Source organism: Burkholderia sp. Tr-862 (genome assembly GCF_011753085.1).
Taxonomy (GTDB): domain Bacteria; phylum Pseudomonadota; class Gammaproteobacteria; order Burkholderiales; family Burkholderiaceae; genus Burkholderia; species Burkholderia ambifaria.
In genome coordinates this window covers 1-81,994 of record NZ_VWWG01000012.1, presented here as the reverse complement: position 1 = coordinate 81,994, position 81,994 = coordinate 1, and the positions used below count along the sequence as shown (strand labels likewise).

Annotated in this window: 74 protein-coding genes, 2 tRNA genes and 5 pseudogenes; 52 read left to right on the top strand and 29 right to left on the bottom strand. The window is 64.5% G+C overall.

Translation table 11 applies throughout. The features are described from left to right. Positions 1-342, bottom strand: a pseudogene (locus tag F3J14_RS06665) (polyhydroxyalkanoate depolymerase); the annotation flags it as partial. A 186-nt stretch (positions 343-528) separates the two neighbouring features. Between F3J14_RS06665 and F3J14_RS06660 the strand changes: the two are divergent. Then, entirely contained in the window at positions 529-1,158 is a 630-nt protein-coding gene (locus F3J14_RS06660) for a glutathione S-transferase (RefSeq protein WP_166722323.1), read from the top strand. Positions 1,159-1,499: 341 nt separating this feature from the next. Continuing rightward, positions 1,500-1,706 (top strand): hypothetical protein, encoded by a 207-nt coding sequence (locus F3J14_RS06655; protein ID WP_034177371.1) that lies wholly within the window; start codon positions 1,500-1,502, stop codon positions 1,704-1,706. 113 nt (positions 1,707-1,819) lie between these two features. On the opposite strand, the gene proP is transcribed toward F3J14_RS06655, so the two are convergent. Next, positions 1,820-3,301 (bottom strand): glycine betaine/L-proline transporter ProP, encoded by a 1,482-nt coding sequence (gene proP / locus F3J14_RS06650; protein ID WP_166722322.1) that lies wholly within the window; start codon positions 3,299-3,301, stop codon positions 1,820-1,822. A gap of 540 nt (positions 3,302-3,841) precedes the next feature. Between proP and F3J14_RS06645 the strand changes: the two genes are divergently transcribed. Next, entirely contained in the window at positions 3,842-4,174 is a 333-nt protein-coding gene (locus tag F3J14_RS06645; RefSeq protein WP_166722321.1) for a YnfA family protein, read from the top strand. Between the two features lie 61 nt (positions 4,175-4,235). On the opposite strand, the gene dnaQ is transcribed toward F3J14_RS06645, so the two are convergent. The 3 genes from dnaQ to F3J14_RS06630 are packed head-to-tail and all read right to left on the bottom strand — an operon-like array spanning position 4,236 to position 6,261. Next, positions 4,236-4,970, bottom strand: a complete 735-nt coding sequence (dnaQ, locus tag F3J14_RS06640) for a DNA polymerase III subunit epsilon (protein ID WP_166722320.1) — start codon at positions 4,968-4,970, stop codon at positions 4,236-4,238. Between the two features lie 38 nt (positions 4,971-5,008). After that, the gene (gene rnhA, locus F3J14_RS06635; protein ID WP_006758689.1) at positions 5,009-5,452 is read right to left on the bottom strand and encodes a ribonuclease HI; all 444 of its coding nucleotides are present in this window, start codon (positions 5,450-5,452) and stop codon (positions 5,009-5,011) included. Next, complete coding sequence (locus tag F3J14_RS06630) at positions 5,449-6,261, bottom strand: class I SAM-dependent methyltransferase (protein WP_166722319.1); 813 nt, start codon at positions 6,259-6,261, stop codon at positions 5,449-5,451. The genes rnhA and F3J14_RS06630 overlap by 4 nt, the downstream gene beginning before the upstream one ends. A gap of 18 nt (positions 6,262-6,279) precedes the next feature. Between F3J14_RS06630 and gloB the strand changes: the two genes are divergently transcribed. The 8 genes from gloB to F3J14_RS06585 all read left to right on the top strand — a co-directional run bounded on the left by gloB (position 6,280) and on the right by F3J14_RS06585 (position 16,784). Continuing rightward, complete coding sequence (gloB, locus tag F3J14_RS06625; RefSeq protein ID WP_166722318.1) at positions 6,280-7,086, top strand: hydroxyacylglutathione hydrolase; 807 nt, start codon at positions 6,280-6,282, stop codon at positions 7,084-7,086. 151 nt (positions 7,087-7,237) lie between these two features. Further along, positions 7,238-8,812, top strand: coding sequence for a transglycosylase SLT domain-containing protein (locus F3J14_RS06620; protein WP_166722317.1), 1,575 nt, complete (start codon positions 7,238-7,240; stop codon positions 8,810-8,812). A 137-nt stretch (positions 8,813-8,949) separates the two neighbouring features. After that, positions 8,950-10,182: an MFS transporter gene (locus F3J14_RS06615; protein ID WP_166722316.1), complete on the top strand. Its 1,233-nt coding sequence runs from the start codon at positions 8,950-8,952 to the stop codon at positions 10,180-10,182. A gap of 364 nt (positions 10,183-10,546) precedes the next feature. Next, the gene (gene carA, locus F3J14_RS06605) at positions 10,547-11,692 is read left to right on the top strand and encodes a glutamine-hydrolyzing carbamoyl-phosphate synthase small subunit (RefSeq protein WP_166722315.1); all 1,146 of its coding nucleotides are present in this window, start codon (positions 10,547-10,549) and stop codon (positions 11,690-11,692) included. A 37-nt stretch (positions 11,693-11,729) separates the two neighbouring features. Continuing rightward, a complete protein-coding gene (gene leuE, locus F3J14_RS06600; protein WP_166722314.1) occupies positions 11,730-12,401 on the top strand; it encodes a leucine efflux protein LeuE in 672 nt (223 codons plus the stop codon). A 60-nt stretch (positions 12,402-12,461) separates the two neighbouring features. After that, positions 12,462-15,716, top strand: a complete 3,255-nt coding sequence (gene carB, locus F3J14_RS06595) for a carbamoyl-phosphate synthase large subunit (RefSeq protein WP_006750300.1) — start codon at positions 12,462-12,464, stop codon at positions 15,714-15,716. Positions 15,717-15,834: 118 nt separating this feature from the next. After that, on the top strand, positions 15,835-16,311 hold the full coding sequence (greA, locus tag F3J14_RS06590; RefSeq protein ID WP_006750301.1) for a transcription elongation factor GreA: 477 nt from the start codon (positions 15,835-15,837) through the stop codon (positions 16,309-16,311). A 14-nt stretch (positions 16,312-16,325) separates the two neighbouring features. After that, entirely contained in the window at positions 16,326-16,784 is a 459-nt protein-coding gene (locus F3J14_RS06585) for a DUF4149 domain-containing protein (protein ID WP_166722329.1), read from the top strand. 58 nt (positions 16,785-16,842) lie between these two features. On the opposite strand, the gene F3J14_RS06580 is transcribed toward F3J14_RS06585, so the two are convergent. Beyond that, on the bottom strand, positions 16,843-17,370 hold the full coding sequence (locus F3J14_RS06580) for a YhbY family RNA-binding protein (RefSeq protein WP_011656498.1): 528 nt from the start codon (positions 17,368-17,370) through the stop codon (positions 16,843-16,845). A 193-nt stretch (positions 17,371-17,563) separates the two neighbouring features. Between F3J14_RS06580 and F3J14_RS06575 the strand changes: the two genes are divergently transcribed. From F3J14_RS06575 to phoR, 11 genes are all read left to right on the top strand, one after another. Then, entirely contained in the window at positions 17,564-18,226 is a 663-nt protein-coding gene (locus tag F3J14_RS06575) for an RlmE family RNA methyltransferase (RefSeq protein WP_012363552.1), read from the top strand. 166 nt (positions 18,227-18,392) lie between these two features. Continuing rightward, positions 18,393-20,288 (top strand): ATP-dependent zinc metalloprotease FtsH, encoded by a 1,896-nt coding sequence (gene ftsH, locus F3J14_RS06570; RefSeq protein WP_166722313.1) that lies wholly within the window; start codon positions 18,393-18,395, stop codon positions 20,286-20,288. Positions 20,289-20,316: 28 nt separating this feature from the next. Continuing rightward, entirely contained in the window at positions 20,317-21,258 is a 942-nt protein-coding gene (gene folP / locus F3J14_RS06565) for a dihydropteroate synthase (protein WP_348771948.1), read from the top strand. 36 nt (positions 21,259-21,294) lie between these two features. Then, positions 21,295-22,650, top strand: coding sequence for a phosphoglucosamine mutase (gene glmM / locus F3J14_RS06560; protein WP_166722311.1), 1,356 nt, complete (start codon positions 21,295-21,297; stop codon positions 22,648-22,650). A gap of 448 nt (positions 22,651-23,098) precedes the next feature. Then, positions 23,099-24,133, top strand: a complete 1,035-nt coding sequence (pstS, locus tag F3J14_RS06555; protein WP_006750308.1) for a phosphate ABC transporter substrate-binding protein PstS — start codon at positions 23,099-23,101, stop codon at positions 24,131-24,133. A gap of 94 nt (positions 24,134-24,227) precedes the next feature. Further along, positions 24,228-25,214, top strand: a complete 987-nt coding sequence (gene pstC, locus F3J14_RS06550; protein ID WP_166722310.1) for a phosphate ABC transporter permease PstC — start codon at positions 24,228-24,230, stop codon at positions 25,212-25,214. Further along, positions 25,211-26,104: a phosphate ABC transporter permease PstA gene (pstA, locus tag F3J14_RS06545; RefSeq protein WP_006758673.1), complete on the top strand. Its 894-nt coding sequence runs from the start codon at positions 25,211-25,213 to the stop codon at positions 26,102-26,104. Before pstC ends, pstA begins: the two co-directional genes overlap by 4 nt. Positions 26,105-26,119: 15 nt before the next feature. Then, positions 26,120-26,968, top strand: coding sequence for a phosphate ABC transporter ATP-binding protein PstB (pstB, locus tag F3J14_RS06540; protein ID WP_166722309.1), 849 nt, complete (start codon positions 26,120-26,122; stop codon positions 26,966-26,968). An 18-nt stretch (positions 26,969-26,986) separates the two neighbouring features. Continuing rightward, on the top strand, positions 26,987-27,691 hold the full coding sequence (gene phoU, locus F3J14_RS06535) for a phosphate signaling complex protein PhoU (RefSeq protein WP_166722308.1): 705 nt from the start codon (positions 26,987-26,989) through the stop codon (positions 27,689-27,691). 32 nt (positions 27,692-27,723) lie between these two features. Continuing rightward, positions 27,724-28,425 (top strand): phosphate regulon transcriptional regulator PhoB, encoded by a 702-nt coding sequence (gene phoB, locus F3J14_RS06530; protein WP_006750313.1) that lies wholly within the window; start codon positions 27,724-27,726, stop codon positions 28,423-28,425. A gap of 57 nt (positions 28,426-28,482) precedes the next feature. Continuing rightward, entirely contained in the window at positions 28,483-29,802 is a 1,320-nt protein-coding gene (gene phoR, locus F3J14_RS06525; RefSeq protein ID WP_166722307.1) for a phosphate regulon sensor histidine kinase PhoR, read from the top strand. 117 nt (positions 29,803-29,919) lie between these two features. Here the strand turns inward: phoR and ppk1 are convergent, their stop codons facing one another. Then, positions 29,920-31,983, bottom strand: coding sequence for a polyphosphate kinase 1 (gene ppk1 / locus F3J14_RS06520; RefSeq protein ID WP_166722306.1), 2,064 nt, complete (start codon positions 31,981-31,983; stop codon positions 29,920-29,922). Between the two features lie 279 nt (positions 31,984-32,262). Between ppk1 and ppx the strand changes: the two genes are divergently transcribed. Beyond that, the gene (gene ppx / locus F3J14_RS06515) at positions 32,263-33,777 is read left to right on the top strand and encodes an exopolyphosphatase (protein ID WP_166722305.1); all 1,515 of its coding nucleotides are present in this window, start codon (positions 32,263-32,265) and stop codon (positions 33,775-33,777) included. Positions 33,778-33,846: 69 nt separating this feature from the next. Here ppx and F3J14_RS06510 read toward each other — a convergent pair whose 3' ends face one another. Both F3J14_RS06510 and F3J14_RS06505 read right to left on the bottom strand, forming a co-directional pair. Beyond that, positions 33,847-34,278 carry a hypothetical protein gene (locus tag F3J14_RS06510; protein ID WP_166722304.1) on the bottom strand — a complete coding sequence of 144 codons (432 nt, stop codon included), beginning with the start codon at positions 34,276-34,278 and terminating at the stop codon, positions 33,847-33,849. A gap of 753 nt (positions 34,279-35,031) precedes the next feature. After that, a pseudogene (locus tag F3J14_RS06505) lies at positions 35,032-35,215 on the bottom strand (hypothetical protein); the annotation flags it as partial. 417 nt (positions 35,216-35,632) lie between these two features. On the opposite strand from F3J14_RS06505, the gene tssI reads away from it, so the two are divergent. The 4 genes from tssI (at position 35,633) to F3J14_RS06485 (ending at position 41,737) form a co-directional block, all read left to right on the top strand. Next, positions 35,633-38,419 carry a type VI secretion system tip protein TssI/VgrG gene (gene tssI / locus F3J14_RS06500; protein WP_166722303.1) on the top strand — a complete coding sequence of 929 codons (2,787 nt, stop codon included), beginning with the start codon at positions 35,633-35,635 and terminating at the stop codon, positions 38,417-38,419. A gap of 38 nt (positions 38,420-38,457) precedes the next feature. Continuing rightward, a complete protein-coding gene (locus F3J14_RS06495; protein ID WP_166722302.1) occupies positions 38,458-40,407 on the top strand; it encodes a putative lipase in 1,950 nt (649 codons plus the stop codon). Positions 40,408-40,481: 74 nt separating this feature from the next. Next, on the top strand, positions 40,482-41,438 hold the full coding sequence (locus tag F3J14_RS06490) for a T6SS immunity protein Tli4 family protein (protein WP_211080331.1): 957 nt from the start codon (positions 40,482-40,484) through the stop codon (positions 41,436-41,438). A gap of 11 nt (positions 41,439-41,449) precedes the next feature. Beyond that, positions 41,450-41,737 (top strand): PAAR domain-containing protein, encoded by a 288-nt coding sequence (locus tag F3J14_RS06485; RefSeq protein WP_166722300.1) that lies wholly within the window; start codon positions 41,450-41,452, stop codon positions 41,735-41,737. A 390-nt stretch (positions 41,738-42,127) separates the two neighbouring features. Here F3J14_RS06485 and F3J14_RS06480 read toward each other — a convergent pair. Further along, positions 42,128-42,204, bottom strand: a tRNA-Pro gene (locus F3J14_RS06480). 161 nt (positions 42,205-42,365) lie between these two features. Here F3J14_RS06480 and sixA point away from each other — a divergent pair. Continuing rightward, positions 42,366-42,827 carry a phosphohistidine phosphatase SixA gene (gene sixA, locus F3J14_RS06475; protein WP_166722299.1) on the top strand — a complete coding sequence of 154 codons (462 nt, stop codon included), beginning with the start codon at positions 42,366-42,368 and terminating at the stop codon, positions 42,825-42,827. 159 nt (positions 42,828-42,986) lie between these two features. Further along, positions 42,987-43,793, top strand: coding sequence for a GNAT family N-acyltransferase (locus F3J14_RS06470; protein WP_166722298.1), 807 nt, complete (start codon positions 42,987-42,989; stop codon positions 43,791-43,793). A gap of 207 nt (positions 43,794-44,000) precedes the next feature. Here F3J14_RS06470 and F3J14_RS06465 read toward each other — a convergent pair whose 3' ends face one another. Further along, a complete protein-coding gene (locus F3J14_RS06465; protein ID WP_166722297.1) occupies positions 44,001-44,171 on the bottom strand; it encodes a hypothetical protein in 171 nt (56 codons plus the stop codon). Positions 44,172-44,307: 136 nt separating this feature from the next. On the opposite strand from F3J14_RS06465, the gene F3J14_RS06460 reads away from it, so the two are divergent. After that, on the top strand, positions 44,308-44,493 hold the full coding sequence (locus F3J14_RS06460; protein ID WP_166722296.1) for a hypothetical protein: 186 nt from the start codon (positions 44,308-44,310) through the stop codon (positions 44,491-44,493). A 19-nt stretch (positions 44,494-44,512) separates the two neighbouring features. Here the strand turns inward: F3J14_RS06460 and F3J14_RS06455 are convergent, their stop codons facing one another. From F3J14_RS06455 to F3J14_RS06435, 5 genes are all read right to left on the bottom strand, one after another. Next, entirely contained in the window at positions 44,513-45,883 is a 1,371-nt protein-coding gene (locus tag F3J14_RS06455) for an MATE family efflux transporter (RefSeq protein WP_166722295.1), read from the bottom strand. Between the two features lie 8 nt (positions 45,884-45,891). Beyond that, on the bottom strand, positions 45,892-46,218 hold the full coding sequence (locus F3J14_RS06450; RefSeq protein ID WP_012363583.1) for a DUF2288 domain-containing protein: 327 nt from the start codon (positions 46,216-46,218) through the stop codon (positions 45,892-45,894). 81 nt (positions 46,219-46,299) lie between these two features. Continuing rightward, positions 46,300-47,919 (bottom strand): acyl-CoA synthetase, encoded by a 1,620-nt coding sequence (locus tag F3J14_RS06445; RefSeq protein WP_166722294.1) that lies wholly within the window; start codon positions 47,917-47,919, stop codon positions 46,300-46,302. A gap of 377 nt (positions 47,920-48,296) precedes the next feature. Beyond that, complete coding sequence (locus tag F3J14_RS06440; protein ID WP_166722293.1) at positions 48,297-48,989, bottom strand: peptidoglycan DD-metalloendopeptidase family protein; 693 nt, start codon at positions 48,987-48,989, stop codon at positions 48,297-48,299. A gap of 120 nt (positions 48,990-49,109) precedes the next feature. Next, a complete protein-coding gene (locus F3J14_RS06435) occupies positions 49,110-50,021 on the bottom strand; it encodes an aldose epimerase (protein ID WP_166722292.1) in 912 nt (303 codons plus the stop codon). A gap of 156 nt (positions 50,022-50,177) precedes the next feature. Between F3J14_RS06435 and F3J14_RS35410 the strand changes: the two genes are divergently transcribed. From F3J14_RS35410 to F3J14_RS06410, 6 genes and pseudogenes are all read left to right on the top strand, one after another. Next, complete coding sequence (locus tag F3J14_RS35410; protein ID WP_006750334.1) at positions 50,178-50,285, top strand: hypothetical protein; 108 nt, start codon at positions 50,178-50,180, stop codon at positions 50,283-50,285. A gap of 220 nt (positions 50,286-50,505) precedes the next feature. Continuing rightward, positions 50,506-51,336 (top strand): undecaprenyl-diphosphate phosphatase, encoded by an 831-nt coding sequence (locus F3J14_RS06430; protein WP_166722291.1) that lies wholly within the window; start codon positions 50,506-50,508, stop codon positions 51,334-51,336. Positions 51,337-51,513: 177 nt separating this feature from the next. Further along, a tRNA-Arg gene (locus F3J14_RS06425) sits at positions 51,514-51,590 on the top strand. Positions 51,591-52,261: 671 nt separating this feature from the next. Further along, the gene (locus F3J14_RS06420) at positions 52,262-53,821 is read left to right on the top strand and encodes a restriction endonuclease (protein WP_166722290.1); all 1,560 of its coding nucleotides are present in this window, start codon (positions 52,262-52,264) and stop codon (positions 53,819-53,821) included. Positions 53,822-54,167: 346 nt separating this feature from the next. Further along, positions 54,168-54,854: pseudogene (locus F3J14_RS06415) on the top strand (transposase). Between the two features lie 65 nt (positions 54,855-54,919). Then, a complete protein-coding gene (locus F3J14_RS06410; RefSeq protein WP_166722289.1) occupies positions 54,920-55,171 on the top strand; it encodes a hypothetical protein in 252 nt (83 codons plus the stop codon). A gap of 52 nt (positions 55,172-55,223) precedes the next feature. On the opposite strand, the pseudogene F3J14_RS06405 reads toward F3J14_RS06410, so the two are convergent. Further along, positions 55,224-55,349, bottom strand: a pseudogene (locus tag F3J14_RS06405) (DUF1153 domain-containing protein); the annotation flags it as partial. 74 nt (positions 55,350-55,423) lie between these two features. Next, positions 55,424-55,786, bottom strand: a pseudogene (locus F3J14_RS06400) (IS3 family transposase); the annotation flags it as partial. 272 nt (positions 55,787-56,058) lie between these two features. On the opposite strand from F3J14_RS06400, the gene F3J14_RS06395 reads away from it, so the two are divergent. The 4 genes from F3J14_RS06395 to F3J14_RS06380 all read left to right on the top strand — a co-directional run bounded on the left by F3J14_RS06395 (position 56,059) and on the right by F3J14_RS06380 (position 58,201). Continuing rightward, a complete protein-coding gene (locus F3J14_RS06395; RefSeq protein WP_166722287.1) occupies positions 56,059-56,694 on the top strand; it encodes a hypothetical protein in 636 nt (211 codons plus the stop codon). Between the two features lie 84 nt (positions 56,695-56,778). Continuing rightward, positions 56,779-57,111, top strand: a complete 333-nt coding sequence (locus F3J14_RS06390; protein ID WP_166722286.1) for a RebB family R body protein — start codon at positions 56,779-56,781, stop codon at positions 57,109-57,111. 199 nt (positions 57,112-57,310) lie between these two features. Then, positions 57,311-57,679, top strand: a complete 369-nt coding sequence (locus F3J14_RS06385; RefSeq protein ID WP_006757151.1) for a RebB family R body protein — start codon at positions 57,311-57,313, stop codon at positions 57,677-57,679. Between the two features lie 198 nt (positions 57,680-57,877). Then, positions 57,878-58,201 carry a RebB family R body protein gene (locus tag F3J14_RS06380; protein WP_126227514.1) on the top strand — a complete coding sequence of 108 codons (324 nt, stop codon included), beginning with the start codon at positions 57,878-57,880 and terminating at the stop codon, positions 58,199-58,201. A 78-nt stretch (positions 58,202-58,279) separates the two neighbouring features. Here F3J14_RS06380 and F3J14_RS06375 read toward each other — a convergent pair whose 3' ends face one another. Continuing rightward, a complete protein-coding gene (locus F3J14_RS06375) occupies positions 58,280-59,164 on the bottom strand; it encodes a Crp/Fnr family transcriptional regulator (protein ID WP_247682149.1) in 885 nt (294 codons plus the stop codon). A gap of 58 nt (positions 59,165-59,222) precedes the next feature. Here F3J14_RS06375 and F3J14_RS06370 point away from each other — a divergent pair, with 58 nt between their 5' ends. The 4 genes from F3J14_RS06370 (at position 59,223) to F3J14_RS06355 (ending at position 61,844) form a co-directional block, all read left to right on the top strand. Further along, entirely contained in the window at positions 59,223-59,918 is a 696-nt protein-coding gene (locus F3J14_RS06370) for a sigma-70 family RNA polymerase sigma factor (protein WP_348771946.1), read from the top strand. Positions 59,919-60,032: 114 nt separating this feature from the next. After that, complete coding sequence (locus tag F3J14_RS06365) at positions 60,033-60,338, top strand: RebB family R body protein (protein WP_166722285.1); 306 nt, start codon at positions 60,033-60,035, stop codon at positions 60,336-60,338. A 29-nt stretch (positions 60,339-60,367) separates the two neighbouring features. After that, positions 60,368-60,985: a hypothetical protein gene (locus F3J14_RS06360; protein WP_166722284.1), complete on the top strand. Its 618-nt coding sequence runs from the start codon at positions 60,368-60,370 to the stop codon at positions 60,983-60,985. 412 nt (positions 60,986-61,397) lie between these two features. Further along, the gene (locus F3J14_RS06355) at positions 61,398-61,844 is read left to right on the top strand and encodes a hypothetical protein (protein WP_166722283.1); all 447 of its coding nucleotides are present in this window, start codon (positions 61,398-61,400) and stop codon (positions 61,842-61,844) included. Positions 61,845-61,953: 109 nt separating this feature from the next. Here F3J14_RS06355 and F3J14_RS06350 read toward each other — a convergent pair whose 3' ends face one another. The 10 genes from F3J14_RS06350 to F3J14_RS06305 form a co-directional block, all read right to left on the bottom strand. Then, positions 61,954-62,295 (bottom strand): L-rhamnose mutarotase, encoded by a 342-nt coding sequence (locus F3J14_RS06350; protein ID WP_166722282.1) that lies wholly within the window; start codon positions 62,293-62,295, stop codon positions 61,954-61,956. Between the two features lie 54 nt (positions 62,296-62,349). Further along, positions 62,350-62,700: a hypothetical protein gene (locus tag F3J14_RS35405; protein ID WP_211080330.1), complete on the bottom strand. Its 351-nt coding sequence runs from the start codon at positions 62,698-62,700 to the stop codon at positions 62,350-62,352. 41 nt (positions 62,701-62,741) lie between these two features. Then, on the bottom strand, positions 62,742-64,265 hold the full coding sequence (locus tag F3J14_RS06340) for an altronate dehydratase family protein (RefSeq protein ID WP_166722281.1): 1,524 nt from the start codon (positions 64,263-64,265) through the stop codon (positions 62,742-62,744). Continuing rightward, a complete protein-coding gene (locus tag F3J14_RS06335) occupies positions 64,262-65,422 on the bottom strand; it encodes a mannitol dehydrogenase family protein (RefSeq protein WP_166722280.1) in 1,161 nt (386 codons plus the stop codon). Before F3J14_RS06335 ends, F3J14_RS06340 begins: the two co-directional genes overlap by 4 nt. 24 nt (positions 65,423-65,446) lie before the next feature. Then, positions 65,447-66,454 (bottom strand): zinc-binding alcohol dehydrogenase family protein, encoded by a 1,008-nt coding sequence (locus F3J14_RS06330; RefSeq protein ID WP_166722326.1) that lies wholly within the window; start codon positions 66,452-66,454, stop codon positions 65,447-65,449. A gap of 13 nt (positions 66,455-66,467) precedes the next feature. Next, the gene (locus F3J14_RS06325; RefSeq protein ID WP_166722279.1) at positions 66,468-67,340 is read right to left on the bottom strand and encodes an amidohydrolase family protein; all 873 of its coding nucleotides are present in this window, start codon (positions 67,338-67,340) and stop codon (positions 66,468-66,470) included. Then, a complete protein-coding gene (locus tag F3J14_RS06320) occupies positions 67,337-68,308 on the bottom strand; it encodes an aldo/keto reductase (RefSeq protein ID WP_247682147.1) in 972 nt (323 codons plus the stop codon). Before F3J14_RS06320 ends, F3J14_RS06325 begins: the two co-directional genes overlap by 4 nt. Positions 68,309-68,421: 113 nt before the next feature. Next, complete coding sequence (locus F3J14_RS06315; protein ID WP_166722277.1) at positions 68,422-69,369, bottom strand: ABC transporter substrate-binding protein; 948 nt, start codon at positions 69,367-69,369, stop codon at positions 68,422-68,424. A 39-nt stretch (positions 69,370-69,408) separates the two neighbouring features. Further along, on the bottom strand, positions 69,409-70,440 hold the full coding sequence (locus tag F3J14_RS06310) for an ABC transporter permease (RefSeq protein ID WP_041491144.1): 1,032 nt from the start codon (positions 70,438-70,440) through the stop codon (positions 69,409-69,411). Next, positions 70,433-71,980: a sugar ABC transporter ATP-binding protein gene (locus F3J14_RS06305; protein ID WP_166722276.1), complete on the bottom strand. Its 1,548-nt coding sequence runs from the start codon at positions 71,978-71,980 to the stop codon at positions 70,433-70,435. The genes F3J14_RS06310 and F3J14_RS06305 overlap by 8 nt, the downstream gene beginning before the upstream one ends. Before the next feature lie 239 nt (positions 71,981-72,219). Here F3J14_RS06305 and F3J14_RS06300 point away from each other — a divergent pair, with 239 nt between their 5' ends. The 8 genes from F3J14_RS06300 to F3J14_RS06265 form a co-directional block, all read left to right on the top strand. Continuing rightward, entirely contained in the window at positions 72,220-72,924 is a 705-nt protein-coding gene (locus tag F3J14_RS06300) for a FadR/GntR family transcriptional regulator (protein ID WP_166722275.1), read from the top strand. 382 nt (positions 72,925-73,306) lie between these two features. Further along, the gene (locus F3J14_RS06295; protein ID WP_006754739.1) at positions 73,307-73,768 is read left to right on the top strand and encodes a (2Fe-2S)-binding protein; all 462 of its coding nucleotides are present in this window, start codon (positions 73,307-73,309) and stop codon (positions 73,766-73,768) included. Then, the gene (locus tag F3J14_RS06290) at positions 73,765-76,089 is read left to right on the top strand and encodes a xanthine dehydrogenase family protein molybdopterin-binding subunit (protein WP_166722274.1); all 2,325 of its coding nucleotides are present in this window, start codon (positions 73,765-73,767) and stop codon (positions 76,087-76,089) included. Before F3J14_RS06295 ends, F3J14_RS06290 begins: the two co-directional genes overlap by 4 nt. Before the next feature lie 456 nt (positions 76,090-76,545). Beyond that, positions 76,546-78,375 carry an acyl-CoA dehydrogenase gene (locus F3J14_RS06285; RefSeq protein ID WP_166722325.1) on the top strand — a complete coding sequence of 610 codons (1,830 nt, stop codon included), beginning with the start codon at positions 76,546-76,548 and terminating at the stop codon, positions 78,373-78,375. 126 nt (positions 78,376-78,501) lie between these two features. Then, positions 78,502-79,482: an NADPH:quinone oxidoreductase family protein gene (locus F3J14_RS06280; protein ID WP_166722273.1), complete on the top strand. Its 981-nt coding sequence runs from the start codon at positions 78,502-78,504 to the stop codon at positions 79,480-79,482. A gap of 429 nt (positions 79,483-79,911) precedes the next feature. Further along, a complete protein-coding gene (locus F3J14_RS06275) occupies positions 79,912-80,685 on the top strand; it encodes an ABC transporter ATP-binding protein (RefSeq protein WP_166722324.1) in 774 nt (257 codons plus the stop codon). A 5-nt stretch (positions 80,686-80,690) separates the two neighbouring features. Continuing rightward, positions 80,691-81,704, top strand: a complete 1,014-nt coding sequence (locus F3J14_RS06270; protein WP_166722272.1) for an ABC transporter substrate-binding protein — start codon at positions 80,691-80,693, stop codon at positions 81,702-81,704. Next, the coding region (locus F3J14_RS06265) for an iron chelate uptake ABC transporter family permease subunit (RefSeq protein WP_166722271.1) at positions 81,701-81,994 on the top strand (294 nt) is incomplete at its 3' end. The genes F3J14_RS06270 and F3J14_RS06265, both read left to right, overlap by 4 nt.

Here is an 81,994-nt window from a genome sequence, read left to right as displayed (position 1 = left end):
GCCGTCCGCGAGCAGCGCCTCGACGGTCTCCCGCATCACCACGGCCGCGTGACCGGCGAGCGGCGCGCACAGCAGCATCGTGCGCCGTGCGCCGTCGCGCGCGAAGCGCCGCAGCTGGCAGAATGGCGTGCGCGCGACGATCCGCTCGTCCACGGCCGGCCGCCGGATCTCGAAGCGCGGCGGCCCCACGGCCGGCCCGAGCAGCGGCTCGAACAGGTCGTCATAGCATGACGACGCGGTGTGCGGCAGCGTCGCGGCGGGCCACACGTCGAACGCATGACGCGTCGCTTCGCGCCACGCGCGCATCCATTCCCGCTGCTGCTCGACGACGGCGTACCACATGGCAAACCTTGGCGCGGAAGGGGCGTGAATCTGCATTATGGTCACTCCGGCCGCACAGCGGGTGTCGAAAAAAACGTGACCGGGTGACGTGGATCAAGCATGCATCGGGCACGCGTCGCGCTAGGCGGCGACGCACGGCGCTGCTACAGTCGTCGCTCCCATTCCCCCTCAAGCGGAGCGTTTGCGATGAAGCTGATCGGCATGCTGGATTCCCCGTTCGTGCGCCGTGTCGCCATATCGGCGAAGCTGCTCGACCTGCCGTTCGAACACGAGTCGGTCTCGGTGTTCCGCCACTTCGACCGGTTCCGGACGTTGAACCCGGTCGTGAAGGCGCCGACGCTCGTGACCGACGACGGCACGACGCTGATCGATTCGTCGCTGATCGTCGACTACCTCGACCATCGCGTCGCGCCGGAGCGGCGCCTGCTGCCCGACGCCGCCGACGCGCGACTGCGTGCGCTCGTACCGGTCGGTTTCGCGCTGGCGGCGGCCGAGAAGACGGTGCAGGTCGTGTACGAGCAGGCGCTGCGGCCGGCCGACAAGCAGCACGCACCGTGGCTCGAGCGCGTGCTGAGTCAGCTCGAGGCCGCGTACGGCGAACTCGAGCCGCTCGTCGCGGCCGCGAACGGCTGGCTCGGCGGCGCGCGCCTGCTGCAGTCCGACGTGACCGTCGCCGTCGCATGGCGTTTCACGCAGTTCATGACCGCCGATTACCCGGCGCTCGCGCGGATCGATCCGGCCCGTTATCCGGCGCTCGCCGCGCATTCGGCGCGCGCGGAAGGGCTGCCGGCGTTTGTCGAGACGCCGCTCGACTGAAGCTGGCGTCGCTCGCGGCGGCGCTGGATCGAGGGGGCGGGGCGCGACCGGCGTGCGTGTGGCCTCATCGGGACCTGTGCTGCCATCGGGCACGGATTGACCCGGCCGTCCTCGACTGCCCGGCCGCCCGTTTTCTCCCCGGCCGTCCGGCGCAGCGTGCGCACAACCACGGCGCGTGCGTCCGTTTTACGGTCCCCCGGTCGCCCCTCGTCACCCGCTCGGCCGCGCCGGCAAAGGGTCGGCCGATTGTTCTCGGCCGCTGACAAGTGACTTCGCATTCGTGCCATTTATCCGGATGCGCCCGGTCCCTAGAATCCACTCCATCGAATACGCATTGCCTGATGGAGCCGAAGATGAGAGCCCTGATCGAATCGAGCCTGTACCACCCGTCCGTCGTGTTGCCGCTTGCCGCGCTGACGCAGCTGATGGTCGAGCGCGACTTCAATCTCGGTCAGGTCGGCCTGATTGTTGCCGCGCGCGGCGCGCAGGCTGCCGTGTCGCGTTCGCGCGCACTGATCTTCTGCCGCGACTGCGAAGCGCACGCATGAACGTCCGTGCGCCGCACAGACGAAAAAAAGGCCCGGCCGGCGCAAGCGCCGGTCGGGCCGATCGGATTCGATCGAGCCCCGGCTTCGGCCGGGGCTTTTTTCATCTGTGACGCTCAGGCGCGGGCGGCCGACACGACGCCGTAAATCTCCGTGTCCTCTTCCTCGCGCAGCTGGCGCACCAGCTGGTGGGCTTCACGACGCGATGCGACGGCCGGCGGCGAGCCCTTGAGCGGCTGGCGCGCGGTTTCGGCGAGCGCGACGACCGACACGATGCCGATCACGGCGGCGCCCATCATGTAGTACGCGGGCATCATCAGGTTGTGGGTCACGTCGACGAGCCACGCGGTGACGAGCGGCGTCGTACCACCGAACAGCGACACCGATACGTTGAAGCCGATCGCGAGCGCGCCGTAGCGGATCTCGGTCGGGAACAGCGCCGGCAGTGCCGACGGCATCACGCCGGTGAAGCACGACAGCAGCACGCCGAGGATCAGCAGGCCGCTGAACACCGACGCGGTGGTGCCCGCATGGATCAGCATCATCGACGGGATCGACAGCACGAGCAGGCCGACGCAGCCGGCCAGCATCACGGGCTTGCGGCCGATCTTGTCCGACAGGCGGCCGGCGGCGAGCGTCAGCGGCATCATCAGCACCATCACGATCAGCACCAGCACGAGGCTGTGCGATTCGTCGAAGTGCAGCGTCGACGACATGAAGCTCGGCAAGTACGACAGCACCATGTAATCGGTCACGTTGAAGATCAGCACGAGGCCGACGCAGAGCAGCAGCGCGCGCCAGTTGCGCAGCAGCGTTTCGCGAAAGCGCGTCTTGGGCACGGCCTTGTCCTGCGCTTCGCGCTCTTCGGCCTGGCGCTTGAACGCCGGCGTTTCCTCGAGCTTCATCCGGATGTACAGACCGATCAGGCCGAGCGGGCCCGCGATCAGGAACGGCACGCGCCAGCCCCACGACAGCAGTGCTTCCTGCGACAGCGACGCGGTGAGCAGCGCGACCACGCCGGCCCCCATCACATAGCCGATCAGCGTGCCGAACTCGAGGAAGCTGCCCATGAAGCCGCGGCGCTTGTCGGTCGAGAACTCGGCGATGAAGGTGGCGGCGCCGCCGTATTCGCCGCCGGTCGAGAAGCCCTGCACGAGGCGGGCGACGAGCAGCAGCACGGGCGCCATGATGCCGATCGACCCGTAGCTGGGGATCAGGCCAATCGCGAAGGTGCCGACGGCCATCATGATCATCGTGGCGGCGAGCACGCGCTGGCGGCCGATGCGGTCGCCGAGCGGGCCGAACACCATGCCGCCGAGCGGGCGCACGAGGAATGCGGCCGCGAACGTGCCGAAGGTCGCGAGCAGCTGCGCGGACGGGCTGCTGGACGGGAAGAACACCTTGCCGAGCGTGACGGCGATATAGCTGTAGACGCCGAAGTCGAACCATTCCATCGCATTGCCGATGGCCATCGCGCTGACGGCGCGTTTGAGCAGGCTCTGGTCGACGACGGTAATGTCGTCCGCGGCGAGCGGGGCCTCGGACGAAGCGGAGGAAGAAGCAGCGGTCGGGCTGACGTGTGTTGCGGTCAAGGTCATGCACTCCTTTGACTGCGCCGGAACGGGCGAGCCGTCCGACACGGTTTGCCGGCGAGCGCGATGTCGTGTGCTACGCGTCGGGGCAAGCCTTTAAGCGCTTACTGCACATGGGGCGGTAAGAGGCCGTAAGGGATTGCTTCGACGCGGGCCCGATGGGCCGTCGCGACGGTGCGCTCATGAAGAATGGGCCGCGTGATGCGAGCGGCGGATGCCGGTGCGGACGGGGTCCGGCGTTCCGGCAACTGCCCCGGAGGGGCAACGAAACGAGAAAAGCGGGCCTGTCGGGCGGGCTTTTCTGTGGATGCAATTTCGGTCGAAGCACCGGCCCGCAACGCGCGGACGGACTTCTCTCGAAATCGAATAGACAGAGATTGAATGTTGAAACAGGCGACATGATAGCACGATGACAGACGATCGTGCAAATTGCCCGGAATCCCGCGTGGGGCGGGGGTTCCGGCGCGCTCGGCTCCGGTATGATCGGCGGCGCGCGGCGGGGTCGCGCGGCCCGCCGGGCGACGGGCGAATTCACGAGGGAACCGGATGACCGAACTGATGAAGATCGCGGCGCTGTTCGCCGTCACTGCGCTGGCCGAAATCGTCGGCTGCTACCTGCCGTGGCTCGTGCTGAAGGGCGGGCGGCCCGTGTGGCTGCTGGTGCCGGCCGCGCTGTCGCTCGCGCTGTTCGCGTGGCTGCTGACGCTGCATCCGAGCGCCGCGGGGCGCACGTACGCGGCGTACGGCGGCGTGTATATCGCGGTGGCGCTGATCTGGCTGCGGGTGGTCGACGGCGTCGTGCTGACGCGCTGGGATGCGGTGGGCGCGGTGCTCGCGCTTGGCGGGATGGCCGTCATCGCGCTGCAGCCGCGCGCGTAAGTGCGGCTGCAGGCGGGACTTTCGAGACTCGCGTGGCTTGCGGGAGTCGCGGGATGCCGCGTCAGGCGGCTTCGGCGGCGTCCACGTCGGCGGACGTGCGCCAAACGCACGTGCCCTTGACCGACTTGTCGAGCTCATCGAGCTGGGTCTGGTGGGCGGCGAGTTCCTCGTCGCTCGCCGCGAGAACCGGCAGGGCGAGCGACGCGAGCGACACGCGCTGGCCGTTCGCCGCGCTGCCATCGGCGCCTGCGTCGTCGAGCATGTCGATCACGAGGCTGTCCTGGCCGCGCGTCATCGCGAGATAGACCTCGGCGAGCAGCTCCGAGTCGAGCAGTGCGCCGTGCAGCGTACGGTGCGCGTTGCTGATGCCGAACCGGTCGCACAGCGCGTCGAGCGAGTTGCGCTTGCCGGGGAACATCTGCTTGGCCTGCACGAGCGTGTCGATCACGCCGCCGCAATGTTCGGTGAACGGCGGCAGGTCGAGCCGCGCGAATTCGGCGTCGAGGAACCCGAGGTCGAACGGCGCGTTATGGATGATCAGCTCGGCGTCCTTCACGAAGTCGCGAATCTGGTCGACGACTTCCGCGAACTTCGGCTTGTCGCGCAGGAACTCGGTGGTGAGGCCGTGCACGGCCAGTGCGCCCGGATCGCTGTCGCGCTCGGGGTTCACGTAGATGTGCAGGTTGTTGCCGGTGAGCCGCCGGTTCAGCAGCTCGACGCAGCCGATTTCGATCAGGCGGTCGCCCGTGCGGGGGTTCAGGCCGGTGGTTTCGGTATCGAGAATGATCTGGCGCATGTCGGATAAATCGGGAAAGACAGTAGGGCGGCCTGGGTTCAGGCCACGAGCGATTCGACGCCGCGATTCGCGAGCGCGTCCGCACGTTCGTTTTCGGGATGGCCGGCGTGGCCCTTCACCCAGCGCCACTCGATCTCGTGTTGTACGACGAGTGCGTCGAGCCGTTTCCACAGGTCGGCGTTCTTCACCGGGGTCTTCGCCGCGGTGACCCAGCCTTTTTTCTTCCAGCCGTGGATCCACTCGCTGATGCCTTTTTGCACGTACTGCGAGTCGGTATGGACGATCACGCGGCACGGCCGCTTGAGCGCTTCGAGCGCGCCGATCACGCCCATCAGTTCCATGCGGTTGTTCGTCGTGTTGGGCTCGCCGCCGAACAGCTCTTTTTCGCGGTCGCCGTAGCGCAGCAGTGCGCCCCAGCCGCCGGGGCCGGGGTTGCCCTTGCAGGCGCCGTCGGTATAAATGTCGATGGTGTCGGTGGTCATGAGCGTTCTTGATGGGTGGTTGGGGTGGCCGCCGGCGTCAGGCCCGGCGCGAGCACGGGCTTCTTCATCTTGATCTGGCCGACGAGGCGCATGCCGCGCACGCGCTTGACGGCCGTGACCATGTAGACGGCGCCGAAGATCGGCCACCAGCGGTCGCCGGCGGCTTCCATGAAGCCGTAGCGGGCAAGCCATTTGTCGGTGATGAGCGGCGGCCGGTAGCAGCCGAAGCGGCCGCGCTCGAGATCGAAGCCGAGCAGCTTGATCCAGTCCTTGAGCCGGATGAACGCGATCTGGTCGCGCGCGGCCGGTACGAACGGGCGGTTCGCCATGCGCCCGAACGATTGCCGCATGCCCCACAGGCTCAGCGAATTGAAGCCCGTGATCACGAGCTGGCCTTCCGGCATCAGCACGCGTTCGGCCTCGCGCAGCAGGCGGTGAGGGTCCGACGTGAATTCGAGCGTGTGCGGCATCACGATCAGGTCGACGCTCTGCGACTCGAACGGCAGGTCGAGGAGGTCGCACCACGTCGTGCTGCGATCGGTCGGCGCATGTTCGGGCCCGCGGGCCTCGCGTGCCCACGGATACTGGTAGGGCGCGCTCGCGCCGCTCGCCGGATCGAGCACGAGGCCGCGATACGGCATGCGGTTCTCGCGCAGCGCATCGAGCTGCGGCAGGCCGAGCTGGAGCGCGTGAAACCCGAACACGTCGGACACGATCCGGTCGAGCTGCGCCTGCTCCCAGCCCAGCACATAGCGGCCGGGCGGCGAGTCGGTCCAGGCGGGCCAGTCTATAATTTGTGGATCGGACATAACGTTGATTGCGCGCCCATGAACGAGCTGGAATACGTGCCGGTGCCGGCATTCGAAGACAACTACATCTGGCTCGTGTCGGACGGCCGCGATGCGATCGCCGTCGATCCGGGTGAAGCCGCGCCGGTACGCCGTGTTCTTGCGGAACGCGGCTGGCGGTTGACCGCTATTTTACTCACGCACCACCACGCCGACCATGTCGGCGGTGTCGCCGCACTGCGCGATAGCCAACAGGACGATGTGCCGCTCGTGGTTTACGGCCCGGCAGCCGAGGCGATCGGCGTGGTCACGCGGCCGCTCGCGGGCGGCGATCGCGTGACGCTCGACGCACCGGCCCTCGCGTTCGACGTGCTCGACGTGCCCGGACATACGCGCGGCCACATCGCGTATTTCCAGCGGGCCGGTCAGGGCGCGGCCACGCCGCACGTGTTCTGCGGCGACACGCTGTTCTCGTGCGGTTGCGGCCGCCTGTTCGAAGGCACGCCCGCGCAGATGCTCGCGTCGCTCGACGCGCTCGCGGCGCTGCCCGGCGACACGCGCGTGCATTGCGCACACGAATATACGCTGTCGAACATTCGCTTCGCGCTCGCCTGCGAGCCGGGCAATGCGGCGCTCGCCGCCTGGCGCGACGACGCGCAGGCGCTGCGCGCGCGCGGCGTGCCGACGCTCCCCACCACGATCGCGCATGAACGTGCCGTGAACCCGTTCATGCGCGCGGACAGCACGGCCATCCATGCAACGCTCGAGGCCGAGCTGCACGAAACGGTGCCGGATCGTCTGGCGGCATTCACGCTGATGCGCGAGTGGAAGAATCGTTTCCGATGACGCATTCCGGAGGATTCCAAACCTCAGGTGGCGCCTGTAAAAATTGCTCCAAATGTAGGATTTCGCTGAGTTTTCGGTGTTTTTATTGACGTGAAGCACGCACTTCCGTAGTATCGCCTGCAATTTCCAGCCGTCGGAAGCCGAGATTTTCATGCGACTTATATTGAGTGCGATGGTGGTCCTGCTACTCGCCGCTTGTGCGAGCCAGGCCCCTGTCGCCAACAACGCCGCCGATTCGCAGGCGACGTCCAACTACCTCCGTAAATCAGCCACCGCCAAAGAAACTGTCGACGTCGACAAGCAATCCGTCGGCGACCTGACCAGTGCGGACTCCGATCTCTGGGGCCGCATCCGTCGCGGCTTCCAGATGCCCGACCTGCAGAGCGACCTCGTCGACATGCAGACAACGTGGTATACGCAGCGTCCCGATTACGTGCAGCGCATGACCGAGCGCTCGCAGAAGTACCTGTATCACATCGTCGAGGAACTCGAAGCGCGCCACATGCCGACCGAGCTCGCGCTGCTGCCGTTCATCGAATCCGCGTACAACCCGCAGGCGCTGTCGGTCGCGAAGGCGGCCGGCATGTGGCAGTTCATGCCGGGCACGGGCCGCACGTACAACCTGAAGCGCAACATGTGGCAGGACGAGCGTCGCGACGTGCTCGCGTCGACGAGCGCCGCGCTCGACTACCTGTCGCGCCTGCATGACATGTTCGGCGACTGGTATCTGGCGCTGGCGGCTTACAACTGGGGCGAGGGCAACGTGCAGCGCGCGATCGCGCGCAACCAGGCGGCCGGCCTGCCGACCGACTACCAGAGCCTGCGGATGCCGAACGAGACGCGTAACTACGTGCCGAAGCTGCAGGCGGTGAAGAACATCATCGCGAGTCCGCAGCAGTACGGCCTCGCGCTGCCGGACATCCCGAACCACCCGTATTTCGTGACGGTCACGACGTCGCGCGACATCGACGTGGCGGTGGCCGCGAAGCTCGCGAACCTGCCGCTTGACGAATTCCGCTCGCTGAACCCGTCGTTCTCGAAGCCGGTGATCCTGGGCGCGACCGAGCCGCAGATCCTGCTGCCGTTCGACAACGCGGCGGCGTTCGAGAAGAACCTGAAGGCGCACAACGGCCAGCTGTCGTCGTGGACCACCTACACGGTCAGCGAGCGCGCGCGTCCGGCCGCGATCGCCGAGAAGATCGGTGTCGACGCCGATACGCTGATGTCGGTCAACAAGATTCCGGCCGGCATGCGCCTGAAGCCCGGTTCGACGATCGTCGTGCCGCGCGGCGACGATGACGACGAGGACATCAGCGCGGACGTCGCGGAAAACGGCGCGCTCGCGATCGAACCCGACGTGCCCGACACGCGCAAGATGCTGATCCGCGTGCGCCGCAAGCAGTCGATGGCCGCACTCGCCGGCCGCTACGGCGTGTCGGTCGGCCAGCTGAAGGCATGGAACCGTACGCACCGCGATATGGTGATGCCGGGCCAGGCGCTCGTTTTGCACGTGCCGGTTGGCCGTTCGGTGCCGGCCGAGCCGGGTCCGGAGCGGATCGCGACGTCGGCGGCCGGCGCGCATATCGAGCGCGCGAGCCTGTCCGTCGGCGGCAAGTCGCGTGGCGCGAAGCACGGTGCCGCGAAGCCGGCGGCCCGCGCGGCGAAGGCGGCTCCCGCGAAGGCGGCGCCGGCCAAGGCTGCTGCCCACAACGGCAAGAAGAAGTAACGCGGTCGCGACCGCAACGCGACGGTCCGTCCGGGCCGCGCGATTGCGTTATCATCCGACGAAAGCAACGCCGTCACCGAGGTGACGGCGTTTTCATTTGTGCGCGGCAGCGGGGCGCGGGATAGCAAGGAGAGGCGATGTCGTCGGTGCAGGTGAGAGTGCTCGCGCTGTTTGCGATCGGATATTTCGTGTCGTATGTGTTCCGCGGCGTCAATCTCGGCTTCGCGCCGTTCGTCACGCACGAGCTCGGGCTGTCAGCCGCCGATCTCGGGCTGCTTACCAGTCTTTATTTCCTCGGCTTCGCCGGCGCGCAAATTCCGGCCGGCGTGCTGCTCGACCATTTCGGCCCGCGCCGCGTGACGGCCGGGATGTTGCTGTTCGCGGCGGCCGGCGCCGCGGTGTTCGGCGTCGCGCACGACCTCGGCACGATGATGGTCGGCCGGCTCCTGATCGGCGTCGGCGTATCGGTGTGCCTCGGTGCGGCGTTCAAGGCGCTCGCTCAGCATTTTCCGGTCGGCCGGCTGCCGCTCCTCAACGGTCTCGTGATGGCCGTCGGCGGCCTCGGCGGCGTCGCGGTCGGCTCGCCGCTGACCTGGCTGCTCGGGCTCGCGAGCTGGCGCGCGATCTGCGGCGGCCTCGCGGTGCTGACGATCGTCGTCGCCGCCGCGATCGGCTTCGGCGCGCCGGAAGCTGAACAGCCACGCCACCAGGGCGGGCTCGTCAGCCAGTTCAAGGGCACCTGGCACATCCTGAGCAGCCGCGCGTTCTGGAAGATCTCGTCGTTCTCGGTCGTCACGCAGGGCGTGTTCTACGCGATGCAATCGCTGTGGGTCGGGCCGTACCTGCGCGATGTCGCGGGGTTCGATGCGCAGCGCGCGGCCCAGCTCGTGTCGGTGCTCGGGTTCGCGATGATGGCCGGCTGCGTCGGCTTCGGCGCGGCGGCGCGCGTGCTCGAGCGGCGCGGGGTGTCCGTCCAGGCGTTTTGCGGCGTCGGCATGGCGCTGTTCGTCGCGACGCAAGCCGCGATCGTCGCGCGCGTCCCGCTGCCGCCGGCCGTACTGTGGGCGGCCTACGGGATGTTCGGTGGCGTCGGGATCCTGACCTATGCGGTGCTGGCCCGTCATTTCCCGGCCCATCTGATCGGCCGCGCGAACACGACGCTCACCCTCGTGATCTTCGTGCTGATCTTTGCGTTCCAGATCGGCATCGGTGCGGTGCTGTCGCACTGGCCGGCGATCGACGGCCATTCTCCGGCCGCCGCGCACGTTACCGCGTGGAGCGTGCTGCTGGCGCTGCAACTCGCGAGCGCGGTCTGGTACGCGTGGCCTGCGCGCGGCGCTGGCAAGCAGGGTGATCCGGCGGTACGCTGACGGGTAGGGCGGCCTGCGCAAACGGGGCCGCAGCAGCGCGCGCGGCGCGCGGTCGCCGCGGGCGTCAGGCGCGCCGCATGCATGATCGGACGGCCATATCGATTGAAGATAGGGCCATTTTCGGGCTATAATTTGAAAGTTTGTGCTGATCAACCTCGCACCCTAGCGCCTACCTCACTCATCCCGTTCATCCGCCGCACGCCGCCTGTCGGGCGATGCCGCGAAGCCTCGTGCGCCACGCGCCGGGTTCGCGTCTCGACAACGCAGGTCGCGTCCAGCTAGCGACTCCGCGCGCCTACGCAGCGCGGCGCTCGCGCGGCAGGGTAAACAGGTCGGCAGCAGGGTGTTCCCCAAGGAGCCTCCCGTGTTGCCGTCTTTTTCTCCCGCCTTGCTTGCACTCGCCGACGGCACGGTCTTTCGTGGTTATTCGATCGGGGCCGAAGGCCATACGATCGGTGAAGTCGTGTTCAATACCGCGATTACCGGCTATCAGGAAATCCTGACCGATCCGAGCTACGCGCGTCAGATCGTCACGCTCACCTACCCGCATATCGGCAACGTCGGCATCAACGCCGAAGACGTCGAAGCCACGAAAGTCCATGCCGCCGGCCTGATCATCCGTGATCTGCCCATGCTCGCATCGAACTTCCGCATGGACCGCACGCTCGGCGACTACCTGCGCGACGAAGGCGTCGTCGCGATCGCCGGCATCGATACCCGCAAGCTGACCCGTATCCTGCGCGACAAGGGCGCGCAGAACGGCTGCATCCTGGCCGGTTCGGACGACGAGGCAAAGGCGATCGAGCTCGCGCGCTCGTTCCCGGGCCTCGCCGGCATGGATCTCGCGAAGGTCGTGTCGACCACGAAGCCGTTCGAGTGGAAGCAGACCGAATGGCGCCTCGAAGGCGGCTACGGGATGCAGGAAGCACCGAAGTACCGCGTCGTCGCGTACGACTTCGGCGTCAAGTACAACATCCTGCGCATGCTCGCGGAGCGCGGCTGCCAGGTGACGGTGCTGCCGGCGCAGGCCAGCGCGGCCGACGCGCTCGCGCTGAATCCGGACGGCATCTTCCTGTCGAACGGCCCCGGCGACCCGGAGCCGTGCGACTACGCGATCGCGGCCACGAAGGAATTCATCGAGCGCGGCGTGCCGACCTTCGGCATCTGCCTCGGCCACCAGATCATGGGCCTCGCGGTCGGCGCCAAGACGCTGAAGATGAAGACGGGCCACCACGGCGCGAACCATCCGGTGAAGGATCTCGGCGACGGCCGCGTGGTCATCACGTCGCAGAACCACGGCTTCGCGGTCGACGCGGATTCGCTGCCGGCCAACGCGCGCGTGACGCACGTGTCGCTGTTCGACGGCACGCTGCAGGGCTTCGAGCTGACCGACAAGCCGGCGTTCTGCTTCCAGGGCCACCCGGAAGCGTCGCCCGGCCCGCACGACATCGGCTATCTGTTCGACCGTTTCACCGCCCTGATGGACGCGGCGCAGCAGCGCAACGCCTGACGTCACTGAAGCAACCGAAGAACGGGAGATTCGCATCATGTTCGGCCACGCACTCGGCATCACGGATATCTGGACCTACGTGTTCGGCGTGATCTTCATCATCCTGCTGCCGGGGCCGAACTCGATGTACGTGCTGTCGCTCGCGGCGCAGCGCGGCGTGAAGGCCGGCTATCGCGCGGCCTGCGGCGTGTTCGTCGGCGATGCGGTGCTGATGGTGCTGTCCGCCGCGGGCGTCGCGTCGCTGCTGAAGGCGAACCCGCTGCTGTTCTCCGTCGTCAAGTACGGCGGCGCCGCGTACCTGCTGTACATCGGCGCCGGGATGCTGCGCAGCGCGTGGCGCAAGCTGCGCGCACGTGCGGATGCACCGGCCGATGCGCCGCTTGCGGTCGACGGCGAGCGGTCTTTCGACAAGCCGTTCCGCAAGGCGCTGATCGTGAGTCTCCTGAATCCGAAGGCGATCCTGTTCTTCATCTCGTTCTTCATCCAGTTCGTCGACCCGGCATTCCCGCATCCCGCGCTGTCGTTCGTCGTGCTCGGGGCGATCGCGCAATGCGCGAGCTTCCTGTACCTGAGCACGCTGATCTTCGCGGGCGCGCGGCTCGCCGAGCATTTCCGCCGCCGCCGCAAGCTCGCGGCGGGTGCGGCGAGCAGCGTGGGCGGCCTGTTCATCGGTTTCTCGGTGAAGCTCGCGCTCGCCACCATGAGTTGAGCGCAGCCGGCCGACCCGCGACAACGCCACGACAAAGATTACTTACTGAATTCACAAGCCATGCCAAAACGCACAGACATCAAAAGCATCCTCATCATCGGCGCCGGCCCGATCATCATCGGCCAGGCTTGCGAGTTCGACTATTCGGGCGCGCAGGCTTGCAAGGCGCTGCGTGAAGAGGGCTACAAGGTCGTCCTCGTGAACAGCAACCCGGCGACGATCATGACCGACCCGAATACGGCCGACGTCACGTACATCGAGCCGATCACGTGGGAAGTCGTCGCGCGCATCATCGAGAAGGAGCGTCCGGACGCGATCCTGCCGACGATGGGCGGCCAGACCGCGCTGAACTGCGCGCTCGACCTGCATCACCACGGCGTGCTCGAGAAATTCGGCGTCGAGCTGATCGGCGCGTCGCCGGAAGCGATCGACAAGGCGGAAGACCGCCAGAAGTTCAAGGACGCGATGACCAAGATCGGTCTCGGCTCGGCGAAGTCGGGCATCGCGCATTCGATGGAAGAAGCGACCCAGGTGCACGCCGAGATCATGGCGTACACCGGCGGCAGCGGCTATCCGATCGTGATCCGTCCGTCGTTCACGCTCGGCGGCTCGGGCGGCGGCATCGCGTACAACCGTGAAGAGTTCGAAGAGATCTGCAAGCGCGGCCTCGACCTGTCGCCCACGCGCGAACTGCTGATCGAAGAATCGCTGCTCGGCTGGAAGGAATACGAGATGGAAGTCGTGCGCGACCGCGCCGACAACTGCATCATCGTGTGCTCGATCGAAAACCTCGACCCGATGGGCGTGCACACCGGCGACTCGATCACGGTCGCGCCGGCGCAGACGCTCACCGACAAGGAATACCAGATCCTGCGCAACGCATCGCTCGCGGTGCTGCGCGAGATCGGCGTCGACACGGGCGGCTCGAACGTGCAGTTCTCGATCAACCCGAAGGACGGCCGCATGGTCGTCATCGAAATGAACCCGCGCGTGTCGCGTTCGTCGGCGCTTGCGTCGAAGGCGACCGGCTTCCCGATCGCGAAGGTCGCGGCGAAGCTGGCGGTCGGCTACACGCTCGACGAGCTGAAGAACGAAATCACCGGCGGCCAGACGCCGGCGTCGTTCGAACCGACGATCGACTACGTCGTCACGAAGATTCCGCGTTTCGCGTTCGAGAAGTTCCGTGAAGCCGATTCGCGCCTGACCACGCAGATGAAGTCGGTCGGCGAAGTGATGGCGATCGGCCGCACGTTCCAGGAATCGTTCCAGAAGGCGCTGCGCGGCCTCGAAGTCGGCGTCGACGGTCTCGACGAGAAGTCGACCGACCGCGACGAAATCGCGATCGAGATCCACGAGCCGGGCCCGGATCGCATCTGGTACGTCGGCGATGCATTCCGTATCGGCATGACGGCCGAAGAGATCTTCGCGGAAACCGCGATCGACCCGTGGTTCCTCGCGCAGATCGAGCAGATCATCCTGAAGGAAAAGGCGCTGTCGGGCCGAACGCTCGCATCGCTGACGTTCGACGAGCTGCGTTTCCTGAAGCAGAGCGGCTTCTCCGACCGACGCCTCGCGAAGCTGCTCGGCGCGACGCCGGAAGACGTCCGCAAGCGCCGCGTGGAACTGAACGTGCGCCCGGTCTACAAGCGCGTCGACACCTGCGCGGCCGAGTTCGCGACGAAAACCGCGTACATGTACTCGACCTACGAGGAAGAGTGCGAGGCGCAGCCGACCACCAACAAGAAGATCATGGTGCTGGGCGGCGGCCCGAACCGGATCGGCCAAGGCATCGAGTTCGACTACTGCTGCGTGCACGCGGCCCTCGCGATGCGCGAGGACGGCTACGAAACGATCATGGTCAACTGCAACCCGGAAACGGTGTCGACCGACTATGACACGTCCGACCGCCTGTACTTCGAGCCGCTGACGCTCGAGGACGTGCTCGAGATCGTCGACAAGGAAAAGCCGGTTGGCGTGATCGTCCAGTACGGCGGCCAGACGCCGCTGAAGCTCGCGCTCGACCTCGAGGCGCATGGCGTGCCGATCGTCGGCACGTCGCCGGACATGATCGACGCGGCCGAAGACCGCGAACGCTTCCAGAAGCTGCTGCAGGACCTCGGCCTGCGCCAGCCGCCGAACCGCACCGCGCGCGCCGAAGAAGAAGCGCTCGCGCTGGCGGCCGAAATCGGCTACCCGCTCGTCGTGCGCCCGTCGTACGTGCTGGGCGGCCGCGCGATGGAAATCGTCCACGAGCCGCGCGACCTCGAGCGCTACATGCGCGAGGCCGTGAAGGTGTCGAACGATTCGCCGGTGCTGCTCGACCGCTTCCTGAACGACGCGATCGAATGCGACGTCGACTGCATCTGCGACGGCGAAGCGGTGTTCATCGGCGGCGTGATGGAGCACATCGAGCAGGCGGGCGTCCACTCGGGCGACTCGGCATGCTCGCTGCCGCCGTACTCGCTGTCGAAGGAAACCGTGGCCGAGCTGAAGCGCCAGACGGGCGCGATGGCGAAGGCGCTGAACGTGGTCGGCCTGATGAACGTGCAGTTCGCGATCCAGCAGGTGCCGCAGGCGGACGGTTCGAAGCAGGACATCATCTACGTGCTCGAAGTGAACCCGCGCGCCTCGCGCACGGTGCCGTACGTGTCGAAGGCGACCAGCCTGCCGCTCGCGAAGATCGCGGCGCGCGCGATGGTCGGCCAGAAGCTCGCGCAGCAGGGCGTGACGAAGGAAGTCGAGCCGCCGTACTTCAGCGTGAAGGAAGCGGTGTTCCCGTTCGTCAAGTTCCCGACCGTCGATCCGGTCCTCGGACCTGAAATGCGTTCGACCGGCGAAGTGATGGGTGTCGGCCAGACGTTCGGCGAAGCGCTGTTCAAGTCGCAGCTCGCGGCCGGTTCGCGCCTGCCGGAGTCGGGCACGGTGCTGCTGACCGTGATGGACGCCGACAAGCCGAAGGCGGTCGAAGTCGCGCGCATGCTGCACGACCTCGGCTACCCGATCGTCGCGACCAAGGGCACGGCTGCCGCGATCGAAGCGGCCGGCGTGCCGGTGAAGGTCGTCAACAAGGTGAAGGACGGCCGTCCGCACATCGTCGACATGATCAAGAACGGCGAGATCGCACTCGTGTTCACGACGGTCGACGAGACACGCCAGGCGATCGCCGATTCGCGTTCGATCCGCATGAGCGCGCAGGCGCACAAGGTCACGTACTACACGACGATGTCGGGCGCGCGCGCGGCCGTCGAAGGCTTGCGCTACCTGAAGGATCTGGAAGTCTATGATTTACAAGGTCTTCACGCTCGCCTAAACTAAGCAGTCAGTTTCCTGTCGAAGCAACACGTGCCGCGGTTAAGCGGTGTTTCCGGTTCACCGGAAATGCGCTTAATCGCGGTGATTTTTTTTATAGCCGTTATTATCGATTGAGCCGTTTATGAGCACCATTCCGTTGACAAAGCGTGGCGCAGAGCAACTGCGCGATGAATTGCAGCGCCTCAAGTCGGTCGAGCGGCCGGCCGTGATCACCGCGATCGCGGAGGCCCGCGCACAGGGTGATCTGTCCGAAAACGCCGAATACGACGCAGCGAAGGAAAAGCAGGGCTTCATCGAGGGCCGTATCGCGGAACTCGAATCGAAGCTGTCCGCCGCGCAGGTCATCGACCCCACCGTGCTCGATGCCGAGGGCCGTGTGGTCTTCGCGTCGACGGTCGAACTCGAGGATCTCGAGTCGGGCGACACCGTCAAGTATCAGATCGTCGGCGACGACGAAGCCGATATCGATCACGGCCTGATCTCGGTCAGCTCGCCGATCGCACGCGCGCTGATCGGCAAGTCCGAAGGTGACGTCGCGGCCGTGCAGGCGCCGAGCGGCGTGCGCGAATACGAAATCATCTCGGTCAGCTACATCTGAAGCCGGGCGACGTGATGCCGCATCGCGTGTTCCGTCTGCTGTCGGCCGTGTGGGTCGGCAGCCTGCTGACGATCGGGTATGCGGTCGCGCCCGTGCTGTTCAAGACGCTGGAGCGGATGACGGCCGGTTCGGTCGCCGCCCAGCTGTTTCGCATCGAGGCGATCTTCGGTGTCGTGTGCGGCGTGCTGTTGCTCGCGCTGTCGAACCAGCAGGTGCGGCGCGGTAGCGGCGATTATCGTCGCGTGCGCTGGATCGTCGCGGCGATGGTCGCGTGCGTGCTGGTCGGGTATTTTGCGCTGCAGCCGTTCATGAACGCGCTGCGAGTGGCCGCGATGGAAGCGGGCACCGATATCGCGAACTCACCGTATGCGAGCCGTTTCGGGATGCTGCACGGCGTCTCGAGCCTGTTCTATCTCGTCGAGAGCGTGCTGGGGCTGATGCTGATCTGGCGTCTGCCGGCACGAGACTCCTGAACGGCCTGAGCGCCGCACGGGCAGCGCGGCACGGGATGCCCCGTGCCGCCCGGCAGGATTACTTGTCCTGGTGCGGCCGCTTCGTGCTCGCCTGACGCTTTTTCGCGCGCTTCACCGTGCCGCCCGCCGTGACGCGCTCGTTGCCGCGCACGACGACCTTGGTCGGCTTCGGGCGACGCACGGGGCTCGCGTTCGGCGACACCTTGACGACCTTGACGGTGCGCGGTGCGCGGCCTTTCCTGTCGTCGCTGGCTTCGGCCGCGCTCGGCAGCGTGCCGGCACGACGGCCGCGGGCCGGGGCCGTCACGGCGGCCTCGGGCTTCCAGATCACCAGCAGCTTGCCGATGTGCTGGATCGGCGCGGCGCTCAGGCGGTCGCAGATCTCGTCGTAAATGGCGACGCGCTCGTCGCGCTCGTCACCGAACACACGGATCTTGATCAGCTGGTGCGCGGCGAGGTGCACCTTGATTTCCTTCAGCACTGCGTCGGTGAGCCCTTCGGCGCCGATCAGCACGACGGGCTTGAGCGCATGGGCCTGGGAGCGCAGCGCGGAGCGCTCGGCGGGGGAAAGCGAAAGGGCGGGCATGGAAATGTCGAAATCTAGATAAGGGGCGCTGCGTCAGAAGCGAATCGCGGGAAGTTACCGCATCAGCCGCGCGCCGAAACCACGTAAAATCGCGGCTTGGGCCTCAAAAGGGGCCGCAGCCGCGCGAAGAAGACGCGTATTATCCGCCAAAAGCACGGCTTCACGAAGCAAATAGCAGCAATCTCTCTCTCGAATGGCAAAAAACCGCTTCAACCAGCACTGGCTGCACGACCACATCAACGACCCGTACGTCAAAATGGCGCAGCGGGAGGGCTATCGCGCGCGCGCCGCGTACAAACTGAAGGAAATCGACGAGCAGGACAAGCTGATCCGTCCGGGCCAGGTCATCGTCGATCTCGGTGCGACGCCGGGCAGCTGGAGCCAGTATGCCCGCAACAAGCTCGCGCAGGGCAAGAAGCGCGACACCCAACGCGAAGGCGGCATCGACGGCACGATCATCGCGCTCGACCTCCTGCCGATGGAGCCGATCGCCGACGTCCACTTCATCCAGGGCGACTTCCGCGAGGACGACGTCCTCCGGCAGCTCGAGGACGTGCTCGAAGGTCGCGCCGTAGACCTTGTTATTTCCGACATGGCCCCCAACCTTTCCGGCGTGGCCTCGGCGGACGCAGCACGCATCGAGCATCTGTGCGATCTGGCGCTTGAATTCGCGCAGAACCATCTGAAGCCGGATGGTGCGCTGCTCGTGAAATGCTTTCACGGCAGCGGCTACAGCCAGATCGTCGAGAAGTTCAAGCAGCAGTTTAAGGTGGTCGCGCCCCGCAAGCCGAAGGCGTCGCGCGACAAATCGTCCGAAACGTTCATTTTGGGCCGGCAGCTGAAGCAACCGCGGTGACGCGGAGCGCGGTGCCGCAAACGGGCTCCGGCCCTTGCCAGACAAGCGAAGCGCTATCGCGGCGGTTGTCAATGCTTATGGCAGGGGTGGTCGGACTGGATTAGAATGACCGAGGAGCGCCGCAAGGAAAATGTAGGCGCTCGTCTACGAGTGAAGGAGTGGTGCTTTGAACAACAATATGTTTTCGAAGGCAGCAGTGTGGCTGGTGATCGCACTGGTGCTGTTTACGGTGTTCAAGCAGTTCGACAAGCCCCGCGTCCAGGAAGGTGTGTCCTATTCGCAGTTCATGGACGACGCCAAGAGCGGCAAGGTCAAGAACGTCATCGTGCAGGGGCGCAACCTCACCGTCACTCCGGCTGATGGCCAGAAATACCAGATTGTGTCGCCCGGCGACATCTGGATGGTCGGCGACCTGATGAAGTACGGCGTGCAGGTCAGCGGCAAGGCCGACGACGAGCCGAACGCGCTGATGTCCGCGCTGTATTACCTCGGGCCGACGATCCTGATCATCGTGTTCTGGTTCTACATGATGAGGCAGATGCAGGGGGGCGGCAAAGGCGGCGCATTCTCGTTCGGGAAATCGCGCGCGCGGCTGATCGACGAGAACAACAACGCGGTGAACTTCTCCGACGTCGCGGGCTGCGACGAAGCGAAGGAAGAAGTGTCCGAGCTCGTCGACTTCCTGCGCGATCCGCAGAAATTCCAGAAGCTGGGCGGGCGCATTCCGCGCGGCGTGCTGCTCGTCGGCCCTCCGGGTACCGGCAAGACGCTGCTCGCCCGCGCGATCGCCGGTGAAGCGAAGGTGCCGTTCTTCAGCATCTCGGGCTCCGACTTCGTCGAAATGTTCGTCGGTGTCGGCGCGGCCCGTGTGCGCGACATGTTCGAGCAGGCGAAGAAGCACGCACCGTGCATCGTGTTCATCGACGAAATCGACGCGGTCGGTCGTCATCGCGGCGCCGGCATGGGCGGCGGCAACGACGAGCGCGAACAGACGCTGAACCAGATGCTGGTCGAGATGGACGGCTTCGAGGCGAACTCCGGCGTGATCGTGATCGCCGCGACCAACCGTTCCGACGTGCTCGACAAGGCGCTGCTGCGTCCGGGCCGTTTCGACCGCCAGGTCTATGTCGGCCTGCCGGACATCCGCGGCCGCGAGCAGATCATGCGCGTGCACCTGCGCAAGGTGCCGATCGCGAACGACGTCGACGCAGCGGTCATCGCGCGCGGCACGCCGGGTTTCTCGGGCGCCGATCTCGCGAACCTCGTGAACGAAGCGGCGCTGTTCGCCGCACGTCGCGGCAAGCGGATCGTCGAGATGCAGGATTTCGAGGACGCGAAGGACAAGATCTTCATGGGTCCGGAGCGCAAGTCGGCGGTGATTCGCGAAGAAGCGAAGCGCGCGACGGCTTACCACGAGTCGGGCCACGCGGTGATCGCGAAGCTGCTGCCGAAGGCCGACCCGGTGCACAAGGTCACGATCATCCCGCGCGGTCGCGCGCTGGGTGTCACGTGGCAGCTGCCGGAGCATGACAACGAGACGTACTCGAAGGACTATCTGCTCGACCGCCTGGCGATCCTGTTCGGCGGCCGCGTGGCCGAGGAGCTGTTCCTGAACCTGATCAGCACCGGTGCGTCCGACGACTTCAACAAGGCGACGCAGACGGCACGCGCGATGGTGGCCCGTTTCGGCATGACCGATGCACTCGGACCGATGGTCTACGTCGACGACGAGAGCGACAACGGCCCGTTCGGCCGCGGCTTCACGCGCACGATCTCGGAAGCGACGCAGCAGAAGGTCGACGGCGAAATCCGCCGCGTGCTCGACGAACAGTACAGCCTTGCGCGCCGCCTGCTCGAAGAGAACCGCGACAAGGTCGAGGCGATGACGGCCGCGCTGATGGAGTGGGAAACGATCGACGCCGATCAGATCAACGACATCATGGAAGGGCGTCCGCCGCGCTCGCCGAAGAGCTCGCCGGCTGTCGGCGGTGACTCGTCGGGTGGCGGCACGACCGCCGAAGTGAAGCCGGCCAACGCGCCGGCGCCTGCTTCGCCGGCCTGAGCGCCGCTGTAGCACCGTTCACGGGCTGGTGTGGCTTCACACCGGCCCGTTTTGCATTCATCAACGCCTCCCGCCCGTGTCCGATTCCGCTGCTTCCGCGTTCATTCCCGCGCCGCTCCAGTGCGGCCGTTTCTCGCTGACGTTCGAACGCCCGCTCGTGATGGGCATCCTCAACGCGACCCCCGATTCGTTTTCCGACGGCGGCCGCTTCCTCGCGCGCGACGATGCGCTGCGCCAGGCCGAGCGGATGATCGCCGAAGGCGCCGACCTGATCGACATCGGCGGTGAGTCGACGCGTCCCGGTGCGCCGCCCGTGCCGCTCGACGAGGAGCTCGCGCGCGTGATCCCGCTCGTCGAAGCGCTGCGGCCGCTGAACGTGCCACTGTCGATCGACACCTACAAGCCGGCCGTGATGCGCGCGGCGCTCGCGGCCGGCGCGGACCTGATCAACGACATCTGGGGGTTTCGCCAGCCGGGTGCGATCGACGCGGTCCGCGACGGCAACAGCGGGCTGTGCGCGATGCACATGCTCGGCGAGCCGCAGACGATGCAGGTCGGCGAGCCCGACTATGGCGATGTCGTGACCGACGTGCGTGACTTTCTCGCCGGGCGCGCGCAGGCGCTGCGCGACGCGGGCATCGCGCCGGAGCGGATCTGCGTCGATCCGGGCTTCGGGTTCGGCAAGGCGGTGGTCGACGACAATTACGCGCTGCTGGCCGCATTGGCGGACACGGCGCCCGCGCGGCCCGACGGGCGCGCGTATCCGATTCTCGCGGGCATGTCGCGCAAGTCGATGCTCGGCGCGGTGATCGGCGACAAACCGCCGATGGAACGCGTCGCGGCGAGCGTGGCGGCCGCGCTGTGCGCAGTCGGGCGCGGCGCCGCGATCGTGCGCGTGCACGACGTCGCGGCGACGGTCGACGCGCTAAAGGTCTGGAATGCCGTGCGCGAAGCCGCGCGGCAACGATAAGTCAGAACTCAGAAAGACGAAGGAGGAAGATTCGCCATGGGACGTCGATATTTCGGCACGGACGGCATTCGCGGCACAGTAGGCGAGGCGCCCATCACGCCTGATTTCGTGTTGCGTCTCGGCTATGCGGCCGGCAAGGTACTGGCCGGCACGGCCGACGTCGCGGCGGGTGCGCGTCCGACGGTGCTGATCGGCAAGGACACGCGCGTGTCGGGCTACATGCTCGAGGCCGCACTCGAGGCCGGCTTCTCGGCAGCCGGCGTGGACGTGATGCTGGCCGGCCCGATGCCGACACCGGGCGTCGCGTACCTGACGCGCGCGCTGCGCCTGTCGGCCGGTGTCGTGATCAGCGCGTCGCATAATCCGTATCAGGACAACGGCATCAAGTTCTTCTCAGCGGACGGCAACAAGCTGCCCGACGATACCGAAGCCGCGATCGAAGCGTGGCTCGACAAGCCGCTCGAATGCGCATCGTCGGACCGGCTGGGCAAGGCGCGCCGCCTCGAAGACGCGGCCGGCCGTTACATCGAGTTCTGCAAGAGCACGTTCCCGGCCGCGTATGACCTGCGCGGGCTGAAGCTCGTGATCGACTGCGCGCACGGCGCCGCGTACCAGATCGCGCCGCACGTGTTCCACGAACTCGGTGCGGACGTGATCCCGATCGGCGTTGCGCCGAACGGCTTCAACATCAACGACGGTGTCGGCGCGACGGCGCCCGATGCACTCGTGCGCGCGGTGCGTGCGAACCATGCGGACCTCGGCATCGCGCTCGACGGCGACGCGGACCGCCTGCAGGTCGTCGATTCGACGGGGCGGCTGTTCAACGGCGACGAGCTGCTCTACGTGCTCGTGAAGGACCGGATCGCGACGGCCGGCAAGGTCGACGGCGCGGTGGGCACGCTGATGACGAACCTCGCGGTCGAGGTCGCGTTGCAGCGCGAAGGCGTGCCGTTCGTGCGCGCGGCGGTCGGCGACCGCTACGTGCTCGAGCAGTTGCGCGAACGCGGCTGGCAGCTCGGCGCGGAAGGCTCGGGCCACATCCTGTCGCTCGACCGCCATTCGACCGGCGACGGCATCGTGTCGGCGCTGCTCGTGCTCGCCGCGCTCAAGCGCAGCGACCGCACGCTCGCGCAGATGCTGGACGGCGTCACGCTGTTCCCGCAGAAGCTGATCAACGTGCGGATGAAGCCGGGCGCGGACTGGAAGGGCAGCGCATCGATTCGCACGGCGATCGACGCAGCCGAAAGCGCGCTCGCCGGCAGCGGCCGCGTGCTGATCCGCGCGTCGGGCACCGAGCCCGTGCTGCGCGTGATGGTCGAGGCGCAGCATGCGGCCGACGCGACCCGCCACGCGGAAGCGATCGCCGACGCGGTGCGGATGGCCACGAGCTGAGCCGAACCGGATCGGCGACGGCGCGCGACGCTCCGGCCGAGTGCGCGCCGCCACTGCGATGAGTCGACCTGCGGCGCCTTCGGGCGCCGCAATTCATCAGACGCAAAGGTTTGCGCTATTAAATAGAAAGGGCTTCGGCGCGGATTTCATCTGACGGAAGAAATCATCCGACCCTGAGCAGAAGCAGGGCACGGCCACCTGTTTTCGCCGCGACATGATCGCCCACGCATCCCGGTCAAAGGGTGCCCATGCCGTCCCTGCCTGACCGGCAATTCTTGCCGTCATCCCCGCCGCGCTTGGCCTCCGCGGCCCCTCGCACAAGGCCGGCTACATCCTTTCAACCAGTCATGTTACTGTCACGCCAGTTTCATCGATTGTCACATTAACGTCATGAGGAGCCCCTAACCTTCGCGGTGCCGTAGTCATCCGCTCACACACTGGAGGTCTCATGAAATTGATGCAAACCGCGATTGCCGGCCTGGCTGGCGCGCTTTTCGCCGTTGCCGCGCACGCTGCCGACATCACGGGCGCAGGTAGCACGTTCGCCATGCCGATCTATACGAAATGGGCTGCCGACTACCAGCAGTCCGGCGGCGCGAAGGTGAACTACCAGGGTATCGGTTCGTCGGGCGGCCTGAAGCAGATCAACGCGAAGACGGTCGATTTTGCCGGTTCGGACGCTCCGCTGAAGGATGAAGAGCTCGCGAAGGAAGGCCTGTTCCAGTTCCCGACGGTGGTCGGCGGCGTGGTGCCGGTCGTCAACGTGCCGGGCGTGAAGGCCGGTGAACTGACGCTGTCGGGCCCGGTGCTCGGCGACATCTATCTCGGCAAGATCAAGAAGTGGAACGATCCGGCGATCGTTGCACTGAACCCGAAGGTCAAGCTGCCGGACACGGACATCGCGGTCGTTCGCCGCGCTGACGGCTCGGGCACGAGCTTCATCTGGACGAACTACCTGTCCAAGGTGAACGACGAGTGGAAGTCGAAGGTCGGCGAAGGCACGACGGTCAACTGGCCGACGGGCACGGGCGGCAAGGGCAACGACGGCGTCGCAGCCTTCGTGCAGCGCCTGCCGGGCGCAGTCGGCTACGTCGAGTGGGCGTACGCGAAGAAGAACAACATGGTCTACACCGCGCTGAAGAATTCGACGGGCACGGTGGTCGAGCCGAAGACGGAAACGTTCAAGGCCGCTGCTGCCGGCGCGAACTGGTCGAAGTCGTTCTACCAGATCCTGACGAACCAGCCGGGCAAGGAAGCATGGCCGGTCGTCGGCGCGACGTTCGTGCTGCTGCATGCGAAGCAGGACAAGCCGGAGCAGGGCGCCGAAACGCTGAAGTTCTTCAGCTGGGCGTTCAAGAACGGCGAGAAGGCGGCTGACAGCCTCGACTACATCTCGCTGCCGCCGGCAGTCGAGGCGGAAATCCGCAAGCAGTGGAAGACGAAGGTCACGGACGCATCGGGCAAGCCGGTCGCCGCGGAGTAAGCATTGCAGCGGTTCACTGCCCGGCCGTGCCGGTCGGGCAGTGTGTGCGGTAAGGCCGGGCGTCACGGCGCCCGGCGATCCAGAACAGGCACCCATGTCTGAAATTTCCTACACGTCCTCCCGGTCCCCCGACGCCGCGTCGCAACGCGCGCCGAGCCGTCTCGGCGACGTTCTGTTCGGCGGCCTCGCACGGCTTGCCGCGATCGTGACCCTGCTGCTGCTGGGCGGGATCATCGTTTCCCTGATCATTGCGTCGCTGCCGACCATCCAGAAGTTCGGCCTCGGCTTCCTGTTTCAATCCGAGTGGGATCCGAACTCGGATGTCTACGGCGCACTCGTGCCGATCTACGGCACGATCGTGACGTCGATCATCGCGCTCGTGATCGCGGTGCCGGTCAGCTTCGGCATCGCGCTGTTCCTCACCGAGCTGTCGCCCGTTTGGCTGCGCCGCCCGCTCGGCATCGCGATCGAGCTGCTCGCCGCGATTCCGTCGATCGTGTACGGCATGTGGGGCCTGCTCGTGTTCGCGCCGATCTTCGCCGAATACTTCCAGAAGCCGATCGGCCGCATCTTCAAGGACGTGTGGGTGATCGGTCCGCTGACGTCCGGCGCGCCGATCGGCATCGGCATCCTCGCGGCCGGCGTGATCCTCGCGATCATGATCATCCCGTACATCGCGTCGGTGATGCGCGACGTGTTCGAAGTCACGCCTGTGCTGCTGAAGGAATCGGCGTACGGGATCGGCTGCACGACGTGGGAAGTGATGTGGAAGGTCGTGCTGCCCTATACGAAAACCGGCGTGATCGGCGGCGTGATGCTCGGCCTCGGCCGCGCGCTCGGCGAAACGATGGCCGTGACCTTCGTGATCGGCAACACGAACCTGCTCGACAGCGTGTCGCTGTTCGCGCCGGGCAACAGCATCACGTCGGCGCTCGCGAACGAATTCGCGGAAGCGCAACCGGGCCTGCATACGTCCGCGCTGATGGAACTGGGCCTGATCCTGTTCGTGATCACGTTCATCGTGCTGTCCATCTCCAAACTGCTGCTGCTTCGTCTCGAGAAGGGAGAGGGCAAGAAATGAGCGAGCCCATCATGAATTTCCCCGGGCCGAACGGCGCCGCGCTCGACGCGATGCGCAACCGCCTGCAACGCAGGCGCAAGTTCACCAACGCGATCGCGCTCACCGCGTCGCTCGGCGCGATGGCATTTGGCCTGCTGTGGCTCGTGTGGATTCTCTACACGACGGTGCACCTCGGCGTCGGCGGCCTGTCGCTGCAGTTGTTCACCGAATCGACGCCGGCACCGAACACGGAAGGCGGCGGTCTGGCGAACGCGATCGTCGGCAGCCTGCTGCTGTGCGGTTTCGGCACGCTGGTCGGCACGCCGATCGGCATCCTCGCGGGCGTCTATCTCGCCGAATACGGCCAGAAGAACCTGCTCGCGAGCACGATCCGCTTCATCAACGACATCCTGCTCTCGGCGCCGTCGATCGTCATCGGCCTGTTCGTGTATGCGATCGTCGTCGCGAAGTCGGGGCGTTTCTCGGGCTGGGCCGGCGTGATTGCGCTCGCGCTGCTGCAGATTCCGATCGTGATCCGCACGACCGAGAACATGCTGAAGCTCGTGCCGAACGCACTGCGTGAAGCAGCCGTCGCGCTCGGCACGCCGAAGTGGCGCATGGTGCTGAAGATCACGCTGCGCGCGTCGGTCGGCGGGATCGTGACGGGCGTGCTGCTCGCGATCGCGCGGATCGCCGGCGAAACGGCGCCGCTGCTGTTCACGGCGCTGTCGAACCAGTTCTTCTCGTGGAACATGAGCCAGCCGATGGCGAACCTGCCCGTCACGATCTACAAGTTCGCGATGAGCCCGTTCGCCGAATGGCAGTCGCTTGCATGGGCGGGCGTGTTCCTGATTACGCTCGGGGTGCTCGGACTCAACGTCCTGGCGCGCTCGATCTTCTCGAAAAAGTAACGGCGGAGCGATCCGATGAATATGGCAGAAAGCCACCTGAATTCCGTCGAGCGCACCGCTGCGCCCGCCGGCACGCACGACGCGGTGCATGGCAGTCCGCTGGCGCCGCTGAACGCGAAGATCGAGGTCAACAACCTCAACTTTTTCTACAACAAGTTTCACGCGCTGAAGAACATCAACCTGCGCATTCCCGAAGGGAAGGTGACGGCGTTCATCGGCCCGTCGGGCTGCGGCAAGTCGACGCTCCTGCGCACGTTCAACAAGATGTACGCGCTCTATCCGGAGCAGCGCGCCGAAGGCGAAATCCTGATGGACGGCGAGAACCTGCTGACCACCAAGCGCGACATCTCGCTGCTGCGCGCGCGGATCGGCATGGTGTTCCAGAAGCCGACCCCGTTCCCGATGTCGATCTACGACAACATCGCGTTCGGCGTGAAGATGTTCGAGAAGCTCACGCGCTCGGAGATGGACGACCGCGTCGAGTGGGCGCTGTCGAAGGCCGCGCTGTGGAACGAAGTGAAGGACAAGCTGAACCAGAGCGGCTACGGGCTGTCCGGCGGCCAGCAGCAGCGTCTGTGCATCGCGCGCGGCATCGCGATCCGTCCGGAAGTGCTGCTGCTCGACGAGCCGTGCTCGGCGCTCGACCCGATTTCGACGGGCCGCATCGAGGAGCTGATCGCTGAGCTGAAGAGCGACTACACGGTCGTGATCGTCACGCACAACATGCAGCAGGCCGCGCGCTGCTCGGACTTCACGGCCTACATGTACCTGGGCGAGCTGATCGAATTCGGCGAAACCGAAAAGATCTTCATCAAGCCGGTGCGCAAGGAAACGGAAGACTACATCACTGGCCGTTTCGGCTGATGACGGAGAACAACAACCATGTCGGATAAACATCTGTCGAGCCAGTTCGACGCGGACCTGAATGCCGTGTCGTCGAAAGTGCTGGAAATGGGCGGACTCGTCGAGTCGCAGATCGTCGGCGCGATGCATGCGCTGAACGAATTCGACCGCGACGCGGCCGAGAAGGTGATCACGGCCGAGGAAACGCTGAACGCGATGGAAGTCGACATCGACCAGGAGTGCGGCAACATCATCGCGCGGAGACAGCCTGCCGCGCGCGACCTGCGCCTTCTGATGTCGATTTCGAAAACGATTACGAACCTCGAGCGCGCCGGCGACGAGGCCGAGAAGATCGCGAAACGCGTGCGCCGCCTGGTCGACGAACCGGCCGCGCGCACGGTGAACATCGCCGAGATCAAGGTGTCGGGCGAGATGGCCGTGACGATCCTGCGCCGCGCGCTCGACGCATTCGCGCGCCTCGATACGGTGGCCGCCGCGCAGATCGTCAAGGACGACAAGGAAATCGACCTTGAATTCCGCGCGTTCGTGCGCAAGCTCGTGTCGTACATGCAGGAAGATCCGCGCACGATCTCGGTCGGCCTCGAATATCTGTTCATCGCCAAGGCGATCGAGCGGATCGGCGACCACGCGAAGAACATCGCGGAGTTCATCATCTACATCGTGAAGGGCACGGACGTGCGGCATCAGCCGCGCGACACGCTCGACCGTGAAGCCAACAGTTAACGCGACCACGTACAGGAAGAACAGAGGTGCCGATGCCCAGCAACATTCTCGTCGTTGAAGATGAGCCCGCGATTTCCGAACTGATCTCGGTGAATCTCCAGCACGCCGGTCACTGCCCGATCCGCGCATACAACGCGGAGCAGGCGCAGAACCTGATCAGCGATGTGCTGCCCGATCTCGTGCTGCTCGACTGGATGCTGCCGGGCAAGTCCGGCATCGCGTTCGCGCGCGACCTGCGCAACAACGAACGGACCAAGCACATCCCGATCATCATGCTGACCGCGCGTGGCGACGAGCAGGACAAGGTGCTCGGCCTCGAAATCGGTGCGGACGACTACGTGACCAAGCCGTTCTCGCCGAAGGAACTGATGGCGCGTATCAAGGCCGTGCTGCGCCGCCGCGCGCCGCAGCTGACCGAGGACGTCGTGTCGATCAACGGGCTGCGCCTCGATCCGGCCACGCATCGGGTCGCCGCGCACGGCGACGGCAGCGAGATCAAGCTCGATCTCGGCCCGACCGAATTCCGCCTGCTGCATTTCTTCATGACGCATCCGGAGCGCGTGCACAGCCGCACGCAACTGCTCGACCAGGTGTGGGGCGATCATGTATTCGTCGAGGAGCGCACCGTCGACGTGCACATCAAACGATTGCGCGCGGCCTTGAAACCGGCCGGCTGCGATGCGATGATCGAGACCGTGCGCGGCAGCGGCTACCGGCTCGCCAAGCACGCGTAACGTATTCGCGCATGCCGTGTGCCACGGCATGCCGTTCATTCTTTCGGGCGCTGAATCATGAACATCATCTGGGCGCGCTTTCTCGTGTCGCTCGTGCTGCTCGTGCTGATCAGCGTATTGGTCGGCGTGTTCGCCGGCCCGACCGCGGCCTGCGGGTTCGCGGCCGTGATGCTGGTCGCGCAGGGCTTCTTCAGCACCTTCCATACGCAACGCCTGTGGCGTCTGCTCGATGCGCCCGTCTACGGCGAGGTGCCGAGCGCACCGGGCATCTGGGGTGAAATCTATTATCGGCTGCACAAGCTCGCGAAGCAGTGGCATGCGCAGGTGCGGCAGGTCGAGCAGCAGCATTCGCGCTTCATCCAGGCGATCCAGGCGTCGCCGAACGGCGTCGCGATGCTCGACGACCATGACCAGATCGAGTGGTGCAACGCGATCGCCGAGGTGCATTTCGGCCTCGATGCGAAACGCGACCTGCGCCAGCACATCACGAACCTGGTGCGTCATCCGGAATTCGTCCGCTACCTGAACGCGCAGCACTACGACGAAACGCTCGTGATGCGCGGGATGGGCGACTCGCGGCAGAACGTGCTGGAGGTGCAGGTGTTTCCGTACGGCGAGAACCGCAAGCTGCTGCTCACACAGGACATCACGGAGCTCGAGCGGACCGACGCGATGCGACGCGACTTCGTCGCGAACGTGTCGCATGAACTGAAGACGCCGCTCACCGTACTGTCGGGTTTTCTCGAGACGATGCGCGAGCTGCCGCTGAACGAGGAAGATCGCGCGCGCTATCTCGAGATGATGGAGCAGCAGGCGTCGCGGATGCGGCACATCGTCACCGACCTGCTGGTGCTCGCGAAGCTCGAGGGCGAAAGCAGGCCGCCGGTGGATCACGCGATCGACATGCGTGCCGTGTTCGACCATCTGAAGGAAGATGCGCAGACGCTGTCGAACGGGCATCACGAGATCACGTTCACGATCGACGAGACGCTCGGCGTCACGGGCGCCCAGACCGAAGTGTTCAGCGCGTTCGCGAATCTCGTCACCAACGCGATCCGCTATACGCCGGACGGCGGCAAGATATTCGTGTCGTGGCGGCGCGAGGGCGCGCAGGGCGTGTTTTCCGTCACCGACAGTGGTTTCGGCATTCCGGCCGCCGACCTGCCGCGGCTGACGGAGCGCTTCTATCGCGTCGACCGCAGCCGCTCGCGCGATACGGGCGGCACGGGGCTCGGCCTCGCGATCGTCAAGCACGTGCTGCAGCGGCACGACTCGCACCTGTACGTGCAGAGCGAGGAAGGGCGCGGCAGCACGTTCACCGCGCGCTTCCCGGCGTCGCGGATCATCGCGATCCGGCCGGCAGCGTTCGAAGCTTGAGCGCGTGATCGTGTGACACGGTTCGTGCGCATCGCATCCGCGCACGACTGAAATGAAAAAGGCACAGCCCGCATGAGCTGTGCCTTTTTTGTTTGCTGCGCGCCGCGCGCCGCCTGCCTACGAACAGAACTTCGCGAGCAGCCCGAGTTGCGCGTTGCGCAGCGTCTTGCCCGCGCGGCGGCGCCGATAGTGGCCGTCGCTTTGCATCAGCCACGCCGACTGGTTGTCGCCGAGGCAGACCGACAGCCCTTCGGCGATCACGCGGCGTTTGAGCTTGCGCTCGCGGATCGGGAATGCGACTTCGACGCGGCGGAACAGGTTGCGGTCCATCCAGTCCGCGCTCGACAGATAGACTTCCTCGGCGCCGTCCGCGTGGAAATAGTAGATGCGGTGGTGTTCGAGGAAGCGTCCGACGATCGAGCGCACCGTGATGTTTTCCGACAGCCCCGGCACGCCCGGCTTCAGCGCGCACACGCCGCGCACGATCAGGTCGACCTTGACGCCGGCCTGCGACGCTTCGTACAGCGCGGCGATCACCGTCGGCTCCAGCAGCGCGTTCATCTTCGCGACCACGCGTGCGCGCTTGCCGGCGCGCGCATTGTCGATCTCCGCGCGGATCGATTCGATGATGCGCGGATGCAGCGTGAACGGCGACTGCCACAGCTCGTGCAGCGTCAGCTCGCCGCCGATCCCGGTCAGTTGCTGGAAGACGTGGTGGACGTCCTCGCAGATCTTCTGGTCGGCCGTCATCAGCCCGAAGTCGGTGTAGAGGCGGGCGGTGCGCGGGTGATAGTTGCCGGTGCCGAGGTGCACGTAGCGGCGCAGCGTCGCCTTGCCGCCCTGCACGACGCGGCGCACGATCAGCATCATCTTCGCGTGGCACTTGTGACCGACCACGCCATACACGACATGCGCGCCGACGGCTTCGAGCTGCGACGCCCAGTTGATGTTGGTTTCCTCGTCGAAGCGTGCGAGCAGCTCGACGACGACGGTCACTTCCTTGCCGTTGCGCGCGGCTGCCATCAGCGCGTCCATCAGCGGCGAATCGGTGCCGGTGCGGTAGATCGTCTGCTTGATCGCGACGACGCTCGGGTCCTTCGCGGCCTGCTGCAGCAGTTCGAGCACCGGCTGGAAACTTTCGTACGGATGGTGCAGCAGGATGTCGCCGTCGTCGATCGCGTCGAACATCGCCGGTGCGTTGGCGATCGCGGGCGGGATCGATGCGGCGAACGGCGCGAACTTCAGGTCGGGGCGATCGACGAGATCGGGGATCTGCATCAGCCGCACGAGGTTCACGGAGCCGGCCACGCGATAGCAGTCCTTCTCGCCGAGCAGGCTTTCCTCGAGCAGGCGGCGCACGATATGCGCCGGCGTGTCGGCCGACACTTCGAGCCGCACAGCGTTGCCCAGGTGGCGTGCGGGCAGTTCGCCCTGCAGCGCGACGCGCAGGTTGGTGATTTCGTCTTCGTCGACGAACAGCTCGCTGTTGCGCGTGATGCGGAACTGGTTGCAGCTCTTCACGACGAGTTGCGGGAACAGTTCGCCGACGAAGCGCTGCATGAACGTGCTGAGCAGCACGAAGCCGTGCTCGAAGCCCGACAGTGCCTGCGGCATGCGTACCACGCGCGGCAGCGCGCGCGGCGCCTGCACGATGCCCATCACCGCCTGGCGGCCGAACGCGTCGCGGCCTTCGAGTTCGACGACGAAGTTCAGGCTCTTGTTCAGCACGCGCGGGAACGGGTGCGCGGGATCGAGGCCGATCGGCGTCAGCACCGGCAGCAGTTCGTCGAGGAAGTAGCGGCGCGCCCATTCGAGCTGCTCGTCGTTCCACGTGTCGCTCGCGTGGAAGTAGATGCCTTCCTGTTCGAGCGCCGGCAGCACGGTTTCGTGCAACATCGTGTACTGGCGGTGCACGAGCCGCTGCGCGCGCTCGACGACGAGGTCGTAAGCGTGCTGTAACGACATGCCGTCGGGCGTCAGGGCGCCGGGGTTGTCGCGGATCTGTTCCTGAAGGCCGGCCATCCGGACTTCGAAGAATTCGTCGAGATTGCTGCTGGTGATGCAGATGAAGCGCAGGCGCTCGAGCAACGGAACTTGCGGGTCGGCAGCTTGGGCCAGCACGCGCTCGTTGAAACCGAGGATGCCGAGTTCACGATTGAGAAGCGGATAACGGACGGACATCGGCAGAGTAGGGGATGATTCGGGCGATGATTCGAAAGGACGCTCGGAAACTCTCACGGTACGATGACGTGCTGATGACGATTGTGTATTTATATCGGGAAATTCTACGCCGGAACCGTTTCGTCTCATAAATGTTTTGGCCATATACAATCTCCCCGTGTACATGCCCGTGAAGCGTGGCAACGGCAAGCGTTCCACGCTTAAAATGTCGCCTTTGATTGATCGTCCAGCGTGGCCGGAGCGGCTGCCGCGGGCGAACGCGCACGGAGCCCCCTTCTGATGGTTACATCCCCCCACTTGCTGGCTGCCGTCGATCTCGGCTCGAACAGCTTTCGGCTGATCGTCGGGCGCGTCGAGGAAACGCCGGCGGGCAGCCAGATCTATCCCGTCGATGCGCTGCGCGAGCCCGTTCGACTGGCCGCGGGCCTGTCGAGCGACAAGATGCTCGATCGCGCGTCGCAGGAGCGTGGCTGGGAGGCGCTCAAGCGGTTCGGCGAGCGCCTGCGCGATTTCCACCCCGATCATGTGCGTGCGGTGGCGACCAACACGCTGCGCGTCGCGAAGAACGCGGGCGAATTCCTCGGCGAGGCCGAAGCGGCGCTCGGTTTTCCGATCGAAGTGATCGCGGGCCGCGAAGAGGCGCGCCTGATCTATGCGGGTGCCGCGCATTCGGTGCCGGCGAGCGCCGGCAAGCGGCTCGTCGTCGACATCGGCGGCGGCTCGACCGAATTCATCATCGGCTCGCACTACACGCCGATCGTGATGGAGAGTCTCTACATCGGCTGCGTGAGCCACAGCCGTGCGTTCTTTCCGGCCGGCAACGTCGACGAATACACGATGCGGCAGGCCGAACTCGCGGCCAAGCGCGAGATCCAGATCATTTCCAGCGAGTACAAGAAGGCCGGATGGGACCAGGCGATCGGCTCGTCGGGCACCGCACGTGCGCTCGCGGAGCTCGTCGAGGCGAACGGCTTCAACGACGCGGGCATTACGCATGGCATTTCGCGCGGCGGGCTCGAACGCCTGAAGCGTGCACTGATCAAGTCCGAGAACGTGAACCGGCTGAAGCTGATCGCGCTGAAGCCCGATCGCGTGCCGGTGCTCGCCGGCGGCCTGGCGATCATGCTCGCGGTATTCGAGGAACTGGGTGTCGACTATGTCGATACCACCGACGGCGCGCTGCGTCTCGGCGTGCTGTATGACCTGCTCGGGCGGACCCAGCACGAGGACATGCGCGCGGTGACCGTCGAGGGCTTCACGCGCCGCTACGGCGTCGATCGCGCGCAGGCCGAACGCATTGGTGCGCTTGCGGTGCGGTTCTACGACGAGCTCGAGGAAGCCGACGACGAAGCGCGCGAGGAAGCCCGGATGTTCCTCAGTTGGGCCGCCGCGTTGCATGAGATCGGGCTGTCGATCTCGCACAGTTCGTATCACAAGCATTCGGCCTATATCGCGAGCAACGCCGACATGCCGGGTTTTTCGCGCACCGACCAGGCGCGCCTTGCCGCGCTCGTGCTCGGGCACGCGGGCAAGCTCGGCAAGCTGTCGCAGGCGCGCGACGTCGAATGGCCGCTGCTGTTCTGCCTGCGGCTCGCGGCGCTGCTGTGCCGGCGCCGGACCGATGCCGGGCTGCCGGACATTTCCGTGTCGCAGATGAAGAAGGGCGGGTATGAAGTGCGCCTGCCGAGCGCGTGGGTCGAGCAGAACCCGCTGACCGACTACAGCCTCAGCCAGGAAGCGGCCGAGTGGGAGAAGGTCGGCATTCCGTATCGCGTGGTTTATACGGGCGCGTAACGAGACGCCCTCCCGGGAACGGCTCCGGCACCGGCGCGGCGCGCTCGCGCCGCTTTTCTTGCGACGCGCTCAGTCCGAGCACACGATCGCGGTCAGGAACGGGAACGCCTGCTTGACGGTCGCGTCGCTGCCGGCCTTGCGGACGGCCTGTTCGACGGCGCTTTTCGTGCCGCGTACCACGACACCATATGCCCAGTCGCCGATCGGTGTGCCGTCGCCCGGCTGGAAGATCGGATCGTTCGCCTGGTAGCCAAGCACGACGTAGACGCCGAAGCCGTAGGCGGTCAGCGGATGGTTCGTGCGGAACGCGTTGACCGAATTCGCTTCGACGTGCATCGGCTCCGACTGGATGTCGCCGGCCGTGAGCAGCGGCGCGACGAACTTGTGGCCGTTCGAATGGCAGTCGAGCGCGTCGTCGAGCGACTTGGCCGACGCGGCGCCGGACGCGCCGAATGCGAGCAGCGCGCCGAACAGGGCGGTCTTGAGAACGTTGTTTTTCATGCTCGGTTGCGGGTTGGTCACGGATATTATCGCGTGTTCTCGCAAGATTCGTGCGCGGGGTGGGGGCGCGGTGGACGATGTGAAAGCGTGGCACGGCGTGCGATCGCCCTTGCGGACGACGCAGCGGCCGTCAAAGCGCATCGCCGGTGACGCCGTAATGACCACCACCGCGGTCGGACTAGATTCACCACCCGTCGAACTCCATTTCAGTTTGGTTTTCAGATATAACCGTGGGCTACCGTCAATGGAGTACAGCGTTCATCGTGCGTGGGCGAAATATTGCCCATGTAGGGCGCAAGGCTCTCGGAAAATCTAGTCATGAACTGAGGAAAACTTCCGATTGAAGAGGCCATGTATGGAATGAGCACATCATCCCTGGATACATTATTTCTTGTTGGTGCGAACCTTACAGTGAGAGTCGGTTATTCCATCTGGATCGTCCCCGCTTAAATACGTCCAAGCTGTCATTTTAGGGTTGAATGCAATTGCAAACTTCCCATCATCGGTCTGATAGAAGTAGCCGCCATCTTTTGCAGGGTGGCGAACGCCTCCAATGGTTATTGAAGCGCCGGGGTCTCGAGTATCGATCGTAACCACCCCGTATTTCCCAAAATCACACATATAAGAGCGACCTAATATTGCTTTCTTTTCATGGGTGGGTTCGGCTGATGCCAGATGCGTCGAAGAGAAAAGCAATAGAGGAAAAAATGATATTAATAATTTTTTCATTGTTTCAGTCTCAATATTTGCAAGATGGAAATGACATGGGCTTGGCTTATTGGGGAAACCATCTACCTTTTTTGCCGCAACCTGCTCCCGCCACTGCAATTTTCCGATCCGCCCACTCTCGGCCTTCGATAACCACAGTAGTTTCTTCATGAGCGGGCAACGCCTCCCATTTAACCAGGCCGCCGCCCCATTCGCTTTCGCAGCCCACTTCTTTTTCGAAGTGACGGAGGGGCGAGCCGGCCTGGACTTGTTCCGTGTCGCTGCAGCGACACCTTTCGATTGCGCCTTTCGCGTAAGGCTGAAGGAAAATTTACGACTGCGGCTGATGGCATGGTCGCGATTCAGAAGGTGCTCGTCCTGCGCGACGAATATTTGCGGAACCTCCTCGCCCATGTCACCTCCGACGCCGAAGGACGGCTCAAGAACTTGTGACAATGATTCGCGTCGCTCGATCGCGCCTGAACGTGAGCCTCCGCTTCGCTAGGCAACCGGGCGTCAATTTCTGTCAGGTCGAACCATATTTGTCAGACTTTAGATTAAAATCGCGCGAGCGACTTGCTGTCGCGATGGCTGACTGTCTTTGTGCGACTGACGGGACGGTCGAACCTGAGAGAGATAACGAAAAATGGAAATCAGACCGTCCGCACTCGGGGACCTGAAGTTTCGCGACTTCTACGAGGCGATCAGTAAGGGTGTTTTGCAGCAGGGGCGGTTGTTGATGCTGAATACGCCGCTCGGCAAGAATGCGCTGGTGCCGTTACGTGCGCGCGGCTCGGCCAGAATCGGGCGTGACTATTCGTACACGATCGACGTTGCGTCGACGCGCGATGATACTGCGCTGCTGTCGCTGATGCATCAGCCTGTCACCCTGCAGATTCAGCAAGTCACGGCTCCCTTTGCGGTTCCCGTCTATCGTCCGGTCCACGGTTTCGTGCATCGGGTCGCCTATTTGGGTGGGAACGGTGGTCTTTCCACATACCAGATCGAGTTTTCATCGGCGCTGACCTTTCTCGAGAAAACCCACAACGAAGAAGGCTGGCTCGAGAAAGACGCCCGCGAGATCATTTCCGACGTGCTTGATCGGTATCCGCAGCTACGCGGACAGTACCGTTTCGCGCTGTCGTCCGATCCTGCCAAGCGTTCGTGGTGCAGGCAAAGTGAATCCGATCTTCACTTCGTGAACCGCTTGGCCGAAGAAGAGGGCTGGTATTGCTACTGGGTTCACGAAAAGGTTAGCGAAGGTGACGCTCCCAAGACGACGCTCATAATCGTAGACCGCGTCTCGACACTTCCCGACGCCAAGTCAGTTGAATTCATTCGGGCGAACGACAGCAACGAATCAGACGGCTTCGCCCATTGGGCCGCGGTGCAGACGATGCAGAGCACGCGCTACATGTCGCGTGCGTTCGATTACAAGCGGCCCGCGTCCAATTTTCAGGTTGAGAGTGGGCTTGGCGCGACGAGCTATGTCACGGAGGAGCACCGCCAGGAAGTTGAGCATAGCGTTCCTGATGCGCCGATGACGGTCTATGAATCGACCGCTTACGGCTACTCCAGTTCGGATAATGGTGAGGTGCGAGCGCAACGGCGAGTGCAGATATGGGATGCACGTGCAAGCCGATATTTCGGCGTAGGTGGTGTGCGGTGGCTCGATGCCGGTTCCCGGTTCGTCTTGAACGGACATCCCCGCCACGACGACGGCGACTCGAAGAAGCGAGAGTTTCTGGTGGTTGAGGCGCGTTGGTTCATCGAGAACAACGTCCCGATCGGCCAGCAGACGGCCGAGTTTCCGCAAAGTCTTCGTGCAACGCTGGCCGAGCAACAGGCGATTCACCGTGAGCGGTTCAAGACGCTTGGACATGAGGCGGATGGTTCGGCCGGATTTTTCGTGCTCGAAGTCGAAGCGCAACCCACGGCTGTTGAATACCGGAATCCGTTGGATCATCCGAAGCCGGTCATGTCGATCGAACACGCGCTTGTCGTGACCCCGGATGGCGCGGAAGCGTGGACGAACGACCGAAACCAGATCAGGGTGCATTTCGCATGGGATCGCAAGAATCCACCGGACGCCTTCAATTCCTCACCGTTGCTGTCGTCGCTTCAATCCGATACCGGGAACGGTTATGGAGCGGTTCACGTTCCGAGGGCGCGGGAATGGGTCATCGTCGGTTACTGGAACGGTGACTGTGACAAGCCATTCGTGTTGGGACGGATCAATGGCGGCACGACACCGTCTCAATGGCATTCGAACGCGTTGCTGTCCGGGTTCAAGTCGGAGGGGTTTGGCAAGACCGGAGCATACAACTCGTTCGTCCATGACGATTCTACGAATCAAGGCGGCACGCGGCTGGTCAGCTATACCGGCAAGAGCTATGCGGCGCTGACGCAGGGCTACCTGATCAAGCATGAAGGCAACACGCGCGGACAGTATTTGGGCGCTGGTTTCATCCTGCACGCAGACGAGTTCGGTGCAGTTCGTGCCAGCAAGGGGTTGTCCATCAGTGCGCACTCGAAATCCTACGACGATGAGCAGATGGGCGTGGACGAGGCGCGCTCGCAGTTGCAGCAGGCGGGAATGTTGGTCGAATCGCTGTCTAGCGCCAGCACAACCGCTCAGGCTGAATCGCTGCAAACCGGCCAAGATGCGCTAAAGGCGCTGTCGAAGGACATCCAGCATCCGGTGTCGGGCGATACGTCGGGCGGGGTGACGGCGGGTGGCGGTACTGGCAGCGCCAACGGATTCTCGCAGCCGAACATATTGGTATCGACGCCGAAGGACATTGCACTGGTCGCAGACAACTCGACGCATATCGTGGCCGAAAAAGAGGTCAACGTCGTCAGTAACGAGAATACGTACGTTGCAACGGGCAGGTCGTTCGTCGTGGCGGCCGCGGAAAAGGTGAGCTTCTTCGCGCAGAAACTCGGTGCGTTCTTTGTGACGGCGAAAGGCCCGATCAAACTGTCGGCCAACACGGATGACGTGAACATCAATGCGGGTAAAGACGTGACTGTGAAGGCCAAGCGCATTGTGCTCGACGCCGATGAAATCCTCATCAAGGCGGGCGGCTCGTACACCAAGTGGGTGGCGGCTGGCATCGAAGACGGCACGCAAGGCCCGCGCACGATCAAATCGGCATCGCTCAGCCGTCAAGGGCCGAGTTCGATTGCACAGCACATGAACAGCCTGCCGCAGGCCAAATTCAACGATCCCTATGTGCTGCGAGATCGCATCTCTGGCGAGGTGCTGAAGAATCACCCCTATGAACTGGTGCGAGGCGACGGCACTCGCATCAAGGGAATGACGAATGAGTTGGGCCACGTTGCTGAGCAGAAGAATGAGGACATCGAGACGCTGAAATTGCATGCGCTTCGTCCGGAGCTACCCGCGAGTTCGGGCAACGGCTCGGAATGATCTCTTCGTGACCGATTGAAACTGATCCAGAAAATCCTATGAGCGACAATCAGGCAGGTAATCAAGGGGGCGACTCGCCATTCAGCGACGATGCCGAACACGAGGTTGTGCGCCAGATGGGGCGGACCGCACCGGACGGCTCGTCTTATGGAACATTCACGCTCACTCCAGCGAGTGATACACGGCAGAAGGAACTGCTCTGTGATGTACGACCTATTATCCCGGTGATCTTTCTGCCGGGCGTGATGGGATCATTGCTGACGGATAACGTAAATGGCGACGAACTTTTCTTTGCGCCGAACACGGATGGCATGTTCGGAAAACTAGGCGCCCTCCCGGCGCTTATTGGCTTGTGGTTCACGAGCGCGTCGTCACGGGAAAAACAATTCGATCCATCCAAGGCTGCGGTGACACCACTCGGACCGATCAATGTCGGCAAACACGGCAAGAACGATACCCCTGAGCAGTTCGTTGACGAAAAAGAAGCGAGGCGGCGCGGGTGGGGTTCGATTCACCGCACGAGCTACCATCCGGTGTTGGCATGGCTCGAAGAGACCCTGAACCAGCCGAAACTTCTGGGGGACCCGCATGGGCCGTGGGTTACGCCTGATGTCACCGGCGATAAATGGACGCTCAAGCCGGTGATTGACACCGATCCAGCCGACTACGGTGCGGTTGGTAAGGGCGAAAAGATTACCTTGGACTCTTCGGAATTTGAGCATTTCTCGAAGTTTCGGTATCGCGTGTACGCCATCGGTTATAACTGGTTGCAGTCGAACGCCGACTCGGCAAGGCAGGTGATCGATGGTTCCAATTACCTTGATCCGAAGACGCAGAAAACGACGCGGTTAATGGGAATCAAGGAAATCGTTGCTGAGAACAATAGCGGTAAGGCAATCATCCTCACTCATTCCATGGGGGGCTTGGTGGCCCGGATGGCGATTGCAATGCATGGTGCGGCAGATTTGATGCACGGGGTGTTTCATAACGTGCAGCCGGCGACCGGGGCGCCGGTTGCCGTGAAGCGGTTCAGGACCGGTGGCGGTAATGAAGGCGGAATGAACAGCTTCATTAACGGTAGTTTGGTCGGTCGTGACGCCAACGAATTCGTGGCGGTGATGGCAAATGCGCCAGGGCCTTTGGAACTGATACCAATGCCCGACTACATCAACGGTGAACCGTGGTGGGTATTCGCCCGGCTCAATGGCGAACCGGTAATGCAGTTGCCAAAGGGTGGCGATGCTTACAACGAAATCTATCTCAATTCGAATTGGTACGGATTGGTTCCAGACGAGTCTTTACTAGACCCGGCTGGAACGGTGGCAAAGAAGTTGAAGGCCGACAATCAGGATTTAACCGTTGCTCAGAAATTCAAGTATCTCCTGAAGGACGTTGTTACAAAACAGAGTCAAATTACAGGCGTTTATCATGGAAAGACGTACGCGGCATACAACGACATCGGGGCGTTGAATCAAAAATCATACGCCGATGCCAAGGTGGAGAGCGCGAGTAAGGGCAAACCGAGCGTGGAAAAAGGGAAGTCGCTCGACGAGGTGCTAACTTTTGGCAAAGTGATTTGGAAGGGGAATATCCCTCCGGGCGTAACGGAAGAAGAGCTGCGGGCTGCAAGATTCATGCGCGCCGATGATTCGCATACAGGTAATGTACGGGTATATTTGGATTCGCGAAAGCTGTCCATCGATTTTGAGGTTCAAAAGGTCGCGAACCTTCCCGCCGGGGCAACGGCGCCCGATCCAGATAAGAACGGAATTATTCCGGGGGATGGTACGGTACCCACATGGTCAGCCGAAGCGCAGGCGCGCGGCCTGAAGCCAGGGGTAAAAGGCGATCCGGCTCAAGGCGTGCAATTGGCTTTTTTGCAGGGGGGCTATGATCACCAAGGTAGCTATGACCATTCATGGACGCGATGGGCATTACTCTACAGCATTGTACATATTGCGCAGGATGCGCCGGAGCCGTCATGTTGAGAGGTTTGCAGAAGTTTCTATTGCTTGTGGTGGGCGTGTGCGCCTGTACGACTGTGTTTTCGGGGGAACCAACAATGACTAACTCCTTGCTGTCCAAGCCGCGCCCGTGGTGCATTGGCCGTTTCGTATTCGATCGACCGGCAGCGAGCAAGATTTCGAATCAGCGATATGATTTTCGGGGGGAGAAGCTGACAACCCAGTATAACGTCTCGTCGGCGACATACCAAGCTGAAATTGCTGCGCGGGAAAAAGACCTGCGAACTAAGCAGCGCGTTAATCCAGTAAATTTGAAAGAAAAAACCGGTCGCGCATGGTTGGAGAAGGTCTTTTCGCCGACGCCCAATTCCCGGGTTTTTGTATTTGAAGATGCCGTGGCAAAGGTTGAAAAACTTCCTTTTGAAACTGAGGGTTACATTTTCCTTGATGAAAAATTGATTCGAACGAAAGGAATGATTGGCGCAACTGCTATCGATCGTGCGGAGGAAATATATAACGACACGATTCGTCGCATTAAAGCGCGAGACAACTGGACTATTCCGGCTGAGTCGGGATTTTGCTTCGACGGCGGGATTGTCACGGGCTCATCGAACTATACCGAGGAAGTTAGCCAGTCGTTCGCGTTGATGCCGGGCCGACCGGCGTTACTGGTTATTCAGATGCGTGATGCGGTGGGCTCGAATCAAAACGAGTCACTGACTAGGACGTTGCCGCAGTTACGCGCGCAGATGGACCGGATGTCCGGACATTATCGAATCCTGCGACAGGGCAAGCGAACGGTGGCAGGGATGGAAGCCGAGGAAGTGTTGTTCGAACTCAAGGAAGGCGACATCACGTCGTACCGCTTCTATCTGCTCGCGCCAGGCGATCCGAGCACGTTGGCGAAACCGCATACCGCTATTCAGCTGCTGCTCGGCGCGAGCAGCCCCGATTTGAAACCTGACGAGGCGACGTCACCGGTCGATGAGGCCGGCGCACTGCAAACGTGGGACACGCTGTTGAACAGCCTGCGATTGCGGCCAGGCGCCGTCTGAGCGGAGGCGACATGCGACGCTACGACATCGTGAAAGGCGACACGACGACCGTCGGAGGCATCGTGCAGGACGGTGACGGACTGGACATGCTGCACGACCGCGAACAAGCGTATGAACACGATCCGGTATGGTGCCCGGTGTGCAAGACACTCGGCGTGATTGAGTGCGACGGCCCACGTCATTCAAGCACCGGGCCGGATGGTCGACAGTCGGCGTTGAGTGACGACCTCTGTCGCTGCGCATGTCCGACGCCGCCGAAGCTGGTGGCGTCGCAGTCGGTATCGTATACCGAGGTCTGAGCGACGTGAGGAATGTGAAACGAGACGCTCCGAAACATGGTGAGTTGGCGTGTATGCCGAGCGCATTGGATCGAGGTCGTGATTATGAGCGGTGATGCGATCGTCTGTTTTCTCATCATGCGCGTCCGCACGACCATCATGCCCGGTTGGTCATTGGCGTGCAAAGTGCTCAGCGGAACGCCGAGCTGAGTGCCGTTGATATCAAGACGGGCTGAAGCCGATACAGGATCTTTACGGGCGATGAAAAGGCGGTGCTGAACAGAGACGGGATCGGCTGCCATCGGGCGCAGTTCCTTATGGGAGTCGATCCAGCCGATTGCAAACGAGTAGCAATGCGGCCGATTGCCCCAAAGAAAAAGGGGTTAGCTTACGCTAACCCCTTGATTCCTTTGGTCGGAGCGATAGGATTCGAACCTACGACCCTCTGATCCCAAATCAGATGCGCTACCAGGCTGCGCTACGCTCCGACGAGCCAAAGATTCTATCGTCTAATGGGTGACCGGGTCAATCACGTTATGCATATGGCGCACATCATCACGAATCGCTCACGATTGGCGACAATTCAGAGTGTGATCGTCCGGCACGCACGTGCGCGACCGGATCGTTCGCCGATGCATGGAGAGACATCATGATGAACCTGATCCTGTGGCGCCACGCCGAAGCCGAAGACTACGCGGCAAACGACCTCGCACGCCAGTTGACGGCCCGCGGGCGCAAGGAAGCGCAGGCAATGGCCAAATGGCTGCGCGGCCGGCTCGAGTCGAGCAGCGTGATCCTCGCGAGCCCGGCGGCACGCACCGTGCAGACCGTCGAGGCGCTGACCGACCAGTACCGGACTGTCGATGCGCTCGCGCCGGGCGGCAGCGTCGACGACGTGCTGGCGGCCGCCGGCTGGCCGGACGGCATCGCGCCGACGGTCGTGATCGTCGGGCACCAGCCGACGCTCGGCAGCGTCGCCGCGCAGTTGATCGCCGGCAACGGTGACAGCTGGAGCATCAAGAAGGGCGGCATCGTGTGGGTCGCAAGTCGAACGCGCGACGGCAGCCGTCAGGCTGTGCTGCGTGCGTTGTTGACGCCGGACCTTGTGTGAAGAGGTTTGAAGGGATTGATCATACGGTTTCGCAAGCTTTCTGCTAAAGTCAATTCGGCGACACGTCATTGAAAGGACACGGTCGTGCCACAGAATGGTAACGGCCGGTTACTACATTGGCTGGCATGTCGTCCTATTCCTTACGATCAGGAAAGCCTAATGCGAGAACTGCCGACGCCTACGCTCCCTTTTGCCTCGCTTCCCCTCGACACGACGCGGCGTCACCTGCCGCGCGCTGCTGAAACCGTCACATCCGAGTACCGTCTGCGTGCCGCTTGGGCGCGCACGGAAGACGAACTGCGCGAGGCGCAGCGCCTGCGTTACACCGTCTTCGCCGAAGAGATGGGCGCGCAGCTCAGCGGACCGTCCGGTCTCGACGTCGATCCGTTCGATGCCTATTGCGACCACCTGCTGGTGCGCGATCTCGACACGCTGAAAGTGGTCGGCACGTACCGCGTGCTGCCGCCGCACCAGGCCGCGCGTGTCGGCCGTCTGTACGCGGAAGGCGAATTCGACCTGTCGCGCCTGACGCACCTGCGCGGCAAGATGGTCGAGGTCGGCCGCTCGTGCGTGCACAGCGACTACCGCAGCGGCGCCGTGATCATGGCGCTGTGGGGCGGCCTCGGCGCCTACATGATGCAGAACGGCTACGAGACGATGCTCGGCTGCGCGAGCGTGTCGATGGCCGATGGCGGCCACTATGCGGCGAACCTGTATCAGTCGCTGTCGGCCAACTCGCTGACGGCGCCCGAATACCGCGCATTCCCGCATACGGCGCTGCCGGTCGACGAACTGCAGACGGGCACCGTCGTCGCGCCGCCGCCGCTGATCAAGGGCTATCTGCGCCTCGGCGCGAAGATTTGCGGCGCGCCCGCCTGGGATCCCGACTTCAACTGCGCGGATTTCCTGACCCTGTTCCGGTTGTCGGACATCAACGCCCGCTACGCCCGGCACTTCCTGGGCTGACCAAACCGAATCGCGCGGCGCGCCGGTTTGCGGCGCGCACGCGTGCGAACGCCGTCACGTGGCAGCCACGTGACGGCGTTCGGCTATTCGAACGATGCTGGCCTATCCGGCCCTGTTAATTTGAACAATACGCAGTAGCCACCATGCGGGGCGCGCACGTTCTGGGCGGGTCGCGCAGGCGGCGGCCCGGACGACAGGGCGGCTTGCCTAGTGCTTGCGCCGCCAGTCGAGCAGGTGGTGTTCGGCCATCCAGTGATGGATCATGCCCTCGCCGCCGTGGCTGCGCTTGTATTCGCGCGATTCGAAGTAGGACAGGGCGACGAGCACCATCAGGCCGACGAACAGGCCGATCAGGCCAGCGATTTCTTCAGACGACATGGCAGCCTCCTTTCAACGGGCACAGCGCCATGCCTTCATACTAGAACATCCGCGGGACGACCCCTAACCCGGAATTCCGCTAGACTCGGCGCGGTCCTGGCGCGCGATGGGCGCGCCGTTTTCCGGAGCCTTCCCGATGACCCGTTTCATGCTGGCCGTGCTGGCCGCGTCCATTCTTGCCGGCTGTTCCAGCGATCCCCGCCAGGCCCGTCGCGGCCACCCGCCGCAAGATCCCGCCGATTACCAGGGCGTGCCGACCGACATGACGCCGCCGTCGATGCTCGGCGCGCCGGCGCCGTCGACGCCCGCACCCGCGCAATAACGTCCGGCCCGCGCGGCCGTCAGGCACCGGCCGCGGGAGCGTCGGCGCCGATCCGCCGCACGAGCGCTGGCAGGTAGCGGGCGAGCGTCGCGCCGCGCGCGACCATGAACAACAGCAGCGCGAACCACAGCCCATGATTGCCGAACGGGCCGACGACGGTCAGCGTCGCGGCAATGAAGATCGCGAACGACGCGACCATCGCGCGCATCAGCGATTGCGTCTGCGTCGCGCCGATGAACACACCGTCGAGCAGGAATCCCCACACGGACACGATCGGCGAGATTGCCGCCCACGGCAGGTATTGCAGCGCGACCGCGCGGATCTCGGCCTGATCGGTCAGCCGCGCGACGATCCAGCCGCCGGCCGCCCAGTAGACGAGCGTGAACAGCAGCGCACCGAGCCCGGACCAGAGCAACGTGACGCGCACGGTCTGCCGGAACGCGGTGCGGTCGCGCGCACCGGCCGCGGCGCCGACGAGCGCCTCGGCCGCATGCGCGAAACCGTCCAGCCCGTACGCCATGAAGGTCTGAAAATTCAGCAGCAATGCGTTGGCCGCGAGCGTCGCGTCGCCCTGTTTGGCGCCGAGATGCGCGAACCAGCCGAACGCGCCGAGCAGGCACAGCGTGCGCAGGAAGATGTCGCGATTGAGCGCGATCAGCCGCTTGAGCGCCGCACGGTCCGCCAGCGCACGCGCGGCGATGGGCGCGAGGCCGCGCGGCCGCAACTGCCACAGCATCCAGGCACCGAGTGCGAAGCCGCATGCGTCGGCGGTCGCGGTCGCCGCGCCGATCCCGGCAATGCCCCAGCCGAAGCCGTACACGTACAACAGCACGGCACCGATGTTTACCGCATTGATGAAGACTTGCGCGACGAGCGCGAGCCGCACGCGCTGCACGCCGAGCAGGTAGCCGAGCACGACGTAGTTCGCGAGCGCGAATGGCGCGCTCCAGATCCGCGCGTGGCCATAGGCCAGCGCGGTTGCGCGGACCGCCTCGCTGCCGCCCAGCGCGGACAGCGCGAACGACAGCAGCGGCACTTGCAGCGCGAGCACCGCGGCGCCGAGCGCGAACGCGACGATCAGCGCGCGCAGCACGTTCAGGCGGATGCCGGCGGCGTCGCCGGCGCCGTGCGCCTGCGCGACGAGGCCGGTCGTGCCCATGCGCAGGAAGCCGAAGCCCCAGAACACGAAATTGAAGAACAGTCCGCCGAGCGCGACGCCGCCGAGATACTGCGCGCCGTCGAGGTGGCCGGCGACGGCCGTGTCCACCGCGCCGAGGATCGGCTGGGTCAGGTTCGCCAGGACGATCGGGAACGCGAGCGCGAGGACGCGCCGGTGCGAGACGGCGGCCGACCCGGTGCCGGCCGCGTGCGGTAATGCGGATTCGGACATGGGACGCGTCAGGCGCGTTCCTGCACGCAGACCCACGGCGAGACGACGACCGCCCACAGCTCCGGATTGCGCGCCGCGAAGTCGGCGGCCGTTTCCGCCGGCATGCGCGCGACGAGGCCGGACGACAGCCAGCGCGTGACCTGTTGCGCATCGTCGCCGGCAATCGCTTCCGCGACGCTGACGAGATCGAGATCGCGTGCGACCGACAGCAGCTTGCCCTGCGCGAAGAAGCGTTCGAGATCGCACCAGTCGATCTTGGCGGTTTCGCCGAGGAGTTTGGCGTAGAGCGGGCTGTGCGACGCGCCCGCGGCGGATTCGTGTTGGTGGGAGGACATCGTTGTGCGTTGGAAAGACTGCGTGGCGCCACTATAAACCATCCGGGCGACCGGCCGGCCGCCCGGCGCGGCCCACCCGGTTCACGCGTCGCGCAGCGCGCGGCGCACGATCTTGCCGGTCGCCGTCATCGGCAGGCTGTCGACGAACGCGATCGCGCGCGGGTACTCGTGCGCGGCCAGGCGCGTGCGCACGTGCGCCTGCAGCGCCTGGACGAGCGCGTCGTCGCCGACATGGCCGGGGTTCAGCACGACGAACGCCTTGACGATCTCGGTGCGGGTCGGGTCGGGCACGCCGACGACGGCCGCCATCCGCACCGCCGGATGCGTGAGCAGGCAGTCTTCGATCGGCCCCGGGCCGATTCGGTAGCCGGCGCTCGTGATCACGTCGTCATCGCGGCCGACGAAGCGCACGAACCCGTCGGCGTCGATCGTGCCGGTGTCGCCGGTGAGCAGGTAGTCGCCCGCGAACTTGTCGCGCGTCGCGGCGGGATTGCGCCAGTATTCGATGAACATCACCGGGTCGGGGCGGCGCACCGCGATGCGCCCCTCGATGCCGGGCGGCAGCGGCGTGCCGTGCTCGTCGACGATCGCGACCGTATGGCCGGGCACGGCCTTGCCGATCGCACCGGGCTGCGCGTCGAACAGCGCGGCGCACGACGACAGCACCATGTTGCATTCAGTCTGTCCGTAGAACTCGTTGATCGTCACGCCGAGCGCGTCGCGTCCCCAGGCTGTCAGCTCGGTGCCGAGCGACTCTCCACCGCTCGCGACCGATTTCAGCGCCAGCGTGTGGCGCTCGCGCGGAGCCGGCACCGTGCGCATCAGCTTCAACGCGGTGGGCGGCAGGAACGCGTGGGTCACGCCGTGCCGGGCCATCAGCGCGAACGCGGCCTCGCCGTCGAACTTCTCGAAGCGGCGCGCGAGCACCGGCACGCCGTGATGCCATGACGGCAGCAGCACGTCGAGCAGGCCGCCGATCCAGGCCCAGTCGGCGGGCGTCCAGAACAGGCGCGCGTCACGCGGAAAGCATTGCTGCGACATCTCGACGCCCGGCAGGTGGCCCAGCAGCACGCGATGGGCGTGCAGCGCGCCTTTCGGCTTGCCGGTCGTGCCGGACGTATAGATGATCACCGCCGGATCGTCGGCGGCGGTGTCAGCCGGCACGAAGTCCGGCGATTCAGCCGCGAGGGCGTCGTCGTAGCGCAGCACGCCCGGCGCGTCGGGCACGTCGGCGCCGATGCAGTAGCACGTGCGCAGCGTCGGCAGTTGCGCGCGCAGCGGCGCGATCTTCGCATAGCCGGCCGTGTCGGTGACGAGCGCGGCGGCTTCGCTGTTCGCGAGCCGGTATTCGAGCGCGTCGGTGCCGAACAGCGTGAACAGCGGCACTGCGATCGCGCCGAGCTTGTACGCGGCGAGATGGGCAATCGCGGTTTCGGGGCCCTGCGCGAGGAAGATGGCGATCCGGTCGCCGCGTTGCAGGCCCGCACGCGCAAAGCTGTTCGCGAGCCGGTTAGAAGCATTCCTCAGGTCGTCGAATGTGATGCGCGACACGTCGCCTTGCGACGTTTCGTGGATCAGCGCGAGCCGCCCGCGGCCGTCGGCCCACTTGTCGCAGACGTCCACCGCGATGTTGTAGCGGGCCGGAACCTCCCACTGGAAGCGGGAGAGCAGGTCGTCGTAGCGTTCGGCGGCGGGCAGCATCGCGGGTCTCCTTGATGTCGATCGACGGATCCGGTCGATGGTTTACATCAACATTTCACGCGACCGAAACCACAATGGCGTGTGAGAGATAGGGAATGTTCGGACTCGTGCAACGGGTGCGACTCAGTGCACGATTCCGCAATGACGCATAAGATCACGACAAAACAGTGATGTGACCATGGATTTGCTTTTGATAGCTGCGGGGTTCAGCCTGTTCGGAATCGGGGCGCTGGTGGTGTTTGCCAGCCGCGTCGATCCGTTGTCCGGCCGTTTCACCGGCCGTCTGCGCAAGCGCTGACACAACCTTCCCGATTTCCCTCGCGACGACATGCGATGCATGCCGGCATCGCGTGTCGCCTTGTCGATGCCGGGCGCGTTCAGCGCGCCGGCAGGTAGCGTGCCGGATCGATCGAGCGGCCGCCGTAACGCAGTTCGAAATGCAGCGCGACGCGATCGGTGTCGCTATTGCCCATCTCCGCGATCGTCTGCCCCTGCGTGACCGACTGACCTTCCTTCACGAGCAGCGCACGGTTGTGTGCGTACGCCGTCAGGTAATCGGCGTTGTGCTTGAGGATGATCAGGTTGCCGTAGCCGCGCAATCCGTTACCCGCATAGACGACCGTGCCCGGCGCGGCGGCCAGCACCGGTGAGCCTGCGGCGTTCGCGATATCGATGCCCTTGGATTTCGAACCGTCGAACGTGCGCACCACGTTGCCGGCGGCCGGCCAGATCAGCGCGATGCTGGTGGCCGGCTTGACGGCCGATTCGACCGGCGCGGAAGGCGCGGGGCGACTGCGGCCCGCGCTGCCGGTGCCGGTCGTCGACGCGGTCGTGGTGCCGGGCGGCGGCGCGACGCGCAACACCTGGCCGACCTCGATCGCATCGGGGTTCGTGATCTGGTTCCAGCGCACGACGTTCGCCATCGACGTGCGATTCTCGCGCGCGATCTTGTAGAGCGTGTCGCCGCGCTCGACGCGGTAGTAACCCGGGCCGACGGGCGCGGAGCCGCACGCGACGAGCAGTGCGGCGCAGGCGGCCGCGAAGAGTCGCTTCGTTGTTGTTCCGAACATTGAACCTCGCAAAACCCTGCCGCGCGACGCGGCAGGCAATACAAAACGTCAGATTTTAACGGGTTCGACCCGAGCGCCGCAGTTTCGCGCCCACCGCGCGCCTTTCGGCGTGCGATGGCATCAGCCTGCGAGCGGCAGCACGCGGATGCGCAGCGTGGCCGTTTCGGTCGAGCCCGGCGCGAGCATGCGCAGCCCGAGACCGTTGTGGATCGCGTCCGGCAGGCCGAGCCACGGCTCGACGCAGTAGAAGTCCGATTCCGGCTTTTCGGTCCAGGTCGTGACCGCGTACCACGGGATCGAGCCCAGTACGTCGAGCGCGATCTCGATCGTGCGGTGGCGGCCCGGCATCACGATGCGCACCGGCGTGGACGGCGCGCCGTCCAGGCAGTGGAAGCGGTCGAGGATGTCTGGATCGTCGAGCGTGTAATGCGCGTCGCCGCGTTCGGGCGCGCTGATGGAGCCGTCGGCGTTCTGCGCGCAGCGGTGCGTGGGCGGTAGCTCGAGCGTGGTTTGCGCGCGTTCGCCGTGCGGCAGCGCGAAATAGAAATGGTGGCCCGCGTAGTAGGGCAGCGGCGTGTCGCCGCGGTTGGTCGTGGTGAGCGCGACCTCGAGCGTGTGTGCGTCGGCGAGCCGATAGGTCGTATCGAAGCGGAAATCGAACGGGTAGCTCGCGTGCAGCGCTTCGTCGCTTTCCAGCGTCATCGTGAGTGCGGCGCCATCGGCCGACGGTTGTGCCGCGAACGGCAGGTCGCGTGCGAAACCGTGCATCGGCAGGTCGCGGACCACGCCGGCGGCATCGCGCCAGCGGCCGAGTTCGCCGTCGACGCGGTGGCGGCCGAGGAACGGGAACAGCAGCGGATTGCCGCCGCGCACTCGCGCGAGGTTGCTCCAGTCGGCCGTTTCCGGCCAGAAGATGATCGGCTCGCCGTCGACGTGCCACGACAGCAGACGGCCGCCGAATTGCGGGGCGACCCGAACGAGCGACGGGCCGGCGTGGAGTTCGTGAATGTCGTGCTGCTGGAAGATCGGCATGGCGAATCGGTATGAACGGTGTGGGCGGGGTGCGCGATGGCGCGCTCCATTATCGGGCCGCGAGGCGGTCGGGGAAAACCCTTCTCGGGGAAATCGCGAGTTTTCAGATTGTCAGGCGTCGGGATAATGCCTCTAAACCGGTGAGGTTGCCGGGTCATGACACTTCGAGGAGCGGCCATGGATCTGGCAATGGCAATGGGAATCGCACTGTTCGGCATGTTCACCGGCAGCACGGTATTGTTTTTCTACCAGCTCGGCCGCTGACGGCAATTTCTGCCGGAATCGAAAGGCCCGCCATGCAAATGGCGGGCTTTTTGCTTTCCGAACGCTTACAAATTGCAAGCGTTTGTGTGCATTGCCGCAATAACCTGCCAAATGCCTTGGCGCGGTAATCCTGGCTGGGCATAATCGGGGCGCGTTTTTCGGACGCGCGCTGCGTCGTCCGCTTTTTCACCCGATTGCTCATCACTAAAAGGACCGACGCGTGAGTCTCTGGTTTCTGGTATTCCTGAGCGTCCTGCAGGGCGTTACCGAACTCTTCCCCGTCAGCAGTCTCGGCCACACGCTGCTCGTGCCGGCGTTGTTCGGCATGCACATCGACAAGCATGCGCCGCAGTTGCTGCCATTCCTCGTCGCGCTGCACCTCGGCACCGCGCTCGCGCTGCTGTGGTATTTCCGTGCGCGCTGGATCGCGCTGATCAGCGGCTTCTTCGCGCAGCTCGGCGGCCGCAAGAACGACGACGGGCACCTGATGTGGGCGCTGATCATCGGCACGATCCCGACCGGGATCGTCGGCCTGCTGCTCGAGAAGCGCCTCGAGCGCGTGTTCCATGATCTGCGCATCGTCGCGGTCGCGCTGATCATCAACGGCGTGCTGCTGTGGGTCGGCGATCGCATCCAGCGCAGCCGCGCGCACCAGGCGCCGGAGAAGATGACGTTCAAGCAGGCGTTCTTCGTCGGCCTCGCGCAGATCGGTGCGCTGATTCCGGGTTTTTCGCGCAGCGGGCTGACGATGATCGCCGGCAATGTAGCGGGGCTGACGGCGGAGAAGGCGGCGGAGTTCTCGTTCCTGCTCGGCACACCGATCATCTTCGCCGCGGGCGTGCTCGAATTGCCGAAGCTTTTTCATGCGCGCGACCAGCTCATGGATGCGCTGCTCGGCGGCGTGCTGACGGCGATTGCCGCTTATCTGAGCGTGCGGTTTCTGATGCGCTATTTCGAAGGGCGCGGTCGGCTGGCTTCGTTCGGCGTGTATTGCGTGATCGCCGGCGTGTTCTTCCTCGGCTGGTTCATGATGCATCCGCAGCCGGTTTGACGGTTGCGGCGCCGGTGTCGCGTGATATGGCGCGATGATCGGGTATAATTTCGGGCTCGGCTTCATGCCGGGCCCGTTTCGTTTCGGGGCTTTGAGTTCGTGGTTGTTGTGGCTGGGCTCGAAGCTTCGTGCGTCATATGCGGCCCGGGTTTTTGTGGCCGTGTCTTGTTCCCTCGACCGCCCTTAGCTCAGTTGGATAGAGCAACGGCCTTCTAAGCCGTAGGTCACACGTTCGAATCGTGTAGGGCGGGCCAGTGAAATCAAATAGTTACGACATTTTCTTCCGTCGATTTTTTAAGTCGCTTTGTCATTTAGGCGCGGTATAGGCAATTTCTATCAACGCGGGTTAGACATCGGTTTAATGAACGATGAACGCCCCGTAGGGGTCTTCAACGGTTGCCACGGTAGCGTGTTGATAACTTGCCGAGTGCGCGAACTCAGACCAAACGGATCGATCAGACAAATCGCTTGTGAGCGTGCGTCACTCAGCGCGCATAGCGCCGGATGACTCATGCGTTCGTGGTCCAGCGTTTCGCGCAATCGCGCCTCGATCGTGAGCGTTCCTAGTGCCCGAAAATCGGACGCCGTCAACAGGCGCAAGCTCACAACGAGCGGCGCGACCTGCGTTCATTCCGCAGTGGCGCGAGACGATATGCCGTACGGTGGCGCTAGGCCCAATTGATCGGCCGGAGTGCCTTTCAGGCGGTCTGCGCCCAGGGTTCCGGCCCGTGCCTAAGTAATTCTTTTTCCCCTGAAGCCCCCTCCGAGTGGGGGAGATGGTTATCGCGGCGGGGAGGTCGTCCATGGAAGCCCCTATATAATTTGACACCATGGGTATAGTTGCAATTGTTATTATGATCTTGAGCCGCATGTAGCTACCGTACCTACGGAATAGACGGAAATTTTTGCCTCGGGGGCCCAGTCTATGACCCAGAACTATTCTGCCCAGACGGAACGCGCTCGCCTGCGAGCGGCGCGAGAGTATGAGCGCGAGGTAGCGCGAATAGCTAAAGAGACCAAGCAAGAACTCATCGAATATAAGACGCAGCAGGTAGCGTCGCGCAATGCCGAGTTAGATCGACGAGTATCAGAGCTTGAAAGCATTTTAGCGACCAGAGTCAAACAGCCGATGAAGGTCGATTTCGATAAGATGCTGACCGAGAGGGAGTATCCGCAGTTGTCACTAGGATCGCTCGATATCCCGCTCACCAAGCCCGAGATGATCTATCCCGAGCGGCCAAGCGCACTTATCGGTTGGCTGCCATGGATTGCAGCGGGATATAGCAAGCGGGTTGATGCAGCTCGCGACAGATATCAGCAGCGGTATATAGTAGAGTACACGCAAAAAGAGGAAGCGCGTCTTGCTGAGGTGGCGAAAAAGCGTGACGAGCATGAGCGCATGATAGCCGAATTGAAAGCTGTCGAGGCGGAAAGGCTTTTAAATGTAAAGAAGTGGATTGCAGGTCTTGAGAAAGATGCCCCCAGCGCGATTCAAGACTTGTTCGAGCGCGTTCAAAGGGAGTCGTTCCAACATCTGCCTGCGGGATTTAACGGCGATGGCAAACTTGCGTATGTTTCCGAGTCGAAGCAACTAATCGTTGAATTCAACCTTCCAGAATTCGATGGAATCATTCCCGACGTCAAGGCCTACAAATACATAAAGGCAACAGATTCGATCAGTGAAACACCGCGCCCCGAAGTTCAGCGGAGAGCTCTTTACACCTCCGTGGTAGCGCAAATGGCGATCCGAGTTTTATGTGAGATGTTTTCCGTCGACTGCTACGGCCACCTCGAATCAATTGTAGTCAATGGATTTGTCAATACGATCGACCGTGGGTCGGGCCGTAGTATTCGCCCGTGCATTATCACCGTTCGCACAACGCGCGAAACTTTTGAAGGCCTGGATCTGACTCGCGTCGATCCGATTGCATGTCTTAAAACACTTAATGCATCACTATCGAAGAGTCCCGCTGAACTGGCGCCGGTTAGCCCCATTCTTGAGTTCAATATGGTTGATCCCAGGTTTGTCGAAGAACGGGATGTCATTTCGACACTTGACCAACGCGCAAATCTCATGGATTTGACGCCTGGCGACTTCGAAGCGTTAATCACAAATCTTTTTGAGAAGATGGGGCTCGAAACAAAGCTTACTCAATCTTCGCGAGATGGTGGCGTGGATTGCGTTGCCTATGATCCTCGACCAATTTTCGGCGGAAAGATTGTCATACAGGCAAAGCGCTACAAGAATACGGTTGGTGTTAGTGCAGTCCGCGATCTGTTCGGAACGATGCAAAATGAAGGGGCATCAAAAGGCATTCTTGTCACAACAAGCGGATATGGTAAGGCAGCCTTCGACTTTGCCAACAACAAACCAATCGAACTGTTGAGTGGCAGCAATCTGCTGTTTCTCCTAGAGGAGCATGCAGATGTTAAGGCAAAAATTGTTATGCCTGACAACTGGAAAGATCAGGCGCCAGAATATTAGGTGTGCATCGATTTTTCACTTCTTATTTAGTAGGCGTATTGTTCGGGTCATTGAGGGCATGTCAAACAAATCAACGGGTTGCCTATGTTCGTACCGCAATCCTGTCATTTCTATGCAAATTCTAGTAATCGCGAATCAAAATTGGTCCTGCTCGGAAGTGGAGATTTTCGGTTTAGTTGAGTTGTCGGACGAGGCGGACTCCCTTGCCTGACCGGTGAATTAGGCGGATGTCATCCATTGAAATGCAGATTGAGTGCGTGAGACGCCGGACACAGTCACCCCCTTACAATAGCGAATAGCGGGTAGGCATACGACTGTGTTTTTAACTAACAGCAAGCAAGAAGTAATGGAAGTGTTGACGGGCCCCGAGCGTCGACGGCGGTGGTCGGTGGAGAAAAAGTCGCGATGGTCAGGGAAACCTTTGAGCCGAGCAAGACGGTCTCGATGGTGGCACGCCTCCGCGGTGTGAATCCGAATCAGGTGTTCCATTGGTGCAAGCTCTACCAGGATGGCGGCCTCTCGGCGGTGAGCCCCGGCGAGGAAGTCGTGCCGGCCTCGGAGTTAGCAGACGCGCTCAAACAAATCAAAGAGCTGCAACGGCTGCTGGGCAAGAAAACGATGGAGCGGAAATCCTGCGCGAAGCTGTCGAATACGGTCGAGCAAGAAAATGGATTGCGCGCTCACCATCATTGCCGGGGGACGGCCAGTGAAACAGGTCTGCGAAGTTCTCGGCATAGCGCGCTCGAACGTGACGGCGAAGCTCGCCCGGCCTGCTGATTGGCGTGACGGGCGCACAGCGAGGCAAGCCAACGACGCTGAGTTGGTCGGGGAAATTCGACGCATCATCGCGGAGAGCTTCGTGAAGACGATGAAGCGCGACTACGTGACCTTCATGCCGAAGCCCGACGCGGCGACGGCCGTGCGCAATCTCGCCATCGCCTTCGAGCATTACAACGAGCTGCATCCTCATAGTGCGCTGAAATATTGCTCGCCACGTGAGTTCAGGAGAACCATGGCTCGGGAGAGAATCTGATGCAACCTGACGTGGTACTTCGTCTTCGTCTCAGAACCACAGCCGAAGGAGGACGGAAAGGGCCAGTGTTCGTAACTCCGGGCATGCATTTTGGTTGCCCGCTGGTCATCGAGGGCCGGTACTTCGATTGCCGCTGGTTGGTGGAAGGTCGAGTTCTCGAACTTGGCCACGAACACAATGTACCGGTCAAGTTTCTGTCCTTCGCCCTGGTTGCTCCACTTCTGGTTATCGGCAAGGGAATTCAGATGTGGGAGGGCAAGGTCTTCGCAGATGGCGTCATTACGGACATCTGTCGACCCCCCGGTTCGCAACATTGACGAGTTTGTTTTAGCGCGTGTCGGGAGATATAGGGGCAAGTCCAGTGCGAATCTCAATTTCGGAGGATGACAAGTCGTAGGCACGACTGGCCTCTGCGACCGTCGTTTTGCCCTGGCTGATGTCCAGCACCGGCGCGCTCTTGCGCTTCGCAGTCGATCGCTTAATGTCTTCGTCCATTATGGCGTGAGCAGGAGATCACTGGGTCATTACACGAAAGCAGCGACGCAAGCCTATTGCCCACGCATAGCGATGATACGCGTCAGCACTTCGACCACATGCTCCCCCTTCAGCCTTTGTCCGACCTCGATGGCCGGGCATTCCCATGAGTAGTTGTCGACGACGGTCAGTGTCCGAAGACGTCTCCCGTCGAACACCACATCGGCAACGAAATCCAAGCACCAGATCTCGTTGATCGTGGTCACGATATGCGTGGGCTGTCGCAGCCGCCCCGACTTGTTGCGTCGTGCCCGCTTATGCCGCAGCGACAGGCCTTCCACACGATACGGCCTATAGACGCGCTTGCAATTGTCTCGCCAGCCTAGCCGTCTCAGGACCACATGAACGCATCGATATCCATAGTGCACGCGCATCTCGGTGACTTCCTTGCTGCGCATGCGCCGACGAAACGTCGCAATCAAACCGCCCGATCACACAGCACACCAACCGAGCCCAACGACAACCGATTTCACAGACCCTCCGCATGGTTCGTCCCTGCAGCAGTCCTGCCGAATTTCCGGCAAGGCTGTCGCGCATCCATTCCCGGGAGAACATCATGCGATATCCGTTGCAGCACTCCGACGCACGCGCGTCTGCGCCGCATCCATCCGACCTCGACCCCGACCCGCACGCACCGGCGTCACAGCCGGACATCGAGGAGGTGTGATCCATGAGCAACGAAGCACTTGACCCGCTGCTGCGGCAGTTCGCGGAAAAGCGCCTGGGGCGGCCACTCGAGCCGGGCGAAGAACAGGCACTGCTGGAGCGGCTGCCGAGCAGGCACGCCACCCAGCCGGCGCCAACCGTCGGCACGGCCCCGCAGGCACCCGCCGCGAACACACCGCAACCGCAGCCGAAAACCCGGCAGGAGGCGCGCGAGCAGATCAAGCATTTCCTGCAACTCAACCAGCAAAAGGCATACGAGAAGATGCGCGGCATCCTGCAGACGATCGACGCGCAGAACGAGACGACCCTCGGCATGCTGGCGTCGGAACAGCGGAAGGTGTCCGGGGTACTCGACGCGCACGAGCCGCCGGCCGACGCTCAGGCATCCGGCGCGGCCGACATCCAGGACAGCACACGCGAGGCAATGGCGTTGATTGGCGAACAGCTGACGGGCCTCATCCGGCAGGAAATCGATGCGTGCTTCCGGCAATACGTCGATTTGCTCACCGTCCGGCTCGATGCGATATACGACCGCCTCCAAAGTATCGGCGCCACCCCGACCGAATTGTCCGAATCGATCGCGCCGGATGCCGCCGCCACCGCGGTCGTTCACGACACCCCCGGCTCAGCGTCCATGTAGTAGCACGCGGGTCATGCGGCTGAACGCGAAAAACGGCCGGCCCCGATGTGCGACTTCTCAACTACGTGAACCAAGGAGCAACAAATGACTGAAAAGTGTCAAGTGTGCCAGGTCAATCCCGCGATTACCGATGCGGTCACACAGGTCAACGTCAAGGTGGTCGCCGAAGCGCCGGCAATGGCGATGGGCTCGCTGTACCAGGCCCAAAGTCATTCGCTGAGCATCCTGTTCGAGAACGCGGTGCAACAGCAGTCGCAGGCCGCGATCCAGTCGCAGACGTCGACGAACGTGGGAACGATGCAGCTCTACACGATCGGGCCGGAAAGCGCGGGCGCGGCCGCCACGGAAATCGGCTCGAACGGGATCATCTCGCTGCTGGCCGACGTGATCGCGATCGGCAAGGCGGTGGCACGTTAAGGCGCCGTCGCAACACCGTGGTTGAGCGGCGGCGCAAGCGGTACGAATCGCCAATGCCGCCGCCGCGCCGCGGATCCGCAGCACGGCCGCCGCCACCAGCGCAGCGGTGCCGTGTGGTGTTCCGGAGCAACTGACAGAACTGATAGAACGGGCAGAGCCGATTCGATGCGGCGCCCAATCGCAAACCAGGAGAAACTCGATGGGAAACGAAAACGATACGACCATTGGCGACCCGACCGACGCCTGCGACTGCAAGACCTGCGCGGTCAATGCCGCGATCACCGACGCGGTCACGCAGACCAACGTCAAGGTGGTGGGCGAAGCGCCCGCGATGGCGACGGGCTCGCTGTACCAGGCCCAGAGCCATTCGCTCAGCGTGCTGTTCGAAAACGCCGTGCAGCAGCAGTCGCAGTCCGCGGTGCAACTGCCGACCTCGACGAACGTGGGGACGATGCAGCTCTACACGCTCGGGCCGGCGAGCGCGGGCGCCGCCGCGACGGAAATCGGCTCGAGCGGCGTGCTTTCCGTGCTGGCTGACGTGCTCGCGATCGGCAAGGCGCTCGCCTGACGCGCAACCCGGCGTTGACGCCTGGCGACAGCCGCGGTGGCTGCCGCCAGGCACCCGACGTCGTGCCGACATCCGCGAAGGCCGCCGCCCGCGCCGCATCGACGGCCGCGCGGCGCGCTTCGCCGACCGACCCACTCATGCTTTCGCCGTGACCGCGTCGACTGCGCCGCTGCGGCGAGCAACAACAGGAGTAACGACATGCCGGAACAGGCCTCCGCCGCGATTGCCGATGCAGTCACGCAAGCCAACGTCAAGGTGGTGGGCGAAGCGCCCGCCGTGGCCTTGGGCACGCTCATGCAGTCGAACAGCCATGCGTCCGCGATCCTGCTTCACAACGCGGTGCAGATGCAGGCGAACCAGGCGGCATCCAACCTCGCCGCCACGACCGTCGGCATCATGCAGCTCTATGCCGGCTCGCCGGTGGCGGCAGCTGCCGCGGCACGATCGTCGAACGACAGCTTCGTGTCGCAATTGGCCGCCGTCGCGCAGTTGATGAACGCCATCGGTCACTGGCGCAGCTGATCTTCACCGCGCGCCGCGCAACCCGGTGCGCCACCTCCTCACGCCGCGGCGCCGCACGACGACGTGCGCGCCGCGGCATCAATTGGCGTCCGCGATGTACCGGAGCCGCTCCGGTTTCTCGATCGTCACACCGTGTTCGCGAAGCCGGATCAGGCCGTCGCGCTGCATCTTCTGCAGCGTGCCGTTCAGTCGCGGACGGCTGACGTTCAGCATCGCGGCCAGGATGCTCTGGTTCTCCGGCAGCGGCACCTCGACGTCGTTCCCTTGCATGCGATTCAGCAGATGGCGCGCGAGCCTTGCTTCGAGCCGGTACAGGCACGCCGACTCGGCGAAGTCGCTCAGCTGGTGGATGTGCAGGCACAGCTGTTCGTAGATACGCTCCATGAAATCGGCGTTGGCCCGCAGCGGGGCGAAGTGCTGGCGATGCAGCAGCGAAATGCGGCAGTCGTGGCTCAGCTGCGCGGTGAAGCTGCGCCGGTGTGCGCGAAGGAGGGTGCTTTCACCGATGAGTTCGCCCGGCACCGAATGCCCGAGAATGATTTCGCGTCCCCCGGGTTCGTGCAGTGTCTTGTAGACGCGGCCGCGGTGTACGAAGGCGACGAAATCTTCCGGATCGCCCTTGAAGAACAACATTCGGTTGCCGTGTTCGGGCCAGGGCATGAGATGCCGCTCGACGTGGGCGAGCAGACTTTCCGGAAGATCGGTGAGTATCCGTATATTGCGCAGCGTTTGAGCGTTAGCAAGGGCAGGCATGTTTTCCGTGCGAGGTTGTTTGACGATGCGGCCACCTAGCGGAAAACGCTGCTTCTGGTACTGCGTGAAAAAAATAATGAAGATACCGAAATAATCGACGAGCAGTCCGGACGTGACGGCACTTTGGCGGCAATGACGCTCGGGCGATCGACCTCGATAGCGGCGTGCCGGCGCGCGAACGCGTCGCGACGCTAGTCGTTCTTTTTTCATCGCAATGCCGTTATTTACGCCCGGCGGAGTGCCTGATACGACGGAACGGGCTACGCCCGTGGATCAAAAATTTCCGTTCACAATAATCAAGAAAATTGACCAAAACGATTATCTCAATAACGGTGTAACGCGGGTAACAGCGCCGTTCTCGGCATCAAATCGATTCTGTGTTTTCCATAAAAACGGAGGGCACGGAATGACAACCTCGAACCCGCACGCTGCCCCGCCGGCCGCGTCACAGGCACAGCAGCTCGATCGTACGTGGCGTGAAATGCAGGGGAAATTGCGGCGGCGCGCACGCCTCTTGTGCAAGGGGGACATTTACCGTGCCGACGAACTGCTTTCGGATACCGCACTCAAGGTTCACATTTACCTGCAGCGTTCGCCCGAGCGCGTTCGGAATCTGGCCGGCTTTCTCTTTCTGGCGCTGAATCACGCATTCCTCTCTGGCGCGCGTCAGCGCCAGCGGGAAAACGGCATGCTCGAATACGACTCGAGCTGGGACGACGATCACATCGCCGAGCTGGCGGGCCACGCACCGTCGATGGAGCAGCAGTTGCTGCTCCGACAGCAACTGCTGCGTCTCGACCAGGCGCTGTCGATGCTCCCGCAGCAGCAGCAAATGCTGTTCACGCTGAAGTTCGAGGAGGACATGCCGTATCCGCATATCGCTGCGACGCTCGGCATCAACGAGCCGCTTGCCAGAAAGCGCGTCGAGCTGCTGCGCAAGAAATTGCGCGAGGGACTCGCTTGAGCGCGTTCACGAATGCGGGGACGCAGCGTTCCTAACGGCATACGCGGTGTCGATGGCCTGCCGGCCCGCCCGTTCCTTCAACCGCATGCCGGAGCCGAGATTCGAGGAGGCCTCGTGGCAGACAAAGTCAATGAGCAGGTTACCGACGCGCTGACGCAGACCAATGTCAACGTCGTGGCCGGATCCCCGGCCCAGGCGCTGGGCACGCTTTACCAGATGTTCAGCCAGGCCGTCGGCATCTCCGCACAGAACATGACGCAGCAGCAGGCGGCGTTGAACCAGATTTCGAACGCCGTCGTGTCGAAAGCGGTGGCGATGATCCTGTCCGTCGAGGCGTCGCCGAAGGGGGCATCGGGCGGCGCTTCGGGCGGTGCGCCGCATGCCGCGACGGGCGGGCCGCAGACGGGTTCCACGCATTAAGACGCGCTGACTCTCGGGATACCTGAACCATGAATATGAAAGGCCTTTTGGGCGGGCGCGGTGACGACGCGCCGCAGACGCCGCGCGATGTCGACGACGCCGCAGCCGAAGCCGACGCCACGACGCCTGCCGATGTCGCGCCGGCCGCTCCGGCGTCGAAGGTCGGCGCGCGCGCTTGGCCGGTCAACCGGCTGCGCAGGTTCACCGATGCGTTGAAGGCGCCGAACCAGATCGCGGGTGGGGCCGGGCCAGGTGGCCCGGCGCTGCAGACCGTGCAGGCGATCAACGCGGAAGCGGCGTCCTACGCGACGACGCAGATCGCCGTTGGTCCGAACATGTTGATCACGCAGGCGGGCGGCATGGTTGCGCAGGCGGCGGCCAACTACTTCGAGGCGTCGACGTCGCTGGCGATCGCGGGCAAGAGCGTGCTGATGAAGGATCTCGCGCAGAAGACCATCGACGAGAACGTGTCCGGGATGGCGATGGATGCGATGGGCCTGCTGTTGACGGATCTGTTCGTCGCGACCGCGGCGCTCGTCGCGGGTGCCGCGGAAGCGATCGAAGGGGAGGCCGCGAGCGTCGCGCTCGACAAGATCGACGAGAGCTTGCAGAAGTATCAGGCGCTGTTGGACAAGAAGGGGGCGTAGTGCGAGCCGGTGGCGGCGGAATTCCCTGAGGAAGCACGACGAAGGCGTGCGGATTTCCATGCAGCCAATCCTTGGGCGCGAGCGGCGAAACAATGAGTACACCGACAGGTTCAGAAATCCATGCCGTGTGGTGCAGCGGGGTCGCCTGCACGCACGACTAGCGAAAAGCGACCCCCATCGGCCGCGACGGGCCGATCCATTGCCGAGTCGAAGACGAACGTCCCGGGCAATTATGCCCGTGAACACAGGTCGATTGACTCCGGTGTGCGCAGCGACAAAGAATCAATCGACACGATCCGCCGGGCCGTCAGGCCGGATGCGGAAAGTGAGCAGCGGGGCCGACGCACGTCTGCTTTCCCGAACACGCCGCCGCTCCGCCACCAGCAGTCCCACCGAGTCATGCGAGGAACCCATGCCCTACCTCATTCAGAACGTACAAGGTCCCGCGCCGCTGTCGGTTGGCGAGCGCATCTGGGGAGATGCGACGGAAATCGATTTCGGCGCGATGACGAGCTGCATCGCGCTCGTCGAGCAGACGCCGGGCCAACCGGCGTCGGTGCGCGCGATCCATCTGTCGATCGTCAGCGCAGACGGCACGCCGGTCTACGATCCGGCGCCGAACGTGGCCGGACAGGTCGGCACGATCATGCAGCCGAATGGCAACCTGCGTGCGTGCCTCGGGCGCATCGAAGTCTGGCAGGCCGAAGAGCCGCAACCGCTGCGGGATTTCTTCGCCGGGCTGATGCAGAGCCTCGACATGACGACCTGGGTTCCGTTGCCGGACGGCAACCTGCGGGTGCGGTTCAACGGCGGTGTGATCCAGTATCGGGAGGGCACCGGCGCGTGGATCGACGTGTAGGCGGCACGGCCCGTTGAAGCCGGCGCCCGCCATGCGAGAGGGCACCGGCTAATGCCATTAAGGTGATCGTAGCGAAAACTTCAGGAAACGACGTCCGCGAGTCGCACGCTCACGTCTGCGTTCGCAGATCGAATATGCGGGTCATCGGTATCCACTTCAGACCGGCTGGTGTCCACGGCGTGGGGGCCTGGAATTTCCACATCACGTCTTCCCAGGCACGAACCGTCGGATTTGCTTCCGCGGCTTGGGCCATGCGTTCGGCATCGAACACCGCGTCGTCGGTGTCCATCACCATCGTCATGCGCGTGCCGAGGCGGAAAATTTCCATACCGCGTACCCCATGCTCGCGAAGATGCCGCAGCACTTCGGGCCATACGGCACGGTGATGCTCCTCATAGCGAGCGATCAGATCAGGATCGTCTTTCAGATCCAGTGCGAGACAGTAACGCATAGCGACCTCATGTTGGAAAGCGCTCGGGGAGCGTGAGTCGTCGACTGCTCAGGATCACCCATCAACGGGTAACGAAATGCGTGCCGGTTTGCACGATCGGCGCGGAATGCCGTGTAGAACGGTCACGGCCGCTGCCGATCCCGAAGGTTGCATGGTCGGATCGGGTTGTACACATGCTCCTGCAAGGCGCCGTTGCAGGTCGATGATCGCGGGCAATTGAAAATCGTGGACATCGGGCACGGCACTGCCTTGACGTCGACACACCTGAGCCGCAATGTCCAGCGCACGCGAACGAACGTCGATCAGGAGCGAGAGCGCTTCGTCGAGCAGATATTGTTGCTGCGCCGATAGCCGCAATTCGTTTGTGCGATCGCGCGGCGCCGATTCGGGCGGGGTCATGTCCATGGGTGATGATTTCCGGAGGTGAGTGGGCGCAGGGCGGGGTATCACATGATCGGGCCGCGTAACCACGGCACGAACTCGCGGTCGCCCATACCGTTCTGCTCGCTGCAGGTGCGTGCGCCCGAGGCAACCTCCAGCATCAACCGGAACAGTTGCGCCCCTGCCTGCCCGACGGAAAGCGAACCGTCGACGATCTCGCCGCCATTGAAGTCCATATCCGAGCGCATCCGCTCGAACAGTCCGGTGGTCGTCGCCAGCTTGATGGTTGGAACCGGCTTGGAGCCGAACACTGAGCCGCGCCCCGTCGTAAAGCACACCAGATTGGCGCCTCCGGCGATCTGTCCGGTTGCGGATACCGGGTCATAGCCGGGCGTGTCCATGAAGACAAGACCCGATTCCGATACGCGGTCGGCATAGTCATAGACAGCGTTGAGCGTGCTGCTGCCGCCTTTCGAAACCGCGCCCAGCGACTTTTCGAGAATGGTCGTGATGCCGCCGGCCTTGTTGCCGGGCGAGGGGTTGTTGTTCATGTCGCCGCCCGATTCGCCCGCATACCGTTCCCACCAGCGCAGCTTGTCGAGGAGCCGCTCGGCTACGACGCCGGACGCGCGTGCGGTCAGCAAATGTTCGGCGCCGTAGATCTCCGGTGTCTCGGAAAGGATGGCGGTGCCACCGTGGCGAACGAGCAGATCAACGGCTGCCCCGAGCGCGGGATTCGCGGTGATCCCCGAGTAGCCGTCGGAGCCGCCGCATTGCAGGCCCACTTTGAGCCGCGCGGCCGGAACTTCGGTACGCGTCATGCGATTGGCTGCCGTCAGCATTTCCCGGACGATCGCGACGCCGCGCGCGACGGTTTCGCGCACACCGCCTTCATCCTGGACGACGAGGGTCCTGACCGGGGCAGCGTGCGTTGTTTCAACGGACGTTGAAAGGGCACCGACCTGGTTCACTTCGCAACCGAGGCCCACCAGCAGCACGGCCGCGAAGTTCGGATTGCATGCGTAGCCGGTCAGCGTGCGGCGAAGTACGGCGATGCCGTCTCCGGTTGCGGACATCCCGCAACCGCTCTGGTGCGTGATCGCAACTACGCCGTCCACGGATTCGAACGGAGCCATCGCGTCGCCGTTGAAGGTGTCCGCAATCGCGTGACAGACGCTGGCGGAACAGTTGACGCTGGCGATTACCCCGATGTAGTTACGTGTGCCAACCTGTCCGTCCGCACGCACGAAACCCTGAAACGTTTCCAGTCGGTCTGCTGGTGCGAGCACGTGACCGGCATCGATGTGCGCGGGACGATGCGCGTGATGCTCGGGCATGCCGACGTTGTGAACGTGAACATGCTCGCCCGGCGTAATATCGTTCAGCGCGACACCGATCGTTTGCCGGTACTTGATCACCGGGCTGCCTCGCACGATGCGACGGGTCGCTATCTTGTGACCCGCCGGAATGGACGTCATAACGGTGGTCGTCAGGCCGTTCACTTCAATTGTCGTGCCGGCCTCGAGCGTTTTCAATGCCACCGCTACGTTGTCGTCGCCATGAAGCATGACGACCATCCGATCATTCATGATGCATTTGCCTCTTTGGTTGAGGGTGTCACGCCATGCCGCGCGAGCGTATCGCGTAGCCGCGTCTGATCAGGCGCAACTCCGAGCGAATCGGCGAGTTCGATCAGCGGCAGAATTCGCCGCCGGACCTTTTCGACATGATTGCCGGCGATGTCCGCGATGTGATGGTCGAGGTACGGATTGAGAAACCGTTCGCGCACACTTGCAACGTACTGCTCTGCGCGAACGCGCAACCCCAGCACATCGAAGACGGGCAACACTTCTGCGTCCCAGACGGCCTCGATGCCTTCGCGCAGCGTCGTGTCGTTCATCGCGTCGAACACGGTCTGCGCGCTGCTTCGGCGCTGCACGAGCCACTGGTCGGCGAGCCAGGTATGCCCGACGTTCAGAAAGAACAGCTTGAGCCGCTCATGGCTGAGCAGATCGTCGGTCACGACGATATGTTCGTGCGTGCACGGCAGCTCCATGCCCGGATGTCGTTCGATGGCCCAGAGCGCGTAGGGCTCGGCCACGGCGCCCACCGGTTCGATCGGTTCGGAGACGATCCGGTCGACCAGTGAGTTGACCCAGATGCATCGTTGCGACAGGTACGTGACGAAGGGCGCGGGCAGCGCCCATTGTTCAGCGAGGCCGATGACCAGCGCGCGTAGCGTGTCGCCATTGCGCGCGACGAGTTCGCACGGAAAGATCGACACGCCCGCACCGGGCCGTGCGCGCCAACGTGCATGCAGCAGCGTGAGCAGCTTGGCGGGGAAGCTGTGCGGGACATGACTCTCCAGCGCGAGCAGGGCCGGTGAATCGCGCTCGTCGAGACGATAGCCGGCGTCGCCGGTGTTCGACACAATCACGCGAACATCATGCGCCATCGCATGCCGGATCATCGCCCAGTCGCGATCGGCGATCCACGCGGCGCGCACGGCGCGGCAGTGGATGACCGTATCCACGATCGCGCCGTGTTCCCTGCCGCGGATCTTCACCGGATAACTGCCTGATTGGGCGAGTGCGGCGATGCGCGCATGGCTTGCCGGATTGTCGGTGGTCTGAACCATGCGGATCCCGCCGATCGCGTCGCCGCGCTCCAGCGCCTGGGATACGAACAGGGCGACATGGGCCTGGAGAAACCGGCTGGTGCCAAACTGAAGAATCGGTTCACTCATCTCGAACGGTTCCCGCGAATTCGGTCAGCACTCGACCAGCGCCTTGACGACGGTCTGCCCGGGTTCCATCAGTTTCGGGAACTCGACGGGTACGTCCGACAGGTTCATCCGATGCGTATTGAGCGCCTTGTCCGGAATGCGGCCGGCGCGCATCGCGTCGAGGACCGTCTCGAAGTCTTCGGCGGTGGCGTTGCGGCTGCCGAGCAGGGTTGCTTCGCGCTTGTGAAACTCCGGATCGGAGAACGTGATCTCGCCCGGGACAATCGAAATCAGCACGTACTTGCCGCCGTGGGCAATGAACTCGAAACCGCGATTCATGGCCTTGACGTTACCCGTCGCATCGAACACCACGTCGAAGAACTCGCCGTTGGTCATCGTCGACAATTCGTCGACGTCGTTCGGCCCCGTCTGCACCGTCGCAACGGCGAAGTGTTCGCGGCAGAACGCAAGGCGATCGGCACGTGTGTCCAGGCACGTGACGTGTGCGCCTCTCAGCTTGGCGAACAGCATCGCCGCCATGCCGATCGGCCCCGCACCCACCACGAGGATTCTTTGGCCTGCGGACACGGCAGCACGCCGCACCGCGTGCGCGCCGATGGCCAGGAATTCGATCATTGCCGCCTGGTCCAGCGTGACCCCTTCGGCCTTGTGCACGAACTGCGCGGGCACCGACAGATATTCGGTCAACGCGCCGTCACGATGCACGCCGAGCACCTTGATGTTGACGCAGCAGTTGGTCTTGCCCTGTCGGCACGCGATGCACTGTCCGCACGACAGATAGGGCATCACGTAGACCGCATCGCCGGGCGCGACATGCGCGCCGGGATCGGCCTCGGCCACGATGGCGGACAGTTCGTGGCCCATGACGCGCGGATATTGCAGGTAGGGTTGATTGCCCGAATAGATGTGCATGTCGGTGCCGCAAATACCCACGCGTTGCACGCGCAACAATATCTCGCCATCGGCGCGGGAGGGCGGAGCGCGATCTTCGTGGCGCAGTACGCCGGGCGATTCGCAAATGATGCTGAGCATGGTGACGTCCTCGTTATTGAGCGTATTGATCGCCGGACGGCCGATCGATTCTGTAGAAGTGGCATGCATTGCCGCCGAAAACGCGCGCACGTGCGTCGGGCCCGAGGAAGCGGTCGCAGCATTGTTCGCACCATGCGAGCCAGGCCCCGTAGTCACCAAAATGGCCGGCAAGGCGGGAGACGGGCCAGTCGCTGCCCCAGATCAGACGGGACGCGCCGAACCACTCGCAGACGGCGCGCACGTACGGCTCGACGAGCAGGAGCTCGGGATTCGGGCCGGCTTCCGTCCACAGTCCGGAGAGCTTGCAGTGCACGTTCGGATGCGCGGCGAGTTCGCTCATCGCGACGTGCCACGCTTCACTTCGGCCCGATGCGATCGGCGGCTTGGCGGCGTGATCGATCACGATGCGCAGGCGAGGGTAGCGGCGCGCGAACGCGAGCAGCGCGGGCAGATGGCGCGGCGTGACGAGTGCATCGAAAGCGAGATCGTGCGCGAGCACGGCGTCGATGGCCGGCTCGAGAACCGGATCGTCGATCCAGTCGTCATCGGCAAGATCCTGCAGCATCGGACGAATGCCGCGGAATTTGGGATCACGGGCGAGCGACTCGATATGGGCCGGCGCATCCATGGATTTGAGGTCCACCCATCCGACGACGGCCGACACGAAGCTCGTCCGGGATGCAACGTCGAGCAGATAGCGCGTGTCTTCCTGGGTCGGTAGCGACTGGACAACGACGGTCCGCTGCACATCGGCCTGCGCAAGCAGCGGTTCGAGATCCTGCGGACCGAAGTCCCGATAGATGGCGTTCAGCGTTTGCGGGGGCCAATAACCCTCGCGACTGGCCATCTGCCAGAAGTGCTGATGAGCGTCGATTCGGAACATCACGCGCACACCTCCGGAACCGGCGCGGCTGGGGCGATCAGCCCATCGCGTTGCAAGGCAGTCCAGAGCTCCGGCGGGAGCGGCGTTTCGAGCCAGGCGATGTTCTTCTGCAATTGCTCGATGCTGCGCGCCCCGACTACGCAGGACACAACGGCCGGGTGGGCCAGCGGAAACTGAAGTGCGGCCGCGGCAAGCGGTACCCCGAAGTCGGTACATACATTGGCGAGACGCGCGACCTTTCGGACCACTTCGTCCGGCGCATCCGCATAGTTGAACTTGCCGTTTCCGACCAGCACGCCCGAGTTGAAGACGCCTCCTGCGACGATCCTGACATCGTTGCGCACGCATCTATCGAGAAAGGGCGAAAGCGCCTCCTGTTCGAGCAGCGTGTAGCGACCCGCGAGGAGGATGACGTCGAGATCCGCTTCCTGCATCGCGTCGACGGCGACTTCCCATTCGTTGACGCCGAGTCCGATGGCGGAAACGGCACGGGCATCGCGCAGCTCGGCGAGCGCCCGGAATCCGCCTGCGCGGGTCAGCTGTTCCCAGTAGTGGGCATGCCGATCGCCGTGCGTGGCGGCGCCGATATCGTGCACATAGAGGATGTCGATCGTCCGCATGCCGAGGCGTTGCTGGCTGTCCTCGTACGAACGCATGATGCCGTCGAACGTATAGTCGAAGTGAGGCCGGAAGGGCAACGGCTGCGCCCAACCGTCGTCGCCGGGCCGAACCGTATCGTCGGCCCGCATGAGCCGCCCGACCTTGGTGCTCAGTACATAGCGTTCGCGCGCCCGGGCCTGCAGCGATTGTCCGACGCGCCGCTCCGACAGCGTATAGCCGTAGAACGGCGCGGTGTCGAAATAGCGGATGCCGGCATCCCACGCCCAGTCGACGAGCGCATGGGCCTCGGCGGCCGACATCGACTTGTAGAGGCCGCCCAGTTGCGAGCAACCGAAGCCCAGTGTGCTCATGACCAATCCGCTACGGGGTAGCGCGTGCGTTGCAATGGCTTTCATGGCGTGTGCGTGAATGGAGGAGGTGCCGACGGGCGGCCCGGCAGAGAGCCGCCGCGACGGCGCGTTCGTCAGTACAGGACGTTCTTCGCCGCGGGCGAGTCGAGATTCTGCTTTTCGACCATCAGCACGCCCGTATCCACCTGCTTGGACACCGGCTTGCGCTCGATCACGTTGACGAGGGTCTCGATGCCCTTGTAGCCCATCTGGTACGAGCTCTGAACGGCGATGGCCTGAATCGTGCCGTCTCGAACGAACCCTTGGAGGTCCTGATTGCCGTCGAAACCGATCGCCACGACCTTGCCACCTTTGCCCGACTGCTGCAGCGCGCGCCCCATCCCCACGGCGGTCGGTTCGTTGGCGCCGAAAATGCCCTTGAGGTCGGGGTTCGCCGACAGGACGTCGGTCGTCTGGTTCAGCGCGTTCGCCATCTGCGACTGCGAATAGAACGGCCCCACCACCTGCAGCTTCGAATGCGCGGCGATGTACTTGCGGAATCCGCCGACGCGGCCGAGTTCCGAACCGGCGCCCGGCACGTACGACATGACCGCGACCTTGCCAGTCTGCCCGACGCGGTCGATCATCGCTTTCGCGCAGAGTTCGCCGGCTTTCGCGTTGTCGGTCGACAGGAACGACTGGTAGTACTGCTTGCCGGCATCGGATACGGTCGAGTCGATCAACACCACCGGAATATGCGCTTCCCATGCTTTCTTCATGGCCGGCACGAGTGCATCCGGATCGGACGGCGCGAGGACGATGCCGGCGACATGCCGGTTCACGGCGTTCTCGACCATGTTGACTTCGTCGGCGATCGCCGATTCCGCGGCGGGACCCTGGAACGTCATCGTGTATCCCTTCGCATTGGCCATGGCGGCGGTGGCGCCTTTTTGCACGTTCTGCCAGTAGTTCGAATTGGCCGTCTTCACGATCACGGCAATTTCGCCTCCGGCGGCCTGCGCATGCGCGCCGAACATCGCGCACAAGATTGCCGCCGCTGCCAGTACAGATAGTTTTTTCATGTCTCGCTCCTTGTTGGTGGTTGGAACTTCGTCTTGTGATTACAACTTCCGGTTGCGGAGTTGATCGATCCACACGGTGCCGAGAATGACGACGCCGATGATGATCTGCTGGATGAAGCTCGACACGCCGTTCATGTTCAGGCCGTTGCGCAGTACGCCGATCACGAATGCGCCGATGGCGGTGCCGGAGATCGTGCCGACGCCGCCCATCAGCGACGTGCCGCCGATCACGGCGCTTGCGATGGCGTCGAGTTCGTACATCACGCCTTCGTTCGGCTGGGCCGTGACAAGGCGCGACATCAGTACGCAGCCCGTGGCGCCGGCGAGCAATCCGGACAGGACGTAGGTAAAAAGCTTGACGCCTTGCACGTTCACGCCGGACAGACGGGCCGCTTCCGCGTTCGATCCGACCGCGTAGATGTGGCGGCCCAGCGACGTTCGCGACAGCAGCACCGAGACCGCCACGAACAGGGCCACCATGATGACGACCGGGTAGGGAATGCCAGGAAAGATCGTGTCGGGAAAGCCGTCGGCCCCGATGTGCGAGATCTTGAAAAGGGCGCCGTTGCCGAGTTCGCCGAACGCGTCGCCCAGCCCGGACACGGGTCTGGCGCCGGTGATTTGCAACGCGAGCCCGCGGGCGACCAGCATCATGCCGAGGGTGGCGATGAACGGCGGCAGCCCCATGTGCGTGACGCAGATCCCGTTGACCCATCCGCATGCAGCGCCGACCAGCATGCCGCCCAGCATCGCGACGGGGACCGGAATGCCGGCCTTGACGAGCAGCGCGGCGGCGACGCCGGCCAGCGCCAGGACCGATCCGACCGACAGATCGATGCCGCCGGTAATGATGACGCACGTCGCGGCCACGCCGAGATACGCGATCGACGTCACCTGAAGCGAGACGGTCATCAGGTTGCCGACGGAGAAGAATGCGGCGCTGGTCAGCGAAAACGCGACGATCAGCACGACCAGGCTGCCCAGCGCGGCAAATTTCTGGATCAGGTCGCGGCGGCGCTGCCGTGCCTGTTTATCGACGGCCGGCGTGCGACCCGATGTGATGTCAAGCATGACTTCTTCCTGATGCATGATGCAAGATCTCCTCCTGATTGGTCTTTCCGGTTTCAAGAACCGCGGTGATACGTCCTTCGTGAAACACGGCAATGCGATCGGTCATGCCGAGCAACTCGGGCAGTTCCGAACTGATCAGGACGACGCCGACACCGTCCGCCGCGAGGCGGTCCATCAGCCCGTAAATCGCGTATTTCGCGCCGACGTCGATGCCGCGCGTCGGCTCGTCGAAAAAGAGGATGCGCGAGCCGCGGTATAGCCATTTGCCGATGACGATCTTTTGCTGGTTCCCGCCGGACAGGTTCCGCGCGATCTGCGCGACCGTCGGTGTGCGGATGCCCAGTTCACGCACGTAACGCTCTGCGATGGCCGTTTCCTCCGCGAAACGCAGGAAGCCGCGCGACGAGATCGCTGCGACGTTGGCCAGCGTGATATTTGCGGCGACCGGCATCGCCAGCGCGAGGCCGTCCTTTTTCCGGTCTTCGGACAGGTAGGCAATCCCGTGGCGAATGGCTTCGCGCGGGGAGCCGATCGCGACAGGCGTATCGCCCAGCACGATGGAGCCAGCATCGGGCCGCTCCGCGCCGAAGATCGCGCGGGCGACTTCGGTGCGTCCCGCTCCCATCAGCCCTGCGAAGCCGAGAATTTCGCCCTTGCGAAGTTCGAACGACACGGGGCCGAACGTGCCGGTTCGTTGCAGGTCGCGTACCTTCAGCAGCACCTGCTCGGTGGGCGTGGATCGACGCGGCGGGTAGGCATCGTCGAGTGGACGGCCCACCATGCGGGCGACGATCTCGTTCACCGACGTCGATGCAAAATCGCTCGTGGCGATGTGGCGCCCATCGCGTAGCACCGTGACGCGATCCACGATTTCGGCCATCTCGTCGAGTCGGTGCGAGATGTAAAGGATGGCGACGCCGTCGCTGCGAAGCTCCTTGATGATGCGAAACAGCTGGACCGTTTCCGATTCGGTCAGCGACGAGGTGGGTTCATCCATGATGAGCACCCGCGCGTCGAGTGACAGCGCCTTCGCAATTTCCACCATCTGCTGCTGCGCAATCGAGAGCGCGCCGACCAGCGTCGTAGGCGACACGTTCAAGCCGATTCGTTGCAGACACAACTGCGCGGCGCGGTTCAGCGCGCGGTAGTCGACGAACGGGCCGCGCTTGGGCTCGCGCGCCAGGTAGATGTTCTCCGCCACCGACAAGTGGGGCACCAGGTTCAGCTCCTGATGAATGATCGCGATGCCTGCGGCTTGTGCGTCGGTGGCGGACGAAAACTGCACGGGCGCCCCGTCGTAGAGGACGACGCCGTCGTCCGCGCGGTATTGCCCGCTGATGATTTTCATCAGCGTCGACTTGCCCGCGCCGTTCTCGCCGCAGACGGCATGAACTTCTCCCGCTCGTAGATCCAGATCGATGCCGTCGAGCGCCACGACGCCGGGGAAACGCTTGCCCACGCCCTGCAGCTGCAGGATGGTTCGAGCAGTCGGCCCGCCGCGCGAAAGGGGTGGCGATTGCCGCAAGTCGGCAGGGGTCATGCGTGTCTCCGTAGGTCACTGGGGCAGTCGTCGAGCGGCAACTGGCCAGTCCAGTTGCAATGAATTTGAGTGTGGGGCGCTCATTTGGTCAAACCAATTGTGATTATTTTGAAGTGACCATACCAATGGTGTAAACCCTTGAGCCGGGTCTATCCCATGCTGGCTGGGGATTTCGCCGCCGTGATAGACTCCGCGTGAACGCGAAGCTCCGGCCATTTCGGTCGCCCATTTTTCGGATCATGAAGCAGACAGAACCCAAGCGGCTTTACCAATCCGTGGCCGCGCAAATCCTCGCATTGATCCGTCAGGGTGGAATTCCCGTCGGTGGGCGACTGCCGCCCGAGCGCGAGCTCGCGACCACGCTCGGGGTCTCACGCCCGTCGTTGCGCGAAGCCTTGATCGCCCTCGAAATCGGCGGCCAGATCGAGATACGTCTTGGCTCCGGGGTCTACGTTCGCGATCCAGGCGAGAGCGACGGTGGCGGGGTGCCCGCGTTGGGAGAGAGCCCATCGGAGCTGATGCAGGCGCGCGGTGCCATAGAGGGTTCGGTGATCGTGCTGGCCACGGCGCGATTCTCGGCAGCCACGCTGGACCGATTGCGTCGCACGGTCGAGCGCATGAAGCGGCTTGCCGTCGCGGGAAAATCGCCCGTCGACGCGGACCGGCAGTTTCATATGCTCATTGCGGAGGTGGCAGGCAACTCCGTGTTGAGCCGCTTCGTGGGCGAATTGTTCGATAGCCGACACGATCCGATCGCCGCCGCGATTCGCGGACATTCGGAAAGCCCCGAAACCTGGGCTGCCGCGGTGCGCGAGCACGAGCACATCCTGAAGGCGTTGCAAGCGGGCGATCCGATCGCTGCGCAAACCGCGATGCGCGCCCATCTTCAAGCGTCGGAGGAGCGCTGGATCGGCGGCGCATTGCAGCACGGGATTGCGCCCTGACTGCGCCGATACCGGTCCCGCGAAATCCCTGACGCCCGGCCCACGCAGGCATGCGCGAAATGCCGAGACGCGCGCGTCCATCTTGTGTGCGGCAGATTCGCGGAATTCCCCCTGTTGCCCCCAAACCGCCCCGTTCTGACGACAAACCGCGATTCGTCTGATAATACGCGCGGCGATCCCCCGCGAACGAGCAGTCGCGCGAATCCCGCCGAACCGTTGCACAGGCAACCAGGCGGCAGCATCGCCCCGATTGCGCCGTCACCGACACAATCCGGAAAACGAAACGGCGTCAGGCCTACCTGGTCGTTCGGAATGTGCCCAGCGCCGTTCAAATCCCCACACGACGCCCGCGCGACGCGGCGTCGCAACCAGGAGGTGAACGATGATCACGCTGACCGTCAACGGTGGCGAACGGCATTTCGATGGCAATCCCGACATGCCGTTGCTCTGGTATCTGCGCGATGTCCTCGGCCACACGGGCACCAAGTTCGGCTGCGGAATGGCGCTGTGCGGCGCATGCACCGTGCATCTCGACGGCGTCGCGATCCGGTCGTGCATCACACCCGTTGCGGCCGCCGCCGGCAAGAAGGTGACGACGATCGAGGGCCTGTCGACGGACGTGAACCATCCGCTGCAGCAAGCCTGGCAGGAACTGAACGTCGCGCAATGCGGCTACTGTCAGTCCGGGCAGATCATGCAGGCCGCGTCGCTGCTGAAGACGAATCCCCATCCGAGCGACGCCGACATCGACGACGCGATGTCCGGCAACATCTGCCGCTGCGGTACCTATACGCGCATTCGCGCGGCGATCCGGCTGGCGGTGCGCCGCGGAGGTGCCGCATGAACGCGCCGGAACTCTCCGTCCACAACGAAAGCCGCCGCGCATTGCTGCTCGGCTTCGCATCCGGCGGACTGCTGCTCGCGTTCGGCGTGCCGTCGCTTGCGCGCGCGGCCGCGCCGGCGCAGCCGCCGGTCAGCCCGAATCCGCAGTACGGCGGTGCGGGCATGCCGCACGGCTTGCGTGACGATCCGCACCTGTTCGTCGCGATCGCGCCGGACGGCACGGTGACGGTGACCTGCATTCGCTCGGAGATGGGGCAGGGCGTGCGCACGAGCGTCGCGCTCGTGGTCGCGGACGAGCTGGGCGCGGACTGGGCACGCGTGAAGGTCGCGCAGGCCGTCGGCGACGAGCCGCGCTACGGCAACCAGAACACCGACGGTTCGCGCAGCCTGCGCCAGAGTTTCGCGGCGCTGCGCCGCGCGGGGGCGGCCGCGCGCACGATGCTCGAGCAGGCCGCGGCGGCGACCTGGGGCGTCGACGTGCGTCAAGTAAAGGCGACGGTGCACGAGGTCGTCGATACGAAAACCGGGCGCAAGCTCGGGTTCGGTGAACTGGCCGCGAAGGCGGCCGCGCTGCCCGTACCCGATACGCAGAGCGTGGCATTGAAGGCGCCGGCCGAGTTCCGCTATATCGGCAAGGGCGAAACGGCATTGATCGACGGACGCGACATCGTCGGCGGCCGCGCGCACTACGGGATCGACACGCGGCTCGACGGCATGCTGTACGCGGTCGTCGCGCGTCCGCCGGCCTATGGCGATACGGTCGCATCGTTCGACGCGTCCGCCGCGGAAAAGCTGCCGGGTGTCGTCAAGGTCGTGCAGCTCGCGTCTGCGCCGCTGCCGTCCGGGTTCCAGCCGCTCGGCGGCGTGGCCGTGATCGCACGCGACACGTGGACAGCCATCCAGGCGCGCGCCCGACTGAAGATCGACTGGAAGCACGGACCGCACGCAGGCTACGATTCGGTGGCCTACCGCAAGACGCTCGAAGCGGCCGCCGCGCAGCCGGGCGACGTGATCCGCAACGACGGCGATACGGCCGCGGCGCTGGCGGGCGCCGCGAAGCGGGTGCGTGCGACGTACTACATTCCGCATCTCGCGCACGCGACGATGGAGCCGCCCGCGGCCGTCGCGCGCGTGGCCGACGGCCGCTGCGAAGTATGGACCTGCACACAGGCGCCGCAGACCACGCGCGACGAAATCGCGAAGGCGCTCGCGCTGCCGACCGAGCGCGTCACGGTCAACGTGACGCTGCTCGGCGGCGGCTTCGGCCGCAAGTCGAAACCGGACTACGTGGTGGAGGCCGCGCTGCTGTCGAAGGCGGTGGGGGCGCCCGTCAAGCTGACGTTCACGCGCGAGGACGACATCGCGCACGACTATTTCCATGCGGTGTCGCTGGAAGCGTTCGACGGCGGCCTCGATGCGGCGGGGAAGGTGGTCGCGTGGCAGCATCGCACGGTCGCGCCGTCGATCCAGTCGACCTTCAGGGCCGGCGTCGTGCACGAGCAGCCGGGCGAGCTCGCGCAAGGTATCGCCGATCTTCCATTCGCAGTCCAGAACGTACGGATCGAGAACCCAGCCGCGCAAGCGCACACGCGGATCGGCTGGTTCCGTTCGGTGTACAACATTCCGCACGCGTTCGGGATCCAGAGCTTCGTGTCGGAACTCGCGCACGCGGCGGGCCGCGACCCGAAGGATTTCCTGCTCGACCTGATCGGGCCGGCGCGGCGTTCCGAGCCGCACATCACGGTGAAGAACGTGAACTACGGCGAGGATCCGGCGTTGTATCCGGTCGATACCGGACGGCTGCGGCGCGTGATCGAGACGGTCGCGCGCGAAGCCGGCTGGGGCCGCAAGCTGCCGAAGGGGCACGGGCTGGGGATCGCCGCGCATCGCAGCTTCGTGTCGTACACGGCGGTCGTGTGCGAAGTGCAGGTGGCCGCGGACGGCGCGATTTCGGTGCCGCGCGTCGACATCGCGATCGACTGCGGGCCGCAGGTCAACCCGGAGCGCGTGCGCTCGCAGCTCGAAGGCGCGGTGGTGATGGGGCTCGGCATCGCGCTGCACGGCGAGATCACGTTCAAGGACGGGCAACCGGAGCAGAGCAACTTCAACGGCTTCCAGGTGCTCCGGATGAACGAGGCGCCGCGTGAAATCCGCGTGCATCTGGTCGCGCCGGACGACTATGCGACACCGCTCGGCGGCGTGGGCGAGCCGGGCCTGCCGCCGGTCGCGCCGGCGCTGACCAACGCGATCTTCGCGGCAACCGGCACGCGGATTCGCAGCCTGCCCGTCGCCGATCAGCTCGCGAAGCAACAGGCGGGTTGATACGCTGTCGCGCGCCGGGCCATGGGCAGGGTGCGGCGCGCGCACGGGCTTGCGGCGCCCTTGGCGCCGCCCATCGATCGAACCCATGCGCTCGCCGGACGGCGGCGCAAGACCGGAGCATTGTTGTTTGCGAACGACCGTGCTAAATTCTCCGCCAGCACTTGCAGTCACCGACCCAATCATCCGGTGCCGGCAACCGGCGCCCACGGGCGCGCCGGCGCGCCGCCCGACCGCGAAGCATGGGACCAGAATAAGCGCTAAAGCGCTAACTCTGGTCGACCGCGAAGCATGGGACCAGAGTAAGCGCTAAAGCGCTAACTCTGGTCGACAGGAGACAGATGTGATGGAGCATGCATCGATCGAGCACCCGCGGATCGACCGGGCCGCGCACGGCCGGACCGCGCACGAGCGGCCGTCGGCGATGCGGGAATGGCTAGCCACGCGGAGGGCGTCACGATGAGCCTGCTGATGTCGCGACGCGATCTCGCGTTCCTGCTGTACGACTGGCTCGATGCCGACGCGCTCGGCGCGCTGCCGCGCTATGCGGAGCACAGCCGCGAGACCTTCGATGCGGTGCTTGATACCAGCGAGCGAATCGCCGCCGACCTGTTCGCGCCGCATGCGGCGCGCGGCGATCGCGAGGAGCCGCGGTTCGACGGCGAGCGCGTGACGCTGATCCCTGAAGTCGAGCCGGCCGTGCGGGCCTTCGCGGCTGCTGGCCTGATCGCCGCGGGCCAGGACGAAGCGTTCGGCGGGATGCGGTTGCCGAAGCTCGTCGAAGCCGCATCGTTCCTGTTCTTCCAGGCCGCGAACATCGCGACCGCCGCGTATCCGTTCCTCACGGTCGCGAACGCCAACCTGCTGCTCGCGCACGGCAGCCCCGCGCAGATCGATGCGTTCGGGCGTCCCGAGCTGGAAGGGCGCTTCTTCGGCACGATGTGCCTGTCGGAGCCGCAGGCCGGCTCGTCGCTGTCCGACATCGTCACGCGCGCCGATTTCGAGTGCGCGTCGCCGCTCGGCCCGCGCTACCGGATCACCGGCAACAAGATGTGGATTTCCGGCGGCGAGCACGAGCTGGCGGAGAATATCGTCCATCTCGTGCTCGCGAAGATCCCCGACGAACAGGGCCGGCTTCTGCCCGGCACGCGCGGCATCTCGCTGTTCATCGTCCCCAAGTACCTGCCGACGGACGACGGCGCCGCGCGCGGCGAGCACAACGACGTGGTGCTGGCCGGCCTGAATCACAAGATGGGCTATCGCGGCACGACCAACTGCCTGCTGAACTTCGGCGAAGGCACGCGCCATCGGCCGCAGGGCCGCGCCGGTGCGATCGGCTATCTGGTCGGCGAACCGAATCACGGCCTCGCCTACATGTTCCACATGATGAACGAGGCACGCATAGGCGTCGGGGCGGGCGCGGTGGCGCTCGGCTACACCGGTTACCTGCACGCGCTCGACTACGCGCGCAACCGGCCGCAGGGGCGTGCGCTCGGACCGGCCGGCAAGGACGCGGCCGCGCCGCAGGCGCCGATCGTCGCGCATCCGGACGTGCGGCGCATGCTGCTCGCGCAGAAGGCGTACGTCGAAGGCGGGCTCGCGCTGATCCTGTACTGCGCGCGGCTCGTCGACGAAGCGCGCGCGCACGACGATGCGGCGGTGCGCGCGGAGGCCGCGCAGCTGCTGGACATCCTGACGCCGATCGCGAAAAGCTGGCCGTCGCAGTGGTGCCTCGCGGCCAACGATCTCGCGATCCAGGTGCATGGCGGCTACGGCTATACGCGCGACTACCCGGTCGAGCGACTGTATCGCGACAACCGCCTGAACCCGATCCACGAAGGCACGCACGGCATCCAGGCGCTCGACCTGCTGGGCCGCAAGGTCGGCCAGGACGACGGTGCGCTGCTGCGCACGCTCGATGCGCGCATCGGCGCGACGGTCCGACGCGCACGGGCCGCGGACGGCGACACGCGCTCGCATGCCGATGCGCTCGCGCGGCGCTGGGCGCGGCTCGTCGAGCTCACGCGCGCGCTGGCCGCGCTTGACGATCCGCAGGTACGGCTCGCGAATGCGAGCGTCTACCTGGAGGCGTTCGGCCATCTGGTCGTTGCGTGGCTGTGGCTCGACGTGACGCTTGCCGCGCACGGGCGCGACGGCGATTTCCACGACGGCAAGCGTGCCGCCGCGCGTTACTTCTTTCGCTGGGAACTGCCGAAGGTGGATGCGCAGCTCGATCTGCTGGCGAGCGTCGATACGACGACGCTCGAGATGCGCGACGCGTGGTTCTGAGCGCCGCGATGCACGGATGACGGTGCCGCGGTGCAGGCCGGTGTGCCTGCGTCGCGCGCCGCTCGCGCGGGCGTGTCCCGCTGCCGTATCGATGCGCGGCGACGTCGCGCAAGGAGAGAGGAAAGCATGAAAGCCCTGTTGTGTACCGCATTCGGCCCGATCGACCGCTTGCGTATCGAGGACGTCGCGATTCCCGAGCCGGCCGCGGGCCAGGTGCGGATTCGCGTGAAGGCGGCGTCGCTCAATTTCCCCGATGCGCTGATCGTCCAGGGGCTGTATCAGGTGAAGCCGGCGCTGCCGTTCTCGCCCGGTGCGGAATTCGCCGGCGTGATCGACGCGGTCGGCGACGGCGTGAGCGCATGGCGGCCGGGCGACGAGGTGGTCGCGTTCACCGGGCACGGCGGCTTCGCCGAGCAGTGCGTGGCCGACGTGCACCAGATCGCGGCGCTGCCGCCGGGGATGACGTTCGAGCAGGGCGCGGCGCTGGTGCTGGCCTACGGAACGTCGCTGCATGCGCTGCAGCAGCGCGCGCGTCTGCAGCCGGGCGAGACGCTGCTGGTGCTGGGTGCGGCGGGCGGCGTCGGGCTGGCGGCGATCGAGATCGCGAAGGCGCTGGGCGCGCGCGTGATTGCTGCCGCGTCGAGCGCGGACAAGCTCGCGCTGTGCCGCGAAGCCGGCGCCGACGACACGATCGACTATGCGACCGAGGACCTGCGGCGCCGCGTCGACGAACTGACCGGCGGGCGCGGCGCGGACGTCGTCTACGATCCGGTCGGCGGCGCGTACAGCGAGGCGGCGCTGCGCGCGACCGCCTGGCGCGGCCGGTTCCTCGTGGTCGGTTTCGCGGCCGGCGAGATTCCGAAGATCGCGCTGAACCTGGCGCTGCTCAAGGAGCGCGATATTCTCGGCGTGTTCTGGGGCGACGCGGTGCGGCGCGATCCCGCGCAGCACATGGTGAACATGCGCCAGCTTGCGCAATGGTTCGCTGCCGGCAAGGTGCGGCCGGCGATCACCGAACGCGTGCCGCTGTCGGGTGCGGCCGACGCGATCGCGCGCATGGCGAACCGGCAGGTCAAGGGCAAGGTCGTGATCCTGCCGGACGCGTGATCGCGTTGACACCCGACCCGGCGGCGACGGCCCGCTCGGGCGCTGCGTTGGCCGCTGAGGTGCCCGTGCATCGCTGCGCGTGAGCGCGCCGCACGAACGGCGGCGGCTCGTTCGTCATGTCGATTCCGGTTGGGCCGTCCCGTGCTCGACCTGACAAAGTCCTGACGACCGAAGTGATATATTGTATCATCTGACGCATTCGCCGCAGGCCGGCCCGGTTTGCCGGGCACGGCCGCCTGCGGCCAAGCCACGCGAAGATCGATACGAAGTGACGAAGACCAGGAACAGGACCGTGCGCCGCGCGCGACGCGATTGCGCATCGGATCGTAACGACGGGGGCCGGCGTGCACGTGCCGCGCATGGGTGCACGACGCTGCCGGGTTGCGTGATGGCGAGCTCCGGCGCGCTCGCCGCGGAAGGCCGCCCGTGATGCACAGGCTCGATATCGAGCGCGTGAGCTGGTCGCCCGGCGGCGCGCTCGCCGTGCTCGACGCCGTGACGCTCACCGTCGCCGAAGGCGAGTTCGTCGGGCTCGTCGGCCCGAACGGCAGCGGCAAGACGAGCCTGCTGCGCTGCGTGTTCCGCTATGCGCGGCCCGACGCGGGCCGCATCGCGCTCGATGCGCAGGACGTATGGCGGATGCGGCCGCGCGCGCTCGCGCAGCGCGTCGCCGTACTCCAGCAGGAGACGCCCGACGACTTCGGGCTGACGGTCGACGAACTGGTCGGTATGGGACGCACGCCGCACCAGCGCGCGTTCGAGGGGGAGAGCGCCGACGATCGCCGGATCGTCGAAGCCGCGTTGCGAGACGTCGACCTCATCGAGCGCCGCGCGCAACGTTTCGCGTCGCTGTCGGGCGGAGAAAAGCAGCGCGCGTTGCTGGCGCGCGCGCTTGCTCAGCAGCCCGAACTGCTGCTCCTCGACGAGCCGACCAACCATCTCGACCTGCGTCACCAGCTCGAACTGCTCGCGCGCGTGCGGCGCCTCGGCATCGCCACGCTCGCGACGATTCACGATCTCAATCTCGCGGCCGCGTACTGCGACCGGCTTCACGTGCTCGCGCACGGGCGCGTCGTCGCGTCCGGCACGCCGTCCGACGTGCTGACCGATGCACTGCTGCGCGACGTGTTCGGCGTCGCCGCGCTCGTCGATCGCCATCCGGTCACGGGCCGGCCGCGCATCACGCCGCTTCATCCGGAATGACCATCATGCCGTTCTCCGTTTCATGCCGCCGATCGCGGCGTGCCTCGCTTTCCCGCCTGCTTGCTCGCTCGCTGGTCGCTGCTGTCGCATTCGGCTGCGCGGCCGCTCATGCCGGCGCGTATCCCGTTACCGTACGCAGCTGCGATCGCGACGTGACGTTCGAGCGCGCGCCGACGCGCGCGGTGAGCAACGACGTGAACCTGACCGAGATGATGCTCGTGCTCGGATTGAAGGACCGGCTCGTCGGCTATACCGGTATCGGCGGCTGGAAGACCGGTACCGCGCGCGTGCACGACGCGCTGCGCGGCGTGCCGGAGCTGGCCGCGCAGTATCCGTCGCTCGAGGTGCTGGCGGCCGCGCGTGCGGACTTCTATCTCGCGGGCTGGAACTACGGGATGCATGTCGGCGGCGCGGTGACGCCGGCGACGCTCGCGCCGTTCGGCATCCGCACGTATGAGCTGACCGAATCGTGCTCGCACGTGATGAAGCGGCCGCCCGCGTCGTTCGACGACGTGTTCCGCGACCTGACCAATCTTGGCCGGATCTTCGGTGTCGACGCGCGCGCCGCGCAGGTCGTCGCCGACATGCGCGCGCGCCTCGCGGCGGTGTCGCGCGCGATCGGCCGGCCCGCGCCGCTGCGCGTGTTCGTCTACGACAGCGGCACCGACAAGCCGATGACCGCGGGCGGGCTCGCGATGCCGAGCGCGCTGCTCGCGGCGGCCGGTGCGCGCAACGTGATGGACGACGTGCCGCGCAGCTGGACGCAGGTCGGTTGGGAAAGCGTGGTCGCGCGCGATCCGCAGGCGATCGTGATCGTCGACTACTCGGCCGTGACGGCCGCGCAGAAGCAGCAGTTCCTGCTGAGCCAGCCGGCGCTCGCGCGTGTCGCCGCGATCCGCGACCGGCGTTTCGTCGTGATTCCGTACGATGCGGCGACGCCGGGTCCGGAGAACGTCGCGGCCGTCGAGGCGCTGGCGCGCGCGCTGTATCCGGCCGCGTTTGCCGCGCCGTCGCGATGAGCGCGCGGGGCGGCGTGTCGCGGTTCGGGCCGCGCAGGGTGACGGCCGTTCTGATGGCGCTGCTGGCGGTATCGATCGTCGTGTCCGCCGCGTTCGGCCCCGCGCCGATCTCGATGCCGGTCGCCGCGCGGATCGTCGCCGCGCACGTCGCGTCCGCGTTCGGCGCGACCGCATCGTTGGCCACCGGCATGGGCGACGACAGCATCGTCTGGCTGATCCGGATGCCGCGTGCGCTGCTCGCCGCGATTGTCGGCGCGACGCTCGCGGCGGTCGGCGTCGCGTTGCAGGCA

Excerpts from the sequence above, each read along its gene's own strand:
- F3J14_RS06660 (WP_166722323.1), top strand. The coding sequence starts at position 529 with ATGAAGCTGATCGGCATGCTGGATTCCCCGTTCGTGCGCCGTGTCGCC.
- F3J14_RS06655 (WP_034177371.1), top strand. The coding sequence starts at position 1,500 with ATGGAGCCGAAGATGAGAGCCCTGATCGAATCGAGCCTGTACCACCCG.
- proP (WP_166722322.1), bottom strand. The coding sequence starts at position 3,301 with ATGACCTTGACCGCAACACACGTCAGCCCGACCGCTGCTTCTTCCTCC.
- F3J14_RS06645 (WP_166722321.1), top strand. The coding sequence starts at position 3,842 with ATGACCGAACTGATGAAGATCGCGGCGCTGTTCGCCGTCACTGCGCTG.
- dnaQ (WP_166722320.1), bottom strand. The coding sequence starts at position 4,970 with ATGCGCCAGATCATTCTCGATACCGAAACCACCGGCCTGAACCCCCGC.
- rnhA (WP_006758689.1), bottom strand. The coding sequence starts at position 5,452 with ATGACCACCGACACCATCGACATTTATACCGACGGCGCCTGCAAGGGC.
- F3J14_RS06630 (WP_166722319.1), bottom strand. The coding sequence starts at position 6,261 with ATGTCCGATCCACAAATTATAGACTGGCCCGCCTGGACCGACTCGCCG.
- gloB (WP_166722318.1), top strand. The coding sequence starts at position 6,280 with ATGAACGAGCTGGAATACGTGCCGGTGCCGGCATTCGAAGACAACTAC.
- F3J14_RS06620 (WP_166722317.1), top strand. The coding sequence starts at position 7,238 with ATGCGACTTATATTGAGTGCGATGGTGGTCCTGCTACTCGCCGCTTGT.
- F3J14_RS06615 (WP_166722316.1), top strand. The coding sequence starts at position 8,950 with ATGTCGTCGGTGCAGGTGAGAGTGCTCGCGCTGTTTGCGATCGGATAT.
- leuE (WP_166722314.1), top strand. The coding sequence starts at position 11,730 with ATGTTCGGCCACGCACTCGGCATCACGGATATCTGGACCTACGTGTTC.
- carB (WP_006750300.1), top strand. The coding sequence starts at position 12,462 with ATGCCAAAACGCACAGACATCAAAAGCATCCTCATCATCGGCGCCGGC.
- greA (WP_006750301.1), top strand. The coding sequence starts at position 15,835 with ATGAGCACCATTCCGTTGACAAAGCGTGGCGCAGAGCAACTGCGCGAT.
- F3J14_RS06585 (WP_166722329.1), top strand. The coding sequence starts at position 16,326 with ATGCCGCATCGCGTGTTCCGTCTGCTGTCGGCCGTGTGGGTCGGCAGC.
- F3J14_RS06580 (WP_011656498.1), bottom strand. The coding sequence starts at position 17,370 with ATGCCCGCCCTTTCGCTTTCCCCCGCCGAGCGCTCCGCGCTGCGCTCC.
- F3J14_RS06575 (WP_012363552.1), top strand. The coding sequence starts at position 17,564 with ATGGCAAAAAACCGCTTCAACCAGCACTGGCTGCACGACCACATCAAC.
- glmM (WP_166722311.1), top strand. The coding sequence starts at position 21,295 with ATGGGACGTCGATATTTCGGCACGGACGGCATTCGCGGCACAGTAGGC.
- pstS (WP_006750308.1), top strand. The coding sequence starts at position 23,099 with ATGAAATTGATGCAAACCGCGATTGCCGGCCTGGCTGGCGCGCTTTTC.
- pstC (WP_166722310.1), top strand. The coding sequence starts at position 24,228 with ATGTCTGAAATTTCCTACACGTCCTCCCGGTCCCCCGACGCCGCGTCG.
- pstA (WP_006758673.1), top strand. The coding sequence starts at position 25,211 with ATGAGCGAGCCCATCATGAATTTCCCCGGGCCGAACGGCGCCGCGCTC.
- pstB (WP_166722309.1), top strand. The coding sequence starts at position 26,120 with ATGAATATGGCAGAAAGCCACCTGAATTCCGTCGAGCGCACCGCTGCG.
- phoU (WP_166722308.1), top strand. The coding sequence starts at position 26,987 with ATGTCGGATAAACATCTGTCGAGCCAGTTCGACGCGGACCTGAATGCC.
- phoB (WP_006750313.1), top strand. The coding sequence starts at position 27,724 with ATGCCCAGCAACATTCTCGTCGTTGAAGATGAGCCCGCGATTTCCGAA.
- phoR (WP_166722307.1), top strand. The coding sequence starts at position 28,483 with ATGAACATCATCTGGGCGCGCTTTCTCGTGTCGCTCGTGCTGCTCGTG.
- ppk1 (WP_166722306.1), bottom strand. The coding sequence starts at position 31,983 with ATGTCCGTCCGTTATCCGCTTCTCAATCGTGAACTCGGCATCCTCGGT.
- ppx (WP_166722305.1), top strand. The coding sequence starts at position 32,263 with ATGGTTACATCCCCCCACTTGCTGGCTGCCGTCGATCTCGGCTCGAAC.
- F3J14_RS06510 (WP_166722304.1), bottom strand. The coding sequence starts at position 34,278 with ATGAAAAACAACGTTCTCAAGACCGCCCTGTTCGGCGCGCTGCTCGCA.
- tssI (WP_166722303.1), top strand. The coding sequence starts at position 35,633 with ATGGAAATCAGACCGTCCGCACTCGGGGACCTGAAGTTTCGCGACTTC.
- F3J14_RS06495 (WP_166722302.1), top strand. The coding sequence starts at position 38,458 with ATGAGCGACAATCAGGCAGGTAATCAAGGGGGCGACTCGCCATTCAGC.
- F3J14_RS06490 (WP_211080331.1), top strand. The coding sequence starts at position 40,482 with ATGACTAACTCCTTGCTGTCCAAGCCGCGCCCGTGGTGCATTGGCCGT.
- F3J14_RS06485 (WP_166722300.1), top strand. The coding sequence starts at position 41,450 with ATGCGACGCTACGACATCGTGAAAGGCGACACGACGACCGTCGGAGGC.
- sixA (WP_166722299.1), top strand. The coding sequence starts at position 42,366 with ATGATGAACCTGATCCTGTGGCGCCACGCCGAAGCCGAAGACTACGCG.
- F3J14_RS06470 (WP_166722298.1), top strand. The coding sequence starts at position 42,987 with ATGCGAGAACTGCCGACGCCTACGCTCCCTTTTGCCTCGCTTCCCCTC.
- F3J14_RS06465 (WP_166722297.1), bottom strand. The coding sequence starts at position 44,171 with ATGTCGTCTGAAGAAATCGCTGGCCTGATCGGCCTGTTCGTCGGCCTG.
- F3J14_RS06460 (WP_166722296.1), top strand. The coding sequence starts at position 44,308 with ATGACCCGTTTCATGCTGGCCGTGCTGGCCGCGTCCATTCTTGCCGGC.
- F3J14_RS06455 (WP_166722295.1), bottom strand. The coding sequence starts at position 45,883 with ATGTCCGAATCCGCATTACCGCACGCGGCCGGCACCGGGTCGGCCGCC.
- F3J14_RS06450 (WP_012363583.1), bottom strand. The coding sequence starts at position 46,218 with ATGTCCTCCCACCAACACGAATCCGCCGCGGGCGCGTCGCACAGCCCG.
- F3J14_RS06445 (WP_166722294.1), bottom strand. The coding sequence starts at position 47,919 with ATGCTGCCCGCCGCCGAACGCTACGACGACCTGCTCTCCCGCTTCCAG.
- F3J14_RS06440 (WP_166722293.1), bottom strand. The coding sequence starts at position 48,989 with ATGTTCGGAACAACAACGAAGCGACTCTTCGCGGCCGCCTGCGCCGCA.
- F3J14_RS06435 (WP_166722292.1), bottom strand. The coding sequence starts at position 50,021 with ATGCCGATCTTCCAGCAGCACGACATTCACGAACTCCACGCCGGCCCG.
- F3J14_RS35410 (WP_006750334.1), top strand. The coding sequence starts at position 50,178 with ATGACACTTCGAGGAGCGGCCATGGATCTGGCAATGGCAATGGGAATC.
- F3J14_RS06420 (WP_166722290.1), top strand. The coding sequence starts at position 52,262 with ATGACCCAGAACTATTCTGCCCAGACGGAACGCGCTCGCCTGCGAGCG.
- F3J14_RS06395 (WP_166722287.1), top strand. The coding sequence starts at position 56,059 with ATGAGCAACGAAGCACTTGACCCGCTGCTGCGGCAGTTCGCGGAAAAG.
- F3J14_RS06390 (WP_166722286.1), top strand. The coding sequence starts at position 56,779 with ATGACTGAAAAGTGTCAAGTGTGCCAGGTCAATCCCGCGATTACCGAT.
- F3J14_RS06385 (WP_006757151.1), top strand. The coding sequence starts at position 57,311 with ATGGGAAACGAAAACGATACGACCATTGGCGACCCGACCGACGCCTGC.
- F3J14_RS06380 (WP_126227514.1), top strand. The coding sequence starts at position 57,878 with ATGCCGGAACAGGCCTCCGCCGCGATTGCCGATGCAGTCACGCAAGCC.
- F3J14_RS06375 (WP_247682149.1), bottom strand. The coding sequence starts at position 59,164 with ATGAAAAAAGAACGACTAGCGTCGCGACGCGTTCGCGCGCCGGCACGC.
- F3J14_RS06360 (WP_166722284.1), top strand. The coding sequence starts at position 60,368 with ATGAATATGAAAGGCCTTTTGGGCGGGCGCGGTGACGACGCGCCGCAG.
- F3J14_RS06355 (WP_166722283.1), top strand. The coding sequence starts at position 61,398 with ATGCCCTACCTCATTCAGAACGTACAAGGTCCCGCGCCGCTGTCGGTT.
- F3J14_RS06350 (WP_166722282.1), bottom strand. The coding sequence starts at position 62,295 with ATGCGTTACTGTCTCGCACTGGATCTGAAAGACGATCCTGATCTGATC.
- F3J14_RS35405 (WP_211080330.1), bottom strand. The coding sequence starts at position 62,700 with ATGGACATGACCCCGCCCGAATCGGCGCCGCGCGATCGCACAAACGAA.
- F3J14_RS06340 (WP_166722281.1), bottom strand. The coding sequence starts at position 64,265 with ATGAATGATCGGATGGTCGTCATGCTTCATGGCGACGACAACGTAGCG.
- F3J14_RS06335 (WP_166722280.1), bottom strand. The coding sequence starts at position 65,422 with ATGAGTGAACCGATTCTTCAGTTTGGCACCAGCCGGTTTCTCCAGGCC.
- F3J14_RS06330 (WP_166722326.1), bottom strand. The coding sequence starts at position 66,454 with ATGCTCAGCATCATTTGCGAATCGCCCGGCGTACTGCGCCACGAAGAT.
- F3J14_RS06320 (WP_247682147.1), bottom strand. The coding sequence starts at position 68,308 with ATGAGCACACTGGGCTTCGGTTGCTCGCAACTGGGCGGCCTCTACAAG.
- F3J14_RS06315 (WP_166722277.1), bottom strand. The coding sequence starts at position 69,369 with ATGAAAAAACTATCTGTACTGGCAGCGGCGGCAATCTTGTGCGCGATG.
- F3J14_RS06310 (WP_041491144.1), bottom strand. The coding sequence starts at position 70,440 with ATGCTTGACATCACATCGGGTCGCACGCCGGCCGTCGATAAACAGGCA.
- F3J14_RS06305 (WP_166722276.1), bottom strand. The coding sequence starts at position 71,980 with ATGACCCCTGCCGACTTGCGGCAATCGCCACCCCTTTCGCGCGGCGGG.
- F3J14_RS06300 (WP_166722275.1), top strand. The coding sequence starts at position 72,220 with ATGAAGCAGACAGAACCCAAGCGGCTTTACCAATCCGTGGCCGCGCAA.
- F3J14_RS06295 (WP_006754739.1), top strand. The coding sequence starts at position 73,307 with ATGATCACGCTGACCGTCAACGGTGGCGAACGGCATTTCGATGGCAAT.
- F3J14_RS06290 (WP_166722274.1), top strand. The coding sequence starts at position 73,765 with ATGAACGCGCCGGAACTCTCCGTCCACAACGAAAGCCGCCGCGCATTG.
- F3J14_RS06285 (WP_166722325.1), top strand. The coding sequence starts at position 76,546 with ATGAGCCTGCTGATGTCGCGACGCGATCTCGCGTTCCTGCTGTACGAC.
- F3J14_RS06280 (WP_166722273.1), top strand. The coding sequence starts at position 78,502 with ATGAAAGCCCTGTTGTGTACCGCATTCGGCCCGATCGACCGCTTGCGT.
- F3J14_RS06275 (WP_166722324.1), top strand. The coding sequence starts at position 79,912 with ATGCACAGGCTCGATATCGAGCGCGTGAGCTGGTCGCCCGGCGGCGCG.
- F3J14_RS06270 (WP_166722272.1), top strand. The coding sequence starts at position 80,691 with ATGCCGTTCTCCGTTTCATGCCGCCGATCGCGGCGTGCCTCGCTTTCC.